We start from the raw sequence: 114520 nt of genomic DNA, 5'->3' as shown, positions 1-114520 counted from the left end.
TTGAACCGGAGTCTTATAAAACCATATATTGAATCATTTCACAGCATTATTGCGAAGGATCTTTTCAGTAATGCAAGTATATGGCATGGAAGGGATTTAACCATCTGGCTATTGCACTTTCTCATACATAGCATTCTTCTATCATTCAACAGCAGCCTATCGACCTCCTCCCAAAAAAAGAAGCCAGCTTTCTCCCAAACTACATGGGGAAAACTGGCCTCTCTAGATTCTGTTAGGCACGGATGCAAGAGCTGTTCACGATTTACACGCCCAGCCAATTTTTGAACATATGCTTGGTCGTCGCCTTGTTCATTTCGGCGATAGACGTCGTGAGCGGGATGCCTTTCGGGCAGGCGCGCACGCAGTTCTGCGAGTTGCCGCAGCCCTCGATTCCGCCGTCGCCCATCAGCGCCTCCAGACGCTCTTCCGCGTTCATTTCGCCCGTTGGATGAGCATTGAACAGCCTTACCTGGGAGATCGCTGCCGGACCGATAAAATCAGTCTTCTCGTTCACGTTCGGGCAGGCCTCCAAGCAGACGCCACAGGTCATGCACTTGGACAGCTCGTATGCCCATTGGCGTTTCTTCTCCGCCATGCGCGGCCCTGGACCCAAATCATAAGTTCCGTCGATTGGAATCCAAGCTTTGACGCGCTTCAGCGCATTAAACATGCGGCTGCGGTCGATGACCAAATCCCGGACAACCGGGAACGTCTTCATCGGCTCCAGCCGGATCGGCTGCTCCAAATTATCGATCAAAGCAGCACAAGCCTGACGCGGCTTGCCGTTAATTACCATCGAACAAGCACCGCATACTTCCTCCAAACAGTTGGAATCCCAACATACTGGAGCCGTGTCCTTGCCATTCAGATTTACCGGGTTGCGCTGAATTTCCATCAGGGCGCTGATCACGTTCATGCCCGGACGATAGTTCAGCTCGAACTCTTCCGTATAGGGAGCCGAATCCGGCTTGTCTTGGCGCGTTATAATGAACTTCACCTTTTTGGCTGTTGTTTCCGCAGTAGCCATGACATTCCCCTCCTATTTATCCTTCGAATAGTCGCGAATCCGCGGTGTAATCAGCGATACATCCACTTCTTCATATGAGATTTGCGGTCCTTCCGGCGTCCATTTTGCCTTCGTCGTCTTCAGGAACTCTTCATCGTTACGATCCGGGAATTCCGGTTTGTAGTGAGCCCCGCGGCTCTCGTTGCGCAGCAATGCCCCCAGCGTCATCGCTTCCGCGAGTTCCAGCATGTTCCAGAGCTGGCGGGTAAAGGCGGCACCGGCGTTGTTCCAGCGGGACGTATCGTTAATGTTGATTTTTTGGTAGCGCTGTTTCAGTTCCTTGATTTTGCCAATCGTCGCTTCGAGCTTATCGTTATGGCGCACAACCGTCATGTTGTCGGTCATCCACTCGCCGAGCTCTTTATGGATAACATAAGCATTCTCTGTGCCGTCCATCGCCAGCAAAGCCTCAAACTTGCTCTCTTGCTCCTTGCGATTCTTCTCAAAGATCGCTGGGCTAAGATCTTCCGCCGATTTCTTCAGGCCGCGGATATATTCAACAGCCTTCGGTCCGGCCACCATGCCGCCATAAATAGCCGAGACGAGCGAATTCGCTCCCAGGCGGTTCGCTCCGTGATACTGATACTCACACTCTCCAGCCGCGAAGAGGCCTGGAATATTCGTCATCTGGTTATAATCAACCCACATGCCGCCCATAGAATAATGGACTGCCGGGAATATTTTCATCGGAATTTTACGAGGGTCATCGCCCATGAACTTCTCGTAAATCTCGATGATGCCGCCGAGCTTAATGTCGAGCTCCTTCGGATCCTTGTGGGACAAATCGAGATACACCATGTTCTCGCCGTTAATGCCCAGCTTCTGCTCTACGCAGACATTGAATATTTCCCGGGTAGCGATATCGCGAGGTACCAGGTTGCCGTACGCCGGATATTTCTCCTCAAGGAAATACCAGGGCTTGCCGTCTTTGTAAGTCCAAATCCGTCCGCCCTCGCCGCGAGCCGATTCCGACATCAAGCGCAGCTTGTCGTCGCCTGGAATCGCCGTCGGGTGAATTTGAATGAACTCCCCGTTCGCGTAGTACACACCTTGCTGGTACACGGCGCTAGCCGCAGTACCTGTGTTGATTACCGAGTTTGTCGTTTTTCCGAAAATAATCCCCGGCCCGCCCGTCGCCAAAATCACAGCATCGGAAGCGAAGGTAACGACCTCCATCGAGCGAAGGTTCTGCGCCACGATACCGCGGCATACGCCTTCGTCGTCCAGCACCGCGGACATGAACTCCCAGCTCTCATACTTCGTTACTAGGCCTGCCGCCTCATAGCGGCGCACCTGCTCATCGAGCGCGTACAGCAGCTGCTGGCCTGTCGTCGCTCCAGCAAATGCCGTGCGGTGATGCTTCGTTCCACCGAAACGGCGGAAATCCAGCAAGCCCTCCGGTGTACGGTTAAACATAACCCCCATCCGGTCCATCAGATGGATGATGCCTGGAGCCGCCTCGCACATCGCTTTAACCGGCGGCTGATTCGCTAGGAAGTCTCCGCCGTATACAGTATCGTCGAAATGCTCCCATGGGGAGTCGCCTTCGCCCTTCGTGTTAACAGCGCCGTTAATTCCGCCCTGCGCGCAGACGGAGTGCGAACGCTTGACCGGAACAAGGGAGAACAAATGCACCTGAATCCCGGCCTCCGCCGCTTTGATCGTAGCCATGAGCCCCGCCAGCCCGCCGCCTACGACGATAATGCTTTGTTTAGCCATATATGTTTCAACTCCTAAAAGTTTTGTTGAGCGTTACTTCTTGGATTAACTACGTAACAAAACTTGCTTCGTAAGCATTCGCTTAGTTTTGTTGAGCGTTACTTCTTGGATTAACTACGTAACAAATCTTGCTTCGTAAGCATTCGCTTAGTTTTGTTAAGCGTTACTACATCATTTAATTTATCAATCCTAGCCGACAAACGGTTTCAGCGTCTGCAGCAAAGCCGTTCCTTCCGCAGCAAATTCCACGTTGCGGAATGCAAACAGCGACCAGATAAACATCACGGACACGATCACGAACAGCCCCATGAAAATGTTCGAAGAAACACGCTGCGAACGCGGGCCGACCGTAATTCCCCAGCTAACGAGGAAAGACCACATGCCGTTGGCAAAGTGAAACGAAGCCGCGATCACACTAATCACATAAATAATGAAGAAGATCGGCTGCGTAACGATCCCGTGCATCACTGCACCAAGCTCCTCATGCGTCACGTTACCCAATGCAACTTGTACCCGAGTCTCCCAAACGTGCCAGATTACGAACGCAAATACAATAACTCCGCTAATCCGCTGGAGCAAATAGCGCAGGTTCCGTTCATTGCGGAATCTGCCATTGTTCGGCTTCGCCTGAAATGCGATATACATGCCGTATACGCCATGATACAGCAGCGGCAGCCAAATAAATAACGCTTCGATAACAATAACAAGCGGCAGACTGTTCAGTAATGCAACGGCATCCATGAATCCCTGCCTTCCGCCTTCAACGGCTGTAAAGTTCGTAATCATGTGTTCCAGAATAAAAAAACCTAGCGGAATAACACCCAGGAGCGAGTGCAGCTTTCTGGAATAAAACCCTTTCATAAGTGCGTGTTCCCCTTTCCGTTTCCATCGTTCCCTATTCGATAACATCGTTCGACACCGGCCGTCAGGAAAGTATATGATATATTCCACATCAAAACGGCTATATTCACATGTGATTTTAATAACATGTGAACATCTTGTGTCACTTTTAATGTTACTCCTTTTTATCTTATAATGGAATTGCAATATACGTATTAATCGTTATAACATTTATGCATATCTATTTACAAGCATAAAGTTTCTATTAATAAGGTGATCAAGTTAAGAAATCATTCTTTTTCAATATGACTATACGTCTAACAATCGGAGGGATGTTACCTATGATGGAAGATTTACTCGTCTTCACTACGGTTGTCGAGCAGTCCAGCTTAAACAAAGCCTCAAAGCTGCTGAATTTATCGCAGCCGGCCCTGTCGCGCAAAATAGCCAAGCTCGAGGAGGAATGGGGAGTCGCGCTATTCGAACGGAAGGGAAAGCGGCTTGAGCTGACCCGCGTCGGCCAAGAGGCTTACATCTACGCCATGGAGCAGCGCCAGCGCCACCAGCATTTCCTGCAATCGGTCTCCCGCTTTAAAACAGCCGAACGCAGGGTCATCACGCTTGGAGCGAGCCTGACAACGATTCAGACAACTCTCCCTCCGCTCGTGACCGCGCTGATGAACAAATCGCCGGACATCGAAGTGAAGCTCGTTACCGGCAAAACCCATGAAATCGTCTCTTATGTCCGTGACAAAAGAATTGATCTCGGCGTCGTCGCTTCGTCGATTTCCGAGCAGGGCTTGAAATGCATCCCCCTGTTTCAGGATCATCTGGAGCTGGTCGTTCCGCGGAACCATGCCCTGGCCGGGGGAAAGCCGGCCGCCATGGAGGATTTGAACGGCCTGCCTATGATCATTTTCTCCAAAGGGACTTGGTACCGGAAGCTGATTGATGACCTGTTCGGACGCTACGGCATCATACCGGACGTGCGCATGGAAATCGATTCCTTCGAAGCCATTGTGCGTCTCCTCCCGACATGCCGGGCCGCTGCGCTGCTGCCGCAATCATATCTGAGGCCCCAGCTGCTGAAAGACAATGAACTGGTAGCTCTGCCGATGAAAGAGCTGGAGCAAACGCGCCGGGAGACCTGCCTCATTTACGGCAGCAGCTCGGAGCTGACTCAAGAGACCAAAGAGTGGATTAATGATATCAAGGGTAATCTGATCCATGTCCTGGAGCTGGAGTGACGGGAATACACAACATCGGCTTCATTACACCCAGCGAATATCGAATAAAAATATGAATATATTTCCAGGAACGATCAAACGGCTTAACCCTGTATTTTTCATAGGGCTTAAGCCGTTTTGAGCTAAGCTTAACTATTGACCTCCGCTATTCGCAGCAGCATCGTGAGGGCTAACGAATGGAATGCATTCGGGCCCGGGGCAATCGCTATGATGTCGCGCTTCGCTTCTTAGAACAGATCGAGTGTTCTGGCACATTCCAACGCTTGCAATCTGCCTCTGACCTGCAGCTTGCTGTAGATGTTGTTAATATGTGTTTTTACGGTAGCGAGAGAAACATGAAGTTTGAGTGCAATTTCTTTATTGGACAGCCCTGTTTCCATAAGCCGCCACAGCCGTTTTACATAGGGCAATGGGACCTTTTTGGCGGGACTGCGATGTTGATTTTGGCGCAGGCTGCCAGAACCGCATTCGATCATTATCCCCCTGATCCAGTGATACCCAGGCGCTCGGATGTTCAATCGTCATTGCCCACTCGCTAAGCAGGGTGGTTTTACCGTATCCGGCAGGCGCTGTGACCAAGGTGAGCTCGCAATCCAACCCTTCATGCAATCGACGGAGGAGGCGGTGGCGCGTGACAAGCGCCGTTCGCGGCCGGGGAATATGTAACTTAGTGGCGATGATCACCTCGATCACTTCCTTTTTGACAAAATCAAATAAAGGCATATTTTCCCTTTATTCTATCAAATATCTATTCATTTGACGCTAACCGACTAAATCAAGAGGTAAATAGATTGACAATCGGGGTAATTAGTTACATGGTTAGTTATGTCAGTAATTAACTGACGCAGGTGCCGCGAAGAACGGCAAATATCGGAGGTGTCCATCCATGAGAACGTTACGTACCCAGCTCACCTTCCATTGGCATAATCACCGCAAGCGGCTGTTATGGTTTGGAGCTATCGTCCTGTTCCTTGATTTTTGGCTGATTGCCGGATACGGCATATATGAGCCCCAAAATGCAATCGCATTGGTGATGAATAATAATTTTGCCGCAATTTCAATTTTCATCCTCCTGACCGCTTATATTACTGCCGCCAGCTCTTTCCCGTTGCTAATGGGCTTGGGCTGGACGCGCAAGCAGTACTACTTGAGCAGCCTGATCTATTTCGCTGCCTTCAGCATAGCGGTATCCCTTGCGCAGACGCTCCTTATCGCGGCGCTAAGGCAGCTGCTCCCGCTGATCACCTTCGATCCGGGCACTGCCGTCACTTCATATGGCATGCTATGGTATTCGCAGACTGCAGTCTTCTTCCTTCTGGCCATGCTGTTTTTTCTGACGAGTACCTTGATGTTTCGGTTTGGTTTGTTCTGGGGCGTCGGCTTGATCGTTGTTTATATTCTGAGTCTAGATGCTCTTCGTACGAAGAATCCCACGCTCATCGATGCGACGGCCAAAACACTGGTAGATATTCTCCCTCCCCATTTCGCCATCGCCATTTCCATCGCCGCGGCCATCATCTGCTGGTGGCTGTACCGAAGCGCTGATGTGAAGTCTTCCTGAACAACGCGCCAAATAAGAGCCAAATATAAAAGAAGCTGTGTCTGCCCTCCCGGCTGACTCAGCTTCTTCTGCCATTTTATCCATCACTCGTCCTCGTTAATGACAGCTTCAAATCTCTCGATATTATCATTAGAACCGATCATGACCATAATATCTCCGGCATTCAGCACATCCATCGCGGTCGGGGCGACAATGACCCCCGTCTGTTTATGGATCGCAACGATGCTGCAGCTGTAATTCACACGCGGATTGATCTCGCCCAGCGTTTTGCCGGCCAGGCATGCAGGCACACTCAGCTCAACGATGCTGTACTCCTTCGACAGCTCGATGTAATCGAGCAAATTCGGCGTCACCAGCTGATGCGCCACGCGAACCCCCATATCCCTCTCTGGAAAAATAACACGGTCCACGCCAAGCTTCTCCAGCGCCCGGCCATGCAGGACAGAAATCGCCTTTGCGACGACCGTTTTGATGCCCAAATCCTTGAGCAGAATCGCCGTCAGAATGCTCATCTGAATATCACTGCCGATGGCCACAATGCCGCAATCGAAATTACGGATGCCCAGCGATTTCAGCATATCTTCATCCGTAGCATCAGCCACGACGGCATGGGTTAAATAAGCGCTCATTTCGTTGACCAGCTCTTCGTTCAGGTCGACGCCAAGCACCTCGTAACCCAGATCCATTAACTCAAGCGCCAGGCTGGAGCCGAAGCGCCCCAAGCCAATCACCACAAACTGCTGCATTTTCATTGATTGGTCGAACTCCTATCCTATAATCATTTTCCCTTCGGGATAACGGTATAATTCTTTACCCTTTTTCGGACCAAGCGCATAAGCCAGCGTCAAGAGACCCAGGCGGCCGGTAAACATCATGAAGCATAAAATAATTTTGCCGATATCGGTCAATTCCAGGGTCAGCCCCATCGATAAACCGACCGTGGCAAAAGCGGACGTCGTCTCGAACAGAATGCTCAGAAAACCCGCTTCCTCGGTCGTGGATAATATCATTGCCGCCGCTATGACGAGAAACAGCGCCAGCATCGTAATCGTGACCGCCTTAAAAATCCGCTCCTGGGACAAACGATAGCGGAAGAGCACCATATCATTGCGTCCGCGAATCATAGAAATGACCGCGCCAACCAAAATCATGAACGTCGTCGTCTTGATCCCGCCGCCCGTCGAGCCCGGGGAAGCGCCGATGAACATCAGGATGATTATGAAGAATTGAGTGGCCTGGCGAAGAGTCCCGATATCCACTGAATTCGCGCCCGCCGTCCGCGTCGTGACCGACTGGAAGAACGAACCCCATATTTTCCCGCTCCAGTCCAAAGATCCCATCGTTTTGGCATTCGTAAATTCGAATATAAAGATGACGAGCGCCCCGATGATAATAAGCGAACCGGTCATGGACAGAACTACTTTGGAATGCAGCGACAGCTTGCGGCTGCGGCGGAAATCCGCGAGCTCGGACAACACAATAAAACCAAGCCCGCCCGATACGATCAGGAATATCGCTACGAAGTTAATGAGCGGATCGTCCACATACCCCGTCAGGCTGTGGAAATTTCCGAACAAATCGAAGCCGGCGTTATTGAACAGCGATACCGCATGAAACACTCCGTAGTAAACGGCCCGCTCGAGCGGCATGTCAAACGCCCAGCGAATCGCAAACAATAGGGCGGCGCTGACTTCAATGACCAGGGAATACATCAGTACCTTGCGAATGAGGCGCACGATGCCCTCCATCGTATTCTGATTCATCGCCTCCTGCAGCAGAAGGCGGTCCCGCAGCGAAATCCGCCGTTTGAACACAAGGGAGAAGAGGGTCGCCATCGTCATGAAGCCGAGTCCGCCGATCTGAATAAGCGTCATAATTACGATTTGGCCGAATGTCGAAAAATAAGTCCCCGTATCGCGAACGACAAGCCCGGTGACGCAAGTGGCCGAAGTCGCCGTAAACAACGCGTCAACGAAAGGAAGAGATTCCCCGGTCGCGGTGGCGAGCGGCGTCATCAGCAGGAGCGTTCCGGTCAGTATGATCGCCGCAAAACCAAGCACCAATATACGCGGTGGAGATAGTTTAAACCATTGGGACGGCAACGTGCTCGCCTCCTCTTTCCTTGATCTGCGTTTCTCAACATTTATATCCCTTTATTATGGACACTTTGGCAAAAGAAAAAAGCACTGGAAATCCAGAGCCCTTTCGGTAATGGTTCCTGCTGCAGTACGCCTACGAGGTTAGCTGACGGGTTCGGGCCTGCAGAGCAGCCCTATTCGCCTCCTGCGCCGGACTTTCCCGTCCGTGCAGGGCCTGAGAAATTCACCCCAAAAAATTGGTTCCCCCGTTTTCCATTGGAAATTCGGCCGATATTCTTTTCAATTCTTTCATTTCACATTTTCATTCCATCTCTATGAATTGGATTATAAGCTTAATTAACGTCCACCACAAAGCTTGATTTACCCGAAATACCATGAAAATCACCTTTGCTGCCTGAAACGGAGCTTGCCATCCTTCATTCTCTGAGCGATGCTGTATTTTTGCGGAATTATTGCCTCTTTTCTGCGCTTGGCTCGTTCGATTCTGGCGATTGCTCCATGCTTATGATATCTTTACAATGATATCCATCTACACTAGAGCAAAGGGGTTTTTGAATGTTATCCAACTTTTCGTCCCCAGGGCGAACGCCGAAGCGCACCACGCTTCGGGTGCTGGCCGCCGTAGGTTTCCTCATTTTTCTGGCCTTGCAGGTTCTGCCGATGGCCACGCCGGATTCATTGCAGCAAATTCAGAAGACGATCACAAAGCAGCAGGCGAAGGAAATCGCTGCCGGGTTCGCCGCTTCGACACTGGAGCTGCCTGTAACATTGGACGATGCTTTGGTTACATACGAATCTCGATCGGACATATATGGTTACTTAACCCGAGAGGGCCTGATGAAAACTTATATGCAAAATTACGATGAACAGTTTCCGCTCGAGATATTTCGCGTTCGCTTCGAGCAGCCAGACGGCATCCTTAGCGCCTTAACCGTGGACGTTAACATGTATGGCGGCAGAGTGGCCGGATTCGAACGCATTGAAACCTACAGCAACGCCACCAGGGAACTGCTCCAGAAGCAAGGCATCCTGGGCGGCAGGGGGCTGCAGGTCACAGAGGGAGACTTGACGCCCGAGGACAAAGAAAGCCTGGCTGCTCCATATCTTAAAGTATTTAACTTCGATCCTGCTCAACTGAAGATCGAGAGGGCCGAATACGAATCAGGTCTGATCTACGAAATCCTGGGCAATGAAGCCGGTCAATCCCGCGGGCTGATCGAATTTCGCTTCCAAGACGGAACCGTGTCCTCCATGGAAGCATATTTCGATCCTCCTGCCGCTCATCTGGACTATGTAAAAGGCCAAAAGAAGCTGGCCAACTGGTTCACCTGGGTTGGCTACGCCCTATTCACCTTCGTGCTCGGCATTCTGGCGATCATCTACAGCGTGAAGACCAGACCGTTCTCTTCTTTTCTGCGCGGCCTGGTTCTGTCCACTGCTTACTTTGTTTTTACGATGGTCGGAGCGGTTAATATGCTTCCGATGCTGGAGAAGGACGGACTCGGAACAGAGGTCCTGATCCTCGGCTTCATCGTGCAGGGCGCACTCACTTTGATAATATCAGCCTCCATTTACTTCTCCCTGATCGGAGGAGACGGACTCTGGCGTAAGCAGGGGCTTAATTTATGGGCCAGAGCCAAGGAGCCAGGATACGGGCAGCATGTCCTGTTCTCGATGCAAAGCGCCTATTTGTGGGCTTTGATCCTGCTCGGGGCGCAATCGGTCATCTTCTTTGTTCTTAGACACACGATCGGCACCTGGTCAACGACCGATGCCACCCAGTCGGCCTACAACATGCTCTATCCTGTCCTGTTCCCCTTGCTCGCCTGGGTAGCAGGGATCGGCGAGGAAGCCGTCTATCGCTTGTTCGGCATCCCGATGCTGAAGAAAATATTCCGCAGCACGTTCGTAGCCAGCTTGATCTCATCGATGATTTGGTCGTTCGGACATTCCTTGTATCCGATTTACCCCGTCTATTCGCGCCCGATTGAATTGACGATTGTAGGGCTGTTGTTCAGCTTTGTTTTTCTGCGTTACGGCTATATTACCGCCATGTTCACGCATGTCATCTTTAACAGCATCCTCATGTCGCTCAGCCTCATGCTCATGGGCGGGGTGCTGAACTGGACCGCAGGGATCGTTTACATCGCTCTGCCGGCGATCGTAGCCTATGTTATATATTTGTTCAACCCGCCGGGCCGGACGGAGAGCATTCCGCCGATACAACGCAAAGAAGAGGAGCCGCAGTTTACGACTCCTCATCCCGAAGGGCATTTATAATCTGATTGGCGAGCTTGTCGCCGATCGAAAGAGGCCGAAAGTCTTCGACAGAGGCCTCTTTTATTTTTTTGAGCGAACCGAAATGCTTCAGCAGCAGCTTGCGCCGCTTCTCTCCGATCCCCGGGATCGCGTCCAGCCGCGAAGCCACCATCGATTTGGCCCGCTGCTCGCGGTGGAACGTAATCGCGAAGCGGTGAACCTCCTCCTGAATGCGCTGCAGGAGATAGAACTCCTGACTGTCACGAGGCAGATGCACCGGCTCCGGCGGATCTCCCACCATGAGCTGGGCGGTTCTGTGCTTATCATCCTTGACGAGTCCGCACACAGGAATGAACAAGCCCAGCTCGTTCTCCAGCACGTCAACCGCTGCCGAGATTTGGCCCTTCCCGCCGTCCACGACGATCAGGTCCGGCCGCGGCAAATTCTCTTTGAGCACCCGCTCATAGCGGCGGCGAATTACTTCCCGCATCGTCTCGTAATCGTCCGGGCCCTCTACGGTCCGGACTTTGTATTTCCGGTACTCTTTTTTCGCCGGCTTCCCATCAATGAATACGACCATGGCAGATACCGGGTTCGTCCCTTGAATGTTCGAGTTGTCGAACGCCTCGATCCGCGACAGCGACTCTAATCCGATCGCAGCGCCTAAATTTTCAGCTGCCTTCGAGGTGCGCTCCTCGTTCCGCTCTATGAGCCGGAACTTCTCCTCCAGGGACACCCGCGCATTCTCCTCGGCCATGGAGATCATTTGCCGCTTCAGCCCCCGCTGCGGCACCAGCGTCTTGACGCCAAGCCACTGCTGCAGCTCCGCCGCACCGCTGATTGCGTCCGCGCCTTCCTTGGCCTCCGCCTCTGAACCGGCCTCTCCCGTTTCACTGCCGGCTGGTTCCGCCGGAAGCAGGATCTCCTGGGGCAATGCCGGGTTATCGCTATAATATTGCGTTATAAACGATAGAAAATCCTGGTAAGCCTCGCCGTAGAAAGGAAATGCCGAGGCATGCCGTTCGATCATTTTTCCCTGGCGCATATATAAGATTTGCACACACATCCAGCCTTTATCGACAGCATAACCGAACACGTCGCGGTCTTTGGCGTCGGCCATCGTAATTTTCTGCTTCTCCATCAGCGCATCGATGCTCATGATTTGGTCGCGCAGCTCTTTGGCCCGTTCGAAATACAACTCCTCGGCCGCTTCCTGCATTTTGCGCTGCAGCTCTTTTTTGATCTCTTCATGGCCACCGCTCAGGAATGATTGGATTTCCTGCGTAATTTCATCGTATTTCTCCTGCGGCACCTCCTCCACGCACGGCGCCATGCATTGGCCGATGTGGTAATACAAGCAGACCTCTTTAGGCATCACGTTACACTTGCGCAGCGGGTACATGCGGTCCAGCAGCTTCTTCGTCTGTTGGGCCGCATATGCGTTCGGATAAGGACCGAAATACTTTGCTTTATCCTTAAGCACCCGCCGGGTAACCTCCAGCCTTGGGTGAGGTTCATTGGTGATCTTCAAATAAGGAAACGTCTTGTCATCCTTAAGCAGAACGTTATAACGCGGATGATGCTGTTTGATCAAATTACATTCCAAAATCAACGCTTCCATGTTGCTGGCCGTTACGATATATTCAAAATCACGGATTTCTGAGACAAGCCGCTGGGTTTTACCGTCATGGCTGCCTGTAAAATAAGACCGCACTCGGTTCTTAAGCACCTTGGCTTTGCCCACGTAAATGATCGTTCCCTTGCTGTTCTTCATTAAATAGCAGCCGGGCAAGTCTGGCAGCAGCGCCAGCTTGTGGCGAATGTTTTCCAGCGCCTTCTCTTTATCCTGATCTAATTCCTGAAGACCTCTAACCGGTTCATCCATACCCATGTTCCCCCCTCTCCCCATGATACTACACTAAGGTATAACATAGAAAACGCCCCCGGAGATTCCGGAGGCGTGAAAAAGCACGATCCCTGCACCAAAGCTTACTGATGCTTAGCGATAAGGCTCTTCAGAGCGTCTTTCGAGTTCAAACCGACCACTTTATCGACCGGTTGTCCGTCCTTGAAGAGGATAAGCGTCGGAATGCTCATCACGCCAAAGCGGGAAGCCGATTCTGGATTATCGTCAACATTGACTTTAGCGATCTTGACAGAATCGCCTACTTCAGCTGCCAGATCTTCCAGAATAGGAGCGATCATTTTGCAAGGACCGCACCATGGAGCCCAGAAATCAACCAGAACGGTTCCTGTGCTTTCCACTTCATTATTGAAAGTTTGATCGGATACGTTAACGATTGCCATATAAATCTCCTCCTTCATGTTAAGGGCATGTATAACATGTTCATTAAACATGGTTTGTGTCATACATATTGAATAATGCCGCTAAAAATTAGCGTCATTCAAAGTATACCACAAATATATAGCAAATGAAAAATCGTACTCCCTGCTTGTTCTTTACAAATCGTTGAACGTTTGGTTATACTAATAATAACCCAAAACCGTTTTGTCTATGACGTATTTCATTGATAAATATTATTTTTCGAGGAGGCCCCATCGCCATGGACGCAAATACGCACGTAAATGACCCGCGGGAGCACATTAACGAAGAACCGCGTAACGATTTGTTTGACCTGATGAATGGCTTTTTTGGCATGCTGACGGTCATGGTCGTTATTTTCTTCGGCATGGTCATTTTTAAGTTTCTAGCCAGCTAATGATGAGCGAATCATCAACGGCAGCACGGGTCTCCTAGGCAAGCTTATACATAAGGAACCCTTTGCAGCATGAAGAATAGCAGACCGAGCGTACAGCTCCGGCCTGCTATTTTTTTGTCCTGATATTTCTTATTTCTGTCCCCGCTTGTTCACGCCGCGAACCGGAACTACCTCCACGAACGGTGCGATACGATCCATAAGACGTTGTCCCTTATGAAGTTCTTCCCCTTCCTTGCTCGTAAAGCTAAGGTGCTTCTCGAGACCGCCGAGCGAGTAATTCGACGTATAGAAGGTCGGCTTCCGGTTCATGCGGAAATTCAGAATCGAACCCATCACATGATCGCGGACCCAGGGATTCAAATTCTCAGCGCCGATATCATCGAAAATGAGCAGGTCAGCCTGCTTCATCACTTCCACGGTTTCCTTCAGTTTCTGGCTGTCCTGGAACATCGACTTCAAATCTTCAACGAATTCCGGCATATAGACGATAACCCCGGAATATCCCGCTTTGGCCAGTTCATGCAGCAGATAACACATCAGGAATGTCTTGCCTGTCCCAAAATGGCCTTCCAAATACAACCCCCGAGGCGATAATCCGTTCTCCTTCACCTCATTGATGTATTGGAATACCCGGCCCACCGCTGGTGCCCGATCCAAATCCTTGGTCATGATCTCTACTTCGCTATAGCCTTCCTCCAGCGCCCGCTCATCTACGTAGAAGCTATGGATCCGTTTCTTGATGGCGAGCTCCCGTTCCCGCTGGATCTGCAGGTTGCAGGGCACTTGCCGGTCGCTGATCGCAGCATCCCCGTGGAGCGAATCAACCGTTAGCTTCGTATAATGGCCGGGAAAATCATTCGGGCAGCGATCAAGTCCCGGACAGCTGTCACAGTGACGCGAACTTCGCACATATTGGTAGAGCTTGGCCATATTTAGCGTAAGCTGCTCGTCCCTCAGCTCAGGATAACGAGCTCTTAGCTCCAGCACCAGCGGATCGCTCATCAGCTTCGCCGTCAATTCCTCCGAACGCCGGCGCAGCACCGGGCTTTTCATCTGCGTCAGCAGTTCTCCGAGTGATTCCATAAGCTAACATTCACCTTCCTTATGACGTGCTTCTTAATCCATACTTCCTTATTTGCTTGCTTTATTTTGTTTACTGGCCTGCATTTGCTCAGCCATTCTGAGCAGCTCAGCAAATTCCTCTTCGGTTACTGCCTCCCCGTTCGCCGAGCTCTCCACGATCGGAATGTCCGGCTTCGCCGCGCCTGTTCTGCCGTAAGCACGGCTTCTTCCCGCCGCGGCCTGGGGCGCTGCCCCGCTGCTCTTCTCTTTACGGATCTTCGCTTGATTGCGAATATATTGAACGGCCTTCTCGTAAGAATCGATGCGCTTAAGCAGCATATTTGCAGCGATCGCATCCACGAAATTGCGGTTGATCCGCTGCTCTCCGCCCGAAGTCAGCAATTCCATCAAATAATGGATCAGCACGTTAATGACTTCGCCGGGCAGCTTGTAGTTCAGATCGATTTTCTCGAAAATATCCAGCAGATTATCGGGCACGGAGCCCGGGAAAAACGTCTTCAGCAGCCGGGTATACGGCTCATTGCGCAGCATCATATTGTACTGATGAATATCGCACTTGCTGCGGAACTGCGGAGGAACTTCGACGTAATACTCCATTTGAACGGCAACCTCCTCCGGCATCCCTTCGCCGGCAGCCGTTTCGGAGGCGCGCAGAGCTACGACCTTGGCATAAGCGACCTCTCTTTCGTCCTTCCGCCGCTTGCCTTGCCTGAAATGAAGATTCGCTTTATGCTGCAGGCTTTCCAGCAGCAGGCTGCCGTCAGGCCCGAATACGCCATCCTCATCCAGCAGGCGGCATAGGTCCTGCACGCTAAGCTCATATTTGCGGGCGACATAATTGGCGATTCCCATTCCTTCGGAATTGAAACGCAGCCCCTCCACAAAAGCCCGGTTCGCTGATTCCCGCGGAAAACGGATAATGATGTCGGCATAATTGATCGCCTCTTCCTCAGCGCCCTGCAAACCCCCGGGCTGCCTGGACATGGAAGATTCGGCAATCGCCTGTTCCAGCTCGTAATCAATCGCATGCGTGTTCAGTTCAAATATGTCATAGAAAGGCACTGAAATGTTCTCTTTATTGTAGGCCATTCCAGTCCATTCAGGCGGCTCCTCGCAGAACATTCGCTCCCGCAGCGCAAGGACGGCGAACTTGCCGATCTTGTCGCGGAGCAGCAAGGTCAAATGCTGGGTACGGAAAAAATCGGCAGGAGAAAGCGGGGCCTGCAGCTCGTATTCGTAAATGTAGTCATCCCTTTCCGGTATGTACAAACGACTTGTCTGCAGGAGCCCAACCGCCTCCAGCTTTGATGCCTGTTCAATTAAATATTTACGCCCCTTCTCGCTCGGCTCAAGACCCAGCGTAAGAAACAGCTCCCGCTGCTGCTCGATCGGGGAATATCCGACCTGCTCCAAAGAGACGCGTTCGGCAAGCAGGCGGTAAAAGCCGATGGCAAACGCGCCAGCCATCGGCTGATAAACCAGACTAAGCATTCTGCCGTCGACAGCGCTGAGGCCGAAGTCGCGGTATACGCAATAACGGTGGTTCTCGGTAAAGTGCAGCATATTGTTGATGCGCATGATTTCTTCGCTCCTTCCCAGCTCACGTACGTGTAGACTTTCTCTATTCTATCACAAAAGCATTCTCCCTGAATCGGGAATACCCTACAAATTTCGCCGAAAAACATAGTCTCCCAGCACGGCAGACGGTGTTTCTTCCTCTTATTCCTGAATGCTTCCGCTGCCGATAAATTTGCGGAATGCGGCTTGCTCCGCCGCAGAAGGAGACTTTCTCTGCAGGAAGGAACGCACCACTTCAATCGGAATTCCCGCCTCCTTGGCCGTCACGAGCAATTTGAACCAATCTGCAGACTCTTGCTCGGCTACTTCCCCGCATCCCGCAACCTGCACGGCCTTGTTCATCACCCATCGCCTCCTAAATTATCAATTCCAGAAATTTGAAGATATCAAAAGCTTGATGGAGCAATAATGATAATTATGTTCTTTATAGAGAACATTTGGCTGTATTTGCAGGTTTATATTTTGCTCTAAACCGTTTATATTGAGTTCAATTGTTGTTCTTAATAACGAACAAACGATGCGAAACCATCTTCCGGAAAGGAGGAACCCTTTTGCGCAGCACTAAGGCTCCCACGGTTTGCAAGCGAAGGAAGCCGCGACAAAAGCCGTTACTGAAAACACTCCTCCTGCTATCCGGGCTTCTACTTTATCTCCCAGGTCAAATCGGTACCACCTATGGCGAGTTTTCAAGCTTTAGCGACACTGCCTTTACTGTTCAGGCCTGCCCTGTATTCCCCGGCGTAATCGAGAACGGGCTCTCCGAAATGCATGCTCATTTCCGGAATGCAAGCGCTCTCACAAGTCAGCTCCAACTTTTGACCCCCTCGTCTTTTTTTGAACCTGCTATGGACACACCTGATACGGCTGCACCTGTCCTCAATTCATCTGCAACAGACGCTACCTATCTGGAACCGGAACTGGACCTCTTAAGCCGATTAAGTCTCTTTGAACTTGAATCTGCTGCGGAGAATACATCTCTGAAGATAAGCATCCTCCAGGTAAAGATTAGTGAAATGAACGACAGGCTTGCTAGCTCAGCCGCTTCCTTCCACGAGCTTAAGTATGAACTTGCGTCCGGATCCGCGTCCTTGAACCATATGATCCGGCTAATCAGTGATATTCCGGCCAACTGTGCCCGGATCTCCGGGATGGGCTTGCTCAAGGAGCTAGAATTGTTCTCTGACTCGGATACTCCGCTATCACCCCAGCTCTCTGCTTCCTTAGCCGATCTCATCGAATACTTGCGACAAGTATATGATGCCGGGATTGCGGTTCAGAACGTCCCGAATTCGCTCACAAATCAACTGGGGTCGGCGAAAGATTACTATCCCATGCCCAGAGAAGCAACCGGCGATGCGGTAAGCCAGGAGCTGCTTCAATGCTACGAAGCCTCGCAGCGCTCGCTGGAAGCCGAGTTACGGGACAGTACGGCAGAGCTTCGTATTCTGAAATCGCGCTTATCGGCGATCCAAGCTTCCGCTGAGGAGAATCGTCTGCAGGATGTCGAAAAGACTGTCCAAGAGGAGGGAAACTTTGCAGCTGCCGAGGAACAACCCGTAACTTCAGAAGAGGATCGTCCTGAGATGGAGGCAGAAGAAGCTAAAGAAGCTGAAGACGCGGCAGCGCCAATAATCCTGACGGAAGAACAATTCAGTAATGAAGGTCAACCCGCCGAGGGGAGTACGCAGGACGCTCAGTAAAGAGGTATTACAAAGTGAAAAATAGGGCGGAATGGAGGAAGGATCAATGAGGCTGCTATGGAAGCTGGCTGCTCAAACGGTTTATTACTTGACCGCTGCGGTTTGCCTGACGGTTCTCGGTTCAGTACTGTTGTCCAGAATAACTGGCGGTGAGCCGAATTTCTACGGATATCAGCTAAAAACAGTATTATCCGGTTCGATGGAACCCACGATTCGAACGGGATCAGTCATCGCCATTTCTCCACATCATGCTGGAACGGGGATTCCTTTCCAGGCCGGGGATATCATCACGTACCGGGCCGATGAACAGCGGCTAATTACCCACAGGATCATCGAGGTCAGAAGCAGCGAAGCTGGCGGCCAGATAATGTACCGTACCCAGGGAGACAACAATGATGCTCCCGACAGCGCGCTCGTTGTCCCGTCCAATATCGTCGGCGTTTATACCGGATTCACCATCCCGTACGCTGGGTATTTGCTACGCTTTGCCGGCAGCAAAGCCGGCAGCCTTCTCCTCCTTGTCGTTCCAGGGTTGATACTCCTTCTCTATGGCGCTTGCTCCATATGGAAGGCCCTATCCCAACTTGAGCAAGGCTCCGGCGTTCAAGCCGATTCAGGGGCCGATGCGCCAAAATAGATTTTTAAATTACCCGGTTGTTGTCCTTATGCCCGTCATAAGGCCGCAATATATCAATTATCCTTAAGGAGGAGCTTGATTATGGGAATCAAGAAAACATTAGGTCTCGGTATGGCAACGGCCGCTTTAGGTCTGGCATTGATTGGCGGAGGAACGTTCGCTTACTTCAGCGATTCGGTGGAAACGTCGGGGACTTTCGCTTCAGGGACGCTTGACTTGAATGCGGAGCCCACCGTAGTCATCAACCTCGACAACATCAAGCCTGGCGACTATGGGATCCGGACCTTCAAGCTGTTTAACAACGGTACGCTGGATATTGAGAAGGTCCTTCTCCATACTTCCTACAGTGTGACCAATATGGCGGGAGCCCCGGCAAATACGGACGACTTCGGAAAACACATTAAGGTGATGTTCTTAACCAATCTCGACAAACAGGAAGACGTCATATATGAAACGACGCTTTACGAACTGCAATCCCTGGCACCGGACGCGGTAGATAACAAATGGCAGGAGTGGTTCGAAGAACGGGGCGGGCTAAAAGCCGGAACCTCGGATAATCTCATCGTCAAATTTGAATTTGTGGATAACAACGAGGATCAAAACCAGTTCCAAGGAGACGCCCTCCAGCTGAAATGGACCTTTGAGGCGCGGCAAGGAACCGGCACGGCTAAATAGTCCGCTACTTCCCCGTCCCGGACACCTTTTTCCGTCATCCGCGGATCAGGGTGTCCTTTTGCCGTCCGTTTTTGTCGGTTGCTGCACATTTTGTTATAATAGTTTTAGAAATATCTTCTATTAAGATAGAGAGGCGTCGTCCTTATGGCAGAACACATTGGAGAGCGCATTCAAAAATTCCGCCTGGAGCAGGAAATGTCGTTATCGGAGCTAGCCGAAAAAGCGGATGTCGCCAAGTCCTACTTAAGCAACGTCGAACGGAACATACAGGGCAATCCTTCCATTCAATTCATCGAGAAGGTCGCTTTCGCGCTGAATGTTACGATTCCCATGCTGCTGTTTGAAGATCAGCGCGCTGACCATCTGCTCGATCCGGAGTGGTCTCTGCTTGTACAGGAAGCGATAGACTCAGGGATCAGCAAGCAGGAGTTCAAGGAATTTCTGGAGTTTCAGAAGTGGAAGCAAGGTCAAGGCAGGAACGCGGAGTGGAAATAACATGATATAAAAACAAAGCTCCGGGCTACAAGCCCGGGGCTTTTCTATAAGACGTTGCATCTTGCCGTCAGAAGCGGCGGCTAGAACATTTTGTACCCGCCTTGGCGCAGCTTGCGGATCGTCCAGCCGCTCAGGATCGCGCCGAGCAGTCCGGCGATCGCCGTCAAATAATCAACGAGGCGATAGGAGGCGACGTAAGTCCAGAAGTTCTGCTCATGGTTCCATAGCGAGTATACCACGATCGGTAGAATGACAATAATGAATACATAGGCCGGAAACCATGTTGTTTTCATCAGCATATTAAGAATGAAACCGATACCGAACATCATCACGAAAAATAACACCATCAATATGAATACGACTAGCCAACCCATTGTTTCCCCAACCCTTCTTCAACAAGCTCAATAAGCTAGATCACATCTTTTTGCACTAGTAGTAAGTTTACTAGAAAAGATGTTGCGAAGCAACGAACTTTGCGTGAATAGATTGTGAATGGATTTGCCCCCTTGCCAGCCATAGGATACAATAGGATCAATGTATTCTACACTTGGAATTATAGGAAACCTTAGGAGTGATCATAAATGAATGAAGCAGCATTAACCCTGGAGGGCTGGTATGCCCTGCACGATTTCCGCTCCATGAACTGGACGGCCTGGAGAGAGGCCGACGATGAGACGCGCGCTGTCGCGTTGGAGGAGCTTCACGCTTTCTTGCAGGAATGGGGCAGCGTGGAACAATCCAAGAACGGAAGCACAGCAGTTTACTCTGTTGTAGGCCAAAAAGCTGACTTTGTATTCATGCATCTCCGCGAGACGCTCGAAGAGCTTAACGCGCTGGAGAACGCCTTTAACAAGACGACTTTTGCAGAGTATACAGTCAAAGCCTACTCATACGTCAGCGTTGTCGAGCTTAGCAACTACCTGGCATCCGGAGGCGGCGACCCTAAAGCCAATCCGGAAGTTATGGCGAGATTGCAGCCGATTCTGCCTAAATCAAAATATATCTGCTTCTACCCGATGAATAAGAAACGCGATCTAAGTGACAACTGGTACATGCTGTCGATGGATGAGCGCCGGGCGATGATGCGCAGCCATGGTCTGATCGGCCGCAGCTATGCCGGAAAAGTGAAGCAGATCATTACCGGTTCCGTCGGACTGGATGATTGGGAATGGGGAGTCACCCTTTTCTCCGACGATGCTCTGCAGTTCAAAAAACTCGTCTACGAAATGCGCTTCGATGAAGTTAGCGCCCGTTTCGGTGAGTTCGGCTCATTCTACGTTGGCAATTTGCTGAATGAGCAGCTTTTCGAGGAAATGCTAAAGCTGTAATTCAGGCGATAAACCTAAGAAGGGGTGTTCCAGCAATGCTGGAACACCCCTTTATGTTTGAAATGATTATTCCTCTGCGTCCCGCAGCGATTCCAGAAACTCCGCCGTCGCACGGTCACGGGCTCTACCCTTCTCCTTCAATCTTTCGATTGCCGGAAGAATAAGAATGTCGACTTCCTTCTGCACATGATAAGCCAGATCGTATTTTTGCTGCGACTCCAAATAAGAACCGACCTCCATCAAGGCATTGTACCTGTCAAGCTCATCACGCGTCAACAGACCTCGCACCTGAACACTGCAATGGCGCATTTTACAGGAATCTGCCTTTCTTCAGAACGAGCGGAATGCCGCCAATCGTAAAGAGGTAGCGCATGTCCACTGCTTTTTTCAATTGAGCTGCTACCCAGCCTTTATATTTCTTGCCGAATGCGGAAGCGATGGCTTCGCCCTTACCTAGGGAAGCAACGGTACCTTTGTTGCTGAACACGAATTTCTTCAGCTCTTTGCCGCGGATCGAAGCTACGACATTCTGTGCGCAGGTTACGCCCTGCTGCATGGCAATTTGAGCCGTTGGCGGGTAAGGACGGCCTTCCGGATTAAACATCAGCGAGTTGTCTCCGATAATAAATACATTGTCGTGCTCCGGCGCACGCAGGTAATCATCGATTTTCACACGGCCGCGAGCGGTTTCGAAACCGGCTGCCTCGATCAAGCGGTTACCGCGGATACCCCCGGTCCACACGACGGTCGCTGCTTTAATCTCTTCGCCAGTAGCAAGAATAACACCGTCTGGCGTACATTCTTTGATCGCTACGCCGATTTTGAACTGAACACCCTTCTTACGCAGTACGTCCATGGCATATTCCACCAGTTCAGGGTCGAAGCCCGGAAGAGCCGTAGGAGCTGCCTCTACGTTATATACGTTAACCAGATTTGGATCTACATCATAAGCTTTGCACAATTCAGGCACTCGGTCGGCCAGCTCGGCAACAAATTCGATGCCGCTGAAGCCCGCGCCGCCTACTACGAAGTTCAAGCGGTCTGTACGGCTTTCGTCTGTTTTGTACAGTGCAAATTGGTATTCGATATGTTGACGGATCAAGCGAACCGAGTTAATACTGCGGATTGGCATTGCATATTCGCCAAGTCCAGGAATACCAAAAGATTCAGGCTCCCCGCCAAGCGCGATAACCAGGTAATCGTAAGACAGGGTCCCGTCTTGAAGCACGACCTTCTTGTCCGCGATGCGAATTTCCTGAACATTCGATTTCACCAGATCGATTTTGAACTCGTCGATCAGCTTGGAGATCGGAACGCGAGTATTCTCGATCGAATCCGTTCCTGCTGCAGGCATGTGCAGATGCGTCGTGAAATAATGATAATCATGACGGTTGACCAGCGTTACGTCGGCTTCATTGTAGTTTAATTCTTTCTGCAAACGCTGAGCCGTCAGGATACCGCCATAGCCTGCTCCAAGAATAACAATTTTAGGTATGGTACTCATGAGTTTGTTCTCCTTCCAGTATGGACACTCTATATTTTAAATAAAACCAAAAACTGAAAATGTGAAAATTAACACATAAAAATATAGTCTCTGGTAATTATCCATAACTTATGCGCGACGCGGAATGCGACATTTGTCACATCAATTTTAAACCTTTATCACCGTTTTATCAAAAAAAAAATGTTCCTAATCATAATAGTTACCTATTTCGTCACATTTATGTGCGCACACAATTTGAATGATATCCACTTTTCTATAAAAGATCAAGTCTTATTTTACGCGGTTTTAGCGGGTTTTCAGTCATAAATCGAGCTGAAAAAACTGCCATAATGCGTTCACTTTGCAACTGTAAGGCGGACGCTTATAATAAAGTAGAATTGACATTATGAATGTTTGAATACTATCTGGAGGTGTTTGCCAGTGTCATCCTTGAATTCCGGGAGTGAATTTACAGACCTGCTTATCGTCGGGGGAGGTCCGGCAGGCATGTTTGCCGCATTTTACGGCGGCATGAGAAAAGCATCGGTCAAATTAATCGAAAGTATGCCTCAGCTTGGGGGACAAGTAGCCGCCCTCTACCCTGAGAAATATATTTACGATATCGCTGGTTTTCCTAAAGTAACCGGCCAGGAGCTCGTTAACAACCTGAATGAACAGCTCAAGCTATTCAATCCAGACGTACGTCTAGGGGAGACAGTGCTGCGCATCGAGAAAAAAGATGAACGCCACTTTGTCGTTACGACAGACAAAGACGTCCATTACGCGCGGGCCATCATTATTACGGCAGGCGTCGGGGCGTTCAAGCCGCGTCGTCTGGAGCTTGAAGAGGCTCCGCGTTTCGAACAGACCAACCTGCACTATTTCGTCAGCGATTTAAACCGATTCCGCGGACGCAAGGTGCTCATTAGCGGCGGCGGGGACTCCGCTGTGGATTGGGCGCTCATGCTCGAACCGATCGCAGAGCAGGTTACGCTTATCCATCGCCGTGATAAATTCCGGGCGCATGAGCACAGTGTAGAAAATCTGATGAATTCCAAAGTTCGCGTCATTACCCCTACCGAAATCGTGGCATTGCACGGAGACGAACACATCGAACGCGTCACTCTGGCTCATACGAAAACAAAAGAGACGCAGGAGATCGAAGTGGACGATGTCGTCGTCAACTTTGGATTCGTATCCGCGCTTGGTCCAATCGCCGAGTGGGGGCTTGAAATCGAATCTAATTCCATCGTTGTCGATTCCAGAATGGAAACCTCGATCCCTGGCATATTTGCCGCTGGCGACATTACGACCTATCCCGGCAAGCTTGACTTGATTGCTGTCGGATTCGGCGAAGCCCCTACGGCTGTAAATAACGCCAAAGTTTACGTCGACCCGGAAGCGAAGTTATCCCCAGGTCACAGCAGCAATTTGAAATTGTAGAGTCATAACAACGGTCCACAAAGGGTATCTTACCTATACGGATGACATCATGCCGTAAAGGAGGGATACCCTTTGTCCTATATATGCCCGTTATGCAACGGATTAGCTCCACTGACAGCAGCTTGTCCCGACTGCGGCAGCACGCTGGAGCATGCCGGAAGGAAGCAGGACTACACTGGTCCCTACAGTCCCTATGGCTCAGCCGACCAATATAACTCGGTCATCTCCTCTCTCCAGCCCGAAGGCTGTGAGCATGTCGTGCAGTGTCCGCACTGTCATGAAGCTTATATTTATCATGTCAACGCATGGCCAGCGCCTTAAGATAACGCTGTGCCACAAGATTGGTCGATTAATGTACTATTGTTAGATTGATTTCCAGGTTACGCTTATGGATTTCTGCCAACAGAAGAGCAATGAACTCCATGTCTAGCTGCAATTCTGTAGCCATATGATAGGATTCGAGAAGCATTTCGTCTGTTAACATCGCCATTGGTAACACATCCCTTCTATTTTTTTCCTAATTTCATATAAAGATCATATCAAGAAATGAAGAGTGGAACAAGCGTTCTGTTATCCACAAACAGCTGTGGAAATCCTGTGAATAACATGTGTGTAATTGTCTAAAACAGTTGAATTATATATTGGGGTAATGTGGATAAAAGTTATTCACAGGTTACACAGCCCGTTTTTTCGTCAAAAAAAATTTAATTGTAAATAAACACTCTATTAATACTTACCTAAAACATTACCCAAATAAACACATTTTTGTAATGTTATTGTGGACGAGTGTTAACTTCAAAAATCCAAATCCTGCCGCTTGTATCAATGCCATAATCAAAGCCCAGCTGTCCAACGCCAGGGAAAGCCGACTCCATGATGGCAATGCACTTATTGGTCAAGGAACGCATTTCTGCGCGTTTTTTGCGGGTGGAGACATTGCCGAGAGAACGTCTCAACCCTTCTCCCGCGCTAAGCTGAGTGCCGCCTTTGGACAGATTCGTTACGAACAGCCCCGGACGGGCAAGCCGTCCCAGCATGGAGCGATATACCCACTTTCCGTTCTGCTTGACAACCTTGACCCGGTAATCGATAGGTCTTCCCTGGATTCTCGCGAGATGGATGCCCTGCTGAATGATATATTTTCGGCCAACCCTAGTTCTATTCAACGCCTGAAACATGGCGTCAAAGCTTTTAAAATGTCGGCTTTGAGACATATAGGTGAAACCATAGATTCCACCCTTTTGGGTAACCTTTATAACACCGTATCCGCCGCCGCCGCGAACCGGTTTAATAACCGCCATCCCGAACTGCTGCAGCACGCTCCGCAGAGCCTCTCCACTATATATCCGGGTCTGCGGCACATGAAACGCTACCTCGGGGTTTCTTAGCAGTGCTTCGGTTTTCAACCATTTATCGGCCAACTGTCTTCCCGCCATGACACTCTCCCCTTTCTGGCGTTTATATTGGCGTTATACTATAGTCGTATTCAGGACAAGGCTGTTGTTCTTGTATGATTGTCCGACAGCGGTCGCCTGTTTTATCAGAGCCGTTTTTCTTTGCAAAATCCAGGTTTTGACGTATAGTAATTTTGGTGCAGTGTTATTTCGGAATGGAAAAAGGAGGATCATGTTTTGGAAACGGATTTTACCGCGTCGCTGTTCGGGGTATTGTACTGGGTTGCTATGATTGCGATGTCACTCGTACTCATTGCAATTACTGTTGCGGTATTCGCCATAGGCATTAAATTTATCAAAAGCTCGCGTAAATTGCTGGGCGGGGGCTCCATTTTGTTTTCGCTCATCGCCGCAGCCATGATCATAGTTATGGTAAAGAGGCAATTTTTTTAATTTAAAGCTCCATGCACAAGTGGATTCATGCGGCTCTTGCTCTACCAAGGCTGAGGCATGGATCTTTTTTTTGAAATTTGCTGAAACCAAATTTTATTTATACGTATTACTAATAATAGAAACAACTAGGTTGCTGACAGGGGGGCCATTTTTTCATGAGTAGTACGGAAGGCTGGAATCAACGGTTCAAGAAGTTTTTCATTAATAATCGCTTCGTATTGTTTTTGCTTGTGCTGCTGCTGATTGGTTTGAATATCTTCGTTCTGACCAAAATATCATTCGTATTCAAACCTCTGATTGTGCTGCTGAAGACCGTACTGATTCCCGTGCTGTTAACGGGAGCGATCTTCTACTTGCTGAATCCGCTCGTAAATTGGCTGGAGCGCAAAGGCATTCCGCGTGCCTATACGATCGTAGCGCTATATTTGTTCATCATCGGGATAATTACTATTGTGATCATATCCGTTATACCGCTCGTTCAAGAGCAGGTGAACGGCCTGATACAAAACTTCCCGAAATACAGCTATGAAGTGCAGCTTCAGTTCGAAGCCCTTATCGGCAGCGATTTCTATCATCAATTTCAGCAGTCCACCGGCTTCAATCTGACCGATGTAGCCCAGAAGCTGTCCGAGCGGGCGTCCTCGATTGCGCAAAATGCCTTTAGCAGTATCGGCGGGTTTGTCGGTGCAGTCGTCGACATCGTGCTTACCTTGGTGACAGTGCCGTTCATCCTGTTCTATCTGCTGAAAGACGGGAAGAAGCTGCCCAACTATATCCTGCGCTTCGTGCCAGTGAAGCTCCGCGAGCAGACCCATCGCGTGATGACGGAAGCGAACGGGCAAATCAGCTCCTACATTCGCGGGCAGATCATCGTCAGCTTCTGTATCGGGGTTCTGCTGTATATCGGCTTCCTCATTATCGGGCTTGATTATTCCCTGGTGCTGGCCATTATCGCATCCTTTACCAGCATCGTTCCGTATTTGGGTCCGGCCATCGCGATAACGCCTGCTTTGATTATCGCGATCGTTACATCCCCGTTCATGCTTCTGAAGCTGATTATCGTATGGACCGTGGTCCAACTGATTGAAGGGAAGTTCATCTCCCCGCAAATTATGGGCAAAACGCTGCGGGTTCATCCGATCACGATCATCTTCGTGATCTTGACGGCCGGTAATCTGTTCGGCGTGCTTGGAGTCATCCTTGCCGTTCCTGGCTATGCTGTGCTAAAGGTCATCTGCACCCACCTCTTCCAATGGTTTGAGCAGCGCTCCAAGCTTTATGAGGAGGAAGACGATGCCGGTGAGAACCTAACAGGTGTAGAGGTAACCGTTAACGTAGCTGCTCCTGGCGCCCAAGGCGCAGGCAAGGTAGAGCAGGAATAACACAAATAAACCGCATTCCTTGAGGAATGCGGTTTGTTTGCTTCACTTGCTGCGGCTTTTTCCGGTTACTGACACCAAGATAATCCTTTAGAGCATTCAATATATGAGAGTAGTTAAACCTATCTATCAATCACAAACTTCCGGTTTGCCTTCCTCGTCCCGCATGCGGAACGACTGGCCGCAACCGCAGGAAGCTATCGCATTCGGATTATGGATCGTGAAGCCGCCGCTCATGCCGGATTCCTTGAAATCGATCTCCAGCCCGTTCAAGTAGCGGATGCTGTCTTTATCCACAACGACCTTCAGGCCGTTAACATCCATATGCACATCTTCCTCGCTCTCCTGGTCATCCAGGCCCATTCCATATGAGAAACCGCTGCATCCGCCCTCATTCACACCAAGACGAAGGAACATATCCGGTGTCTCCTCCTGCTCCAGCATCTGCTTAATGCGGGCCATTGCGCTATCTGAAATGTTAATCATCTGTCTTCACACTCCTTATCCTTACTTTATTAAAGTATACTCCACATCACCGTCCCTCTCAAGATATGTGATTTTTATTACATTTTGTTGCCCACTTACAATGGGAAGTTTATAATAGGGGAGGTGGTGGTACATACTGTCTAATTGGATGCTCTCCAGCTGCGCCGAAGCCGGCGGTCGGGACTCTTCTCATCCGATTATGCCAGCGCCGCCGGAGTCATCTTATGGAAACGGAGGTCATTATTTCATGTCTATTGCAATCAGCCCGAATATCGACAGCAAAATGGCGGACATCGTAGCGAAGGTCCGGCAAGGACAGCGTCTGACGCTGGAGGATGGGGTATATTTATATGAAAGCGATGATTTGTTGACCATTGGTCAGTTAGCTAACGAGGTCAATCTAAGGAAAAACGGCCGCAAAGTCTATTTTATCGAAAATATGAGCTTGTACTTTACGAACGTATGCGAATCCTACTGCGCCTTTTGTAATTTCCGCAAGGATCAAGGAGAGGAAGGCTCTTATACACTATCCGGCGAAGAGATGGTCGCTTATGTGGAGCAGCACATCCACCCGGGCATCCGTGAATTCCATATCGTTGGCGGCCACAACAATCATGTGCCGTTTCAATATTATGTAGATTCTCTCAAAGCGCTGAACGAGCGCTTCCCGGAAGTAACGCTCAAGGCTTATACCGCAGCGGAAATTGAATTTTTCACGCGAATCAGCGGCCTGAGTACACGGGAAGTATTAATCGAACTGCAAAAGGCCGGACTTCAGTCCCTGACTGGCGGAGGAGCGGAGATTTTGTCCGACCAATACCGAGAAAAAATGAAAGTCGATAAAGCGAACGTCGACCAATACCTCGATGTTCACCGTACGGCGCACCAGCTTGGCATGAAGACACATACGACAATGCTCTACGGAGCTATCGAGACCCACGAGGACCGCATCCGCCACATGCTGCAGATTCGCGATCTTCAGGATGAGACGAACGGCTTCATGGTCTTCATCCCGCTATCGATGCAGCCGCGGAACAAAAATGCCGGAATCACCCGCCGCAACTCGGCCTATGAGGATTTGAAGACGATCGCGATCAGCAGGCTGATGCTTGATAATATTCAGCACATCAAAGCTTATTTTATCAACATCGGTGTACAGCTGACCCAAGTCGCGCTAACCTTCGGCGCGTCGGACGTGCACGGAACGATCATTAAAGAACGGATCAGCCATGCTGCGGGAGCACTCACTCCCGAAGGACTGACCCGCAAAGAGCTGATTTGGCTGATTCAAGGGGCCGGACGCATTCCGGTAGAACGGGACACCTTCTATAACGAGATTCAGATTTACGAATAGAGCATCACTGACAGCCTTCAGGCTTCACGATGCAACACAGCGAGCGCTCTGAAGAACCGGATAGAAAGGACATCGGTGAGATGAAACAATTCGTTATTCTTGGTGGAGGCTATGGTGGAACTGCCGTTATTCATGAACTGTTCAAGGGATTTATTCCCTCCGACGTTCAAGTCATTTTAGTAGACCGGATGCCGTTTCAAAGCTTGAAGACCGAGTATTATGCTTTAGCCGCTGGAACGGCTTCCGATTATGAGCTGCGCGTACCGTTTCCGAGCTACTCGGGATTACAGATCAAATACGGGGAAATTAGCTCGATTGATTTAGACAGCCGTTTCATTCATTTTGAAGAGGGCGATCCGCTGGAATATGATCAGCTCGTTATCGCTCTCGGCTGTACCGATAATTATCATGGCATTCCTGGAGCACAGGAGCACTCCTATGGCATTCAGTCCTTTTCCGCTGTGCGTGAAGCCTACCTGCAGCTTAACAACATCAAGCCCTACGGTAAAGTGAACGTGGTAGGCGGAGGACTCAGCGGAGTGGAAATTGCCGCTGAGCTGAGGGAGAGCCGCCCGGATCTCAATATCAGCATCATCGACCGCGGCGCGCGGGTACTGTCGGCATTCCCGCCGAAAGTGTCGGGCTATGTTACCAATTGGTTCGAGGAGCATGATGTAGAGACATTATCCAACATTTCCACAACCGGACTGGAAAAGGGGGTCATCTATCATGCTGACGGCGAGATAGCCTCCGACGTGACCATTTGGACGGCAGGGATCCAGCCCCCTGCCCTCGTGCGAAACCTGGAAGTCGGCAAGGATCGTCAGGGACGGGTATTGCTGAACGAATACTATCAAATTCCCGAGCATCCTGAGGTCTACGTATGCGGCGACTGCGCCAGCCTTCCTTTTGCTCCGAGCGCTCAAGCAGCCGAAGGTCAAGGCCAGCAAATCGCCCAGATCGCCTCGGCGTTATGGCGCGGCGAGCAGCCGAAGCTCCAGAAGCTGAAGCTGAAAGGCACCCTTGGTTCACTGGGCAAAAAGGCTGGATTCGGATTGATGGGCAAAAGGCAAGTAACCGGAAGAGTTCCGCGTATTCTGAAGAGCGGCGTTCTCTGGTTGTCCCGGCATCATATTGGCTAGCCGTTATTATCCAATTTCACGTCAGCTATCCTGCGAATGATGGCATCATATAAAGCACTGGCTGTCTCGGCCTCCACGGTCTCACCGTTGACCAACGCATAAGGCGTCATATAACACATGCCGCAGCCGGTGAGGCAGCCGTATTCGTAAACCTCGCAATCTGGATGCTGCTCTAGCCTTTTCATAATTTCATCCGTTCCGAAATGGGCATTGTTCGCGCAAAATTCTAGGATTATCTTCAATCTGGGCATCCCCCATTTTATGAACCATTTAATTTTAACCTTATTTGTACTATAATATAGAAAGGAAAGGAGTTGAAAACAATGAGCGAAAATGTACAAGATAAATTGTATGACGAAGTATTGGAAGTTCTGGATAAACTTCGCCCCTTCCTGCAACGTGACGGTGGCGACGTTGAACTCGTCGATGTTGAGGATGGCATCGTTAAGTTGAAGCTGGTAGGCGCATGCGGCAGCTGCCCAAGCTCTACCATCACCCTGAAAGCGGGTATCGAGCGCGCGCTGTTTGAAGAAGTGGAAGGCGTACAAGAGGTCGTCCAAGTATTCTAAACGCAAATAACTCCTTCAGATACAAACTCGAATTCAATTATGGAGTCGTCGGCTCGGCTGACATACAGCTTCCATAATTTTAAGAAACTCGGCTTCTCCGGATCCCCGGAAAGGCCGAGTTTTCTTTTATTTGGCGGAAACTGTCCGCCAGGACCGTAATCGTCAGGTGGGCTTGATCCATGGCCGGATCGGATCGAGTCCGCCGGAAATATCCATAATGTTGCCCGTAATGAAATCGGAATCTTTATGACATAAGAAGGCGATAACCCTGGAAATATCCTCGCCGCTGCCCGGGCGCCCCAAGGGCGTTTCCCCGTCCTGCAGTTGGCGCGCTTCTTCGATCGACATCTCTTTATTGTCCCCGCGAATGTCGCCTGGACAGACCATATTCACGGTAATCCCATATGGCGCCTCCTCTACCGCAAGCGTCTTCGTAAAGGATACGAGCCCCGTTTTGGCCGCGGCATATACTGCGCGATGCGGCCAGGCCCGTGACTCCGCCGCATGTCCAAAGCCGAAATGAATGATTCGCCCCCAGCCCTTGTTCCGCATTCCCTGCAGTACGAAATGATCCAGCAGCATGGTTCCCACCAGATTCCCTTCAATCATGGACAATATTTCAGCCTGGGTATAGTCCGCAAACAAACGCCGTTCCCGAATGAACGGACCTGCATTATTGACGAGAATATCGACGGTTCCCAACTTGGCCGCAACTTCGTTGGCCAACGCCTCGATTTCTTCGCGCTTCGAAATATCGGCTTTTATTGCAATGCAGGATACCCCCAGCCCTTCGATCTGCCGTCTCAGGTCAAATGCTTCAGCTTCGCTATGTACATAGTTCAGTGCGATATGACATCCTTGTTCCGCAAGCGTCAGCGCCGTCCTTCTTCCGAGTCCTTTGGCGCTTCCGGTAATCAGGGCGACTTTTCCCTTCAATGTCCTTCTCCTCCTCATCCTACATACACATATATCAAGTATAAAAGATTTGAAGCATTCCCACAAACAATAAGGTTCAGACCATAAAGCAGCTTCTTCAGACAAAGGAAAGAGCGCAGGAAGAAGGAAATGGGGATACGGTTTAGTTGGATCTTCTGTATTTTTTTATCGCATAGAACCATATTCAGAGAGTTAAATGGAAACCATGCATTGGAAAAAGACTGACTCGTATCATCCTGCCTCTGTATTCATTTTTATGATAAGCAATCCATTTAGATGTACATTTAGCGCCAGTTTTCAGAGCTTAAATACCAAAAATCCATTTATCCTGTAAGATTCGATACCGGATCATATGGAGCATCTAAAAAATCCCGCCCCCCATAAAGGGAGGCGGGGCTTGGAAATTGTGCAAAAGGACGATTTAGAATACAGGAACCAATGCTCCCTCATACGTCTCTTCAATGAACTTTCTTACATCATCCGAAGTCAGAGCTGCCGCCAGCTTCTGGATCGCATCGGAATCCTTGTTGTCCGGACGTGCTACCAGCAGGTTGGTGTAAGGAGATTCCTTATCCTCGATGAACAGGGAATCGCTAACCGGGTTCAGGCCTGCTTCGATCGCATAGTTCGTGTTGATCAAAGCGAAGTCTACTTCATCCAATTGGCGAGGCAGCATAGCCGCATCAAGCTCTTTAATATCTAGATTTTTAGAGTTCTCGACGATGTCCGCTTTCGTTGCCGCAATGCCAGCGCCTTCCTTCAGCTTGATCAAACCTTGTTTCTCCAACAACAGGAGCGCGCGTCCGCCGTTTGTAGCATCGTTTGGAATAGCAACCTTCGCTCCGTCGGCAATTTCATCAGCGGATGTATACTTTTTGGAGTAAGCGCCAAACGGCTCCACGTGAATGCCTACTACAGGAACCAAATCCATGCCGTTTTTCTCGTTTTGATCATCCAGGTACGGCTGATGCTGGAAGTAGTTTGCATCCAGCTGTTTCTCGAACACTTGCACGTTCGGTTGAACATAATCCGTAAATTCTTTGACTTCCAGTTCTACGCCTTCCTCTTTCAATTTCGGAGCGACGAACTTCAGGATGTCGGCATGCGGCACAGTAGCGCCCACAACCAGTTTAACCGGTTCTGCCGGTGCGGATTGCTCCGCGTTTCCAGCGTTGTTCTGCGGAGCCTCTGCCGCACCATTGCCATTGTTTTTGGCATTTCCGCAAGCAGCAAGTACCAGAACAAGTGCCAGCGTCAAGAAAGATAATGTCCATTTTTTCATTGCAGTATGCCCTCCTAATGAATATGTTTTTTTGAATAAGGATGTGCTAGATCTTAAGCAGCACGATATATATTGTAATTCCTTATTTCCGCGTAAAATAAATAACGAAACGATCGCCAATCATTTGCAGCAGCTGCACGAGAATGACCATAAAGACAACCGATACAATCATAACCTCCATCTGGTAGCGGTAATAACCGTACCGGATCGCCAGGTCGCCAAGTCCGCCGCCCCCGACCATCCCGGACATCGCCGTGTAGGAGACAAGCGTTACCGCCGTAATCGTCATTCCGGCGATCAGGCCGGGAAGCGCCTCAGGCAGCAGCACCTTGCGGATGACCTGCAGCGGGGAGGCTCCCATCGCTTGGGAGGCTTCGATAACGCCACGGTCAACTTCACGCAGCGCAGTCTCAACGAGACGTGCGAAGAACGGAGCAGCTCCGATGACCAGCGGAGGGATCGTTCCCTGAACGCCCATCGATACTCCAACGATAGCCCGGGTCAGCGGAATAAGCGCCACGATCAGGATGACGAACGGAACCGACCGGAGAATGTTGACGATAAGCGACAGAACTCTATAGAGCAGGCCGATAAACCAATGGTTGGACCGTGAGAAGCTGTACAGCAGTATCCCGAGCGGCAGGCCGATCAGAAAGGTAAACAAGGTCGCGTAGCCCATCATAAGCAGCGTATCGCCCGTGGCCACGCGCATCTCGTCCCAGTTCACTTTGGAGAAATCCAAATTCGACATTAGCCGATCACCTCCACATCAAGATCGCGTTCCCGCAGCAGTTCCAGCGTCTCATCTACCTTGGCATTGTCTCCTTCGAAGGATACCGTCAGCTGACCGTAAGGCGTATCCTTAATCGTTGAAATCGTGCCCTGCAGGATGGCGAAGTTGACCCCCGTCTCCCGCACGACCTGAGACAGTACGGATTCATAGGTTTTGGCGCCCAGAAATGTGATTCTGACCAATCGCGCCCATGCTGGCAGCGGAACCGAGGATGTCTGTCTAAAGCCTTCGTCGCCGGCAAGCTCCCGGCTGATGAATTCGCGCGTAACCATATGCTGCGGCTTCAGGAACACTTCTGTCACCGGCCCCTCCTCAACGATGCCGCCCTGATGAATGACGGCAACCCGGTCGCAGATGCGCTGAATGACATGCATCTCGTGTGTGATCAGCAGAATGGTCAGATGAAATTTGCGGTTAATCTCCAGCAGCAGATTCAGGATTGAATCCGTCGTCTGCGGATCCAGGGCTGACGTCGCCTCGTCGCAGAGCAGCACGTCAGGGTCGCTGGCGAGCGCCCGGGCGATGCCTACCCGTTGCTTTTGGCCTCCAGACAGCTGGGCAGGATATTTCTTCTGATGCGGAGTCAGGCCGACGAGCTCCAGAAGCTCGTTCACTTTAGCAGCTATTTGCAACTTCGGAACGCCCATCAGCCTCAGCGGAAATGCGATATTGTCATACACGGTCGCCGAGGACAGCAGATTGAAATGCTGGAAAATCATCCCGATTTTCCGGCGCTGCTGCTGGAGCTCTCTCCGCTTCAGCTTGGTCAGCTCTACGCCGCCTACCCAAACCTCGCCCTCCGTCGGCCGCTCCAGCAAATTAATGCAGCGGATGAGCGTACTTTTGCCGGCCCCGGAATGACCGATGACCCCGAATATTTCGCCCTTTTTCACGGTAAGGTTCAGCCCGGACAAAGCAGTGGTCGCTTTTTTTTTGTTGCCGTATGTTTTAGTGAGCTGTTTGAGTTCAATCAAGCTAGTATCCCCCCGTTCACATAAATAGACTCTTTATAAAATTAACCCTTCCGCGACTGGCCGATCATATAAATAAAGAGCCCTGCAGATTCCGAGGGCTCTCTTTACGTAAAGACAATGCCTTCTCATCTACCAAAACCGCCCGCTCTTTAACGCCTGCGATCTTGAAGGAATTAGCACCATGACATTTGCCGAAAGCTGCGGTATCCATGCCACACTTCTTTGCAAATCGGTTGCTGGGCTTCATCGGGCCTTTCCCTCCGCCTCTCTTGATAAGAAAATATGAAATTTTATGAAAGAACATCATTGAATCTTTCTGAAACTATTCTAGAAATAGAGTATAGATTCTTTCCTTGCGTTTGTCAAAGGAAATTACTTTATATCCAGGCGCTGAATCTGTTTAACTTTTTTCCATCTTTGGTTCGTGTAAACAAATACCGTATGCAAGGTCTCGCACACCATCCTATACCCATGCTCCAAATCGTCCAGATTCTTGTCGAGGTCTTCTAGCTCGAGCTTGTTGTTCAGCCCCTGATGCCGCTGCCACAAGTCATCCTGCATTTCCGCGTTCATATAGTGGATTTCGGTATTGCGGCGGCGGCGCAGCACGCTCATCGCTTCCTTGTGCTTGTCCTTAATAGCAAAAAGGTCGTTCGCCAGCTCCGGATGCACCTTCAAATACCTGAATTGACGCAACACTGTGAAATAGGAGAAATGCGCCTTCACTTTGGATGTCTTCAGATCAAACAGCTCGTTCAGCACCGTTCCGAGCTTGTCCAATATGGAGAATACGCGAATGAACCCATCCTTGTAGAAATACACGTACCGGGCATAATCGTTCTTCTCAGCGGGAGACATATCTTCCAGATAATCATGGGTAACCTTCCGCCGAAAATAATTAGCCGCATATTTGCATTGCTCCAGCTCATCAAGAGAAGAAACCAAGCCGTAAATCCATATTTCCAGCTTGCGAAAATCATGCGAGGGATCTAGATGCAGCTCCATTTCTTTACGAAGCAGCTTGATTGTCTTGTGCATGGCTTCCATCGTATCCGCCAATATTCCTTCATTCTGTCGGGGTGGTTCGCCAAGCAGTGCGCGCAGCATATCCATTCCTCGCTTCCTGGATGAGATCATAGCTTTAGTGGTTTGAATCAACTCATACGACCTTTCTTGCGCAGCTTACGATTGACCGGGTTTGATCGCTGTTTCCTGTTTCTGCCCCTGCGCCTGCCCGCTATGCAAACGGCTCATTTGCCAGGTTCGTACGCATAAATAGGACAGAACTCCGAACAAGGCAGCCAACACGACGATATGCGCTAGCGACGTAAACAAATAAACGTGATAATTGTTCATCGTAAAGACGATGCCTGCCCCGGTAAATATCTGAATGACTGCAAGGATCGTCGCAGTCAATCCCAAAGCACGCACCTCGCCGTTGCCGGGATGCTTCCAGTAGGCAATATGCCCCATGATGGCAATGAGGATCATCAGCAGTGCAGCGGCCACCCGGTGGATAAAGGCAATCGCCACGCCGCCCGTCAGTTCTGGAACCAGCTGACCGTTGCAAAGCGGCCATCCTAGACACCCGCCTGCGGAATCGGTATGGCTCACATACGCGCCAATGTATACGACGATATAAGTATAACCAGTCGCCGCCCATACGAGATTGCGGAAGGCCTTGGACACCCGGACTGCCGGAGCCGAAGGAGCCCGTCCCTGCCTGGCTTCATCCTCGCGGATGCCAAGCGCCAGCATGATCGAGCTGGCAAAGGCAATCAGCGAAAAGCCGAAATGCAGCGCCATGACCGCCGACGACGTCGGATAGACGACAGCCATCGCGCCCATAAAAGCCTGAACCATTACAAATATCAGAGCCAGCAGCGCATAGGTCTGCAGGTCTTTGCGGTTCTTGCGGTACCTCCAGAAGGCCACGAACGCCGCGACGGCAAGCAGGCCGGCAGCCCCGCTGACCGCCCGGTGCGAGTACTCGATCAATGAGGCTACCGTGTGGGCCGGAACGAATTTGCCATGGCAGAGCGGCCACTCGTTGCCGCAGCCAAGGCCCGATTCCGTCTTGGTGACAACGCTTCCCCCCAAAGTAGCCAAAAACATGACAAAACAGGAAATATAAGCGATCCATTTCAGTTGCTTCGTGTTCAAAGGTTTCTCACCTGCAATTTAGGATAATAAGAACAGTGTTTCTTATCAATTATTCGTTTTCCAATAAATCATTCTTCATTATAACCGATAAGGAACGGGACGACATAGTGAAACTGTGACAAAATATTCAAAAATAAAACATCGCCCCCCGGTGATTTCGAAGGGCGATGTGATTTTTGTTATTGAGATCAGCTGTTTGAATGGAAAACTACGCAGCCGCCTACTCTTTTCTTTCGGGCGTATCGTGAAGCGTGTGATACACATCCAGCGCTTTGTTCAGGAAATCCTCGATCTCCTCGCGCGACTTCCGCAGCTTGTTCACGAATCTGACCAGCTCTCTTCCATCGGCATAGGCCACAAAGCTCGGAATGCCCAGTATGTTCTGCTCCTGGCTGACTTCGCCCACTTTGTCTACGTCGACTTCGATGAGGGTCAAGCGATCCGCATACTTCTCCTCGACCTCCGGCATGAACGGATCGATAAACTTGCAATCACCGCACCAGTCCGCTTTGAACACGGCGACGACCAAATTGCTGGATTGAATGCTGACGTTGAATTCTGCGGCGGATGCCACTTGTTTCACTTGGACCATTCCTTTCTGTGTATCGTTCTCTAGTTAAGTCAATCAAATTGAAGAGTGGAAGTCAAATCTTTAGGCCATACTTTGTAATAAAAACGTGTGAAAATAAAGCGAGGGACTCACATGAAGCAGAATCGTCTTACACAGCTGCTGGTGAACCTGCCTTCTGCGGTTAGAGATGCAATCCGCGGCAAAGCGGAGGACTTCGCCAACTCCACCAAGCTCCGCGGGGACCCTCTCCCGCTGGATTGGAACGAAGCAGCCGCCCGCACCGTCTCCGGGGAGATTGAGGAACTCCTGAAGCGGGGGGCGGCCTACCGGAATCAGGACGACGAGGAACTAACCCGAGCCGACCGGGAATTGGCCGAGGATATCCAGACGGCTACGAGCCGCGCCGGAATCAGCAACATTACGCGAACCGCCGCATATCTGGAATGCTATGAGGCCTGCCCGGAGCTGCATTGGGCCTTTCTGGCCCATATCGTATCCCGGAACGCGGGCTGGAATATGACCGACCTGCGCGGGAGCCGGGTCGCCGATATGCTAAGTGAAGAAGGCAAGCGGGCCACATACCGGTTTCTGGAGCGCAGCAATGCGCTTATTTTTCAAGATGCCTACCCGCAGCTGCTGCTGTACCGGAAAAGCCGCGAACTTGGCGCAAGCCAGTTCCATCTGCTGCGGTATTTCAGCGTATCGCGGTTCATGAGGCCTTTCTGGGAGCGCTTCTGGATTGACCGGGGCAGCGCGCTGCTGACCGTCGGCCTGATCATCAACGAGCAGAACTATATCGAGCAGCGGGTCATTCGTCACCCTTTCTACCAGCGCCATGTCACCGAGAAATCAAACTTCCATCTGTATAGTTTGTCCGGCCTCAACCAGCTGATCATCCCGCTTCGCGAGGGGACGAGCGTGACCCGCCTGGCCGGCCGAACCGTCACCGACTTCGGCAGCCTCCCCGCCCGCATCGCGCTAGGCAAAAGCCTGTACGCGATGCTCATGGGCCTTGGCGCCGTACGCAGCGGCGCCGAGGCCTTCGCGCGAGCGGTGCCGCACAGCGGCTCGCGCGCGGATTATTGGCCGGACATCTTCACGGCCAATATAGAAGAAGCTCTGACCACGCCCTTGCAGGGGTCAGAGCTTCTTGAGAGCGAGACGCTGCCGCCCGGCGAGCGTCTCTACAGCCCCAAGCTCCTGGATGCTTGGGGCGACACGCCCTATGAGCCAATATCCCGTGAGGATTGGCTCAAGGACACGAGCGCGCTGGACGGCATCAGCGCGCCTCAGACGCCGCTGCTCTGCGACATCAGCCGCGAGCACCGGACGGGCGTGCTAAAGACCGCGCTCGCCCACGATGCCGCCGAATCGATCAAGGCGGATTAGCGCCCATCAATGGCACTTCCAGCATTAGCGGCATTAGCGCTATTACCGGCATTACTGGCCTTGGCTCGGCTGCCCGCCCCGCTGCAAACGCATCAGCGGGGACAGCAGCTTGCGCAGCGGCCCCGGATAAGTTGCAAGCTCATCTTTCCGGACAACGCGGAGCACGACCAGCAGCACCGGGTACAGGCCGACGACCGCCAAGCCGACGATGCAGCAGGTAACGAAGAAGGCCAGACGGTCCGGCAGCACAGATACCAGGTGAATCCCCGCCTGGTTGAGGCCATAGCCGACGCCGGACAGCAGGGCGACCGTTAACAGGAAGCCCGTCCAGCGGCCGCCCATGATGGAGAAAGGTACGATTTTCTTCATCGTTCTGACGTTCAGCAGCGTAATCGTCAGGAAGCACAGAATCGTTGCGAGGATGATGCCGTAAATTCCCAGCAGCGGGGCAAGCAGCAAGCTGAGCGCCAGCTTCACCGTTACGCCGATGCCAACGTGAACCATAGAGAGGTTCACCTTGTCGACCCCGATGAGGATGGAATTGCTAATCATCATCGTGATCTGAAAGATCGTCCCGAAGGTCAGCATCGCGATAATACTGCTGCCGTCACGTGTACTGAACAGCAGCCCATTGACGGAATAAGCCGCTGTAGTCAGCGCGATGACCATAGGCATCCCCGTCAATACCGACACTCGCATCGCGAGCGTGACCTGCTGATGGAGATGCTCCTCGTCCTTCCGGGCAAATGCAGCCGAAATGATCGGCAGCAGCGACGTGCTGAGCGCGATTGCCAGAATCGGCGGGATGCCCGCAATCATTTGGGCGCGGTTTCCGAGGATACCGAGAATATATGTCGCCTGCTCCGAACCGATATGCTGGCTGAGCAGCGGTTTCAGAATCGAGCCGTCAATGAAATTGACCGCAGGCACGGTCAGCGAAGACAGCACGATCGGAATCGACAGCTTGAAGATTTCCAAATAGATTTTGGAGAAAGGCAGCCGGTTGGGATCATCCTTAGCCTGCAGCAAGCCGTCCTTCTTGTCCTGACGCTTCGTCTTTGCGTTGAAATACAGCATGACGATCAGCGCAGCCACGCCCCCAAGCACAGCTCCAAACGTCGCCGCCGCGGCAATTTCCTCGCCCTTGGCGTTCATATGGTACAGCACAAAGGCCAGCGAAATTCCCGAGCCCACGCGTACGATTTGTTCAATGACCTGAGATATGCCGCCCGCAATCATGATATTGCGCCCTTGCAGATAACCGCGCATGATTGCAATTAGTGGAAAAATCAGCAAGGCTGGCGCCAGCGTCCTGATGGCGATAGCCGCCTCCGGCACGCGGGAAACCGCCGCATAATAAGGCGCGGCAAAATATAGCAGCAAAGACATAACAATGCCGGTAACAGCAGCAAACCAGAGCGCCGCCTGATATATCCGCTCCGACTCGGCTGGCCGGTTAAGGGCATGGCGTTCGGAGACCATTCGGCTTAGCGTACTTGGCAGGCCCGCGGTAGCGAGCGGCAAAAGCATAAAATAAATCCCGTTAGCAAGGACATAAGATGCGTTCCCGACGTCTCCTAATATATGCTCTAACGGTACGCGCTGAAATAGGCCAAGGAGCCTTGCGATCAGCGCGGCACCAGCTAAAATCAACGTTCCTTTAACAAATGATTCCTTCTTGGACAACGATTTTTCCTTCTTTCCACTCGATTAGGCAAGAATCTAGCCTTCCCCCTAAAAAGATGCGATCCATATTACGAACAGGATAATCATCGCAAGCTGCAGCACGATCTTCACGGCCATGCTGCTGAGCAGGCCGACGACAGAGCCGATTCCAACCTTAAACGCCTTGGACAGGCTTTCGCCCTTAATCAGTTCCCCGATCATCGCTCCAATTAACGGACCTAGAATAAGCCCAAACGCCGGAATGACAAACGGGCCGATTATAATTCCAATCGTGCTAAGCCAGACCGATAGCTTGCTGCCCCCGTATTTCTTGACGCCCCAGGCGCCGACGGCGTAATCCGCCACGAGAAGAGCTACAACGATCAGTGTCTGGACAATCCAGAAGACCGGGCCCAATGCCTCGAACGAGAAAAACCACCCATAGACGAAAAAAGCCGCATAAATGGCCAGCACGCCCGGAAGCACGGGAAACACCGCCCCGGCCATCCCAGTTACGAACAGCGCGATAACAATAATCCAGCCGAGTATATCCAAAGGCGGATCACTCCTCCGTTAAAATATAGTCGCGAATGATCAAGGCAATTCCGTCGTCATCGTTGGATGCCGTAACCACGTCGGCATTCTCCTTGACCGCGATTTGCGCGTTCCCCATAGCTACGCCAAGACCCGCGGCCTGAATGGCCGCCAGATCATTCAAGCTGTCGCCGATCGCGACGACCTCCGACATTTGCAGGCCAAGCAGCTTGCAGACCATTTCAGCCCCGCTCGCTTTGTTGACCCCCTCTGGATTGATTTCAAGATTATAAGGGGAGGAGTTGGTGATTTCCAGCCCGCTTAAATTTTGCAGCTCCATGTTAATCTCATGGCGAAGCTGATCGTCGTTCGTCGTATAACCGAATTTGAGCCACTGGTTGCGCTCCAGCAGGCTCGGGTCCCAATTATCTTCCCTATATAGGCCTTCTACGGCATATGCCCAGAAGTAAACGTCTTTCTTTCTGGCAATTTCATGCATTTGGCCAATCAGCCGATAGTCGAACAATTCACGATGATACAGCTCATGGGGCGTTCGCCACACCTCGCTGCCGTTGACGGTGATCATCGGGGTATCGAGTCCCAGCTGCTCACCGTAGGAGACGGCTTCATCGTAGCTTCTTCCCGTCGACAAGCATACATGGACGCCCGCGGCCATCGCTTTGCGCAGCCATTCCTCCGTTTTCGGGGAAATCTCATGATTGCTGTTCAGCAAGGTTCCATCCATATCCAGTGCTAGCAATTTGTACTTCAATACTGCTCCTCCAATCCTAGATGCAATGTTTTCTCTATATATACGCCATTCTACCATAATCCCCACGAAGACATACGGTTTGCCTAATTTCTCCTGAGCTCGGTAATGAATACTCCTGGGGCGACCTCGATATCCTTAACCTGCCGGAAGCCGAACATTTGGTACAATCCCTTGGCAGGAAAATTCAGTGCTCCCGTATTTACGCGAATCGAACGGCCTTGCGAGATCGTCTCCACGATATGCTCAACGAGAATGGTGGCGATTTTCTTGCGGAAATGATACGGATGCACGACCAGCCGGCAAATCTCGACCTCTTGCTCCGTCTCCTCATAAGAGATGAAGGCCACAAGCTCCCCGCCCAGCAAATATCCGACGAACTTCTCCCGGCATTGCATCATCGTTTCTACGGTATCCTGCAATTGAGGAATGCCGTCATAACCGATCAGCTCTGCTTCAACCTTGTAGGCAGGAATCTGTATATCAATCATTTTTTTGGCTGTATCGTAATTCGCAACGTCCAGCTTGATCAGCAAGCGCCAACAACTCCTTTGCTCCACAGTATTTATTAATACATTACATTACTCCTTGATCAACATTCAACACTTTTAAAAAGCAAAAGAAGCCGCATTCCGCAAAATTCGGAATTGCAGCTTCTGAAGCCAGGCCGTTACGCCTTATTATGACTTTATGCCGTCATGGATTTCATACGGCGCCGTTTATTATGCCGTGCAACCAGGCCATGCAGCGGGGAGAACAGGAAAGCCAGCAGGAAGAGCAGACCCGCTACGGTAATCATGGAGCCGGCAATAGATGCATCGAGCCATTTGGCAAAATAATATCCTCCAGCCGAGCTAAGCGCACCGATGATTACGCTGTACAGCAGCATTCGGCTCAAACGGTCTGTAAGCAGGTAGGCCGTCGACGCCGGAACGATCAGCATGCCGACGACGAGAATCGCGCCCACGCTTTCAAAGGAAGCCACCGTAGAGAGCGACACGAGCCCCATGAGCAGATAATGGAACAGTACGACAGGGATACCTAGAGCAGCGGCCAGCGCCGGGTCGAAGGCACAAAGTTTGAACTGTTTATAGAACAAGCCGACCACAAGCAGCACAATAAACAAGGTTATGCCGAGAAACCATACGGCGGCAGGACCCATGTTGTAGCCGTTGATAATGAGAATATCCCATTGTACATAGGCAATTTCCCCAAACAGGACGCAATCCAGATCGAGATCGATATTCGCGGCGTTGCGGCTAATCAATATGACGCCGATGGCAAACAGCGCCGTGAAGACAATGCCGATCGAGGCATCCGACTGCAGCCCACCCTGCTGCAGCAGCTGAATGAGAAATACCGTAATCAGGCCGAGCACAGCCGCGCCGATCATCATGAGCAGCGAGTCTCTGGAGCCGCCCACCATAAAAGCGATGGCAATCCCCGGCAGCACGGAGTGGCTGATCGCATCGCCGACCAGCGACATTTTGCGCAATACGAGAAAACAGCCAAGAATGCCGCTGGTGGCGGCAACAAGCGTCCCGGTTAGAATAATCCAGAAATCGGACATCATTCCGCCCCCTTTTCGGCCGTATGCTGGCTAATCGTCGCAGTAGCCGTATGAATTTCCAGTCTTTCGCGCACATCCTTTTGCGTGCGCCGATGCCGTATCCATTTCGCTAGCACCCCTCTTCGCGGCGCAAATACGAGCGATACAGCGAATAAAGCTGTTGCGGCAAGCACCGTTACAGGTCCTGTCGGCAAATTGGACAATGTCGAGCTGATCAATGTGCCCGTAACGCCTGACAGGGCGCCAAACAGACCGGCTAGAATCACCATGACGCCAAGCGCATCGGTCCAGTAGCGCGCAGCTACAGCAGGGGTAATCAACAAGGCAGCTACGAGTACGACACCGACCGCCTGAATGCCGACGACTACGGCGACAACTGTAAGCAGGAGCAGCAACTGCTCATACAAGCCAACCTTCAGTCCCATACCCCGGGCAAAGCCGGGATCGAAGCTGACCAGCTTGAATTCCTTGAAGAACAGCAGACACACCAAGACGAGCGCAAGGGAGACAGCCCCCATTAAGTAAACGTCGGATAGCATCATCGAGGCGGCCTGCCCAAACATGTACTTATCAAGACCGCTCTGATTGCCGTTTCCGCTATGTTGAATTTTCGTCATTAGGACGACTCCGATGCCGAAGAAGACTGTAAGAACGATGCCTAACGCGGCGTCCTGCTTGATTCTGGAGTATCGGGTCACGAAATGGATGCCGAACGTTGCCAGCATGCCTGACAAGATTGCCCCAATCATGAACAGTCCCACCGATTTCACTCCGCTAAGCATGAAGGCGATGCAAATGCCTGGCAATGCTGCATGGGCAAGCGCATCTCCGAGCAGGCTCTGTTTGCGAAGAAACGTAAAGGAACCGATCACTCCGCTGCCTAAACCGAGCAGCAGGGAGCCCATCAGGATCCATCTCATATTCGGATCGTTGAGCCATCCGAGTATAGATACCAGCATCCTTAATCACTCCATCTCTATCGGTACGGCGGCGAAGTCCTGGATCATGGCAATCCGCCCTCCGTACGTTCTCTGCAAGTTTTGCGGGGTGAATGTATCCTCGGTAGTCCCCTCCGCAACCAGCTCTCCGTTAAGCAGGAGAACATGGTCGAAATATTCCTTGACCGTAGCCAAGTCGTGGTGGACAACCAACACGGTTTTGCCCTGCTCCTTTAATTCGTGAAGCAGCCCGATAATCGCCTTCTCCGTCGTCGCATCCACTCCGGCAAAGGGCTCATCCATGAAATACAGCTGAGCATTCTGAGCAAGGGCCCTGGCGAGAAACACCCTCTGCTGCTGGCCTCCGGACAGCTGACTGATTTGACGGTCGGCAAAGTCGGCCATACCGACTTTGGTTAGACAGTCCAACGCAATCCTCCGTTCCTCTGCCCCGGGACGGCGGAACCAGCCTAAGTGGCCGTACCGCCCCATCATCACGACATCCAGCGCATTCGTCGGAAAATCCCAATCCACCGACTCCCGCTGGGGAACATACCCGACCAGTTTGCGCTGTTCTTCATAAGGCTTCCCATAAATTTTCACTTCCCCGTCCACCTTCGGAATCAGGCCGAGCACCGCCTTAAGCAGCGTGGATTTCCCCGCCCCGTTTGGCCCGAGTACCCCAATAAGCTTCCCGGAGGGAATTTGAAAAGATACGGAGCGCAAAACCGGTTTCTTCTGATAAGCCACCGTTAAATGCTGTACTTCCAACGGATATGAATTCATCTGCTATCGCTCCTTTATTTCCATAGGCAATCGCTGACATCCTACATTTTATTTCAACGCTTCAACAATGGTGTTAACATTATGACGAACCATTGTAATATACGTGTCCGCACCCGAACCCGGTTCGCCCAGCGAATCAGAGTACAGCTCGCCGCCGATGATGACGGCATGCCCTTTCTCTTTCGCCCCGGCGATGACCGCTTCCATTGCCTTAGGGGGAACGCTCGATTCCACGAACACGGCTTTGATTTTATTCTCGACCAGATAATCCCGCAGATTGCTGACATCCTTGGAGCCGTATTCGGCTGCCGTGCTAATGCCCTGCAAACCCATAACCTTCATGCCATAGGCGTCCCCGAAATATCCGAAGGCATCATGTGCGGTAACCAGCACCCGTCCGGATTCCGGGATTTCGTTAATTTTGTCCTTGATCTCGGCGTCCAGGGCATTCAGCTCTTCGATGTACGCCTCGGCATTTTGCCGGTACAGCTCTGCATGATTCGGGTCGTAAGCGGCAAGCGTGTCCCGAACCGTCCCCGCTGCAGAAATCCACAGCTTGACGTCAAACCAAATATGCGGATCGAATTGCGTGCCATTGATATCCGCCCCGGATCGAAGCAGAGCCTGATCAATATCCTTCGAGACCGGAACCGTGTACTTGTGCCGTCCCAGCTTCTCCAAAATTTCCGTCATTTTCCCTTCGAGATGCAGCCCTCCGTAAAACACCATGTTCGCCTTATCCAGCTTCTGGATATCTCCTTGAGAAGCCTTGAATAAATGCGGGTCAACCCCCGGACGCATCAGTGCCGTGACTTGAACCTCCGTACCGCCAATTTGCTGAACGAGGTCAGCGATCATGCCCGTTGTCGCCACAACCTGAATAATCTTCTGTTCTTCTCCCCGCGTGGCATGAATCATCCCCCCCTCGACTTTGGAGCAGGCTGCCACTATGATCAATGCCAGTACGCTAAGCGTCATTTTCAAGCGCTGCAGCGGACCCTTCTTGACTTTTAACTGATCCATTCCATTCCCTCCCAAAATATCCCGGCAATTTATTATTTCGTGTTGTTGAGCGGGGAAACATATGTTTCCCATTACCTCAATTGTTTGCCCTATAAAATAAAGTTTCCCTAGTGCAAATTTTAAGGCATACCTATACAAAAAAGCAAGAGAAAAATTTTCTCTTGCTTCCACCCTCCGGCTTATACGCCTGATTTGGCGCGGGCTATCCCTCCCGGCCCTGCTTCTTAGGCGCGCCGTCCAGCCCGTATTCCCAATCATATGCTTCAAAAATTTTGCGGGCAATCGGCGCGGCGCTCGTCGACCCGAAGCCGCCCTCCGGGACGACGACGGCCACGGCCAGCTTCGGTTTCTCCCGGGGGGCAAAGGCGATGAACACCCCGTTATCGATCTTACGGCCCTTATAGTCCTGCTCCGAGGTTCCGGTCTTACGGGCAAAATCAAACGGGAAGCCGTTAAATGCTGACACATCCGTCTTCATCCCAGCGATGACCTTATCCCAGTGCTCCTTCTTAAAGTTCACTTCATTCAGTACTCTCGGCTCGAATACTTTAACCACATTGCCGTTTGAATCGGTAATTTTGCTGACCAGGTGCGGTTCCATCCGTTTGCCGCGGCTCGCCAAGGTAGCAGTATACTGAGCTAATTGCAGAGGAGTATATTTCGCCTGCTGGCCGAAAGAGGCATAGACCAGCCTTGCCAACACGCTCTCCCCCTCGTCCCGGTAATCCAGTATACCATAGAACTCTCTCGGCAAATCGATGCCGGTCGACACACCCAGGCCAAATTCTTTCATATATTCATCCCATACTTCGATTCCTTCGCTCCTGTACTTTCCGTAAAGCCTCTTGCCTACCATATCGACCATAAAAGCGTTCGAGGATTTGTATATCGCCTTGGACGGATCCATCGGGCCGTAGGCAGCACGACCGGAATTCCGGACACTGGAGGAATCGTTTTTTCCGAAATAAACGATCCCCTTATCAGTGTATTGAGCATTTGCCGAGAACAGGCCCTCATTCAACCCGATAAGGACCGACAACGGCTTGACCGTCGAACCTAAATATACCGTAGAGTCAAAAGTATGCCCAGAGCGTCCCGAGCTGATGGGAGTAATCGTCCCGTTCTGGTAATTATTCTCGATCCGCTTCCAATCCTCGGCAGATATACCGCCGCTCTGCCATACGTTTGCGTCATAGTCGGGCATGCTGGCCATCGCCACAATATTCCCGGTCTCCACTTCCATGGCTACCGCATATCCCGTTTTGGCATCCGGGTGCAGCTTGCCGGAGACCCGGTTGCTGTGCAGCCATTTCAACTGATCGGTTATGGCCTGCTGGGCAGCCAGCTGTACACTTTTGTTAATGGTCGTATGCAGATCGTACCCCTTCTCGGGTGCAGTCCATTCTGGAATCCCCTTGACCATGTTTCGTGAATTTACAGCAATTTGCTTGAAGCCATTTTTGCCGCGCAGCTCGTTTTGATAATACAGCTCCAGCCCATTGTATCCCACATGTTCGGTCTCCGTATACTGCAAAGCCGGATTGGAATCACCTGATGCTCTAATTTCCTTGTAGAAGTCCAAATTCGTCGACGCATTCGCGTACTTCCTCATGTATCCGACCGTTTGAACGGCCACTCGATCCCGGTCATAATAACGGACACTCTCTTCCAGCACTTCGATCCCTGGGAATTGATCCTTCCGCTCCAGAAAATAAGCGATTTCCCTTGAGGTAAGCCCCATCTTGATCCGCCGGGGCTCGAAGCCGCTAGCCTTCCGATATTCCAAATCCATAGCATCGATAATTTCGTCAAGCGTGAGCGCTCCTTCGTTTGCATCGCCATGCGCATCGAAGGCAGCCTTCAGCTTCTTCGCTAATTCTATGGCCTCAGGACGATTCTCTTTCCCACGCTCCGTGCTCTGGCTATAATCTTTCTGCAGCGTAATGTACAGAGATTGCACCGACATGGAATAAGCCAGCTTCTCCCCCCCGGCAGCGTAGATCGTCCCTCGAATCGGCGGAAGCGGAACATCTTTCAGCTTCAAATCTACTCCCTGCTCTGCCAATGATGGCCCCTCAACAAATTGCAGAATAGCCAGACGGACGATTATCACCGTAAAAATCAGGAATGTGCTAAAAAAGAAAAAATTCAGGCGAATATTAAAGTGCCGCTGCAGCCTGCTCTCCTGCTCCAGGACATCCTCCGAATAAAACCTCTTCATCGCATCGCTCTCAACTTTCATTAATATCTCATAATATGAAATAATTGTAACATGGCCGTTGAGAAAAGAGCCAGATATCTTTGCAGTGAACAATAAAATCCAAAGAAATAAAAAAACGGCTTCGCCTGGCTTATAGCCGGGAAGCCGCTCTATCTTTCTCACTGAGCTGCCATATCTTCATAGAATCACGGGTTAACAGAAGAATTCTGCTCCGTTTCCGTTTGTTTCGCTTTCTTTGGTACGCCGTCCAACCCATATTCCTGATCATAAGCATCAAAGATTTTCCGCGCGATCGGCGCGGCGCTCATTGAGCCGAACCCGCCCTCAGGGACAACAACCGCTACAGCGAGCTTAGGATTCTCCCGCGGTGCAAAGGCGATAAATACACCATTATCGATCATTTTGCCACGATAGCTCTGCTCTGACGTTCCCGTCTTTCGGGCAAAATCATAAGGGAAGCCGTTGAATGCGGAGACATCCGTCCTCATCCCGCTGATCACTTCGTTCCAGTGCTCCTGTTTGAAGTTCACTTCATTCAATACCTTAGGCTCGAAATTCTTGACGATAGTGCCGTCCGAATCAGTAATTTTGCTGACGAGATGCGGCTCCATCCGCTTGCCGCGGCTCGCCAGGGTTGCCGTGAATTGAGCCAGCTGCATGGCGGTATATTTTCCCTGCTGTCCAAAAGAAGCATAGACCAGTCTGGCCAGCGCCGTCTCGTTCTCATCCTTGTACTCGAGCTTGCCCAAATATTCGGAGGGCAAATCGATGCCGGTTGATACGCCAAGTCCGAAATCCTTCATGTACTTATCCCACACGTCGATTCCTTCAGCACCGTATTTGTTGTACAGCCTCTTCCCGATCATATCAACCATAAAGGTATTCGAGGATTTATAAATGGCTCTAGACGGGTCCATCGAGCCATAAGCATGGCTTCCGGAGTTTCTTACTCTGGAGGAGTCGTTACGCCCAAAATAGGCGATCCCTCTGTCATTGTAGGTTGTATTCGTTGTGAACAACCCTTCATTTAATCCAATCAGCACAGATAGCGGCTTAATTGTCGAGCCGAGCAGGATGGTTGATTCGAAGTTGTGACCCGAGCGGCCTGAACCGAACGGAGTAATCGTCCCGTTCTTGTAGCTATTCTCGATTTCCTTCCAAACCTCGCCGCTCACGCCGCCGCTCTTCCATACGTTCGAGTCGTAATCAGGCATGCTGGCCATCGCGATGATGTTGCCAGTCTCTACCTCCATAGCTACGGCATAACCTGTCTTTGCATTAGGGTGCAGCCTGCCGGATACCGGATTGCTGTGCAGCCACTTCAGCTGGTCGGTTATGGCCTGCTGGGCGGTCAACTGGACGGTCTTGTTGATCGTCGTATGCAAATCATAACCCTTCTGTGGAGCGGTCAGCTCCGGAATGCCCGTCGCCATGTTACGCGGGTCAATCGGAACGCTCTTGTACCCGTTCTTGCCGCGGAGCTCATGCTGGTACTGCATCTCCAATCCGTCGAAGCCTACAAATTCCTCCGCCGTATACTCCAGCCCGGGATCTTTGTTCTCGGCGGCCATCGTTTCCCGGACCGAATCGTACCAGGATACGTCCAGCGTAGAGCTGAACTTCCGCAGATAGCCGATCGTCTGGACGGCAACCCGGTCCTCGTCGTAGTGACGAATGCTCTCCTCTACGATATCGAGTCCCGGGAACTGATCCTTCCGCTCCAGGAAATAAGCGATCTCCTGGTCCGTCAGATCAATCTTGATCCGGCGGGGCGCAAAGCCGTTGGCTCGCCGATATTCCAAATCCATAGCATCGACGATGTCATCAATCGTCATCGGCGTTGCATTCGGATCACCGTATTTATCGAAAGCCGCCTTAAGCTTCTCGGCTAGGGCTATGGCTTCAGGACGGTTCTCCTTCCCCTTGGTCGTGCTCTTGCTGTAGTCCTTCTGCAGCGTAATATACAGGGATTGCACCGGCGTAGAATAAGCCAGCTTCTCGCCGCCGGCCGCATAGATCGTTCCCCGCGTCGGCGGCAGCGGAACATCCTTCACTCTAAGGCCTGTTCCCTGCTGGGCCAGCGTCGGCCCTTCCACAAACTGCAGAATAGCCAGCCGGACGATGATCACCGTAAAGATCGCAAACGCGCTGAAAAAAAACAAATTGAGGCGAATATTGAAATGACGCTGCAGCTCTATTTCCTGCTCGCGCGGATCATCTGAATACACTTTTTTCATGGCCGAAATCTCGCTTTCTTATGTTCGAACGTTGATACCTTTATTGTAGCATACCGGCTTACTGTCATTTCAAGTGCTGGCCGGTCCGGACTTCTCTCTTATATTACTTTATCCGCGATATGGGTATCGTTAAATGCGGGCGGATTGAACCAGTCCCCACTCCTTGCCCAGGTCGCGTCCAACGGAACCCATGCGTCCTTCTCGGACAGATATACCTCATTCCAGGCATGAGGACCATAGCCGCCGCGGCCGTCGTATCCAAGCCCCGTTACGACTTTGACCTGCAGCCCCAGCGAGCGGGCCATCACCGCATACAACCGGGAATAATCGATGCACACTCCCCGCTTGCTGTCATAGGTCATTTGCGGCGTCTGCTCGTTCCAAATGCCCTTCTCCTCATAATCCCGGACCTTATCGTAATCATAGGCTACTCTTGTCCCGATCCATTCATAGAGCAGGCGCGCCTTCTCCTCGTCGCTCCTTGCCCCTACCGTGATTGCGGCTGCAGTCTGTTCAATGTCACGGGGAATTTCTGCATCGATAACCTCGTAGCGCCGCTGCAGAATGCCCTCTAGCTCCTCCCCGACTCCCCGGGTAAATACCGGAAGCTTGTCCTTGATCAGTTCACCGGTAAGAGGCTCGATAACGGTCCGGGCTCCCTGCTGGTATACGGGAGAGGCCTCAACGTAACGGCTGAAGCTGCTGTTCGGAAACAAGGTCACCAGGATGAACAACACTGCGATAACCATCAGGCAGCGCGCAGCTCCTATGACCCCGCCGATTCCAGCTCCCGCTAGGCGGCTGAGCCACGATGCAGTTCCTTCACGGCCCGAAGCAATCCGTCCGAATAAGGAATCGCTCCCGAATGCAAAGGCGCAGACAAGCCCCATGATCGAACGAATTAGCCAGTAACTGAGTATGAATACAACGGCAAAGCGCATTAACGGAAAATCCTTTACCGCCGTAACTAACGTATAGTAAAGCTGCTCCCATTTCGACAGCTCCCGCAAAGGCGGGGCATAGCCGCTTAGCCACTGCTGCACCCTCGGAGCGATCCACATCGTAAACGGAACAGAGAACACCAAGCTGAGCAGTGACAGCAGCCCGCCGCTAAAAAGCGTAAAAAGCCGGCCTGCCGAGCGGGAAGCCCCCCGCAGCAGGCCTTGCAGTATTGAAATAGCCATAATGAGCATGAGCAAGGCGGAAATCATGTTGTATTCCCGCAACCCGTCTATCCAGATTTCCGTCATGTCCGCCCCCTGTCGTCATATTATTTTGCGTGTTTCTGTGCCTCTTGGACGAAGGCTTCAAGCGTATCGTTCATTTTCCATTCGCCTAGGGAGACACCGCGAAACGCGACCTTCACCTTGTCTTTTCCCAGCGTCCCGGTCACTTCCAGGTTTGGGGTAGTGATCGTAAAGGTTCCGTCGCCGTTCTGAACCCATTTTGCGTCCTTGGCTTCATTCTTCATCGCGTTCAGCACTTCATTTCTGCTGTATTCCACCGCCTGATCCTTTACCGTGCTAACGGCATCCCCGATATCCTTCAGCGAAATGCCGCTGTAAATAACTATAAAAGCGGCAATAACGAGAACCAGCGCCCACTTCACAACCGTCTTTACTAAATTTACGACGAGAAGCAACACGACCAGCGCAATGACAATCACGAGCCAATTTTGCTTCAGAAATTCAGTCCATACCTGTACATCCATCATTTCTACACCTCTACCGTCTCATTTTCTCTTAATTAAACGTATCAAAGCCGCACTTAGTTTCATCTCAAATTTGTAGGATTCCACAGTGTAAGTTATTATACATGATCGGCCTAAGCGATGTCAGCTAACCCTCGTTATATTTCCAAGTATTCCAGGATTACGGACAGACTGTGATTTAAAAGGGTATAAGTTCGTCCCCTGCAACGTACAAGTAGAGCATAAGGGAATTACTCAGGAGGCAAGGTATGATGAAAATGGCATTTTGGCTCTACTTTTTTTTGTTCCTCGCTTTCTTTGATTTGCATGCGCAATACCCGATTCTAACCCCCTTCGCCCTTTCCATAGGCGCTGCTCCCGTGTTCATCGGCTGGATGATGGGAATTTACGCGCTCACGCATCTGCCCGGCAACCTGATTGCCGGACAGGGGGTCGACAAACACGGGAGCAAAGGCTACATGATCTTCAGCCTGATCTCCGCCGGAATCATTCTGCTGCTGCAGGCTCAGGTTACTGAGCCGTGGCAGCTCCTTGTTCTCCGCTCGATCAGCGGTTTTGTGCTGGCGTTTTTGTCTCCAGCCTGTCTGGCTCTGCTCGCTTCGCTATCTAAAGATCCTGTCGGCCAAGGCAAGCTGATGGCCGGACATGGCGTAGTGCATACACTCGCCTCTGTTGTCTCCCCTGCAGCTGGCGCCTTTCTAGTCGCGCAAAGCGGCTACGCCATGACCTTCCAGTCACTGGGCTGGCTGCTGATCGTCACGGGGATCATCGCCATATTCATGGTTCATGAGCCCCGCCCTACAGGCATTCGAAGCACAGAGGCCGTTCTCAAGAACGAACACGGGCCCGCAGTGTTTCAGGTGATTCCCTTCAGGTATTTCTTATTGCCCTTCGCCGTTTCCTGTTCGCAGGGGATATTGTTCTTCGAGCTCCCGCTGCAGCTCGGAGGCACGGAAGGGATTATGCATACTGGCATCCATTTTTCGATCATCAGCCTGGGAGCCTTGGTTACACTGTCGATGCTGTTTCTTAGCCACTACTCCCCCTACTTGCGGACACATCTAGGAATATTGGGCCTCGCCCTGTCTTTCTTCTCCCTTGCGGCCCTGGATACCGTTCCGCTCGCTATGTCGCTATTCGCGCTCGGGATTGCCAAAGGCGTTGTATATCCTGCGATGTCATCCCTGTTCATTGATCTGAGCGGCGGAGAGAGGCTAGGAACGGTATTCTCCCTGCAATCGATCGCCATGTCGGTAGGTTCCTTCGTTGGTCCCATTGCCGCCGGGTCGATACACGGCTCGTTTTCTCCCTATTTTGCCGCCTTCCTGCTCTTGATGAGCGTCATTATCCTGGTGCCGCCAGCGCGCAAAAAGGGTCTAAGCCTTCCCCCGCTGCCCACGCCTACAAACCTCCGCTAATTTCGAATGGCAGCGGTGCTCGGCGGATCCGGTCCCGTGTTTCCCATGGCTTCTTTTCCAAGCTTTAGGCTGCTGCACAGTGCAATGGCGACGAATGCACATAGTATAACGTGTAGTCACCGACAGTTGGCGAAAGTGAGGTGAAATAAATGGGCAATATCGCTGCTTGCGGACCCGGACCGATTGCACCGGGCGGTTTCTGGACATCGACGGGCGTCATCCTTGTACTGTACATTTTACTGGTGATCATCCTGCGAGCTCCTCTGTTCTAAAACAATTGCGCTTCACTATCGCGGTCTGCCGTTGGCAGGCCGTTTGCTTTGGTTCGGTTTTGCATGATCTGTTGTTGCGGTATACACTAGAGGGGATCTGATACTATCCGCCATTCTTATCGATAACATCCAGCCAGAGGTGATCCTATTGTCGATCTACATCATTGTTGAAGGAAAGAACGACCGGAGCAAGCTGCGGCGCATACTCAGCGAGGAAATAACGATTCTGTGCACTTTCGGCACTTTGAACTCCTTGAAATTGGAGTCGCTTCGCAAGCAGATTAGAGATGACGAGGTATTCCTGTTTATGGATAATGATTCCTCCGGCAAGCGAATTCGCGGAATACTTCGCGATGCGTTTCCCGATGCCGGGCATATTTATACCAGAAGAGGCTACGCCGGGGTGGAAGGAACGCCGGAAGAATACCTGATCGCGCAATTAGAAAAAGCCGGGCTGGAGGATTACATCAACTATCCCCCGCCCGGCTTCGCATAAGTCCTTATTCCTTCGCCAATCTCGCCACGACACTCGCAATTTCCTCTGCGGTAGCATCAGGACGGAACATTTCGCGAATGTTCCCCTTGCGGTCGACAAGCCCTATTAGATCCATGTGGACAAAGTTGCCGTCCCTGTCCTGGTTCACTAGTATTTTAAATGAGTTCATCGCCAAATCGATAACCTGCTGCTGATCTCCCCGTAAAAAATACCAGCCGGAATAATCCGCCTTGAATTTATCGCCAAATTCCTTAAGCCGCTCCCTCGTATCCCTCTCCGGATCAAAGGTCACCGACACGATCGTCGCATCCTCGCCGAACAATCCCTTCTCCTTCAGTTCGTCCTGCACCTGGGAAAGCCTTAAGGTCGTAACCGGGCATACGTCCGGACAGTTGGAGAAGAAGAAATAGAACAGCCTTACCTTCCCGTTCGTATCCTCAAGCGCCACGTTGTTGCCGTCCACGTTCTCCAACGAGAACGGAGCAACGGTGCCGATTACCGGAAGCTTTGGTTTAGCGAAGGAGCTCCACAGCAAATATCCGGCCAGGATCACGCAGATTGCCAGCATGATCCATGTCCATTTATATTTTTTTAACAAGGTCATTACAGTGCCTCCATCATTTCCTTTGCTGTCAAACCGGTTAGATCCGGACGGTGTCTAGAATCATCACGATCAAGCTGATCGTCAAATAATTCACGGAGAAGATGAACACTTTCTTGGCCCAGGTATCATCATCCTGCGAACGAATGCCTTTAAGCGCCATATACAGCCAGATGACGGACAACGCCTCTCCGATAATCAGAAACCAGATCCCCGTATAACCGTAAACGTACATTAATACAGGTATTGGAAGCAGCAGAACAAGATATGGAATCATCTGCAGCTTTGTTCTTGGAATTCCTTTGACGACTGGAAGCAGCGGATAACCGGCTGCCCGGTATTCCTCGACCCGGCGGATGCCGAGCGCCCAGAAGTGCGGAGGCTGCCACAAGAACAGGAGCGCAAACAACAGCCAGGCTCCCAGATCCACCTTGCCCGTAACGGCCACATAGCCGATCACCGGCGGCATTGCTCCTGAAATTGCACCAATCGAGGTGCTCCAGGTCGACGTACGCTTCAGCCACAACGTGTACACGACGACGTAGACGAACATCCCTACAGCGCCGAACAATCCTGCGAGCAGGCCGGAGAAGCTGAACAGCACTGCTAAACCAAATATGCCGAGAATGATCGCATACCATAATACGATCCGCGGCGACAGTTTGCCGGTAGGCAAAGCCCGCTTCTTCGTCCGCTCCATCTTCATGTCGAAGTCACGGTCGAAATAATTGTTGAACACACAAGATGAAGCCATTACAAGAACGGCTCCCAGTATCGTCCAGATTAATTTCCCATATTGCAAATCCCATTGAGAGGCCAGCCAAAACCCGGCAAATACCGCAATGACGTTAGAGCGGATAATCCCCGGTTTCGTTAAGGCTATGAAATCTTTCCAAGTTGCCGTTTCTCCCGGAGGAGTTGGTCTCACGGACAACGCAGGGGAATCCGATGGAGCAGTATAGCCTAGTGGTTTTTCCATGCGTTATATCTTCCTCCTATGCTTATATATATAAGATCAATTAAATTTCTATTGAATATACCCTCTTGCTATAAACTTTATCATATCAAAACATCGAAGTCTCTGACAATCGTTACATAATGATCAAGTTATTATGACAATTCCGTGACGACAGCAAAGAAAACCCGGATTTTCATCCGGGTTCTCTTGTTTTCCGCCTAGCCCTTCACCTAGCTTGTTGCTTATTTAGTAATAAACCCCATCATGCGCTGAACGTCTGAAAGCGTCTGCTCCGCCATCTCCGATGCTCTCTCTGCTCCCTGCTTCAAAATATCGAAAATTTCTCCAGTCTCCCTGATCTCACGGTATCGCTGCTGCAGCGGTTCAATGAGGCCAACTACGACTTCAGCCAGATCCTTCTTGAAGGCGCCGTACATTTTGCCTTCATACAGGCGCTCGACTTCAGCCACCGGAATTTCAGCACACTGGCTGTAAATCGAAATGAGATTGCTTACCTCCGGCTTATTCTCCCGATCGAATCTCACTTCGCTTCCCGAGTCGGTCGTCGCCCGGCTAATCTTCTTGCGGATCTCGGCTGGCGAGTCCAAAAGAGAAATATAGCTCCCCGGATTCGGATTGCTCTTGCTCATCTTCTTCGAAGCGTCATCCAGTGACATAATTCGGGCTCCTACCTCCGGAATATACGGCTCCGGAATGGTAAAGTATTCTCCAAACCTGCTATTGAAGCGTCCCGCCAAATCGCGGGTCAGCTCCAAATGCTGCTTCTGGTCATCGCCTACCGGGACCAGGTCAGCATTGTACACGAGAATATCCGCTGCCATTAGAGAAGGATACACGAACAGCCCCGCGCCGACGGATTCCTTGCCCGCCGACTTATCCTTGAACTGAGTCATCCGCTCCAGTTCTCCCATGGCGGTCAGCGTAGTCAGGATCCACCCCAGCTGCGCGTGCTGCAGGACATGGGACTGCATGTACACATTTGCTTTAGCTGGATCAATACCGGCCGCAACGAACAAGGCCGCCACCTGCTCGGACTGCTCCCGCAAAGCAGCCGGATCCTGAGGCACCGTAATCGCATGGAGATCGACGACCATGAAGTTGCACAAATGCTCATGCTGCAGTTTTACGAAGTTTCTCAGTGCGCCAATGTAATTCCCAAGAGTTAATTTTCCGCTGGGCTGAATGCCGGAAAGAACTTTTTTCACCATAACTTCCTCCTCGATATTTGGTAAATTAGGCAGAAACACAAAAAGCCCCACGCCCGCAAGGGACGTGAGACCGTGGTGCCACCCTTATTCGTCAAGCCCCGTAAGCAGCTAACCGCTGACAAGCAGAGTCTTGACCTTGAAGCTCCGTAACGTGGAGCATAGCCGGCCGGCTTACTGGGACGGATCATTTGAACTGTCTTTTACGCTCGGCGCTCCAGGGTCCATTCAGCCTAAGCAGCCCCGCCGGTTCGCATCACCCACCGGCTTTCTGCGGAAGAAGTCCGCTTCGCTTACTTGTCCCTGTCATCGCGTTGACTATTGTTAAAATTATATGTCCAATGATACTCGCCGTACGGCTTGCGTGTCAACTTCCGTTTCTCGTCCCCAGGAAAAAGTGTTATGATAAGGCTAGTTATTTGAATTCGATTATTTGTGGGAAAAGGAGCATCGATATGAAAAAAGTGACCAAAGGGCAATGGAACGGTTACGATACTTATACGTTACATAGCCGTGAGCTTGATGTCACGCTGCTGCCCCGCCTTGGCAATAATGTCATCCGCATATGGGATCATGTCCAGCAACGCGATGTACTTCGCCGCCCAGACGAAAGTGAACTCGATTTCTATTTGCAAAAGCCGTATCATTTCGGAATTCCTCTATTGATTCCGCCCGGAAGAATCCGTAGGGGACAATTTACTTATGCCGGACAGGAATACCAATTTGACCGCAATACGGCCAATGACAACCATATTCACGGTCTTCACCGTACGCAAGCCTGGTGCGTCAGCGACATCGAAGAAGACGATGAGGGCTGTTCGATTACTACGGAATTCATCACTTCAGACGACCCGAATTGGGTTCGGCAGTTCCCAGTACCGCTTAAGCTGGAAATGACATTACGCCTGCAAGGGGCGAAGCTTATGCAAACGTTCCGGATTCACCACTTGGGAGATCGTCCGGCTCCTTTCGGGCTTGGCCTGCATACCTGGTTTTTATTGGATGGCCAGCCTGATAAGTGGACGATTACGCTGCCCGTCTCCGGGAAATATAAATTAGACGAGGAACTGATTGCAACTGGTGAAGTCGAGCCGCTCGGCGAGCTTGAGGAGCTCACCGGTGGGTTGAAGCTGCAGGGGATGGATTTCGATACGATGTTCAGGATCGGCGACAACCCTGTCCGTGCCACGCTTATGCATGACGATGGATATGGCTTGGTCTACTCAGCCGACCCCGCTTATTTCAAGCATTGGGTGCTGTATACGAAGGGAGCTGCCGATCAGTTTCTGTGCATCGAACCTTATACCTGGCTCCCGGATGCGCCTAACTCGGGATTGCCGAACGAAGATACAGGTCTCATCGAGCTTCAGCCCGGGCAAAGCCTGGATCTTAACCTGCAGTTAGAAATGGTTCAGCCCGAACCTAATTAAGTTTTATCTGCAGCTTTGAATGGGGTCTATGGAATCAAGCAAGCAATTCTCTGCGGAGAATTGCTTTTTTGTGCGTTGCAATAATTACCAGAGCTATAGCTAGAAACAAGACTGCATATTTTAGCTCACGAAATCCATACTAAATTCACAAAGGCAAAGGAGGTGACAAACATGGCAAACGGAAGCCGTTCCAACAACCTTGTCGTTCCTCAAGCGAACGCTGCTCTGCAACAGCTGAAATATGAAGCTGCACAAGAACTGGGCGTTCAAATTCCACAAGACGGTTACTACGGTAACTATACTTCCCGCGAGACCGGGTCTCTCGGAGGTTATATTACAAAACGTCTGGTTCAAATCGCTGAACAGCAATTGTCGGGTCGTTCTAACCAGTAATTAGCTTGTTCTATTCGCCGATAAAAAGGCAGGCGGTCTGCAATTTAGCAGGTCGCCTGCCTTTCCCATCGTTTCAAGCGTATGATTACACACGTTATCACAGGCATGTTATGAGATATCATGATATGTACTTGCCGGATCCTTTCTCGAATAGCGCTGTATCATCAAATTCGCCATGTTGTAATTGGACTCCAAAATAGCGTCCACAATAATCGTATCCTGCCGCAGCGCAAACTCATAGCTAATTTCCCCGTGCGTCCAGTAACGTTTGAACCTCAAGGCTTCAATGGCCATCGCTTTAAACGATTTCAACTGCTGATTTGTTAATCCTCTATCCTCCTCAGACAATTGTCCGTTACGACCTGCAATCGGATTATGGCGGATACCGAATTTCCCAATGGCATTATTGCGAATTTGAATAAAAACAGTTCCCGAGGTCATGCCGGATAATTCTTCTTCAAGCTCCTTAAACACCATGTCAACCTGCCTGGCAAGTGAAAGCTGGTCCGTCTTCAGCATATCCACCCTCCCTTCACATATGATTCCCCATCTAGGGCTTACGCCTCATTATATTCCAATATGACTAGCCAATCAACAATATAAAACAAAAATGGTTATTTATTACTATATCTATAGTTTTTTCAACAAATATAAATTAAATTGTTCGCCAAATTGCACACTTTTACGACAGCTTTCTTCCCTTTGTTTTCCAGGGTTTTCACGCTTATTCCTCGTTTGGCGGCAAAGTCAATTTTGCATTCCTACGCCTGATGTAAATTTCGGTTCAACAGGTAAGGCAGTGACATATTTTGCACTGAAAAATATGAACATGTAAAATCAGCTTGGCATAAACTAGTTCCTTATACCCATTCATTTGGTTATTTATTTCTGACGATTCCGACAAAGTTATGAAATTCAACAAAAAAGCGGGGCTTCTGTTCAAAAGCCCCGCCCCGCTGATTTTACTTATTCTGTCAGTTCCAAGAACGCCTTGACGTCAGCTACAGCCGGGGCCATAGCCTCTCTCCAGAAGTCCGGCTGTGTTAAATCGACTCCAAGATGCTTGCTAGCCAGCTCTTCGACAGTCATGCGTCCCGTATCCTGAAGCAAAGCATCATATTTCGCTGCAAAGCTCTGTCCCTCACGCTGCGCTCTCGCATACAGCCCGGTACTGAACATGTAACCGAACGTGTAAGGGAAGTTATAGAACGGCACATCGGTAATATAGAAATGCAGCTTGGACGCCCAGAAGTGAGGGTGGTAGGAGGCCAGCGCCCCGTGGTATGCTTCACGCTGCGCTTCCTCCATTAAGGCTGACAGCTCGCCGGCGCTAAGCTCTCCTTGCTTTCTCCTCTCATAGAAGCGCGTCTCGAACAAGAATCGTGCATGGATGTTCATGAAGAAGCTGACACTGCTGCTGATTTTGTCGGCGAGCAGGCTCAGCTTCTGTTTGTCGTCCGCCGCATTGTTCACAAGGGCATCCGCCACGATCATTTCCGCAAAGGTCGAAGCTGTTTCCGCTACGTTCATCGCATAATCTTGATTGAATTGCGGCAATTCATCCATCAGATACTGGTGATAAGCGTGACCCAATTCATGCGCCAGCGTAGAGACGTTGGATACCGTCCCCCCGAAGGTCATGAAGATGCGCGTCTGTCCGCTGACTGGAAGCGACGTACAGAACCCGCCTGGGCGCTTGCCTGGACGATCCTCGGCTTCAATCCAGCGCTTGTTGAACGCCCCGGCAGAGAAATCCGCCAGCTTCGGGCTGAAATTGCGGAACTGCTTCACAATCTCCTCGGCGGCCGCCTCATAGGAGATTTTGTCCGTTGACTCTCCGAGGGGCGCATCGACATCGCTCCAGGACAGCTGCTCTAATCCCATCAGCTTGGCCTTGCGGTTCAAATAAGCCACGAATACGGGCTTATTCTCTTCAATGACCTGCCACATCATGTCCAGCGTCGCTTTGGACATCCGGTTGATGTCCAGCGGCTCCTTCAGGATATCGTTCCAGCCTCGTTTTTCGTATAGCTTAATGCGGAAACCTGCCAGCCGATTGAGCGTATCAGCGCAATAGTCCGCGACTTCGCCCCAGGCCTCTTCCCAGTTTTTGAACGTCTCTTCCCGCACCTCGCGGCTGTTGTCCCCCAGTTTATTGGCCGCCTGGCCTACAGACAAGGACATCTGCCTGCCGTCTTCATCCTCGAAAGGAACCGCCACTTTCGACACGATAGTGTCGTAATGCTGTCCCCAGCCGTGATAACCGTCGATCGCCAAATCGGATGCCAGGCTCTCCAGCTCCGGAGCGAGCTTCTCACGAGCAGCGGCGCGCTTTTCGCTCAGCACGAACGAAATCGAGGCAACCTCCTCGCGAGACATCCACAGCTCCCATAGCTCGTCATCTGTGTTGCGCAGCACATTTTGAAACAAGGTCATCGCGTTCTCATAAGCGGCACGCAAGGTAGTTACTTTGCTGGAGAGCTGAACAGCCTTCTTATCATGCTGGTTCTCTGCCGTTAGGCAGGCCACGAAGCTGCTCGCTTCGCCGATTCTGCCTGCCGCGCTTTGCAGCCCGGCAATCAGACGATCCAGACCCGCTGCCTCTTCCAGGCTCCCTGGGGCGCCCAACTGCTGCAGTTCCTGGTGCATCGCCGCGATATCCTTCTGAAGTTGCTGCAGGAATGCCTCAAAGTCTGCCGATGAAGAGCCTCCCGCAAAAATAGAATCTAGCTCCCAGGTCTGTTGTACCGGATTTGTCAATTCTGCCATATTACGCATCCTTTCCTTATGCCAATGTTGATGCCACCGGCATTAAAAGTGTATGATATAGAAACCAGATCGACAGGAGGGGATCATTTGAAACCACTGCAAGTCTCACCGGAAACTGCCGTTAAACTAGCCGAAAAATTAAAGGTGCCTCTCGAGCACCTTATGCATATGCCGCAGCATATTTTAATGCAAAAAATCGCGGAGCTTGCCAAAGAGGAAACGAGCAAGCCTTCACCTTCGGACGATTCGGGTGCGTCCTCATGATACCTTTTGAAAGGGCTCTGCCTTACGACATCTTAATGGGCGATGTATATGCGCCAAAATGCCCTTTTTGTGGACAAGAGAACGTCCTTCTCCCCCTGAAACCTCGTGAAGTGCAAAACGTGCACGAAGGAAAGAAGAAGCTGCTCGTCTTTCCATGCTGCAAGAACAAGCTGACGCTGCTGGACAGCGACTCCGATTACTTGCTGACCGATACGGTCGTGCGCAGGTGAGCAGCAGCCTTCAAAGGGCAGAAGGGGCCGTTCCCTTTTCCCCGTGAACGGCCCCGTAGTTCGGTGCTATAAGCTTAAGATCAAAAAACACTTCAACGGGCTTACCCCGTAATCTCTTCCGTCAGCTCTTCCCCTTTGCTGAGCATTTCTTCCCGCAGCAGCGCCCATTGCTCGCGGCTGGCGCGAATCATTGAGGCATCGATGATTTTCTTATCGTTGATCACCTTCGAGAACCATTTGACAGCTTCATTATATGCCCCGATTCTGCGGTTTAATTCACCAATCAAATACATGAGGCGCGCATCGTTGCCGCTAATCCCTTCATTTTCGAATACCTTTATGTAAGAACTCAAGGCATGTTTCAAAAATCGCTGCTCCTGTTCATGATCCTCTCGATAACGGTACAGCCAGGCAATATGGTGAAGCAAGCTCGCAATAATCCGTTCCTTCTCGCCGATTGTCTGCGCGCAGAGCAGGGCGAGTTTGTAGGTCTCCAGGGCATGTTCCCAGGTCCTTGCTCCGCCGTAGCTCCGTTTTACGAGCCGGTTACTAATATTCTGCTCGAATTCTCGGCGCTGCCGTTCCGTCAGGCGGTCGTTCGAGTTCTCCGTCGAAGCGAAGCCGCAAGATGGACACACTCGCACCACATAATAATCGGGATTCTCATCACGGTAATAGCCGCAAAAGTCGGTATCCGTCCGAATCGACCGCTTCAGGCTGGGCCTGACTCGCGACGTCGAAAATTCATTCTCGCAATAAGCGCAGGTCACCTTGATTTTGTAAAGAGGTTCCAGTTCCACACGATTACTTCCTTTCATCGCCGTTGTAAGACGTTATATCATCACTCTCGTCTTTATCCTTAAGGCGTGTTTACGAAATGAAAAGCAGGTCCAGACAACCGTTTAATGACAAAATCCTTTAATTCCTCCTCAATTCCGACCTCTTCCAACGCTTCCGTCATGCATGCCAGCCAAGCCTCCGCCCTTTCGCGCGTGACCGGAAATGGAAGATGCCTCGCCCTCATCATCGGGTGGCCATAGGCGTCCGAGAACAGGGATGGGCCCCCAAAAAATTGCGACAGGAACATAAACTGTTTCTCCATCACGGGGTTAATATCCTCTGGGAACAAAGGCCCAAGTAGAGGATTCGCCTTCACTTTGGGATAAAAGGCCTCCACAATCTGACGGATGACCTTCTCGCCGCCCAGGTTATCATAAATGCTTAAACTTGGATTCACGGGATTCCTCTCCAACTTCCACATTGTATTTTGGTGCTCCTATTAATTATAGCAAAAAAAAATAAAAGCTCCTACCGGAGCCCTTACGTACCACTGGATTAACCTGTCTTCTATGTCAATAACTTCGCCAATCCTCTTCACTGGAATGGACGCGAGAAGCACGGATCACATACACAAAGGCGCATACAAGCACACCTGCTACAAAACTCATAGCCAACACTCCATCCATCAGAGATTTTTGTCCCGTGACGTGTACATCTGTGATTTTTATTCTAACACATCTCTTTCAAAAATACAGTATAAATTGTAATCGCTTTCTTGCTTTTTTTGTGCTGTTTGTCCTAATCTAATCATACACTTCCACTATGAACTTAGTGGAGGCGTTACTCATGAACCTGGCGCGAATTGCCATTTCGCTCATTATATTGACAATGACGTCGCTCGGCGTCCTGATGGTATACTATCCCGCCGTTTCCTGGGAAGCCGGGGTGACGGGGCTAGCTATTTGGTGGGAGGTTTTATTTCCTTCCCTGTTTCCCTTCTTCGTCATCTCAGAACTGATGCTTGGGTTCGGAATCGTCCATTTTATAGGAAAATTATTAGATCCCCTTATGAAGCCATTGTTTCGAATTCCCGGCAGCGGCGGTTTTGTGGCAGCCATGGGCTTTGCCTCCGGCTATCCGGTCAGCGCCAAGCTGGCGACCAAGCTTCGTGAACAGCGCCTCATTAGCCGCGTGCAAGGGGAGAGGCTCGTCGCCTTTACCACTTCCTCGGACCCGATTTTTCTCATCGGGGCTGTTTCGGTCGGCTTCTTTGGCAGCTCCCAGCTGGCCGGCATTTTGGCGCTTGCCCATTACGGAAGCGCCCTCCTTCTCGGCATCATGCTTAGGTTTTACGGTACCGGGGAAGAGCGCTTGCTTCAAGGAAACGCCATAGATATGATACCGGATCAAGGCTCCGCCCCGTCCGGCAGAATGTCCTCCTCCCCGGCAAAGTTCAGCCTGCGTTCCGCGCTTAAAGCGATGCACGAGGCCCGGTTAAATGACGGGCGCAGCCTGGGCGAGCTGCTGAAGCAGGCTGTCTCCTCCTCCCTGCAGCTGATGGCCGTGGTCGGCGGTCTCGTCGTTTTCTTCTCGGTCGTCCTGAAGCTGCTCACCGCTTCCGGTATCATGAGCCTGCTTTATGCAGGCATTCAATCCTTGCTAGTTATGGCCGGCCTGCCGGCCGATTTGGCCGAGCCCTTCGTGGGGGGAATGTTCGAGGTAACCCTCGGCGCCAAAGCAGCCGCGGCTCCGCCCGGTGTTCCGCTCATGTATAAAGCCGCAGCGGCGGCATTCATTTTATCCTGGGGAGGATTGTCCGTCCACGCTCAGGTGGCCAGTATTCTGAACGGAGCGGATTTGCGTTATCTCCCCTTTTTAGCCGCTCGCCTGATCCACGGCATCCTGGCGGCATCCTTATTGCTGCTACTCTGGACTCCAATGATGGGCTCCGGCTCGGCAGCCATGCTGCTGATCTCGCCGGAAGAAGAAATGTCGGCGGGATGGAGCAGCGTTCCTGACGCGTTTGTCATTTTTCTAAAATTGATAGCGGTTCTTCTTATTTTATCTCTGCTCGCCCGAATCATTCATCGGATACTTGCCCGAACTGAAGGGAGAACAAGGAAATGAACGTTGTGTTCTGCTCCAGAATTGATTATGATCTTTACGAATGGTAGTTTTTTTCATGCGATACCAGGAAGCACTTGCTTCGAAGTTATTCTTTCTGATATCTATTACAAAGGAGCCTGTCATCTTGAGATATTACGTTCTTGACCGTGGCGATCAATTGTCGGTTGAATTGAGCGAAAAATTCCACCAATTGGCCGCAAAACAAGGTCTTCAGTTGGATGCAGAGTCACCGGACATCGTCGTTTCCATTGGAGGAGACGGGACGATGCTCCACGCTTTCCATACGTTCATTGACCGTATACCGTCGATCTCGTTTGTGGGGGTACATACCGGGCACCTCGGTTTTTTCGCTGATTGGCAAGCCAATGAAATTCCGGAGCTCGTCGATATGATTACCCGGCACAAAGATGAATCCCTGCTCAAGCCCCGGATTGTGCATTATCCGCTTATTGAGCTGGAGATTCAGAAGAAATCAGGGACCTCCTCGTATATTTGCCTGAACGAATTCACCTTGAAGGGCGTGGACGGCACGATTGTCGCCCAAGTTGATATTAATGATCAAATGTTCGAAATGTTCCGGGGAGACGGGTTTTGCATCTCTACGCCTTCCGGCAGTACGGCTTATAATAAGAGCCTGGGCGGAGCCATCATCCATCCCTCGATCAAAGCCCTGCAAATTTCCGAAATCGCCTCGATTAATAACCGGGTTTTCCGGACGATCGGGTCTTCCCTGGTGCTGCCAAAGCATCATCATTGCGACATTTATTCGCGGAAGGAACAGAATTTGCTGCTTACTCTGGATCATATTAATTACCCGATTAGCGACCTTATCTCCGTTCGCTGCCAAGTCGCTAAGCAGAGCGTCAGTTTCGTACGCTATCGTCCTTTTCCCTTCTGGAACCGCGTCCGCAACGCCTTCCTCGGATAAAGTACTGCCTATAGCACCTTGTAAACGGATGTTGCAGAAACATCCGTTTTCCTATATAAATTTCTTTTTTTTACCTGTATGATAGAGTTATATTTCAGTTAATACATAGCAAAGGACGTTTTTATGATTATGTTGAAATCATGGTACAAGTCAGCTGTAATCTCCCTCCTTCTCCTGGCGCTTTGCCTGCCTACGGCGGTATATGCAGACAACAGCGCGATTGAGGCGGCTGAGGCCAGTGACCTCGAGGTGCTGCAAGAGGTTCTACAATTATTAAATGACAACAACCTTGAGGGGGTTCAAAGGGAAGAATTCATCGAAAACGCTATACGGGGCATGGTCTACACTTTGGAAGACCCTTATTCGGATTATTACACGGAGGAAGAACTCCTGGAGTTTGAGAATGATCTTAATCAGGAATACGTCGGCATCGGGGTATTGCTCCGGTATGTCCAAGGCAATCTCTACGTCACCGAGGTGCTTGACGGCTCTCCGGCGAAAGCAGCAGGTGTGCGCAAAGGGGATGTCATTACCAGCGTAGACGGGTATCCCGTGACCAGCGTGGATGATATTTACCTCATTCAAGGCGAAGAGAATACAAAGGCCAGCATCACGATTAACCGGAGCGGCAGCAAGCTCTCCTTTCAGATTGCAAGATCCCACTTCGCTTTGCCGGCCGTTTCCAGCCGCATGATATCGGCGGGAGATATCGGGTACATCGCCATATCTTCGTTCTCTGACCAAGCGGATGAAGAGTTCGCTGTGCATTTGAGCAAGCTGCGCAAGTTAGGCATGAAATCTCTTGTTCTGGACCTCAGGGATAATTTAGGAGGATACGTGGAGTCGGCGCAAAATATCGCCAAGCATTTTATCAAAGACGGCGTGCTTATGTATATCGAGAGCCAAAACGGCATCCTGGAGGCCATTAAAATTTCAGACGGCAGTTCCCTTAACATGCCGGTCGTTATTTTAACCAACGAGTGGACGGCCAGCGCCTCGGAGATTTTGACCGCAGCGCTGCGGGATAATGGCATCGCCAAGGTCGTAGGGACCCAGACTTACGGCAAAGCGCGGATCCAAAACATTTACTCATTGTCAAACGGCGGCTCACTGAAAATGACAATTATGAAATACTTAACGCCAAAACGCGAGGATTTCAACTATATCGGCCTTGAGCCGGACGTAGAGGTGAATCTTAATCAGACCGCCCAGCTCATTACAGCGATGCATCAAATCGGTCTTACTAACATGGAAGTCAGCGGAAATCCCTGGGAGCTGAGCATTAACAACATATCCTTCAGCGGCTATCTCGACGTGGTACAGGACGGCAGCAAAGTCTATGCATCCTCCCGCGTACTCGCTGCACTTGTTCAAGGCCAGGCATCCTGGACCGCAAATCCCGGCGTGCTGACGATCACCGAGGATTCGGGGAAAAAACAGCAGTTCAAACGGGATGCAGGCAGCGTCAAAATTCTTAACGATGAAACCTTTATCGAACTTGGCATGTTCAAGAAAAGTTATCCTAATGTCGATTGGAGCTACCAGCAGGGACTATTGAAGCTGAAGGTAAAAATGAAGTAGCAGCCCTCGGCATATCATGCAATTTATCCAGTTATTAAGATGATCCCTGCTACGCGATATCGGCAGTAAAAAAGACGTCCTTTCGAATTTATCGAAGGACGTCTTTCATCGTCGGGTTGTAAATAATTAATACAGCTGCTCTGCAGGAGCCTGTCCTACACTTGCTCAGAGACATTCTCTGGACTCGGGGAAGCGGATGCCTTGGAGCTCCCTTTCTGCTCTCTTGGCTCTTTGTGTTCCTTATGCTCCTTATTGTCCCTTGCGTCCTTTGTCTTCTGAAGTACAAAATATGCGCAGCCGAAATTGCAGTACTCATTGATGTAATCCGTGATTCCCGAAAAAGCGGTATCCCGGTTCGCCTTGGGATGGTTATCGCGTAAAAAGCCTTTGAGCCTCAGCTTCTCGTAACCCCAGTCCCCAAGAATGTAATCGTACCGATCCAGTACTTCGCTGTACCTCTGCTTGAAGGCTTCGGCATCCCAAGCATTCTTGTAATTCTGAATCAGTTCGTATGTTCTGCCACCGATTTGGATCATTCGGTATCCCCCTCTTGCCTTGCCCTCAAATTTCTGCCGGAACGACTTCCTGACGGCTCTTCGCCGACTTAACCTGCTCGTGGGCATGATAAGAGCTGCGTACAAGCGGGCCGGACTCCACATGACTGAAGCCGCGCTTCATGCCCTCTTCCTTCAGCTCGGCAAATTGTTCCGGCCGGTAGTATTTCTCCACATTCAAATGCTGCGGCGAAGGCTGCAAATACTGACCGATCGTCAAAATATCGCAGTCCACGGCCCGCAAATCGTCCATCGCCTGCAAAATCTCGGACCATTCCTCGCCTACCCCCAGCATAATGCTGGACTTCGTAGGTATATCCGGCTGCATCGACTTGGCACGCCGGAGCAGTTCCAGGGAACGGCGGTATTTAGCCTTAGCGCGTACACGGTCCGAAAGACGTTCGACCGTCTCAATGTTATGGTTCAAAATATCCGGCTTCGCGTCCATGACGATACGCAGCGAATCCTCATCGCCTAAAAAGTCGGGAATAAGCACCTCTACACTGCAGAACGGCATGCGCTTCCGTACAGCGCGGACTGTTTCCGCAAAGATAGCTGCCCCTCCGTCCTTCAAGTCATCCCTTGCGACGCTGGTAACTACGCAGTGGCGCAGCCCCATCTTCTCCGCAGCCTCGGCAACGCGCTCGGGCTCCTGCAAATCCAGCTCCGTAGGCAGCCCGGTATTGACTGCGCAGAAGCGGCAGGCTCTCGTGCAAATATCGCCAAGAATCATGAATGTAGCCGTACGGTTGGCCCAGCATTCATATATATTTGGACAACGCGCTTCTTCGCATACCGTGTGCAGCGTCTTGGAACGCATCATCTCTTTGATTTCCTGATAATTATCGCCGGTCGTCAGTTTGATTCGAATCCAATCCGGTTTCGGTTCTTTAGCTAGTTTGGACAAGAATAGAGACCTTCCTTCTCTTGGAATAGGCTATAGCGCCATTATTATACCATGAATCCTTTGGAAAAACCTCATTGACAAATGGAATAAAAAAACATCTTTTATCCCAACCTAAAAAAACGCTGTTTTCTCTATGGGGAATCGGCGACGGATTTTTAAAGGAGGAGATCTCATCTTGAGGTCGAGTTTACTCTTCGTCAGCAGAATTATTCCTTGCCTCGTTGGGGTGACAGTACTGACGTCATTATGGAACATTCCCGGTTTTGGCGCATCAGCGGCAGAAGCCCCCGGCAAGCCGGGCTCGTCTCTCCCCAAAAACGATTATGAGCTTAGACGGAGCTTGTACGAAGAAATTGGTTTGCTGACGCAGATTCCTTGGCACTGGCTGGCCGCGATCGATCAGTACGAGCGGTCGATTACTCCGCGCAGCCAGCAGGCGGAGATGAACCATAGAATGATCCGAATCCGCTTTAAGGAAGCCGTGTGGGCGGGTCCCTTAAATCCCAATCCCAATGATATCAATCCCGCAACGATCGCCCTGTTCGGCGGCATCGGCAAAGATGCTTCGTCAGACGCAAAAGCCGATCCCAAAAACGACCGGGATGCTCTATATACAATGGCGGCATATTTGCTTCACTTCGGTTATAGCGACGACGATATCCGCATCGCCCTCTGGCGCTATTACCAGAACGATTCGTCCGTCGAGCGGATTCGCCAGTTTGCTAAAATATACAAAACCTTTAACCGCATCGACCTTTCCGATAACGCTTTTCCGCTTCCCGTAACCAGCACCTATACATACCGGGACACGTGGGGAGACCGGCGCGGCTGGGGCGGACTGCGCACGCACGAAGGGACGGATCTGTTCGCCTCCTATGGCGTGCCCGTTCGCAGCGTTTGTTACGGCATCGTCGAAACCAAAGGCTGGAATCCTTACGGAGGCTGGAGAATTGGAATTCGCGACTTGAACAATCGCTACCATTACTACGCACATTTACAAGGCTTCGATAAGAAAATCAATATCGGCGACACGGTCAGCCCTGGCCAGATGCTTGGCTGGGTAGGCAGCAGCGGCTACGGCCCTCCGGGTACACAGGGAAGATTCCCGCCCCATCTTCACTATGGCATCTATAAAGATACAGGAACGAGGGAATGGGCGTTCAACCCCTTTCCCCTGCTCAAGCAATGGGAACAATCTGAAAGAGTGAAGAAGTAAAACAACAAGGGGGCCTCTTGACGGGTCACCCTTATTTTCCTAATATTTTATTTCTATCACTCATGCCCGGGTTCCGTGCCTGAACTTGCTCCTGGCTGCTCGGGGATCGAAGGCAAAGCGATATTCGGCGCGTTCACGCCATTCTCGCCGACAGGATTGCCTTTGCTGTCATAGTAATACATCGGAACATCACCGACTACCAGCATGTAGGATACCGGGATCTCTGTCTCCACGGCCTGAGCTCCCATATCGAATGGAACGACGACCGCCAGCTCCGTCCGCACCCGCAGGAATACCTCCACGAGAATCATATTGATTCCCGCCTCCTGGCGGCGCGTGTTCAGATCGACCTTTACGTCGCCCTTCGGCTCAATGCGGATGGGGATGTTGGGGCCGAAGGAGGCCAGAATGGGACTTCCCAGCGCCTGTCCTAATGGGATATGCTCCGATAGCCTAGACACATCATCAATCGTAGCCCGAACCGTCTGAATCGTATCAGACGTTATCTGCATATGCGCGGAGTAATTCAGCATGAAACCGGTGATTTTGCCGGAGGAATCGGTCTTCCAATCGATCAGGTTATCGATTTGCTCCCGGTTGGCCACTTGGGCCGTAATCGCCTCATTGATCGATTCAGTGGCAATTTGTTTCACCCGGATCTGAGCCAGGTGCTTGATGGGACCGATCATATTACGCTCCACATATTGGCCAAACAGCACGAAGGCCGTAACCAAAAAGACGAAAACAATAAACCAGATATTTCTCCTGCTGAGCTTTCCTCTTCTTCTTCGGCTGTGCCATCCCCTTCTGATCCGCATTCTCTATCCCCCCAGGCAGCGCTCAATTGCTTCACCACCCAGTTTATGCAGGACTATCGTGAAAAAGAAGGACTAACTCCCGGTTTGTACCTTCTCCATTACCCTGAAATCTCCATAGGCTCCAGAAGCTCAAGGAGGCCCATATCCAGGCATGTCCGGACGGAAAGCCGCTTGATTCCAGCAGCAAACCGCATTTCGATCAGATCCGCAGAACCGGATACCCTGATCACCTCTCCCGACCCGAATGCCCGGTGAAGAACCTGCATTCCAGCGGACAGTTCTTCTGCCGACCGGATTGTATTCGCGTTCATCGAGGGAGCCGCAACAACAGCCCCGCCGCTGGCTATTTGCCGCCCGGAGTCCAGACTCACTTGAAGCCGCGGAGGATGCAGAATCGTCCGAACCTCGGTAAGGAACACAGATTCCGTCGCTTTCTCCCCTTCCCTTTGCTGATATGTCAGCAGCTCAAGCTGCGTCTTGGCTCTTGTCATGCCGACATAGAACAGCCGGGCCGCTTCCTCCATCAGCGCGCCGTTACGGTCGCCTCCCTTCAAATCCTCTTTGGATGGAATAATGCCGTTAATCAGATCGATCATATATACATGCTTGAATTCCAGGCCTTTGGCGCTGTGGAAGGTCGAAAACGTGACGGCATGCTGACCTTTTCTAGATTTGGAGGACTTCAACAAAGCCTCCAAATGCTTGAGGCGCTGCGCGAACTCCTCCATTGTGTTCAAGGAATCCGCAATCTCCTCCAGCGAATTAAGGATGCCCAGCAAATATTCCTTCCGGAAGCCGAGACGCTCGCACATTTTATCAAGGGCCTTGTCATAACCCAACTTCGTCCGAATGACATCTATCGCCTCTAAAGGCGGCATGCCTTTCATCTGTTCAAAAATCCACTTGCACTGCGGCAGCTGCCTCTGCTGATAGTCCCGCAATGGCACGTAATTCAACAAATTATCAAATACGGATTCATTGTTGTTTATATCCTTTAATGCAGCCATCTGCTGCTTTGTAATGTAGCCGTTGAATTTTGTATGAATGGCTTCCAGTATATCTGGCCTCCGGTCCGTATACGACATCCTCATGAAATTGAGAATATCCTGCACCACCCAATGCGAAAAAAAACGATTGTCCGCATCACGCATATAGAACGGAATCCCTGCACGGTCAAATTGATTCATCAGATCAATAGAGGAAGCATTGTTACGGTAAAGTACAGCTACCTCGCCCAAATTGCCCAGCTTGCGAATCTCTTCGACTAAATACTTTGTTTGCTGCTTATAGTCGGGCAGGAGCTTGATAGAGATCGGCTGCCCTTCATCGTTGTGCGTGAACATTTGCTTGTTATAACGGCTTTTGTTCCGTTGGATAAATTGATTGGCTGTCTCGACAATACTTTTTGAGGAACGATAGTTCTGCTCCATATACAGAATCCGCGCCTCCGGATACATCTGCTGAAATTCCAGCAAATAGGACGGCTCGGCCCCACGCCAGCTATAAATCGATTGGTCGTCATCCGCTACCACACATAAGTTCCGATGTTCATTTACCAGCTTTTCAACGATCGCATGCTGCACCAGCGACGTATCCTGACTTTCGTCTGTGAGCAAGTAATCATAGCGCCGCTGATATTTGCGAAGCAGTCTCGCATCTTTGTCGAGAATATCATTAGCCATCGTCAGCATATCATCGAAATCGATGAGCAAGCCGCTTGGATGCATTATCTTATATTTTTCGTACTCGCTGAGGATTTGCTCCGCATGGCGCACGCCGCAGGACACATCGCCCCGCTTGTTCTCCGGGATCATTTTATTTTTAATATAGCTAATATATGTCGTTAACTCTTCCAGTTGGTCATCTGTGATGTTCTCTCCCGTGACTGCCCTGAATATATCGCGCAATATCAATTTCTTATGCAAGTAGGGAGCTGCCAGATCATCTGCCTCTCTCGGTTCTATATGATGATTCGCCCCATGCCCCTCGATCAATCGGAAGGATAATCCCTGAACTCGGAAGGACTCGCGCACAATTTCGAAAGCCAGGCTGTGGATCGTGGAAAAATCAACGGGCGGCAGCTCCGGACAAAATCGCTGATATCGCTCCTTCATATCCCCGGCCGACGCCCGGCTGAAGGTAATCGCCTTAATTCGCGAAGCCTGTGCTCCCTTCTCCTCGATCAGGTAAGCGATCCGCATCAGCAGCGTCGTCGTCTTTCCCGAGCCAGGCGAAGCAAGCAGCAGCAAGGGGCCCTCCGTATGCAGAACCGCCTGCTGCTGCACTTCATTGAGATGAACAGCAATTTGCTGCTTTTTGCGTATAAAAAAGGGGTGTTCTTGCTGCATCACCTATTTCCACCACGTATCGAAAGGCGTGGCCGGCAGCTCCCGCTTATGCCTTGAAACGGCATACCGCTTCTCGATGCTTGCTTGGTTTTGGGGATCAACGGCATTTCCCGTCAAATATTGATCCAGCACCTCGTAGGAGATGCCGAGCTCAGTTTCGTCGGATTGCAGAGGTTTGTCATCCAGCAGATCGGCCGTCGGTATTTTCAGATAGAGCTGTTCAGCTGCCTTGAGCTCCATCAGAAGCTCGCGTCCTTGCCCCTTGGTCAGTCCGGCCAGCGGCAGCACGTCAGCCCCCCCGTCACCGAACTTCGTAAAAAAGCCCGTGACCGATTCAGCGGCATGATCCGTACCTACAACCAGGCAGCCGGTCTCTCCACCGATCGCATACTGGACGATCATGCGCATGCGTGCTTTGGCGTTGCCTTTATTGAAATCGGATAATTTTTGGCCGGTGCTCTGTTCTACCACGTTAGCCAAAGCCAAGACAGGCTCCTGAATGTTTACGACGAATTCCCGGTCCGCCTGAATGAATTCCATGGCCGCCACGGCGTCGGCTTCATCCTTCTGCACCCCATAAGGCAGGCGCACCGCATAGAATGTCGCCTCGTACCCCTCGGCACGGAGCTCCTCTACCGCCAATTGCGCCAGCCGGCCGGCCAGTGTGGAGTCCTGGCCTCCGCTAATGCCTAGAACATAACCTTTCGCACCGGCCTTTTTGCAATAAGCTTTTAAAAAGTCGATCCGGCTGCGGATTTCCGCTTGTACATCGATGCTCGGCTTGACGTGTAATGCTTCAGTAATTTGCTTCTGAGTATGATCGGTTGACATTTTAATACGTAACTCCCTTCTACCTGTCTATAAACTTATCATTACCCCAAACAGCTTGAAAAGCCATCTTTCCGTAGAAACTTCCCCAAGTCATGATTGGACCTCTGTCTGCCCGTTTATTGTACCATGCTCATCTTCAATAAAATTCAAACCGCAGCGTAAAAAGTCCCCAATTACTGGGGACTTGAACCTGTGATTGCATGGCATATATTTTCAAATCCGTACCGGTCCACGAACTTGGCAAAGGGCTCTCTTCTTTTACCCTGCCCCGAATAGATTTCAATGATTTGTTCAACAGCACCATACAGCTCCTCTGGCGTCGCCTCTTCCAAGAGCAAAACACCGCCCCTGGCATCTGCCCCCTTGGATTTGCCGCCAATATAAAGATTGTACCCGCCTCTGACCTTCATTACGCCTATATCATGAATTAAAGGCTCACCGCACCCAATAGGACAGCCTGTATACGCCGGACGAAGCGTAAAAGGGACTGGCCTGCCCGCCAATCTTCTATTCAGCTCGACGGCTACCGGCATGCCTTCTTCCTCGGCTCCTTTACAAAAATTGCAGGTCCTTAAGCTTTTTACAAAGTTTCCAACAGGATAGCACGCAAGTCCAACCTGCTCGAACTCCTCCTTGAGCATCGCTACATCGCTTTCAGGCACCGTAATATATAATTGCTGAAAAGTGGTTAACTCTAATTCGTCATTTTCATGCATGTATTTGGTAATAACAGCCAGCTGTTTTGCATTCAATTTTGAACCGAATCCTATGCCGCCATTAATGGCTATCTTAACATTCGAATTCTCCATACCCTTTCCCTCCTTCTCATTTAACAATAATAACATACCCCCGGTGGGTATTCAACGAGGCATAAAAAACTGCTGAAACAGCATCCAGCAGCTTTTGTACTTTACATATATGTTAAAGCAAGCTTTTCACAGGAATGCCCACAGTGCATCCGAAAAAATGAGCTAGCCGTGTTTAATATGCTGGAGCGTTTGCAGAAAAATCTGCTCGATATGCTCATCGTCCAGGGAATAAAACACCGTCTTGCCTGCCTTCCGCCTCTTAACAATTCGCATGTTGCGGAGTGTTCTCAGTTGGTGGGAAATGGCCGATTGCCCCATGTCGAGAAGAACCGTGAGATCCTGCACGCATAATTCCTTTTTCAGCAGCGCATCCATAATACGAAGACGAGTAGGGTCACTAAAGGTCTTGAACCAGTTGGCCATCTCCGAAGAGGTCTCCTGATCCATAAGAGAAGTGCGCAGAGTTTGCAGATTCGCCTCTTCTTCCGGGCAGGCCGCATCGTATTTATTAATTGTTTTAACGGGTTTGTCCATTTATTCAATCACCGCCTATAGGGCTTATTATATATTCTGCTTCCAAAAATAGAAACTTGGTTGACATTCGTTTTTGAACATGATATTAATAAAGATAATAGAACATATGAACAAGTGATCATATGTTAATTCATGAAAGGAGCTGTCGAATATGTCTGAACACCATAACCACGGCCACAGTCACGATGCTGGGCATAGCCATGTTCACACCAATAATAAGAAAACACTGTTTTTTTCATTCCTCATCATTACCCTCTATATGATCGTAGAGGCCGTTGGCGGCATGGTTACCAATAGCTTAGCCTTGCTCTCCGATGCCGGTCATATGCTATCCGATTCCATTGCTCTAGCCATTGCTTTATTGGCCTTCTGGTTCGGAGAAAAGGCTGTAAACACAGGAAAAACGTACGGTTATAGACGTTTCGAAATTTTGGCTGCCTCCCTTAACGGCATAACGTTAATTGGCATTTCGGTATATATTTTTTATGAAGCCATCCAGCGCTTTAGTCATCCTCCAGAGGTTGCCACCACAGGTATGCTGATTATTAGTATTATCGGTTTGCTGATCAACATACTGGTCGCGTGGATTATGATGCGCGGAGGCGACACGGAGAACAACTTGAATATGCGCGGCGCCTTTTTACACGTCATCAGCGATATGCTTGGTTCAGTTGGCGCCATTGCCGCGGCCTTGCTGATGATTTTCTTCGGCTGGGGCTGGGCGGACCCGCTGGCTAGTGTGATCGTAGCTGCCCTTGTATTGCGAAGCGGATACTTTGTTACTAAATCGTCCTTGCATGTCCTCATGGAAGGGACGCCACAAAATGTAAATTTAAATGAGATTACCGATACTATTCAACAGGTAGACGGAGTAAAGGGAGTTCACGATGTTCATATTTGGTCAATTACAAGCAGCCTGAATGCTCTTACAGCCCATATCGTGGTCGACGGAGACAAGACCATTTATGAGACAGAAGCCATTTTGCAAAAAATTGAACATCTTTTAGAGCATAAAGAGATTAGGCACGTGACCTTGCAGGCCGAATCGGAAAAGCATAATCATGAAAACTCCATTTTTTGCACCACCAAAGCGGATACGCCAAATGCCCATGCGCATGCTCATCCGCATTAAAAGCAAAGAAAAAACGCAAATGGCAGGGGTCGAGCAGCTCCTGCCATTTGCGTTTTTCTAATCTATCCTCAAATATGGCTTCTCCCGTTACGGGTTATTTTACTTGGATAACGAACGGGTAGGCGTTAACCTGATCGCCAAATTTGAACTCTGCCCAAAGTTTATAGATGCCCGGCTGATTAAATTGCGTGTTAAAGACTGTTGCATCAGCAGAGGCTGGATGAACGTGGATAAACTGCTCTCCTTTCTCGTCGAGAATAACAACATGTCCCAGAGCGCCCAGGTAAGGATCCGGTTTTCCGTCCTTGCTCACAAAGGTCAGCGTAGTGGGGTGATTGGCTGCTAGAGAATCGATCCTCAATTCGACGGTTTTATCGTTAATCGTTTTCTCCATTACAGTGTCGGCTTGAAGCTGGTTCCCTTCATGAAGCGGGGTACGCTCACCTACATGCATTTCTACAGGGCTAACCTGGTAAGCTAGATCCTTGGGGCTAATGTCTACAAAGACTTTGTATAAATTATCCTTCAAATCAGCCTCCTGTGTGAATACCCCGTTTCCTTGATCGGCTGGATGCAGGTGATAATAATCCTCCAGATCTGCGCTTACAACAATAAGATGCATCACCTTCTCATGGCTGATTTCCAATTGCGGCGCTCTATTGTTGGCATCTTTCAAATCAATCGTAATGACATGATCTTGATAACCGACATTTACTTTTACTTCACTAACCGCACCTGTTCCGTTCGACGAATGCTCATGATCGTTTATGTCGGAATGACCGGATACTTCATTCATCTCATGGGTATTAGATGAAGTGCTGGCGCTAGCATAAATGCTGTACCCTCCGATTACTATCCCCAGATACAGGACGGCGGAAAGAGTCCAGTATAGAACCGTCTTTGGCTTCATGGCTTATCCCCCATTTCTTGTTAAGCTATCAATTTGATCCGCTGCAATCTTAAGGCATTCAGAACTACAGATACAGAGCTAAATGCCATGGCTGCCCCGGCAACCCATGGAGCCAAGAAGCCTAGTGCTGCAATCGGCACCCCAAGGCTGTTATAGGCGAGCGCCCAGAACAGATTTTGTTTAATATTCCGGATTGTCATTTTACTCATGTAAATGGCATCGGCAATACTGTTCAAATCTCCGCGGATTAATGTAATGTCCGCTGCCTCCATCGCCACATCTGTTCCTGTACCGATAGCCATGCCGATATCGGCTGTTGCCAGAGCAGGAGCATCATTGATGCCGTCGCCTACCATAGCCACCTTTTTCCCGGCCTGCTGAAGCTTCTTCACTTCCTCTGCCTTTCCTTCCGGCAGAACTTCGGCGATCACATGGTCAATCCCGACCTGATGGGCAATAGCCTTGGCTGTCTGCGTATTGTCGCCTGTAATCATGACTACATCCAGCCCCAATTTTTTCAGGCGGGCAATCGCCTCCTTGGAGGTATCCTTCACGGTATCCGCGACAGCTACGATTCCGGCAAACTCGTTGTCTACCGCCACTAGCATCGCCGTCTTCCCTTGCTTCTCCAAGTCCTCCATCCGGGATAAATGGGCATCTGGAATTGAAATGTTGTGTTTCTTCATAAGCCTGCGCGTTCCTATGAATAAATCTTTCCCTTCTACCCGCGATCGAATACCGAACCCTGGGATGGCTTCGAAGCTTTCGGAGGACCCAAGCGGAATTCCCTTCTCTTTAATTCCCTCAACAATGGCCTCGGCAAGCGGGTGCTCTGAGCCTTTTTCAGCTGCCCCGACAAGCCGCAAGAATTCCGATTCATTGTACTCATTAGCCAGAATGACATCGGTCAGCGTTGGCTTGCCGTTTGTAATCGTTCCTGTTTTATCCAAAATAATCGTATCGATCCGATGAGCGGTCTCGAGGTGCTCGCCGCCTTTAAATAGGATTCCGTACTCCGCAGCCCGGCCTGAACCGGCCATAATGGACGTTGGAGTGGCTAACCCCAAGGCACAAGGACAAGCAATAACGAGAACGGCAATGAACTTCTCCAAGGATTCAGCAAAATTGCCGGGCGTTGCAAAGAAATACCAGATTATAAAAGTGACAATGGCTATGCCTACGACAATCGGTACAAATATTCCGGAAATCGTATCGGCCAGACGCTGGATCGGAGCCTTCGAACCTTGGGCTTCCTCCACTACTTTTATGATCTGCGCCAAGGCTGTATCCTTACCAACCTTTGTTGCTTCGATTTTAAGAAACCCGTTTTTGTTGATAGTTGAGCCTATGACCGTGTCGCCGATCGTTTTATCGACAGGTATACTTTCACCGGTGATCATCGACTCGTCCAGGGCGGAGCGGCCTTCAGTAATAATGCCGTCTACAGGCACCTTCTCGCCTGGTTTAACATATACGATATCCCCGGTCAGCACTTCTTCAATGGGAATGCTTATTTCTTGGCCATCTCTAAAGACTATGGCAGTCTTGGCTTGCAGCCCCATTAGTTTCTTGATGGCTTCAGAGGACCGCCCCTTGGCCTTGGCTTCGAATAATTTCCCCAGTATGATTAAAGTGATGAGCACGGCGCTTGTTTCATAATAGAGCTCCACCATATGGGTGTTCGACCCGATGGAAGCAAAGCTCAAATAAAGACTGTAAAAATAAGCCGCAGACGTGCCGAGAGCCACCAGCACATCCATATTGGCGCTTTTATTTCTCAAGGCTTTATAGGCACCGATATAGAATTGTCCCCCCACTATGAACTGTACCGGTGTGGCAAGCGCTAACTGCACCCAAGGGTTCATGAACATCTCCGGCAGCCAGATGAAGGAAGTAAACTCAAAATGGCTTACCATTGCCCATAGCAGCGGAAAGGCCAGAATAGCCGAAAAGATAAACTTTCCCTTTTGCTGCAGGATTTCTCGTTCCTTATGATCGCCTTTCTCAGCATTCTCCTCCTTCAGGATGAGAGAATACCCCAGCTTTTTAATAGCCTCCATCATATCTGCAGTGGATACTTCATCTGGATTGTATTCTACAAGGGCTGTTTCAACGGCAAAGTTTACGGCCGCCTTGTTAACGCCATCCAGTTTATTTAACCGCTTCTCTATCCTAGCTGCACATGCCGCGCAGGTCATCCCGGATATATCAAACTCTGCTTTTTCAGCCACAACTTTATAGCCTAATGACTCAACCTTTTGTTGAAACTTACTTACATCCGTCTTACTTGGGTCATATTTGATTTTCGTTTTTTCAAGGGCAAAATTCACGTTAGCCTCCTCTACGCCCTCCAGCTTGTTAAGACCCTTCTCTATTCTTACTGCACAAGCCGCGCAGGTCATGCCGGAAATCTGCAGATTGATCTCTTTGCTATCGCTCATGCTTTTCACTCCTTTATGGTCATGTATGAGCCAAACCCTGCTTACAACCTTTAATTTTTATTATGAATCAGTTTCAAAAATAAATCGTGCTTTGGCAGCACGATTTATTTTTTGGATTCCATTTACCCTTTGAATACACAGCCTCTTATCGCAGATTATAGAGTTATTTAGACAGGCGCTCCATCCACTTCGTAACCCTGCTCGTCAATTACCTCTTTAATTTCCTTCAAGGACACAGCCTTAGGATCAAATGATACGGCCACAGTTCCTTCATTCAAATTTACTTTGACGGACTCCACACCGTTCAATTTTCCGACATTACCTTCTATAGAGTTGATACAATGTCCACAGGACATCCCTTTAACATGGAGTGTTGTTTGTTCCATGGTTTCTCCCTCCAAAAAATGAATTTTTATTGTATAACTAATTTCATTTACATATTACCATACCCCCGTAGGGTATTTCAATAGGGTGTTGGTTTTTTAAAATTTATTTTTTTCAAACTGAATTCACCATTATAATACCCCGTTTAAATATCCATTAAACCAGGTTTACCAGTTGTATACAGACGGTGAAATCATCACCTCGCATATACCTATACTAGGTATTTAAACAATGAAATTACCCGTTGCAATTTTGCTTACTGGCTTCATGATTAGGATGTATGAAACGCGCCCCTTATATTTTCAATGTAGTTATATGGTATCATAAAATACTCCCTGGAGGTATGCTGCCAACTTGTTTTTTGGGCGTACATATTACAAGGAGCTGAGGGAATCATCCAAGCAATAGGCTAAACACAATAAAAGAGGACTGCTTCATTGCAGCCCTCAGCGCCATCTATCTTTGCTGTCTAATGCTTATTTACGTATTTGCCGTAATCAGGAATCGCAATTTGGTCAAACTGCTTCACCAGTTTTTCAAGATTTCTGGACAATAGCTCGCCAGACACAGGCATTCCGTGACCGCAAATCGCCACAGATGGGTTTAACGCCGCCAATTTCTTAACTGAATCCCATGCCGCTGGCCAGTCCGTCGTAAGATATCTTGGCGGGCCATTAATCTCTACCTCTTGAGTAAACACCTTATACAGCGAATCCTGTTTTACTGTTACGAAGGCATCTCCTGCAATAAGGGAGCGATCCTTATCCCTGAACAATGACACATGTCCTGGTGAATGGCCCGGGGTATGAATCCAGCGAAAATCAGGCAAATGAGGTACAGTTCCATCAGCAGGAAGGGCTTGGACCTGATCCCCTAGATTGACTGGTTCAATCGGAAAGAAGGGAGACATCTTGGCTACCGCCCCGCCTTCTACAGTGGCATCCGGCTCTGGATAACTCATTTGCCCTGTCAAGAACGGCAACTCTAACTCATGAGCGTATACAGGAACATTCCAATGTTTTACCAGGTCAACTACAGCTCCCACATGATCAAAGTGACCATGCGTTAAAATAATTGCCTTAGGACGGCTGTTTGCGCCAAAACGTTCTTCAGTGACAGCAATGATTTCACCAGCTGATTCCGGCATTCCGGTATCAATTAATACAAATTCCTTCGAGTCCCGCTGACCAACCAAACCGATGTTAACAATTTGAATGGTATAGCTATATAAATCTGGCGCTACTTCCACACCAACACCACTGCCTACAGAAGTGACTGGAATATAATGGTAATCATTACCTTGTTCAATTTGTTTATCCATTTAGGGTTTTCTCTCCTGTAATTTTTAGTTAGCGCTACAGAATAGTATCCACCCCTTTATAAAATTTATGCGCAGAGACAGTGATTTGAGCGATGGACGGGAATTTTTGTTGCTGAAATTGCAGCGGTAGCTCCATAAGGAGAGGAAGGCCAATAGTCATGTTTTTCCATAGGTCTAAAGTCTTTGATTCTATTAAAAACGTTCATCTACCTGCCGATATAATGATTGAACCGATATTATTCAGGCAGAAAGGGGTGCTCTGCTTCAATTGCTTCTTAGTAGTAACAGATAAATAAGAGGGAGAGATTTACACTCTATGAGCAGACTGACAAACAAGATTATCGCATCTGTTCTCGCCATTTTGCTGCTGCTCCATTTGGGGACCCTAGGGCTTGGGGCGGCAAATGCCAACGGCTCGCTGTCCGGAATGCAGCAGGAGGTCATTGTCGTTTATAAAAACGAGGATGGTAAGGACACGGTATACAATGAAAGTATTGATATTCTTCATGATTTCGACACCATCCCTGCCGTAGCTGCTACGGTAAGCAACCACAATCTGCCTGCATTGGCAGCCGATCCGAATATCGCACTGATCGAGCGCAATATTACCTTTCGGATTACGGGCGGGGAATTCAAAGCAGCGTCCATTCCCTCCGAGCAAAACGGATGGGGCTTTCAGGCTGTTAAGCCAACCCTGATGTGGAACTCAGGCTATACAGGCACAGGCGTTAAAGTGGCCGTCATTGATTCCGGGATCTATCCGCATCCTGAACTAGCGATTGCCGGCGGGATATCGACCGTAGATTACACAAGTAGTTACACGGATGATAACGGACATGGCACACATGTCGCAGGCATCATCGCCGCCAAAAGCAATGGCAGCGGAACAGTAGGTATCGCGCCCGGCGTCCAGCTCTATGCTGTAAAAACGATGGATCAGAATGGCGAGGGAACGCTTCAGGACGTTCTTGAAGGCATCGAATGGTCGATTCAAAACCATATGGATATCATTAACCTTTCTCTTGGAACGGATACGCATTCCGAGCTGTTGAAAGATATGGTAGACCTAGCAAATGCACAAGGTATCGCCGTCGTCGGTTCGGCAGGCAATAGCCAGACGACGGAAGATGCGAACGGCAATATCGTCCCTGTTCCCTTAAGTACTTATACAATCAATTATCCCGCTAAATATGACAGCGTAATTGCTGTTGCGGCGGTGGATGCCAATAACGCGCGCGGCGCCTTCTCCTCAGTCGGCGATGAAGTTGAAATCGCAGCACCTGGCGTGGACATCCTATCAACTTATGTCAGCGGCGGCGCTCCCGCTTATGCGTTATCCAGCGGAACATCGCAAGCCGCTCCGCATGTTTCCGGCATGATCGCTCTGCTCAAACAGAAAGATCCCGGAATGACGAACGTACAGCTTCGCGAGGAAATCAAAAAATATGCGATGGATCTGGGAGCTGCCGGACGGGATATCGAATATGGTTACGGTATGGTGACCTTCGATCGGTCACTTGATCAAACCCCGCCTGCGAATGTCACGAATCTTCAAGTCCTAGGAAAAACGGATTCCGAGATTTCAATTGCTTGGAATAATCCGGTGAATTCAGACTTTGCAACCAATAACATCTATGCCAATGGCGTTTATGCAGGCAGCGCAGCGGGCCAGACGTTTACCTTGACCCAACTGCAGCCAACCACGTCCTATTCAATTACCGTTAAATCGGCGGATTGGAGCGGAAACGAATCTTCTGGGGAAACAGTTACGGTCATTACAGACAATATTCCTCAAATTCCGGATACAGCTGCCCCGGCAGAAGTATCAGATCTCATGGTTACTGCAACGTCCTCCACCTACGTGAAGCTAGGTTGGACCAATCCTGCAGAACCTGATTTTGCAAAAGTCCATCTCTACCTTAACGGAACCAAGGTATACGAGACTGCAGGAACATCTTATAAATTCGAAGGGTTGACCCCGAATACAAGCTATCGCTTTGGGGTAAGAACAGCAGACCTTGCTGGCAATATTTCATCCGGCTTGAGCCTTACTGCCTCTACCCTAGCTGCAGGTGCTACTGATCCAGCAGGTCCTGGTCATGAGCCGCCTGCAGCGGATACGACGGCTCCAGCAGAAGTAACTCAATTGGCGCTGGTTAAAGCGACTAACTCATCGCTGCAGGTCAGTTGGAGCAACCCGGCAGATCCCGATTTTGCCGAGGTCAAGCTATACATCAACAATAATTACATTACGGATACAGCAGCTTCATCATACCAATTCAACGGTTTGCTTGCGGACACCGCCTATAAGATCGTGGTCAAGACCGTAGACACCCATGGCAACGTATCTGATGGAGCCTCGCTAACGGCAAGGACGCAACCCGCTCCGGCCGTAAATCATCCCGCACCTTCGACGCCTCCTGCGTCAGGAGGACCATCGGCACCGGGAGGCGGTATCATTCAGGTTCCGGTTAACGTAACACCTGCCCCGGCAGGAAATACGGCACAAGTCGGGGAGCAGGACAAAGCGGATGCAGCTGCAGAGAACCAGCTTCAAGAAGCCAAAGCATCGCTAGATAAGGCCAAGCAGACGCTTGCCATAAGTGACTTCGTCCAGGCTAAAATGGCCGTTCAAAGGCTGACTGACCAAGAGAAGCACGAAGAGTTCCGGCAGGAATTGAATCGCCTCAAGGAAGAGCTGAGCATTCAGGATCTGCCGTCCAAACTAGGGGTTCGTTCTACTATACCGATCGGCATCAGTCTTCAAGTGGCCATGAAAAGCGCAAACTATAAATACATTGATCCATCGTCCCTAAAGCCTGGCGAGAACATCTTCGTCTTGAACAGCAAAGGGGAAGCCGTACACGATACGGTAGAGATCAAAATACTGTTCAATCGAATTCATGTAACGCCGAAGAAGGGCAAGTTCGCTGCCAAAGAAACCTACACCATCGTTATGGACACGACAGTAAAAGGCAAGCCGGATCCAAGTTCGTCTGACAGCTTTGAACTGAAAAACCCGTTAATTTTAGAGTTCACAACAAGATAGGGGTTTGCAACTATGAAAATTCGAACACTTATAAAACTAATCATTACATCTGCAATGAGCCTGTCTCTTCTCGGACCAGCCCTACCGTCAGCACTTCATGCTGCAGAGCAGATTTCCTTCACGGACGTTAAGAAGGGCTCCTGGTATGAAGAGACTGTGCAATGGGCCGTTTCCAAGGAAATGGTCAAAGGGTACGCTGACGGGACATTCAAACCGAATCAAACGGTAAGCGAAGCCGAATTCCTCGCTATGCTGCTGCGGGCTTTCGAGCCGGAGCTGGTTACCTCCGCCCAACAAGGCCATTGGGCAGATGCTTATTATGACCGGGCGAAGCAGCTAAATTATCCGCTCATCGGCTACAAAGAGCTCTTATCTAGAAATCAACCGATTTCCCGGGAGCAGGTTGCCGAATTGGTCACCGCCACGGAAGGCGTCAACTTCAGCGGCGATCATGCCATCCACTACGTGCTTGCCTTCGGGCTCGCTACGGGGAAAGACCCGAATATCGTAAGCGTGGACAGCTATGAAGGCAAAAGCGCCTTGACGCGCGCTGAAGCTCTGCAGTTTATCAAAAATGTCAGCGAATACGGCATCGGCGGATTGCTGGAAAGACCAGATGAGAAGAATGATCCACAGGATCTTCCCGAGCTATAATCTGCCGCAAAACGCCCAACCTCTGCTTCAATAGAGGTTGGGCGTTTTATTATTGGTATGAAATTTACATAAGCATACGTTAGGGTGTAAATCCGGCGTCCTACTCTGGGATCATCTACGCCCCAGCCCTTTTATGATGCAGAAAGCATTTCATTGTCTATAATACCGCTGCCGCTGCGCTTCAAACAGCAGCACCGAAGCGGCCATGGCCACGTTCAACGATTCCGCCTGCCCCCGCATCGGGATAAGCAGCCCGTCGTCCATCAGCTCACGCACGTTCGCACTCAGGCCTCTTGCTTCGCTGCCGAACAGCAGCCATACCGGCCCCGTAAAGTCATATGCGTAGCAGCTCGCTGCCGCCTGCAAGCTCGTTCCGGCCAGCCGGATCCCCCGGGCTTTGGCCTGGGGCAGAATGTGGGCCAGGTCACCTTCAATGACGGGCAAATGGAATAAGGAGCCCATTGTTGAACGAATGACCTTCGGGTTGTATATATCCGCACAGCCTAGGCCGACGATCACGCCGTTCGCACCAACGGCATCCGCGCTGCGAATGATCGTGCCGACGTTCCCGGGGTCCTGCACACCGTCCAGCACGACAACGAGGCTGCGTTCCTCTGTCAGCAAGGACTCGAGCTCGCCGCGGCGTTTGCGGGCGATGGCGAACACCGGCTGCGGCGTCTTTGCATCGGTGCATTTGCCGATAATCGCCGCCGTTACACCGATCCACTCCACATCCAGCGAGGCGGCAGCTGCCTCCGACAGCTCGGCGGGGATCCCCCGCTCAATTTCATAGCATACGCATTCCAGATCGGCTCGCGCCTTCAGTGCTTCCTGCACCAAATGAATGCCCTCAATTACATACTTCAGGTGCTTATCCCGGTTTTTCTTCTCAAGCAGTCCAGCCCATTCCTTCACGCGGGGATTGTTCGGAGAAGTAATTTGCTGCATCAGTCGTTCAACCCCTTCGATTATGATTCCGAATAAGCCAGCTCAAGCTTCGTCAAATCATTCTTCTCGCCGACAATGACAAGCACGTCGCCTTCTTCAAGCCGGTCGTTGGCCGCCGGCGAAATATTCATTTTGCTGCCCGTCTTGATTGCCATGACGTTGCAGCCGAACTTGGCCCGAATATCAAGCTCCTTCAGGTTCTTGCCAACCATCGCCTTCGTGATCTGCAGATCAACGATGCTGTATTCGTCCGACAGCTCAATGTAGTCGAGGATGTTCGGCGAGGTCAAGTGATGGGCCAGGCGAAGCCCCATATCCCGCTCCGGATAGATCACCTTGTCTGCACCGATCTTATTCAACACCTTGCCGTGCAGCTCATTCTGGGCTTTAACGATAATGATTGGCCCTCCCAGGTCTTTAAGGATCAGCGTCGTCAAAATGCTGGCTTGAATATTCTCGCCGATCGCCACGACCACGACATCGAAATTGCGTATGCCCAGCGCGCGAAGCGCCTCTTCGTCCGTAGAGTCTGCGGATACGGCATGCGTCACGATATTGGATACGGCCTGCGTGCGCTGCTCGTTGGTGTCGATCGCCAGGACATCAAAGCCCATATTGCTTAAAGCGCTGGCCACGCTGAGCCCAAAGCGACCCATGCCGATGACAGCGTATTGTTTTTTTGCGGATTGTGCCATGTTTCCACCTACCCGAGTCCATATTTATGCGAAATAGTATACCACAACCCGTCCCAAACTTGTATTTTCAGAGCAAGAGCCGGGAACATTAACACCGGGCAATGACTATTTCAAGGAGGTATAGATATGCCAATTACTCTTGACCTTAGACAAGCGGTTGTGCATAAAATGCACGGCAAAAACGAAGCAGGCCTGCGGGATATGGTAGAGGGCTCGATCGATGCCCAGGAAACTGCGCTTCCAGGCCTTGGCGTCGTTTTCGAGATCATCTGGAAGCATATCGACGACGCCAAGAAAGATGAATTGATCTCTCTCCTGAGCGGAGAGCTTGCTTCTGCCGAGCTGAAGCCATTGAAATAAGGATAGCCCGCCATCATCGCAGCACAAGAAGCCTCCTTACCTATGATACCTGTAAGGAGGCTTCTTTGTTATATAGTACTGGAGCAAACTATGCTTAGCCCCGGCTTATAGCATTAGCCTTTCCGGCTCGTTTTTGCCTTAGGGCGCTGTCTCCAGGAACTTCGCATCCGGATTTTTCTCCATCGCAGTTCTCATCGCGTACTCGTTCTCAAACAAGACGACATAATTGCCTTTCTTATCCGTCACCAGCGTCGAATTAATCCGGAATTTCGAAGGATCCACCTTGTCCGCGACAATCCAGCGCGCGAATTGGAACGGCATCCGCTGCAGCTGCACATCGACGCCGTATTCCGCCTTCATGCGGTATTCGAACACCTCGAACTGAAGCTGCCCTACGACACCCAGCAGCATGTCCTCGAAGCCTACCGTCGTGAACACCTGAATGGTCCCTTCTTCCGTCAGCTGATCGATCCCCTTCTGATACTGCTTATGCTTCAGAGCATTCTTTACGGTGACTTTGGCAAAAATCTCCGGCGAGAAGGTCGGCAGCTCATCAAATTCGATCTCTCTTCCTTGGCTGAGCGAATCGCCGATCCGGAAAATGCCGGGATCGAACAGCCCGATAATATCGCCAGGATAAGCCTCGGTGACGATATCCCGATCCTGAGCCAGGAATTGCTGCGGCTGAGACAGCTTGATCTCTTTGCCTGCCCGGACATGCTTCACCGACATGCCTCGCTCGAATTTGCCCGACACGATGCGCAGGAAAGCGATGCGGTCGCGGTGCGCCGGGTTCATGTTCGCCTGGATTTTGAACACGTAGCCGGAGAACTTCTCGTTCGTCGGCTCGACCAATCCGGTCAAGCTATGGCGCGGCTCCGGTTTTGGAGCAAGACGCAGGAAGTTTTCCAGGAACGTCTGGACACCGAAATTATTGACGGCGCTGCCGAAGAAGACCGGAGTCAGCTCACCGCGGCTGATTTTCTCCATATCAAAGGGATCACCCGCTACATCAAGGAGCTCCAAGTCCTGGCAGAGCTGATCATGCAGGTATTCACCGGCCAATTCACGAATCACAGGGTCATTGTAATTCTCGACCTTCTTTACTTGGATCTGGGAATGATCATTCCCTTGGAACAATTCAACCTGATTGTTCATCCGGTCGTAAATGCCCGACAGCTCGCGTCCCGAACCGATTGGCCAGTTCATCGGCACAGAGCGGATACCCAGCACCTGCTCCAGCTCCTCCATCAGATCAAACGGGCTCCGGCCTTCCCGGTCCAGTTTGTTGATGAAGGTAAAAATCGGAATGCCCCGCTTGGCGCAAACCTGGAACAGCTTGATCGTCTGTACCTCGACGCCCTTGGCCACGTCAATCAGCATGACAGCTGCGTCTGCAGCAGTCAATGTACGGTAGGTGTCCTCACTGAAATCCTGGTGGCCCGGCGTATCCAGAATGTTGATCCGATGGCCGTTATAGTCAAACTGCATGACGGAAGAAGTGACGGAAATTCCGCGCTGCTTCTCGATTTCCATCCAGTCGCTTGTCGCATGCTTGCTTGCCTTGCGAGCCTTAACGGATCCTGCCAGACGAATCGCGCCGCCGAACAGCAATAATTTCTCGGTTAATGTGGTTTTCCCGGCATCCGGGTGGGAAATGATCGCGAACGTCCGCCGCTTATTCACTTCCTCCTGCAGCACTTGCCCCAATGCTTTGCTCATGTATCACTAGTCCTCTCATTCCACAAATTCACGTTGTATATTGTAACATATTTTGTCTCTTTGTACGCAAAAACACCCTCACATCTTGGGAGATGTCGAGGATGCTTTTGTGCTTGCCCGGTATTAGCTTATGCTTACAGGCGCTATATGGTCACTTGGCCGTTCGAGATTCGGTAGAAAAATCTCCCCAAATGATGCTTTCCCGCAGTGGACGGCGGCCGCTCGGCACATTCCTTTCCCTGAATTTATCCAGCAAAAGCTCCGTGCTTCCCGGATATCCGAGTGCAATTACAGCATGAAGCTCAAAATTCGCCGGAATGCTTAGCAGCTCCCTTGCCTTTACCCGATCATATCCGCCGATGGCCCGGGTGTTCAGTCCTAGCAAGGAAGCCTGCAGTGCGAGGCTTGCCCATGCCGCCCCTGTGTCGAAGGCATGCGCCCCATTCAGCTTACCATCCTCTTGCACGGAGGATATTAGAAGGATAAGCACAGGCGCCTGAGCCGCCCACTCCAGATTACCGGGAACAATAAACTCATGGAACAGTTTCAACTGGCCCTCTTCCCTGGCTACGATAAACCGCCACGGTTGAAAATTATTCGAGGAAGGTGCCCAACGCGCAGCCTCCAGAATCGCAAGCAGCGTTTGCTCAGGCAGCGGCCGGGCGGCAAATGCCCGGGATGACCAGCGATTTATGAATAACGGATCGGCTCCGTGATCCGCTATGCGGAGCAGAGCCTCTTCCTTAATAGAACTTGCTGAGACAGGTATGGTTGTTAGTTCCGAATGACTCATACTTCGATACTCTCCTCTCATTATGGCTTTGGCTATTTATTTTACTTTTCAATTTGCAGGATTCTAATGAATGCGTCTATGGAATAGCGCGAACGGCCAATTGATGCATGTATTCATGCGATGACACCGGCTTGCGCCCCGGGCCCCATCCGACCTTCTCGCGGTAGCCGCCAAGCAGCCCGCGTTCCTCCAGCGCCGCTTCCCGCACCTTCTCGCGTCCCTCCGCAAAGGGCGATACGTACATCGCATCAGCGGGACAATACAGCTCGCACATGAAGCAGGTCTGGCAATCGTCCTGACGGGCAATTACCGGAGTCCCGTCAGCTCCTAGATCAAAGACATCGGTTGGGCAGACGCTGACACAAAGATTGCATTTCACACAGCGGCTCTCGCTAATCAACTCGATCATTGCAGCACAGCCTCCTTGCCGATCGGCTCCGGCCTGACGCTGATTTCATCCAATCCCCAGGTGATCAGGCGGTGGTGCTGGGTCTGATCCTCCCTGGGATAATCTTTGCGCCTATGCATCCCCCGCGACTCACGGCGGGCTAGTGCGGACTGGTACATCCACCGGGCCGTAGCCGCCATCGCCGCCGCCCCGCGCAGCTTCACGCCTTCACGGTCCCATCCGGCCCGATCATTCCGGAGCGTCTGCCACACCTGTTCCAGCCGTGTAAGCGATGCCTGCAGCCCCGCCTCAGAGCGAAAAAGATTCCGGTCATAAGGCATGACCTCCTCCTGCACCATCTTTGCATACTGCTCCGGAGTATGCCCTCTTCTCTCTGAGGCACGGCTGTCCAGCGGCAGCGAGAGGGCTGACAACCCCTTAACCCGTCGCTGGACAGCACGCGGTCCCAGCCGCCGGGCATATTCCGCAGCGCCGTCCCCCGCAAAGCTGCCCGACGACATCGCCCATGCAGCGTTATGGCTGCCCCCGCCAGTAAACCCGCCGCATATAAGCTCCCTGGTCGCCGCATCTCCGGCGGCATACAGCCCGGGCACCTTCGTCGCGCATGATGCGTCGACGATATGAATGCCCCCGGTTCCGCGGACTGTTCCCTCCAGGCGCAGCGTGACGGGAAAGAAATCCTGGAACGGATCGATCCCGCAGCGGTCAAAGGGCAGAAAAAAATTGCTCTGACCCACCCGCAGCAGCGGCCGTATTTCCGCGGGCGCCAAATCAAGCCGCGCATAGACCTGCCGGCCAGCCAGCAAATTCTGAGCGATGATGGAGCGCCCCTGTTTTGATCCGGCTCCTTCGACCAACGACCCGTCCTCATAATAGAACGAGGCGTACTGATAATAAGCCGTCTTGGTTACAGAAGCAAAGGCAGGCGAAATCCCATAAGCATTGGAAAACTCCATGCCCGAGAATTCTGCTCCGGCTTCCGCGGCCATCAGGTAACCGTCTCCTGTCAGTACGTTGCAGCCTAGGGCTTTGCTCAAGAAGGCGCATCCTCCCGTCGCAATGACGACAGCTGCAGCCCGAACGGACCAGGCCTGCCCAGTTCGAGTCCGGACCCCTGCAGCTCCCCCCACGCCGTATTCATCGGCCAGCAGCTCAAGGGCGGGACTGTGATCCAATATTTTCACTCCCGCCCGTTTCACCGTCCTGCGCATTAAGCGCATATACTCCGGGCCCTGCAATCCCCGCCGATGCTGCTGTCCCTGCCCATTTTCAGGGAAAGGATATCCCCATTCGGCGAGCATGCCCATATTGTCATAAGTCTGATCAAGCACGCGGTTCATCCATTGTGCGTCGGCCAGTTGCCCTCCCAAAAAGTAACGGCTGCGCTTCGCCTCTTCCCGGGCGTCCGCCTCTGGTCTGACGTACCATACGCCCGTACCTGACGGGGCCGTCGCCCCGCTCGTACCGCAATACCCTTTATCGACCAGAACGACCTGAGCTCCTTTCCTTGCTGCTGTAATTGCCGCCCAGGCACCAGCCGGTCCGCCGCCAATAACCAATACGTCCGCTGATAAATCCACTCTCTTCTCCCGCATGCCATTCACCTCCTGGCCAAACAAAATGGAGGCATCCCCTTATTTCGGGAATGCCTCCATTCGAATGGTCGACTATAATTCTTACTATTCATATGAGAATAATCACTTTGTTATTTTATACAATAACAAGACACCCTGCATTTGTCAATAAACGAAGCCGCCCATCAGCCTAAAGCTGACAGACGGCTTTTATGTTAACCTTTGATCCAGATGACGTTATCTTCTTCCTGTCCGTTAACCGGCCACCAGTGGAAACCATCCTGCGCAAGCAGCTGATCGGCTTCCTCCGGCCCCCAGGATCCTGCCGCATAGGTGCTGATATCGCCGGACTCCTGTGCCCAGGCAGATGCGATGCGGTCTACAAACGCCCACGCGGTAGCTACTTCGTCCCAGCGGGTAAAGTAGGTCGAATCGCCGTTAGCGGCATCATGGATCAGTCGCTCGTAAGCCTCAGGCGAGTTGATGCCGACCTGGCAGCTTTGACAGAACTCCATTGCCAGCGGGCTGATCTGCGATTCCGTTCCCGGTTTCTTCGCATTGATCTTGATATAGATCCCTTCCATCGGGTTAACGCGGATAACGAGCAGGTTCGGCTCAAGCTTGTGCTTCTGGCCCAAGTATACATTGGTAGGCATTTGCTTGAATTCGACAACGACCTCTGTCGTCTTGACTGGAAGGCGTTTGCCCGTGCGAATATAGAATGGAACCCCAGCCCAGCGGAAATTGTCCACATAGACTTTGGCTGCGAAATACGTCTCCGTATTGGAGTTCGGATCCACCTTATCCTCCTGACGATAGCCCGGCAGCGTCTTGCCGCCGCTTTCGCCTTCGGCATATTGTCCGCGCACTACGTTTTCCTTCACTTCCTGCGCCGATGCGTAAGGGCGAAGCGAACGAAGCACCTTCACCTTCTCATCGCGAATGTCCTCAGCAAGCAGTCGGCTTGGCGGCTCCATGGCAATCATCGTAAGCAGCTGCAGCATGTGGTTCTGCCCCATATCCCGCAGCGCCCCGGCATTGTCGTAATACCCGCCGCGCTCTTCGACACCGACAGTCTCGCTCAGCGTAATTTGAATATTGGAAATATGCTTGTTGTTCCAAAGCGGCTCAAAGAATGCATTCGCAAAACGGATCACTTCGATATTCTGTACCATCTCTTTACCGAGATAATGGTCGATCCGGTAGATCTCTTCCTCTTTGAACACTTGGTTCAACTCTTCGTTCAGCTTCTGAGCAGAGATCAAATCGTAGCCGAACGGCTTCTCGATTACAAGGCGATGCCATCCGCTGCTGTCAAGCATGCCGCCCTTCTGCAAGTTGAAGGATACGTTGCCGAACAGTTCCGGAGCAAGCGCCAGATAGAACAGACGATTGCCAGGGATGCCGAAGCGCGCCTCTACTTCCTCAGTCTGCTGCAAAAGCTCCCGGTATCCGTCTATATTGTTAATGTCGAGTGATTTGTACGAAAAATGCTCTGCAAAACGACTCCACTCCGCATCATCCTCGACCGAATAACGGCAAAATTCCTGAATGGAACGATATACATCATCACGGAATTCTTCTCCTGAGCGGGGACGTCTCGCCACGCCGATAACCGCAAAATCTTCACCGAGCTTCCCTTCGCGATACAACGAGTATATTGCGGGAAACAACTTGCGCCGAGCTAAATCTCCGGTTGCTCCAAAAATGAAATATACCGCCCCTGGTGTCTTCACTGAATCTAGATTTTGTATTTCAGTCATGGCTCCTCATTCTTTCTATGTAATATAGTGTATATTTATTCATTCTCCCATCAATGCCTTAACCTTATACAGCATCAAAGCATGTGATGATATTTTAGCATATTCACTACAAGGATGCCATCAAATTCATATCAAATTTAGTTATGCTCATCGAAAATTCATCTAATATTTATCTAAGATCAATTAATATTCAACAGTCAACAACGGCGAACCGATGGATACGTCATAACGCTCCGACTCTGTATTCCAATGCAGTGCAAGCTGCAGGCTGATCTCTTGTCCGGCACTTCGAGCCTTAATCGGCAAATCCTCCGCAGCATAAGATCTGCTAACCGTCCGCTCGTCCGCAAAACTCTCCTCCGCCCGCAGCTTCAACTGCTCCTTCATCCGCGACTCAAGCTTGGCAAAGGCAGCCAGGGCAGGCATAGGATTGGCCTCTCCTGCTCCGGCGGTATCATCCTGCCAAGAATCTGGCCATTCCGGCGCACTAACAACCCCAGCGGCTTCCCCCTGCAGGGCGGCATTCCATTTAGCGCGTACTCCCTCTCTGAGAAGCGCCTCTCCCCAGGACTCCCCGGCCTCCGGCAGCCGCTGCAAGCTTTCGTCCGTTCTATTCTCCAACCGCAGAATGACATAATAGCTCCCTTCTTCCTGCAGCGTTAACGCCAGCTTGCCATGGATAATGTCTTCCGCTCTTCCGGAAGCTCCCTCAGCGTAAAACACCTGATTTCCATGCACCTTTTCCGTATAACGATCCGCCAGTCCCAAACGATCAGCGAGCAGTTCCCCCGCTTCCTCCAAGGACAACATCGTATGCCATTCCCCTTGCCATTTTACGGTGGCCTGCCTGCTGCCCTGGATTAAACCTTCGCTTGCAGCCAGCAGTTGTCTGAGCTGCGTCCGGGACGATGCAGCCTCGGCCGAATAAGCGGCATCCGCCATAGCGGCTGTGCCGGCTGTGTTTAACGATTTGATTATGATTGCTCCGGCCACAATAGCCATCATGAGAATTCCCCAACGATTTTTCACGCATCATCTCTCCCCAAACATGCTACAAATCTATCAATAGATTCGCCAAATAGAGAGACTTTTATACGTCTGCATATCCTTCCTCTGCCTGGAAAATACTAAGCGCACTTAACCCGACTGGAGGCTGATGCGAATGAATTCCCCGAAACCTACGGCTCTGCAAGCCATCATGACCATCATGCTCACGGTCGGCATCACGAACCATGTATTTATTATTCCCGCGCTGCTTCAGGTCGCTAAGAGGGATGCCTGGTTTTCCGTCATTCTATCGATCGTGCCATTTGCCCTGCTTACCCTGCTGATTGCGTATATTTCTGCCCGTACCAAAGGTAAATCCTTGCCAGACTGGCTTGAAGGCAGCTACGGAAAAATGGTGTCCGTTCCATTCAAATTGATTTCCGCCGCCTATTTTCTTGGCACGGCCTGGTTCGCTCTGTTCGACACCATTATGTGGACGAAGGTAACGTTCCTGCCCTACACGCCGATGATCATCACGGCCGCCGTGTTAATGCTGATCTGCCTGATTGCCGCTCAGCTGGGAGTAAACTCCATGGCCTATGCCTCCGGCGTCCTGCTGCCGTTCGTTGTCCTTTTGGGATTTTATGTAGCGACCGTTAATGTCCAATACAAAGATTACCACCAATTGCTGCCGCTTCTGGAGCATGGCTGGGCTCCCCCGCTCAAGGGAGTAATTTACGCCTGCACAGGGTTGTTCGAAATTTTCTTTCTTCTGTTTCTGCAGCCTTATTTAAAGGCACCTTTGACGAACAAGCACTTTGTGATCGTAGGCTTCATTCTTGTCGGTCTAACACTTGGCCCGCTCACCGGTTCCATCGCGGAATTCAATCCGCACGAGGCGTCCCTGCAGCGTTATCCCGCCTATGAACAGTGGAGGATCGCTGGGTTTGGAAAATACGTCTCCCAGACCGACTTTTTCTCGATCTACCAATGGCTGGCCGGAGTTACTGTCCGTATTGCCGTAGCTTTATTCATCGCGACGGACATATGGAACATCAGCAAGAAGCACCAGCGCAGTGCACTGCTGTTACTTTACGCCGTCGGGTTGACCCTGCTGTGCCTTACTACCTTTACGGATATCCAGTTTCAACATCTGATGATCCGGTTCATGTTTCCGTTCAATACAGGCCTCATTCTGATCGTTACCCTGCTGCTAGCCCTTGCCGTCTTTATTTCAGCCCACAAGAAAGGAGAATCCGGCACATGATACTTGATCCATCGTCATCACGGGCACTGAGAGAACCCGAGCGTATCGACACTTCATTTTTGCGGGAATATTTCTCGAAATCGGCCGATGTTCTCGTTCACGACCTGGAAGGAGGGGACAAAGAGGCAAACCAGCCTGTTACCATCATATATTGCGAAGCCGTAACGGACACGAAGCAGCTGAATCAGACTGCCCTGCCCGGCCTGACAGCGCTATTTGAGGAATTCCCTGAACCGACAGTCCAAAATATCGAGCGTAACCGCCATCTTCCTCTAAGCCTACTGCCCAAAGATACATTGCTGCGGGATCTAACCGCGAAGGTGTACAGCGGAAGCTTAATCATCTATTTTCAGAAGCAGAATGCCTTTTTCAGTCTCGACATTGCCGACCCGCCGGCCCGCACCCCCGAGGAGCCTACGACGGAACCCTCCATCAAGGGACCGCATGACGGGTTCACCGAGGAACTGACTACAAATACGGGACTGCTGCGCAAGCGCCTGCGGACGCATTCCCTTTGTGTGGAGCATTTTACTGCCGGGAGGCGCGGCGAGAATAAGATCGGCCTTTTTTATATTCAGGACATTATTAACGAAGGAATACTACAGGAAATTCGTACAAATTTAAGCAAAATAGACACCGACGCGATTGTAGGCACATCTTACATTGAGGGTATCGTAGCGAATAAAAAAAATGCCTTCTTCCCATTATCAGATTACACCGGGCGGCCTGATTTTGCCGTTGATGCACTGCTAAAGGGGAAATTTGCCGTCATCGTGGACGGCATTCCAATGGCGATCCTTGCTCCCGTGTCGATCATCACCCTTTTTACCTCACCAGAGGATGAGAATACTTCCAGCTACGTTGTAGCCATGCAGAAAATTCTCCGCGTTTTTGGCCTGCTGATTTCCATGCTGCTGCCAGGGTTTTATGTCGCACTCACAAGCTTTAATTTGGAGCAGATACCGCTTCCCCTGCTGGCAACGATCAGCAACTCACGGCATGGCCTTCCCTTTCCCGTTCAGATGGAGGCCTTCATCATGCTGTTTTTGTTTGAAATTTTCAATGAAGCCGGACGGCGTTTGCCCAAGACTGTGGGACAGACGGTAACCGTTGTCGGCGGACTGATCATCGGCGATTCCGCGATTCGGGCGGGCATCACCTCGCCGACGATTATCGTAGCGGTTGCCATATCAATGGTAGCGACCTACACCCTTGTGAACCAATCACTTACAGGAACGGTTTCGCAATTTCGCTTGTATATTCTGTTTGTTTCTTCCATCCTGGGCATGTTCGGATTCTTGGTCAGTGTTATCGGTCTCGTCTTTTATTTGGCCTATCTCGAATCATACGGCGTTCCCTATTTGTCACCGCTGTCTCCGTTCCACAGGAACATCGTCCAAGCCATCATAAATAGGCCGTCTGGCAGCAGTAATCAGCGGCCAGAGACATTTCACCCTAGGGATAATACTTCGAAAGGAGAATAGCCGGTGAAACGAAAGTTTGTCCTCATCGCCGCTTGTATGGCCGTCCTGTTATCCGGCTGCTGGGACGCCAAAGAACCCCAGAGCGTCAATTTCGTTACGGCGCTAGGCATTGATTACGTTAAAGGAGAATATACGATCTATGCGCAGGTTCTTGCCTTTGGCGACATTTCCAAGCAGGAAAGCTCCGCTAACACGGAAGAGACCCAAGTATGGATTGCTACCGGCAAAGGGGAGACAATCTCGAAAGCTCTTATGAGCATCTACCCGGCTTCGCAGCAGATGACGTTATGGACTCATGTGAAAGCCATCGTCTTCTCCAAATCGCTGCTTAACAGCAATCTGAGCGAGTGCCTGAACTCTCTCCTGCGCTCCAGCGAGCTGCGCTATACGCCTTGGGTCTACGGAACCGATCAGGACATTCCTTCTATTTTATCTGGAGTATCGCTATTGAATCAGTCCGCCTTGAACTCCGAATTGATGGATCCCCGGGAGGTATATGAGCAGCTCTCCACTATAGAGCCATTGCGTCTTATTAAGCTGATGAACGGGATTAGAGAGCCTGCTGCAACCGTATTAATCCCGTCCATTAAGCTGACGGATCAGGTATGGTCATCGAAGGAGAAGCCTATTTCGCTAGTCAGGCTGGATGGGGCTTACGTTATTTCCAAGGGTGAGAATAAGGGGTTTCTGGATGACGGCCTGCTGAGCGGAGCCAGATGGGTGGCCTTCAAGAACATGCACAGATATCCTTTGCTGCTGAACACAAAAGACGGAGGCCAGGCTCAAATCAATATTCTAAAATCGAAGCCATTGGTGAGGGTGCGTTTGGACGGAGGGGAAATTAAATTTAACGTAAAAATCAATCTAACCGCTGCGGTTTCCGAGGTGAATGGACATCCGGCGCCCACTTCCCTCCAAATCAAGGAAGCCGCGGCCGCACAAATTAAACAACAAATCACTGACAATTTTCATGCCGCCAAGGCAAAAAAAATCGATATTTACGGGATAGAGGACATTCTGTACCGAAGGTTCAATAAACAATGGAAAAAGATGACCGCCGGCCCAGGAGGCGAGGATCATCTTTTCTCATCGTTACAGCTTGAAAATACGGACGTAGATGTGAAGCTGATGCATTCCAGCACCTACAAGATCAAATATCATTAGAAAAGCAACAATTAGCGCCTATTCCGCCAGCCCGTTTTTGTAAGCATAGATAGCCGCTTGAGTGCGGTCTTCTACACCCAGTTTGGCCAAAATATTCGTGACGTGGAATTTCACAGTTTTAATGCCAATCACTAGATCGTCAGCGATATCCTGATTGGATTTCCCTTGGGCGACCAAGCGCAGCACGTCCATCTCCCGTTCTGTAAGCTCCTCATGGGCCGGCGTCTCGGTCTTCGGCTGCCGGAACCGGTTCATCATTTTGGAAGCGACCTGCGATTCGAGAACAGACTGACCTCGTGCCGCAGCACGAATGGCGTCGGCCACTTCGGAAGCGCGCGACGTCTTTAGAAGATAGCTGAACGCTCCCGCCTCGATGACGGGGTACATTTTCTCATCGTCGAGATAACTCGTCAGGACGATAACCTTGCAATCAGGATAGAGCTTAAGCAGCTGCCGCGTCGTCTCGATCCCGTCCATTCCTTCCATGACGAGATCCATCAGTACTACGTCCGGCTTGTATTCCTGGGCGAGCCTGATGCCTTCCTCTCCACTGCTGGCCTCGCCGACCACTTCAATGCCTTCTTCCGTGCCGAGCACGGCTGCCAGGCCGATCCTGACCATTTCGTGGTCGTCCACCAGCAGTACTTTGATATCATTGTCCATCTCCATGATACTCCTCCTCTCCGCTCTCTTCGGTCATTAACGGTACGGTAATTTCGATCCGCGTCCCTTTACCCGGGGCGGTAATGAATTGAATCGAGCCGCCGATCTCGTGTACGCGCTCCTGCATTGTGGATAAGCCATAGGAAGCCTGCTTCTTCTCGTCAAGCTCAAAGCCTACTCCGTTGTCGCGGAGAATAACCTTGACCGTCTCCGCCTTTCTATGAATGCGTATCTCCATCTTATCGGCCTTGGCATGCCGCAGCGTATTCGACATGGCCTCCTGGATAATGCGGAACAAGTGATTCTCTATGCCCTTGCTGAGCTTCAAATCCTCATCGATTTCCAGCGTTAAATCCATAGGAACCTTCGTCTTCAGCTCGCGTACCAGCTCCAGCAGCCCTTGAGACAGCTCTTTGCCCTCCAGATAGACCGGTCGGAGGTGCAGCAGCAGAGCTCTCATCTCCGACTGGGCCACCGAGGCCATTTCCTCGATCAGTTCCACCTGGCGCTGGGCCTTGTCGAAATCCTTCTCCAAGGTACGGCCTACCGCCGTCGCCGTCATCGATATCGCGAACAGCTGCTGGGAGACCGCATCATGGAGCTCGCGGGCCAGCCGCTGACGCTCCTCGACGATCGCCGATACCCTCGCCTGCTCGGCTAGCTGAGCATTATGCGTAGACAAACGCTGCAAGGAGGTTACCTGCTCCTCCCAGCGTTTCCCAATCCTCTCCAGCTGCTCCCCAAGCCGGCCCAGCTCATCTTCACCCAGCTTCGGAACCATTCCTGTCTGATTCCCCTTCTCCCATTGCAGCAAGGAATCACGAAGCAAATCGATCCTTCGTTTGGCGCGGTAGCCCTGAAGGAAGCCGTACACCGCCCCGATAACAAGGAGCAGTGTAAATAAGGTCAATCCGGCCTGAATGCCGGTTTTCCAGGATGTTGATGGTAAGAAATACCCGTATGTATACAAAATATAAATGATTCCCGCAAGCAGCACAAAAGACAGGAGGATCCCATCCCGCATACTGCGAGATACCATGTTGGACGGCTTTTTCTTTCTCATGGCAGGTCAATCCTCCTGTAATTAAGTCAAATGTATATCGACATTCCCCACAAGGTAGGAAATTATAATTTTCACCTTTTGATCCCGTTGCTCATAGTTCGGAGACTTCCAGTACACGCGATTCAGCATTCCCGTCTCCTTCTCATCATCTAAATCAATTTGCCCGAAGAGAGCGAAGGCTTCAACCTCCACGCCGTAATCCTCGGATACGACCAAATCAATGTCGCCGACAATTCCCTGGAACATAAGCACATTATTCTGGTCTTCTACCATGGCAAGAGACAGATCGATGTTCACTTCCCCAAGCACATGCCACATGCTTGTATTCCGCAGCGTCCACGGGTCGCGATCCCAGTGAATGCTCGATGTAACGTTTTGCTTCTGAACATGGTTTCTTGCCGGAATGACCTTCTTCATCTTTGCATAATACAAACCGAGCGAAATCATGACAATGGCGACCACGAACATAAAATGATGCAGCAGAATCATGCCTCCGCCGATCGCCAGTAAAATATAACCGATTTTTACGTCGTCACCAAGACGAATTTTATAAATGCCATAGCCTAATATCACAATCGCGACGATGGTAAAAAAGCCCAGCCCCTGGCCGAAAATAATGAATATGCCCAGCCCGATCAATCCGATGGCCAATAAGCTTCTATGCCTATCCATGCCGCACCTCCAGATCAGTTCATATGTGAGAATGTAAGTGGAAAAGCCATAACAGTATATAAATTCATACCGCATGGCTTTAACCATTACATAGCATATCACAATGTCCTGTAGTCGTGTAGCTGTTATTCCTTGCTTTCGGCCCGATTAGCCGAAGGGTTCAGCTTAGCTTTCAGAGCCTCCAGCTGCTCATCCACCTTGACCTGCTTCTCGGCATCAGCAGGGCTGATGTACGAGGAACCGGAGCTGCTGACTCCGCGGTAACCGATTCCGGCTACTTCAGCTTCTGCCTCAAGCTGCATGATTTTCTCTTCCATCCGGTGGAAGCCTAGGGACGCGCTGCCGCTCTCAATCGTATTGAGCGTATTGATTTGCGACATTTGCTTTCTAGCTTTAGCCATTTGCGCACGGCTGACCAGCTCGTTGCGTTTGTTGCGCAGCTTGTAGTACTCATCCTTCATGTCATGCAGTTGCTGCTTGAGTTCCTGAGCCTGAGCTTCCGCTTGGACATGCAGATCACTGAACTCCAGTTGTTTCTGATCATACATAATTTTCTCTTCCAGCAGCTTGCGGGCTACTTCCTCCTGCCCATTTTTGAGCGCCGCCTCAGCTTGGCTCTCTCTTTGCGCGGAAATACGGATCGCCTCTTCCAGACGGTGCTTCATTCTGCGCTCGTTCGCCATTTGCTTCGCCACCGTTACCTCAGCGTCGCGGATTTCGGTCTCCATGTCGCGCAGGTACTGGTTAAGCATCACTACTGGATCCTCTACTTTATCAAGCATGTCATTTACGGATGCTTTCGTAATGTCTTTAATTCTTTTGAATACTCCCATGGTTATTTATCTCCCTTCTCATTCTCGTATTTTGATAATTTTCTCCGAAGTTCCTCCAGCTCTTTCTCCATCGCCTTCTTCTCAATATCTTCCATCATCGAATCCAAATTCGATGCGCTGCCGCTAAATGCTGATTGCTGCTGGTAACGCGGGTCGCTGTAGCTTGGCCCGCCGTAACGCGGGTCGGCGTACTGAGGATCGCGGTACGCGTTGCCCGGATTGCCCGGATTGCCGTACCCGTGGTTATGATGCCCGCCGCCTTGCCAGCCTCCATTGTAGTATGGATCGCGAGGAGTATACGGCTCCTTCGAAATGACCAGCGTTGCAATCAAATAAATCACGATGGTGGTTCCGCCTGTAATGAATACACTGATAATCGCCAGCAGCCGAAGCGCGGTGACACTGATGTTGAAATACTCGCCAAGCCCGCCGATCAGGCCGCTGAACCAACGATCACGTCTGGAACGGTATAGAGTTCCCATCGGTATTACTCCTCTCCTTTGTTATTCAGCTTCTGCTTCAAACGGGAGAGCTCCTGTTCCAAAGTCGATTGCAGAACCGATCCGGCCTGGTTCATGAATTCCTGTCCTGATCTTCTCAGATCCCGCAAGCTGCGGGCTTCCCATTCCATATCGGATACCCGGTCTTCCAGGCGGTGGAACATTTTCGGCACGTCTTGTGTACCGTACCCACTCATCCGCTGGTTCATACGCTGCTGCAGACGGAGCGTCTCCATTCTTGCGTAGTAATACTGCCGTTTGCTGTATACCACTTGATATTCCGTTTTTAATTCGTTCAGTTGACTTTCCAATTCCTGCAAAGACTCGAGGCTTTGCGCGTACAGTCCGGAGTACTGCTCGATCTTCTCTTCGTAGAGCATCTTCTCCTGCAGAGCTAGCTTCGCTAGATGCTCCTCCTCCGCTTTAAGGGCTAGCAGCGCCTGCTCTTCCCTGCGGTCGCGCATCACCTTGGCCTGATCCACCTGCTGCTTCAATTGCTTCGTATGCCCCGCATACTGCTGATGCAGCTTCTCTGCCTCAGCGATCTCCTGGCGGGTCTCAATCAGGAATTGATCGATTAACCGCACCGGATCTTGAGATTGCTCCAAACGTTCATTTAAATTAGCTACCGTAATATCCCGTACTCGACGAAATACACTCATGACATCCCATCCCTCCTAACCATATCGGTTCATCATTATTCGATATATGTGATCAATATCCCCGCCGTCTTCCATTCAGTGAATAAATGCCGTAGACGATCAGGCCGATCCCGATTGCCGGTACGATGAGCCAGGCCAGCTTGTTCATTAAGGATATGATCCCAAAGAGGAGGACGATCCATCCAAAAAAAGCGTTGCCCCGGCGAATACCGTAGTAACCAAGACCGATCAATGCTACTGCGAACAACAATCCGAATAGACTGCCCAGCAGCGGGGTAAGCTTGCCCAGCAGGATCAATCCCCCCAGGACAATAAGTACGATTGCGAACCCGCTTGATCGATTTGTTCTCATTTATTAGTCACCGCCTTTCGTAAGTATCAACCTTATGTCCTTATTGTAGGTGGAAAAGCGTTTCTTCAAAACGGACTACGGACGGTTTTTCTTCCTAGACCTAAGTCGAGGTGGTCTTAAGACCATGAACACCCGGTGTTCCACCTCTAGATAAATGGCAACAGCCTGCCCGGTGAGATGGGGCAGGCTGAACATCGTTAATCCCTTTGAAGTTGCTGTCACCCGACTTGGTGCAGCTCGTTTGTTCCTGTATATTACCGCCATTGTACTGCAGTATCTATACATTTACACCTGCAGTTGCTAATGCAGTAGTTGCTATTGCTTCTTGCTGAGTAATACCCTTGCTTTTAATTTAGCCAGTCTTACTCCTGCTTACTTCCTTCTTCCTGCTGCACCTGCCGTCCCTGCTCCTCCCGTCTCATGGCCTCTTTCAGGTCGTCCCTAACGCTGCCCTTCCATAAAGGCACTCCGGTCCGATGAGCGGCCCTGCCGTTCAGATGACCTGCCACCGGCGCGGTAATGAAGACGAAGACGATACCGAGCAGCAGCTTGGCGCTGACATGATCCAGATAGAACATGAAGTACAGGAAGGCCCCGCTCAATATGCATAATACGCCGAGCGTCGTGCTTTTCGTGGCCGCATGCGACCGTAAATATACATCGGGAAGCCGTATCAGCCCAAAGGCGCTTAACGCACTGACTACAGCCCCAAACAATACGAGCATGCCAATCAGAAGCTCACCGATCATCATCATCACCTCGCTGCTCAATGACAACACCACGCTCAATGTACCGGGCAAAGGCGGTCGTTCCAATGAAAGATAGAATACCGATTAGAAGAATGATTTCGAAATATGCTTCCGTCCTCATCAGCATGCAGAGTACGGCTACCATGGCCAGCAGATTGATGCCGATCGTATCCAGAGACGTAATGCGGTCAGCCATGGAAGGCCCCTTCATCAAACGGTACAAGCACCCCAGTATCGCCAACGATAATATAACGAGGGCTGCAAACAAGAACCCGTCGATCATTTCGTCACCTCCAGGATTGCTTTTTCAAACGTGCTTCTAATATCGCTGCAGAGCTTATCGACATCATCGATGTCCATCGCATGGATATATAAGGTAGAACCTTCTCTGGATACATCAAGCGTTAGTGTTCCCGGTGTCAGCGTAATGAGGTTAGCCAGTATCGTAACTTCCCAATCGCTCTTAAGCTCGGTCGTATAGGCGAAGATTCCCGGACGGATGTTCAGCTTAGGCGAGAGGACCTGCCCAATGACTACGAAGCTGGACTTGAACAGCTCCTTAATAAACAGTACAAGCAGCTTGACGATCGCCCATACTTTTTTCATATAGAAGCCCTGCGGCCAGAAGCGGCCGAACAGACCAATCATGACCAAGCCCACGATATAGCCAACGATGAGCCCGGAGGTCGTCCAGTTATTATTCAAGAACATCCACACTAAGGCAATCAGAAAATTCAATAAAATTTGAAGCGCCATATCATCTACTCCTTCAGCACGGCATCGATATAAATTGCTGGGTTCGTTAAGACATCCCCGGCCTGAGACGCAAGAGAGTATACCCACTCAGAGCCGATCCCGATCATAAGGATAAGGACGAACAATGCAGCTGCACTAGATAGCAGCCCTTTGATCCGGACTGGCTCCTGGATGGCTGCAGACTGCTCCCCGCCGCCAAAGAAAGCCCCGATAAATATCCGCATCAGAGAATAGAGCATGATCAGGCTGGACACAAGCGCCACCCCGGTCCACCAATAATGGCCAGAGGCAAACCCGCCTTGGACGATCAACAGCTTGCCTGTGAAGCCGCTGAGCGACGGCACGCCGATGATCGCTAGCGTGACGATAAAGAACATCCAGCCCAGTAGCGGATAACGTCTTATCAGCCCGCCCATTTGCCGCAAGTCACTGGTGCCCGCGGCCTTGATGAGCATTCCCCCCAGCAGGAACAGCAGCGCTTTGGCGATCATGTCATGGATCAGATAGAAGACGACGCCATCCATAGATGTCTTGGTCGCCGTGGCGATTCCGAAGGAAATAAAGCCGATCCCGATCACAACGTTATAGTTGATGATCCGGTGGATATCGGAATAAGCGACTGCACCGATCCCGCCTAATATCATCGTCGCCACAGCCATCCAACCGATTAGCGAATGGGTAAGCTCCGGCTGGTGATAGAATATGAGGCTGAAGGTACGGGCAATCGCATAAATGCCGACCTTGGTCAGCAGCGCGCCGAACAAAGCCTTCACCGCCGTTGGCGGGGCGCTGTATGAGCCCGGCAGCCAGAAGAACAGGAACAGGCCCGCTTTAAGCGCAAATACGATGAGAAATAACACGGCGATAACATTAATTATCCCGCCCTGTCCCGCCTCGGCTATGCGAAGCGATAAATGTGCCATGTTTAGTGTACCGGTAACACCATATAGATAAGCGATCGCCGCTACAAAGAAGCTGGAGGACACGATGTTGACCAGAATATATTTCAGCGTCTCCCTCAGCTGCCGTTTCGTGCCTCCAAGCACGATCAGGGCGTAGGAAGCGATCAGCATCACCTCAAAGCAGACAAACAGATTGAACAAATCCCCCGTCAGAAATGAACCATTCACCCCTACGATCAGAAATTGGAAGAACGGATGGAAATAATGCCGCTCCCTCTCTCTTCCGATGCTGCCGAACGCATAGAACAGGCAAGCCGTACTTAGCACTGTCGTCGTTAATACGAGCAGCGCCGCCAGCATATCCGCCGTAAATACGATTCCGTATGGCGGCGCCCAGCCTCCCATATACAAAGTCTGGATATCGTTCAGTCTAACCTCTCGGACGATGAGGATCGCCGCGAGAATATTCAGCACTGCCCCTGCGGCATTGATCCATCTTTGCAGCATTACCCGGCTATGGGCAAAAATAAGAGCAACTGCAGTCAGCAGAGGAATGATAAGCGGAAATACGAGTAAATTATTCACCTTCGTCCCCCCTTAGCTGCTCCATATCATCTGTTTTCAGTTTTTGGTACGCCTTGTAGGCGAGTACAAAGAAGAAGGATGTGACTCCGAAGCTAATTACTATAGATGTTAATATAAGAGCCGCCGGAACCGGATCCGTATAGGCGGAGGCCTGCTCGCCAAGCAGCGGAGGCGCCCCCTTCTTCAAACGGGCCATTGTTAACAACAGCAAATGCACCGCATGCGTCAGCAGGGACGTCCCGAGTATAATGCGCAGCAAGCTCCTGGTAAGGATCAGATATACTCCGACCATGAACAGGATGCCGACGGCTATTGACATCATTAATTCCATGACTACCGATCCCTCCCGATCTCAAGAATAATCGTCATCGTGACCCCCACGACGGTTAAATACACGCCCAGGTCGAAAATGACCGCCGTAGCCAGCTCGACCTCCCCGAGAATCGGCAAATACTCATGTCCGAATGCATGGCTCAGGAACGGCACGCCAAACCATAGCGAGCCTAGCCCTGTTAGAAAAGCGATAAGCAGGCCCGTGGCCATGACCTTCCGGAAATTAAGCGGAACGATGCTGCGCATAACCTCTTGTCCATAGGCGATTGCAAGCAGCACGAGCGCTGCCGAAGTCATCAGTCCGCCGATGAATCCGCCTCCCGGATTATTGTGGCCGGCAAAGAACAGATACCAGGAGAACGTCAGGATAATAAACATGGCAACCCTTGATGTCATCCGCAGAATGACATCGTTGCTTCTTACCGGTACAAGCCCGCCTCTCAATTGCTTGTTAGAGCCTGAGCGGGGAGAGAGCTGCTCCTGCTTCTCGTCCAAACTTAGGCGAATCATGGCATAGATGCCAAGCGACGCGATGCCGAGCACTACAATTTCCAGCATCGTATCGAATCCGCGGAAGTCTACGAGGATGACATTGACGACATTTTTCCCGCCAGCCAGTTTGTAGCTTGCCTCTAAAAAGAACTTCGATATTGACTCGAAGGGGTGGCTGTTCCCGGCGCTTAATGCACTGAGTGCAATCAGGGTAACCATAAGCCCTACTCCCAGTGAAATCAGGAAATTCGTAAGCTTGAATTTAAGGACGGACAGCTCTTTCTTAAGCTTCGGCAAATGATAGAAGCACAGAAGGAACAGCGTGACCGATACCGTCTCCACGATGAGCTGGGTAAGCGCCAGATCCGGGGCCCGGAATATGACGAAGAACAAGGACACCATGTAACCGACGGCCCCTGTCAAAATAATCGCCAGCAGACGTGAATTGGCAAAGGGCACCGCGATCGCGGCTATAATGAGGGCAAGCAAAATAGCTGCCTCGTATACCGTGACCGGGGCGTAGCTGCTGCTATCCAGGTTGAAGCCGTCAAATGCAAGCATAATGGCTCCAAGTACAACTACGAGAAACGTGAAAATATAAATCAAGTAATGCCGTACAGAACCGGTCATATATTTATCCGTCAACCACTTTGACGACCGCTCCAGCGTCCGCAGGCCCGAATCATACACGCCGTTTAAGGAGAAGCGGGCTGATCCAGGACTATTCAATACCTTGACCTTAGGCTGCAGAACAAAGACCAGAATGCCTGCGCCGATAACGCCCAGTGTCATGAATACCTCCGGCGTCCAGCCATGCCAGAATTCTATGGATACGAGGAATTTCTCTCCCGGCCCAAGCAGGCCCGGCATAACCGCTGCCATCGCAGGCTCGATGAGCGAGTACGACAACAATCCGGGGAACAGGCCGAACACGAGCGCAAGCGCGGCCATGATCACCGGCGGTATAAGCATACCAACCGGAGCCTCATGCGGCTGCAGTTTCAGCTGCTCCGGCTTGAATTTGCCGGCAAATGTTCTGACCAGCAGTACCATGCTGTAAGCAAAGGTAAAGACGCTAGCAGCCCAAGCGATCACAGGAAACAGGCTGCTCCAGGTATCCATGCTCCATATGCCCATTTCCCGGGCATTCAGAACTGCCGTAAAGAACATTTCTTTACTAAGAAAGCCCCCGAACGGCGGTATGCCCGCCATCGATAACGCTCCTATGACGGCGACCGTGAACGTTACGGGCATGATAGACATTAATCCGCCCAGCTTGCGGATATCTCTCGTTCCCGTCTCATGATCCACGATCCCGACAACCATGAATAACGCTCCCTTAAATACCGCGTGATTCATCAAATGGAATATGGCGGCCATAGTCGCCTTGGAATAGAACAAAGACTGCTGGACGTCCGTGTAATACCCCGAGGCCGAGCCGAGCCCCAGCAAAGCCATGATCAATCCCAGCTGGCTAATCGTGGAGAAGGCCAGCATCGCCTTCAGATCGGTTTGCTTGATCGCCTTGAACGAACCAAAGATCAGCGTAATAAGTCCTACGCCCGACACGAGCCAGAACCAGGCCGCTTGTCCAGAGAACACCGGCGTAAATCTCGCTACCAGATATAACCCGGCTTTGACCATCGTTGCCGAGTGCAAATAGGCACTCACCGGCGTCGGTGCCTCCATCGCATCCGGCAGCCAAATATGGAACGGGAACTGAGCGGATTTTGTAAAGGCCCCCAAGAGCACGAGGAGCAGCGCAGGCAGCATTAGGGGATGCCCCGCGATGATCTCTGTATTTTGAAGGATTTCTCTTACCGAGAACGTACCGGTCATGAGATAGACCAGCACGAATCCGGCCAGCATCGCCAGACCGCCGAACACGGTAATGAGCATGGATTTGAAAGCCCCATATCTGGAACGCTCCCGGTGATGCCAGAAAGCGATAAGCAGAAAGGAAGAGATGCTCGTCAATTCCCAGAAGCCGTAAAGCACGATCAGATTATCAGATAGGACAACCCCCAGCATAGCCCCCATAAATAGAAGCAAATACACGTAGAAGCGATGAACGGCCTCCTTTTCCTTATCCATATAAAAAATGGAATAGAAAACGACCAGTGTACCGATCCCCGAAATTAGCAAAGTGAACAGCAATGACAACCCGTCCAGCTGAACGCTGAACTCGATGCCAAGCGAGGTGATCCAGGGGACTGCGGCTACGATATCGTGACCCGATTGAACAATAGGGATCTGCCTCAGGAAGTAAACAAAGAGTACGGCAGGCGCTAACATAACGGCCCATCCCGGGTGCGGTTTTCCCGGCAGTCTCTTCAGCAGAGGCATTCCTGCAGCCAGAATAAATGGTAAAATGATTGCTGCGTGCAAAATAGACAACATGCTTCCTCCTTACTCGTGCTATATAACCTGTGTCTCATCAGCTTAGCCATATTTAAATCAGAACATAAATAGGGTATCCCTGAAAAAACACAAAAAGAGCCCGCAGTTGGCAGGCTCCTCCGATAAACAAATATGTGGTTAAGGCTGTAGTGCAATTGAAGCACATCCAAAAGTATATCCTTTTTTTGAGCGGTTGTAAACACGAATCTAACTGTATATATATAGCTCATTAAGGAAATCACTTTCTATAGTAAAGGAGAGTGATTTCCATGCCGGTCCGCCAAATCCTCGTCTGCTCATCCATATTTCTCGTAATTATTTGCAGTGCCGCGTTTCTTGCCCGCCAGCTGTCGCCACTCATGTCCCTTGAGCAATCACGCTTGTACTTCCAGCAATTAAATATCGGATTAAGAAACCCAGCTGTGTTTCAGCCCCGGGAATACATCCGGATCGTACCGTTCTCTCATCCGGAAGGATTTCCTTGAAATTGGGCGAATAATTTATCATCATTCTTTTGAGATACTAAGGATTGTGTGCTATCCTTAAGGTTAGCAGCTATTTTAGAGAGGGGATAAGCATCATGATGCATATTCGGCAAACGATGGTATGGTTTACTGCCTCTGTCTTTGCGCTAATCATGATTTTCTTTATTCCTCATCCTGCTCTAAATCCAGGACATGTGGCAAGTTTCGAACAGACGGCCGTTGAAGCTGACCAGCCCCTCCGCAAATCGGAGAACAAGGCAGCCCTTCTGACGCCCGCACATGTCAAGCTTAGCAACGATCTATCCCCGTTTTACCTGTTAGTCATCCCCGCCGCAGCCAGTAGTATAATTACTTTGGCAGGGATCTATTTCCGTCCATTTTTCTATCAATTCATGAAGCGAATCCTTCTGTTACCCATCAAATTTACTAGCATTTATGCTGCTTGATTTACATGTAAATGATAAGTAACTAGAATTATCGCCCATGCTCGTGAAGGAAGATCGGCGGTTGTATTAAACACACCTTATACAAATAACACTTCTTAATATTGGAGGTCGGAAGCTAATGAATCTTAAAGAAACCGAATTGCCAGGCATCGGCAAAAAATTCGAAATCGAAACACGCAGCGGTGAGAAATTGACTATTACTATCCATGATGATGGTCGTCGTGAAGTTTATCACTATGGAGCGGATAACCCGGACGACAGCATCTCTAAAATATCTTTAACTGACGAGGAAGCCCGATATGTTTCTGCCATTATTGGCGGAGTTACTTACAAGCCCACACCATTAGAGAATATCGAAGTCGCGTTAGGCGATCTCATCATTGAATGGTATAAACTTGAACCTCACTACAAAGCGATCGGCAAGACGATCGGCGAGCTGCGCGTTCGTCAACGCTCCAGCGCCACGATCATTGCTGTCGTTGAGAGCAATCATTCTAAACATATCAATCCTGGACCGGATTTGCTCCTTACTGCCGGCGCATTGGTTGTCGTAATCGGCGAGCGTCTGCATCAGCAGCAGATCCGTCAGATTCTGCTAAACGGAAGTGCTTAAGATTTCTTTGTGGCAGCATCCATTCGAAGTTTACAATAAGAAGCACATTGCCTCTCTGACGGCATGAAGAAGCGCCCTAAGTTTCCATTGGACTTAAGGCGCTTCTTTATTATTACTAGCATTATAAATGCCGCTAAACGGAATTAGAAATCGAAATTATCCGGATCAGGACCAACACGCTGATCTTGATTCAGACTATCAATTTGTTTCATTTCCTCTGCAGTCAATTCGAAATCAAATACAATAGCATTTTCAACAATCCGTTCTGGATTAGATGATTTTGGAATGGTTACAATGCCATGTTGCAAATCCCACCGGATAATAACCTGAGCCGTTGATTTGCCGTATTTTGCCCCGATAGCCTTCAGTACTTCGTTGTCCAGCAGCTTGCCCTGGGCAAGAGGGGACCAGGCTTCGATTTGGATTCCTTGTGACTTGCAGTATTCCCTCAATTCCAGTTGGCTGAGCAGCGGATGCAGCTCCACCTGATTGACTACCGGTCTTACCTCTGCGTCTGCCAGCAGGTCTTCCAAATGATGAATTTGGAAGTTCGATACACCAATAGAGTGAACACGCCCGTCCTTATGTAGCTGCTCAAGCGCTTTCCACGTTTCTTTATATTTGCCCTTGACTGGCCAATGAATCAAATAGAGATCTAGATAATCGAGGCCAAGCTTGCTCATGCTCGTGTCAAAAGCCTTCAACGTACTATCGTAGCCTTGATCGGAGTTCCAGACCTTCGTAGTAATAAACAGTTCTTCGCGGGAAATGCCGGATGCTTTAATTGCTTGGCCTACCCCTTCTTCATTCTGGTATAAAGAAGCAGTGTCAATGCTTCTATAACCATTGCGGATGGCAGCTTCTATAGAAGCGATGACCTCCTGGCCTTCACTCATCTTATAGACACCAAGGCCCAGCCACGGCATTTGTTTTCCATTGGACAAGGTGACCATAGATTGAATGTGATTCATTTCGTATGACGCCTCCTCTAATTTGGATCGTTTGCCCATCGTCTCCCTACCAAAATAAACCTAACGATCCTTATTGTCAAATTTCGTTTCTCTGAATATTGGCCATAAAAAAGAAGGTTTATGAAATTGCTCCTAGAAACAATTTCATATACCTTCTTATCGATAATACCGATGGCCGGACTCGAACCGGCAAGCCTCTCGGCACCGCATTTTGAGTGCGGCGTGTCTGCCAATTCCACCACATCGGCACACTATAAATCCATCACTTAACAAGTGCGGAAGACCAGACTTGAACTGGTACGATAGTCACCTACCGCAGGATTTTAAGTCCTGTGCGTCTGCCGATTCCGCCACTCCCGCAGGGAATTAAATGGAGGCGCCACCCAGACTCGAACTGGGGATAAAGCTTTTGCAGAGCTGTGCCTTACCACTTGGCTATGGCGCCGTATATAAAAATGGAGCGGACGACGGGAATCGAACCCGCGACCCTCGCCTTGGCAAGGCGATGCTCTACCGCTGAGCCACGTCCGCAACATATGGCTGGGGATATAGGATTCGAACCTATGGAATGACGGAGTCAAAGTCCGTTGCCTTACCGCTTGGCTAATCCCCAATATATGATTTTTAAGATAAAAATGGGGCGATCGATGGGACTTGAACCCACGAATGCCGGAGCCACAATCCGGTGCGTTAACCCCTTCGCCACGACCGCCATAATATAAATATTTTATTGTTTAACTGGCAGGGGCAGCAGGAATTGAACCCACACTAACGGTTTTGGAGACCGCTGTTCTACCTTTAAACTATGCCCCTATATGGTAAAACTGGTGGAGGCTGATGGATTCGAACCACCGAACTCGTACGAGAACAGATTTACAGTCTGCTGCGTTTGGCCACTTCGCTAAGCCTCCATGTGGTGCCGGCGAGAGGACTTGAACCCCCAACCTACTGATTACAAGTCAGTTGCTCTACCAATTGAGCTACACCGGCGTTTTCAATTATCAGGTGAATCATGGTGGCTCGGGACGGAATCGAACCGCCGACACGAGGATTTTCAGTCCTCTGCTCTACCGACTGAGCTACCGAGCCTTATTGGAATAGTTCATTGGATCCTCTTCACCTATTCCGCTGCGACCAGCTCATTAAAGTGACGGTTTCCAGAGCAAGCTTGTGAACCCTTACGGATTCTCACCTCTTAGCTTGAGGTTATAATGGCGGAGCCGACGGGATTCGAACCCGCGATCTCCTGCGTGACAGGCAGGCATGTTAGGCCTCTACACCACGGCTCCACACTAGATATTGCAATTGCGGGGACAGGATTTGAACCTGCGACCTTCGGGTTATGAGCCCGACGAGCTACCGAGCTGCTCCACCCCGCGTCATTTATATTATGGTGGAGGCTAACGGGATCGAACCGCTGACCCTCTGCTTGTAAGGCAGATGCTCTCCCAGCTGAGCTAAGCCTCCGAGGAAAGACAATTTCTATTGTATCATATTACCCGGTTAGAAATCAAGCTTTTTCTTAAAATCTTACAGGGCTTCTAAACCCTACCGAATCATATGAATTAAGTGGTGACCCGTAGGGGATTCGAACCCCTGTTACCTCCGTGAAAGGGAGGTGTCTTAACCCCTTGACCAACGGGCCACATATGTATCACACACTGCTATGATACTAAGAAAATGATGGCGGAGAGAGAGGGATTCGAACCCTCGAGACGCTTGTGACGCCTACACGATTTCCAATCGTGCTCCTTCGGCCAACTCGGACACCTCTCCATATGGCTCCCCGAACAGGACTCGAACCTGTGACAACTCGATTAACAGTCGAGTGCTCTACCGACTGAGCTATCAGGGAACATTATCATATTCAGATGATTTGATCACCTGAAAACTGGATACGAAACTTCATTTGCGTGTTAGCCCTTACTTGGTTCACCGGGGCCCCCGAAAAGTATTCGGTATACTCTTCGAAGCCTCCGCTTCACTTTTTGGGGTAAAATTGGATAAGCCCTCGACCGATTAGTACCTGTCAGCTCCATACATTGCTGCACTTCCACCTCAGGCCTATCAACCTCGTCGTCTTCAAGGGGTCTTACTAATTGGGAAATCTCATCTTGAGGAGGGCTTCACGCTTAGATGCTTTCAGCGTTTATCCCATCCGCACGTAGCTACCCAGCTATGCTCCTGGCGGAACAACTGGTGCACCAGCGGTGCGTCCATCCCG

Annotated in this window: 116 protein-coding genes, 16 tRNA genes, 1 rRNA gene and 2 riboswitches; of the genes, 37 read left to right on the top strand and 96 right to left on the bottom strand. The window is 50.7% G+C overall.

Translation table 11 applies throughout. The features are described from left to right. Positions 1-262 precede the first annotated feature (262 nt). The 3 genes from sdhB to GNP95_RS20565 form a co-directional block, all read right to left on the bottom strand. The gene (gene sdhB / locus GNP95_RS20575) at positions 263-1027 is read right to left on the bottom strand and encodes a succinate dehydrogenase iron-sulfur subunit (protein ID WP_155612704.1); all 765 of its coding nucleotides are present in this window, start codon (positions 1025-1027) and stop codon (positions 263-265) included. 12 nt (positions 1028-1039) lie between these two features. Next, positions 1040-2785, bottom strand: a complete 1746-nt coding sequence (sdhA, locus tag GNP95_RS20570; protein WP_155612703.1) for a succinate dehydrogenase flavoprotein subunit — start codon at positions 2783-2785, stop codon at positions 1040-1042. A gap of 189 nt (positions 2786-2974) precedes the next feature. Further along, positions 2975-3646 carry a succinate dehydrogenase cytochrome b558 subunit gene (locus GNP95_RS20565; protein ID WP_155612702.1) on the bottom strand — a complete coding sequence of 224 codons (672 nt, stop codon included), beginning with the start codon at positions 3644-3646 and terminating at the stop codon, positions 2975-2977. 320 nt (positions 3647-3966) lie between these two features. Here GNP95_RS20565 and GNP95_RS20560 point away from each other — a divergent pair, with 320 nt between their 5' ends. Continuing rightward, positions 3967-4872, top strand: a complete 906-nt coding sequence (locus GNP95_RS20560) for a LysR family transcriptional regulator (RefSeq protein ID WP_155612701.1) — start codon at positions 3967-3969, stop codon at positions 4870-4872. Between the two features lie 227 nt (positions 4873-5099). Here GNP95_RS20560 and GNP95_RS26290 read toward each other — a convergent pair whose 3' ends face one another. Together GNP95_RS26290 and GNP95_RS20550 are read right to left on the bottom strand one after the other, a co-directional pair. After that, positions 5100-5252 carry a helix-turn-helix transcriptional regulator gene (locus GNP95_RS26290; protein WP_330163539.1) on the bottom strand — a complete coding sequence of 51 codons (153 nt, stop codon included), beginning with the start codon at positions 5250-5252 and terminating at the stop codon, positions 5100-5102. Further along, positions 5230-5556, bottom strand: a complete 327-nt coding sequence (locus tag GNP95_RS20550) for a hypothetical protein (protein ID WP_230873932.1) — start codon at positions 5554-5556, stop codon at positions 5230-5232. The genes GNP95_RS26290 and GNP95_RS20550 overlap by 23 nt, the downstream gene beginning before the upstream one ends. A gap of 202 nt (positions 5557-5758) precedes the next feature. Between GNP95_RS20550 and GNP95_RS20545 the strand changes: the two genes are divergently transcribed. Further along, positions 5759-6433: a DUF4052 family protein gene (locus tag GNP95_RS20545; RefSeq protein WP_155612699.1), complete on the top strand. Its 675-nt coding sequence runs from the start codon at positions 5759-5761 to the stop codon at positions 6431-6433. Positions 6434-6516: 83 nt separating this feature from the next. Here the strand turns inward: GNP95_RS20545 and GNP95_RS20540 are convergent, their stop codons facing one another. Together GNP95_RS20540 and GNP95_RS20535 are read right to left on the bottom strand one after the other, a co-directional pair. Beyond that, complete coding sequence (locus GNP95_RS20540; protein WP_155612698.1) at positions 6517-7185, bottom strand: potassium channel family protein; 669 nt, start codon at positions 7183-7185, stop codon at positions 6517-6519. A gap of 15 nt (positions 7186-7200) precedes the next feature. Beyond that, positions 7201-8535: a TrkH family potassium uptake protein gene (locus GNP95_RS20535; protein WP_155612697.1), complete on the bottom strand. Its 1335-nt coding sequence runs from the start codon at positions 8533-8535 to the stop codon at positions 7201-7203. Between the two features lie 112 nt (positions 8536-8647). Continuing rightward, a riboswitch (cyclic di-AMP (ydaO/yuaA leader) is annotated at positions 8648-8811 on the bottom strand. 276 nt (positions 8812-9087) lie between these two features. Here GNP95_RS20535 and GNP95_RS20530 point away from each other — a divergent pair. Continuing rightward, on the top strand, positions 9088-10812 hold the full coding sequence (locus tag GNP95_RS20530; RefSeq protein WP_155612696.1) for a CPBP family intramembrane glutamic endopeptidase: 1725 nt from the start codon (positions 9088-9090) through the stop codon (positions 10810-10812). On the opposite strand, the gene uvrC is transcribed toward GNP95_RS20530, so the two are convergent. Both uvrC and trxA read right to left on the bottom strand, forming a co-directional pair. Further along, positions 10781-12682 (bottom strand): excinuclease ABC subunit UvrC, encoded by a 1902-nt coding sequence (gene uvrC / locus GNP95_RS20525; protein ID WP_413773767.1) that lies wholly within the window; start codon positions 12680-12682, stop codon positions 10781-10783. The two genes, GNP95_RS20530 and uvrC, sit on opposite strands and share 32 nt — an antisense overlap. Before the next feature lie 98 nt (positions 12683-12780). Then, the gene (trxA, locus tag GNP95_RS20520; protein WP_155612695.1) at positions 12781-13098 is read right to left on the bottom strand and encodes a thioredoxin; all 318 of its coding nucleotides are present in this window, start codon (positions 13096-13098) and stop codon (positions 12781-12783) included. Positions 13099-13355: 257 nt separating this feature from the next. On the opposite strand from trxA, the gene GNP95_RS20515 reads away from it, so the two are divergent. Next, positions 13356-13511 (top strand): YqzM family protein, encoded by a 156-nt coding sequence (locus GNP95_RS20515; RefSeq protein WP_155612694.1) that lies wholly within the window; start codon positions 13356-13358, stop codon positions 13509-13511. Between the two features lie 129 nt (positions 13512-13640). Here GNP95_RS20515 and dnaI read toward each other — a convergent pair whose 3' ends face one another. From dnaI to GNP95_RS26450, 4 genes are all read right to left on the bottom strand, one after another. Then, positions 13641-14594, bottom strand: a complete 954-nt coding sequence (gene dnaI, locus GNP95_RS20510; protein WP_155612693.1) for a primosomal protein DnaI — start codon at positions 14592-14594, stop codon at positions 13641-13643. Positions 14595-14642: 48 nt separating this feature from the next. After that, entirely contained in the window at positions 14643-16172 is a 1530-nt protein-coding gene (locus GNP95_RS20505; RefSeq protein ID WP_155612692.1) for a replication initiation and membrane attachment family protein, read from the bottom strand. Between the two features lie 141 nt (positions 16173-16313). Then, positions 16314-16514, bottom strand: a complete 201-nt coding sequence (locus GNP95_RS20500; RefSeq protein WP_155612691.1) for a hypothetical protein — start codon at positions 16512-16514, stop codon at positions 16314-16316. Between the two features lie 344 nt (positions 16515-16858). Further along, on the bottom strand, positions 16859-16984 hold the full coding sequence (locus GNP95_RS26450) for a hypothetical protein (protein ID WP_269058999.1): 126 nt from the start codon (positions 16982-16984) through the stop codon (positions 16859-16861). 201 nt (positions 16985-17185) lie between these two features. Between GNP95_RS26450 and GNP95_RS20495 the strand changes: the two genes are divergently transcribed. From GNP95_RS20495 to GNP95_RS20480, 4 genes are all read left to right on the top strand, one after another. After that, complete coding sequence (locus GNP95_RS20495; protein WP_196427263.1) at positions 17186-17872, top strand: hypothetical protein; 687 nt, start codon at positions 17186-17188, stop codon at positions 17870-17872. Between the two features lie 46 nt (positions 17873-17918). Then, on the top strand, positions 17919-18509 hold the full coding sequence (gene sipW, locus GNP95_RS20490; RefSeq protein ID WP_155612689.1) for a signal peptidase I SipW: 591 nt from the start codon (positions 17919-17921) through the stop codon (positions 18507-18509). An 81-nt stretch (positions 18510-18590) separates the two neighbouring features. Continuing rightward, the gene (locus GNP95_RS20485) at positions 18591-19184 is read left to right on the top strand and encodes a TasA family protein (RefSeq protein WP_155612688.1); all 594 of its coding nucleotides are present in this window, start codon (positions 18591-18593) and stop codon (positions 19182-19184) included. Between the two features lie 144 nt (positions 19185-19328). Continuing rightward, positions 19329-19679, top strand: coding sequence for a helix-turn-helix domain-containing protein (locus tag GNP95_RS20480; protein WP_155612687.1), 351 nt, complete (start codon positions 19329-19331; stop codon positions 19677-19679). An 80-nt stretch (positions 19680-19759) separates the two neighbouring features. Here the strand turns inward: GNP95_RS20480 and GNP95_RS20475 are convergent, their stop codons facing one another. Next, a complete protein-coding gene (locus GNP95_RS20475; protein WP_155612686.1) occupies positions 19760-20053 on the bottom strand; it encodes a YuiB family protein in 294 nt (97 codons plus the stop codon). Positions 20054-20260: 207 nt separating this feature from the next. Here GNP95_RS20475 and hemQ point away from each other — a divergent pair, with 207 nt between their 5' ends. Next, entirely contained in the window at positions 20261-21007 is a 747-nt protein-coding gene (gene hemQ, locus GNP95_RS20470; protein ID WP_155612685.1) for a hydrogen peroxide-dependent heme synthase, read from the top strand. 66 nt (positions 21008-21073) lie between these two features. On the opposite strand, the gene GNP95_RS20465 is transcribed toward hemQ, so the two are convergent. Both GNP95_RS20465 and GNP95_RS20460 read right to left on the bottom strand, forming a co-directional pair. Then, on the bottom strand, positions 21074-21316 hold the full coding sequence (locus tag GNP95_RS20465) for a hypothetical protein (RefSeq protein WP_155612684.1): 243 nt from the start codon (positions 21314-21316) through the stop codon (positions 21074-21076). Position 21317: 1 nt separating this feature from the next. Next, the gene (locus tag GNP95_RS20460) at positions 21318-22511 is read right to left on the bottom strand and encodes an NAD(P)/FAD-dependent oxidoreductase (protein ID WP_155612683.1); all 1194 of its coding nucleotides are present in this window, start codon (positions 22509-22511) and stop codon (positions 21318-21320) included. A 486-nt stretch (positions 22512-22997) separates the two neighbouring features. On the opposite strand from GNP95_RS20460, the gene GNP95_RS20455 reads away from it, so the two are divergent. Both GNP95_RS20455 and GNP95_RS20450 read left to right on the top strand, forming a co-directional pair. Then, positions 22998-23933 (top strand): NAD(P)/FAD-dependent oxidoreductase, encoded by a 936-nt coding sequence (locus GNP95_RS20455; protein ID WP_230873930.1) that lies wholly within the window; start codon positions 22998-23000, stop codon positions 23931-23933. Between the two features lie 72 nt (positions 23934-24005). Further along, positions 24006-24254: a hypothetical protein gene (locus GNP95_RS20450; protein WP_155612681.1), complete on the top strand. Its 249-nt coding sequence runs from the start codon at positions 24006-24008 to the stop codon at positions 24252-24254. Between the two features lie 28 nt (positions 24255-24282). Here the strand turns inward: GNP95_RS20450 and sda are convergent, their stop codons facing one another. After that, positions 24283-24423 carry a sporulation histidine kinase inhibitor Sda gene (gene sda, locus GNP95_RS20445; RefSeq protein WP_148499871.1) on the bottom strand — a complete coding sequence of 47 codons (141 nt, stop codon included), beginning with the start codon at positions 24421-24423 and terminating at the stop codon, positions 24283-24285. Between the two features lie 283 nt (positions 24424-24706). Continuing rightward, on the bottom strand, positions 24707-25369 hold the full coding sequence (locus GNP95_RS20440) for a YheC/YheD family protein (protein WP_155612680.1): 663 nt from the start codon (positions 25367-25369) through the stop codon (positions 24707-24709). Between the two features lie 195 nt (positions 25370-25564). Here GNP95_RS20440 and GNP95_RS20435 point away from each other — a divergent pair, with 195 nt between their 5' ends. Both GNP95_RS20435 and GNP95_RS20430 read left to right on the top strand, forming a co-directional pair. After that, positions 25565-25780 carry a hypothetical protein gene (locus GNP95_RS20435; protein ID WP_155612679.1) on the top strand — a complete coding sequence of 72 codons (216 nt, stop codon included), beginning with the start codon at positions 25565-25567 and terminating at the stop codon, positions 25778-25780. 155 nt (positions 25781-25935) lie between these two features. Continuing rightward, the gene (locus GNP95_RS20430; protein WP_155612678.1) at positions 25936-27162 is read left to right on the top strand and encodes an AI-2E family transporter; all 1227 of its coding nucleotides are present in this window, start codon (positions 25936-25938) and stop codon (positions 27160-27162) included. A 126-nt stretch (positions 27163-27288) separates the two neighbouring features. On the opposite strand, the gene GNP95_RS20425 is transcribed toward GNP95_RS20430, so the two are convergent. Beyond that, on the bottom strand, positions 27289-27645 hold the full coding sequence (locus tag GNP95_RS20425; protein WP_155612677.1) for a HesB/IscA family protein: 357 nt from the start codon (positions 27643-27645) through the stop codon (positions 27289-27291). A 247-nt stretch (positions 27646-27892) separates the two neighbouring features. On the opposite strand from GNP95_RS20425, the gene mqnE reads away from it, so the two are divergent. Together mqnE and GNP95_RS20415 are read left to right on the top strand one after the other, a co-directional pair. Beyond that, a complete protein-coding gene (gene mqnE, locus GNP95_RS20420) occupies positions 27893-28999 on the top strand; it encodes an aminofutalosine synthase MqnE (protein WP_155612676.1) in 1107 nt (368 codons plus the stop codon). 80 nt (positions 29000-29079) lie between these two features. After that, positions 29080-30141, top strand: coding sequence for an NAD(P)/FAD-dependent oxidoreductase (locus GNP95_RS20415; RefSeq protein ID WP_155612675.1), 1062 nt, complete (start codon positions 29080-29082; stop codon positions 30139-30141). On the opposite strand, the gene GNP95_RS20410 is transcribed toward GNP95_RS20415, so the two are convergent. Next, positions 30138-30383 carry a YuzB family protein gene (locus GNP95_RS20410; protein WP_155612674.1) on the bottom strand — a complete coding sequence of 82 codons (246 nt, stop codon included), beginning with the start codon at positions 30381-30383 and terminating at the stop codon, positions 30138-30140. The genes GNP95_RS20415 and GNP95_RS20410 overlap by 4 nt on opposite strands. A gap of 81 nt (positions 30384-30464) precedes the next feature. Here GNP95_RS20410 and GNP95_RS20405 point away from each other — a divergent pair, with 81 nt between their 5' ends. Further along, positions 30465-30710, top strand: a complete 246-nt coding sequence (locus GNP95_RS20405; RefSeq protein ID WP_055105863.1) for a NifU family protein — start codon at positions 30465-30467, stop codon at positions 30708-30710. Between the two features lie 162 nt (positions 30711-30872). On the opposite strand, the gene GNP95_RS20400 is transcribed toward GNP95_RS20405, so the two are convergent. The 7 genes from GNP95_RS20400 to GNP95_RS20370 form a co-directional block, all read right to left on the bottom strand. Next, positions 30873-31646 (bottom strand): SDR family oxidoreductase, encoded by a 774-nt coding sequence (locus GNP95_RS20400; protein ID WP_155612673.1) that lies wholly within the window; start codon positions 31644-31646, stop codon positions 30873-30875. A gap of 421 nt (positions 31647-32067) precedes the next feature. Next, positions 32068-32928 carry a MetQ/NlpA family ABC transporter substrate-binding protein gene (locus tag GNP95_RS20395; protein ID WP_155612672.1) on the bottom strand — a complete coding sequence of 287 codons (861 nt, stop codon included), beginning with the start codon at positions 32926-32928 and terminating at the stop codon, positions 32068-32070. A gap of 82 nt (positions 32929-33010) precedes the next feature. Continuing rightward, a complete protein-coding gene (locus tag GNP95_RS20390) occupies positions 33011-33679 on the bottom strand; it encodes a methionine ABC transporter permease (RefSeq protein WP_155612671.1) in 669 nt (222 codons plus the stop codon). Then, complete coding sequence (locus GNP95_RS20385; protein WP_155612670.1) at positions 33679-34695, bottom strand: methionine ABC transporter ATP-binding protein; 1017 nt, start codon at positions 34693-34695, stop codon at positions 33679-33681. Before GNP95_RS20385 ends, GNP95_RS20390 begins: the two co-directional genes overlap by 1 nt. A gap of 122 nt (positions 34696-34817) precedes the next feature. Continuing rightward, a riboswitch (SAM riboswitch) is annotated at positions 34818-34974 on the bottom strand. A 93-nt stretch (positions 34975-35067) separates the two neighbouring features. Then, complete coding sequence (locus GNP95_RS20380) at positions 35068-35802, bottom strand: Cthe_2314 family HEPN domain-containing protein (protein WP_155612741.1); 735 nt, start codon at positions 35800-35802, stop codon at positions 35068-35070. Between the two features lie 75 nt (positions 35803-35877). After that, positions 35878-36858 (bottom strand): COX15/CtaA family protein, encoded by a 981-nt coding sequence (locus GNP95_RS20375; protein WP_155612669.1) that lies wholly within the window; start codon positions 36856-36858, stop codon positions 35878-35880. 220 nt (positions 36859-37078) lie between these two features. Beyond that, on the bottom strand, positions 37079-37450 hold the full coding sequence (locus GNP95_RS20370; RefSeq protein WP_155612668.1) for a thioredoxin family protein: 372 nt from the start codon (positions 37448-37450) through the stop codon (positions 37079-37081). A gap of 111 nt (positions 37451-37561) precedes the next feature. On the opposite strand from GNP95_RS20370, the gene GNP95_RS20365 reads away from it, so the two are divergent. Further along, the gene (locus GNP95_RS20365) at positions 37562-38818 is read left to right on the top strand and encodes a DUF2515 family protein (protein WP_155612667.1); all 1257 of its coding nucleotides are present in this window, start codon (positions 37562-37564) and stop codon (positions 38816-38818) included. Positions 38819-38869: 51 nt separating this feature from the next. On the opposite strand, the gene GNP95_RS20360 is transcribed toward GNP95_RS20365, so the two are convergent. The 12 genes from GNP95_RS20360 to GNP95_RS20305 all read right to left on the bottom strand — a co-directional run bounded on the left by GNP95_RS20360 (position 38870) and on the right by GNP95_RS20305 (position 52272). Then, positions 38870-40504 (bottom strand): putative polysaccharide biosynthesis protein, encoded by a 1635-nt coding sequence (locus GNP95_RS20360; protein ID WP_155612666.1) that lies wholly within the window; start codon positions 40502-40504, stop codon positions 38870-38872. A 48-nt stretch (positions 40505-40552) separates the two neighbouring features. Beyond that, positions 40553-41038, bottom strand: coding sequence for a DUF456 domain-containing protein (locus tag GNP95_RS20355; protein WP_155612665.1), 486 nt, complete (start codon positions 41036-41038; stop codon positions 40553-40555). Positions 41039-41045: 7 nt separating this feature from the next. Further along, positions 41046-41804 carry a Cof-type HAD-IIB family hydrolase gene (locus GNP95_RS20350; RefSeq protein ID WP_413773768.1) on the bottom strand — a complete coding sequence of 253 codons (759 nt, stop codon included), beginning with the start codon at positions 41802-41804 and terminating at the stop codon, positions 41046-41048. Between the two features lie 68 nt (positions 41805-41872). Further along, the gene (locus GNP95_RS20345) at positions 41873-42322 is read right to left on the bottom strand and encodes a GNAT family N-acetyltransferase (protein WP_196427261.1); all 450 of its coding nucleotides are present in this window, start codon (positions 42320-42322) and stop codon (positions 41873-41875) included. A gap of 152 nt (positions 42323-42474) precedes the next feature. Next, complete coding sequence (locus GNP95_RS20340; RefSeq protein ID WP_155612663.1) at positions 42475-43356, bottom strand: metal ABC transporter permease; 882 nt, start codon at positions 43354-43356, stop codon at positions 42475-42477. Continuing rightward, on the bottom strand, positions 43356-44315 hold the full coding sequence (locus GNP95_RS20335) for a metal ABC transporter permease (protein WP_155612662.1): 960 nt from the start codon (positions 44313-44315) through the stop codon (positions 43356-43358). Before GNP95_RS20335 ends, GNP95_RS20340 begins: the two co-directional genes overlap by 1 nt. A gap of 6 nt (positions 44316-44321) precedes the next feature. Beyond that, a complete protein-coding gene (locus GNP95_RS20330; protein WP_155612661.1) occupies positions 44322-45080 on the bottom strand; it encodes a metal ABC transporter ATP-binding protein in 759 nt (252 codons plus the stop codon). 48 nt (positions 45081-45128) lie between these two features. Continuing rightward, positions 45129-46103 carry a metal ABC transporter solute-binding protein, Zn/Mn family gene (locus GNP95_RS20325; protein WP_155612660.1) on the bottom strand — a complete coding sequence of 325 codons (975 nt, stop codon included), beginning with the start codon at positions 46101-46103 and terminating at the stop codon, positions 45129-45131. A gap of 202 nt (positions 46104-46305) precedes the next feature. Continuing rightward, positions 46306-48324: a peptidoglycan D,D-transpeptidase FtsI family protein gene (locus GNP95_RS20320; RefSeq protein WP_155612739.1), complete on the bottom strand. Its 2019-nt coding sequence runs from the start codon at positions 48322-48324 to the stop codon at positions 46306-46308. Between the two features lie 185 nt (positions 48325-48509). After that, positions 48510-50561: a peptidoglycan D,D-transpeptidase FtsI family protein gene (locus GNP95_RS20315; RefSeq protein WP_155612659.1), complete on the bottom strand. Its 2052-nt coding sequence runs from the start codon at positions 50559-50561 to the stop codon at positions 48510-48512. Positions 50562-50659: 98 nt separating this feature from the next. Next, complete coding sequence (locus GNP95_RS20310) at positions 50660-51811, bottom strand: transglutaminase domain-containing protein (RefSeq protein WP_155612658.1); 1152 nt, start codon at positions 51809-51811, stop codon at positions 50660-50662. 20 nt (positions 51812-51831) lie between these two features. Continuing rightward, entirely contained in the window at positions 51832-52272 is a 441-nt protein-coding gene (locus GNP95_RS20305; RefSeq protein WP_155612657.1) for a hypothetical protein, read from the bottom strand. 251 nt (positions 52273-52523) lie between these two features. Here GNP95_RS20305 and GNP95_RS20300 point away from each other — a divergent pair, with 251 nt between their 5' ends. From GNP95_RS20300 to GNP95_RS20290, 3 genes are all read left to right on the top strand, one after another. Continuing rightward, positions 52524-53690 carry an MFS transporter gene (locus GNP95_RS20300; RefSeq protein ID WP_155612656.1) on the top strand — a complete coding sequence of 389 codons (1167 nt, stop codon included), beginning with the start codon at positions 52524-52526 and terminating at the stop codon, positions 53688-53690. A gap of 149 nt (positions 53691-53839) precedes the next feature. After that, complete coding sequence (locus GNP95_RS20295; RefSeq protein WP_155612655.1) at positions 53840-53962, top strand: sporulation protein YjcZ; 123 nt, start codon at positions 53840-53842, stop codon at positions 53960-53962. A 148-nt stretch (positions 53963-54110) separates the two neighbouring features. Further along, positions 54111-54458: a toprim domain-containing protein gene (locus GNP95_RS20290; protein ID WP_155612654.1), complete on the top strand. Its 348-nt coding sequence runs from the start codon at positions 54111-54113 to the stop codon at positions 54456-54458. Positions 54459-54462: 4 nt separating this feature from the next. On the opposite strand, the gene GNP95_RS20285 is transcribed toward GNP95_RS20290, so the two are convergent. The 3 genes from GNP95_RS20285 to trpS all read right to left on the bottom strand — a co-directional run bounded on the left by GNP95_RS20285 (position 54463) and on the right by trpS (position 57243). Then, positions 54463-55062 (bottom strand): SCO family protein, encoded by a 600-nt coding sequence (locus GNP95_RS20285; RefSeq protein ID WP_155612653.1) that lies wholly within the window; start codon positions 55060-55062, stop codon positions 54463-54465. A 37-nt stretch (positions 55063-55099) separates the two neighbouring features. Then, positions 55100-56038, bottom strand: a complete 939-nt coding sequence (gene cyoE / locus GNP95_RS20280; RefSeq protein WP_155612652.1) for a heme o synthase — start codon at positions 56036-56038, stop codon at positions 55100-55102. A gap of 221 nt (positions 56039-56259) precedes the next feature. Continuing rightward, a complete protein-coding gene (gene trpS / locus GNP95_RS20275; RefSeq protein WP_330163538.1) occupies positions 56260-57243 on the bottom strand; it encodes a tryptophan--tRNA ligase in 984 nt (327 codons plus the stop codon). A gap of 455 nt (positions 57244-57698) precedes the next feature. Between trpS and GNP95_RS20270 the strand changes: the two genes are divergently transcribed. Both GNP95_RS20270 and GNP95_RS20265 read left to right on the top strand, forming a co-directional pair. Continuing rightward, positions 57699-58673: an aldose 1-epimerase gene (locus GNP95_RS20270; protein ID WP_155612650.1), complete on the top strand. Its 975-nt coding sequence runs from the start codon at positions 57699-57701 to the stop codon at positions 58671-58673. A gap of 171 nt (positions 58674-58844) precedes the next feature. Next, entirely contained in the window at positions 58845-59066 is a 222-nt protein-coding gene (locus GNP95_RS20265; protein ID WP_019635874.1) for an alpha/beta-type small acid-soluble spore protein, read from the top strand. 108 nt (positions 59067-59174) lie between these two features. On the opposite strand, the gene GNP95_RS20260 is transcribed toward GNP95_RS20265, so the two are convergent. Both GNP95_RS20260 and GNP95_RS20255 read right to left on the bottom strand, forming a co-directional pair. After that, positions 59175-59585, bottom strand: a complete 411-nt coding sequence (locus GNP95_RS20260) for an O-methyltransferase (protein ID WP_155612649.1) — start codon at positions 59583-59585, stop codon at positions 59175-59177. 447 nt (positions 59586-60032) lie between these two features. Next, positions 60033-61835: a M3 family oligoendopeptidase gene (locus GNP95_RS20255; RefSeq protein WP_155612648.1), complete on the bottom strand. Its 1803-nt coding sequence runs from the start codon at positions 61833-61835 to the stop codon at positions 60033-60035. 87 nt (positions 61836-61922) lie between these two features. Between GNP95_RS20255 and GNP95_RS20250 the strand changes: the two genes are divergently transcribed. Beyond that, the gene (locus tag GNP95_RS20250; RefSeq protein ID WP_155612647.1) at positions 61923-62099 is read left to right on the top strand and encodes a YycC family protein; all 177 of its coding nucleotides are present in this window, start codon (positions 61923-61925) and stop codon (positions 62097-62099) included. Next, entirely contained in the window at positions 62096-62329 is a 234-nt protein-coding gene (locus GNP95_RS20245) for a hypothetical protein (protein WP_155612646.1), read from the top strand. Before GNP95_RS20250 ends, GNP95_RS20245 begins: the two co-directional genes overlap by 4 nt. A gap of 101 nt (positions 62330-62430) precedes the next feature. On the opposite strand, the gene GNP95_RS20240 is transcribed toward GNP95_RS20245, so the two are convergent. Together GNP95_RS20240 and GNP95_RS20235 are read right to left on the bottom strand one after the other, a co-directional pair. After that, positions 62431-63129, bottom strand: a complete 699-nt coding sequence (locus tag GNP95_RS20240; RefSeq protein WP_330163537.1) for a DUF2225 domain-containing protein — start codon at positions 63127-63129, stop codon at positions 62431-62433. A gap of 59 nt (positions 63130-63188) precedes the next feature. Beyond that, positions 63189-63566, bottom strand: coding sequence for a globin domain-containing protein (locus GNP95_RS20235; protein WP_330163533.1), 378 nt, complete (start codon positions 63564-63566; stop codon positions 63189-63191). A gap of 389 nt (positions 63567-63955) precedes the next feature. Between GNP95_RS20235 and ylbJ the strand changes: the two genes are divergently transcribed. The 3 genes from ylbJ (at position 63956) to GNP95_RS20220 (ending at position 67745) form a co-directional block, all read left to right on the top strand. Continuing rightward, on the top strand, positions 63956-65236 hold the full coding sequence (gene ylbJ / locus GNP95_RS20230) for a sporulation integral membrane protein YlbJ (protein ID WP_155612643.1): 1281 nt from the start codon (positions 63956-63958) through the stop codon (positions 65234-65236). 124 nt (positions 65237-65360) lie between these two features. Then, entirely contained in the window at positions 65361-66164 is an 804-nt protein-coding gene (locus tag GNP95_RS20225; protein ID WP_155612642.1) for an NAD kinase, read from the top strand. A gap of 129 nt (positions 66165-66293) precedes the next feature. Continuing rightward, positions 66294-67745, top strand: coding sequence for a S41 family peptidase (locus GNP95_RS20220; protein ID WP_155612641.1), 1452 nt, complete (start codon positions 66294-66296; stop codon positions 67743-67745). A 155-nt stretch (positions 67746-67900) separates the two neighbouring features. On the opposite strand, the gene GNP95_RS20215 is transcribed toward GNP95_RS20220, so the two are convergent. Both GNP95_RS20215 and lipA read right to left on the bottom strand, forming a co-directional pair. Next, a complete protein-coding gene (locus tag GNP95_RS20215; RefSeq protein ID WP_330163532.1) occupies positions 67901-68281 on the bottom strand; it encodes a YutD family protein in 381 nt (126 codons plus the stop codon). A 25-nt stretch (positions 68282-68306) separates the two neighbouring features. After that, the gene (lipA, locus tag GNP95_RS20210) at positions 68307-69206 is read right to left on the bottom strand and encodes a lipoyl synthase (protein ID WP_155612640.1); all 900 of its coding nucleotides are present in this window, start codon (positions 69204-69206) and stop codon (positions 68307-68309) included. 175 nt (positions 69207-69381) lie between these two features. On the opposite strand from lipA, the gene GNP95_RS20205 reads away from it, so the two are divergent. Beyond that, entirely contained in the window at positions 69382-70422 is a 1041-nt protein-coding gene (locus tag GNP95_RS20205) for a M23 family metallopeptidase (protein ID WP_155612639.1), read from the top strand. 56 nt (positions 70423-70478) lie between these two features. Here the strand turns inward: GNP95_RS20205 and yunB are convergent, their stop codons facing one another. From yunB to GNP95_RS20180, 5 genes are all read right to left on the bottom strand, one after another. Then, positions 70479-71240 (bottom strand): sporulation protein YunB, encoded by a 762-nt coding sequence (gene yunB / locus GNP95_RS20200; protein ID WP_155612638.1) that lies wholly within the window; start codon positions 71238-71240, stop codon positions 70479-70481. A gap of 98 nt (positions 71241-71338) precedes the next feature. Further along, entirely contained in the window at positions 71339-73588 is a 2250-nt protein-coding gene (locus GNP95_RS20195; protein ID WP_155612637.1) for an ATP-dependent helicase, read from the bottom strand. 3 nt (positions 73589-73591) lie between these two features. After that, positions 73592-74419 (bottom strand): ammonia-dependent NAD(+) synthetase, encoded by an 828-nt coding sequence (nadE, locus tag GNP95_RS20190; RefSeq protein ID WP_155612636.1) that lies wholly within the window; start codon positions 74417-74419, stop codon positions 73592-73594. A 173-nt stretch (positions 74420-74592) separates the two neighbouring features. Continuing rightward, positions 74593-75228, bottom strand: coding sequence for an NAD(P)/FAD-dependent oxidoreductase (locus tag GNP95_RS20185; RefSeq protein ID WP_155612738.1), 636 nt, complete (start codon positions 75226-75228; stop codon positions 74593-74595). A gap of 162 nt (positions 75229-75390) precedes the next feature. Further along, positions 75391-75762 (bottom strand): ArsR/SmtB family transcription factor, encoded by a 372-nt coding sequence (locus GNP95_RS20180; protein WP_155612635.1) that lies wholly within the window; start codon positions 75760-75762, stop codon positions 75391-75393. Between the two features lie 151 nt (positions 75763-75913). Between GNP95_RS20180 and GNP95_RS20175 the strand changes: the two genes are divergently transcribed. Beyond that, positions 75914-76894, top strand: coding sequence for a cation diffusion facilitator family transporter (locus GNP95_RS20175; protein WP_155612634.1), 981 nt, complete (start codon positions 75914-75916; stop codon positions 76892-76894). Positions 76895-76988: 94 nt separating this feature from the next. Here GNP95_RS20175 and GNP95_RS20170 read toward each other — a convergent pair whose 3' ends face one another. The 4 genes from GNP95_RS20170 to GNP95_RS20155 all read right to left on the bottom strand — a co-directional run bounded on the left by GNP95_RS20170 (position 76989) and on the right by GNP95_RS20155 (position 81950). Continuing rightward, the gene (locus GNP95_RS20170; protein ID WP_155612633.1) at positions 76989-77804 is read right to left on the bottom strand and encodes a hypothetical protein; all 816 of its coding nucleotides are present in this window, start codon (positions 77802-77804) and stop codon (positions 76989-76991) included. A gap of 20 nt (positions 77805-77824) precedes the next feature. Next, positions 77825-80245: a heavy metal translocating P-type ATPase gene (locus GNP95_RS20165; protein ID WP_155612632.1), complete on the bottom strand. Its 2421-nt coding sequence runs from the start codon at positions 80243-80245 to the stop codon at positions 77825-77827. Between the two features lie 167 nt (positions 80246-80412). Next, positions 80413-80631: a copper chaperone CopZ gene (gene copZ / locus GNP95_RS20160; protein ID WP_155612631.1), complete on the bottom strand. Its 219-nt coding sequence runs from the start codon at positions 80629-80631 to the stop codon at positions 80413-80415. A gap of 467 nt (positions 80632-81098) precedes the next feature. Further along, the gene (locus GNP95_RS20155; protein ID WP_155612630.1) at positions 81099-81950 is read right to left on the bottom strand and encodes an MBL fold metallo-hydrolase; all 852 of its coding nucleotides are present in this window, start codon (positions 81948-81950) and stop codon (positions 81099-81101) included. Between the two features lie 316 nt (positions 81951-82266). Here GNP95_RS20155 and GNP95_RS20150 point away from each other — a divergent pair, with 316 nt between their 5' ends. Together GNP95_RS20150 and GNP95_RS20145 are read left to right on the top strand one after the other, a co-directional pair. Next, a complete protein-coding gene (locus tag GNP95_RS20150) occupies positions 82267-84999 on the top strand; it encodes a S8 family serine peptidase (protein WP_155612629.1) in 2733 nt (910 codons plus the stop codon). A 12-nt stretch (positions 85000-85011) separates the two neighbouring features. Continuing rightward, entirely contained in the window at positions 85012-85653 is a 642-nt protein-coding gene (locus GNP95_RS20145; RefSeq protein WP_155612628.1) for an S-layer homology domain-containing protein, read from the top strand. Between the two features lie 150 nt (positions 85654-85803). On the opposite strand, the gene GNP95_RS20140 is transcribed toward GNP95_RS20145, so the two are convergent. Beyond that, positions 85804-86601: a TrmH family RNA methyltransferase gene (locus tag GNP95_RS20140; protein WP_155612627.1), complete on the bottom strand. Its 798-nt coding sequence runs from the start codon at positions 86599-86601 to the stop codon at positions 85804-85806. A gap of 20 nt (positions 86602-86621) precedes the next feature. Then, complete coding sequence (locus GNP95_RS20135) at positions 86622-87296, bottom strand: potassium channel family protein (RefSeq protein WP_155612626.1); 675 nt, start codon at positions 87294-87296, stop codon at positions 86622-86624. 126 nt (positions 87297-87422) lie between these two features. On the opposite strand from GNP95_RS20135, the gene sspI reads away from it, so the two are divergent. Beyond that, positions 87423-87656 (top strand): small acid-soluble spore protein SspI, encoded by a 234-nt coding sequence (sspI, locus tag GNP95_RS20130; protein WP_155612625.1) that lies wholly within the window; start codon positions 87423-87425, stop codon positions 87654-87656. Between the two features lie 138 nt (positions 87657-87794). Here the strand turns inward: sspI and GNP95_RS20125 are convergent, their stop codons facing one another. The 6 genes from GNP95_RS20125 to GNP95_RS20100 form a co-directional block, all read right to left on the bottom strand. Beyond that, the gene (locus GNP95_RS20125) at positions 87795-89378 is read right to left on the bottom strand and encodes a peptide chain release factor 3 (protein ID WP_155612624.1); all 1584 of its coding nucleotides are present in this window, start codon (positions 89376-89378) and stop codon (positions 87795-87797) included. Positions 89379-89529: 151 nt separating this feature from the next. Continuing rightward, the gene (locus GNP95_RS20120; RefSeq protein ID WP_155612623.1) at positions 89530-90171 is read right to left on the bottom strand and encodes a nitroreductase family protein; all 642 of its coding nucleotides are present in this window, start codon (positions 90169-90171) and stop codon (positions 89530-89532) included. Between the two features lie 76 nt (positions 90172-90247). Next, positions 90248-90580 carry a 4Fe-4S dicluster domain-containing protein gene (locus GNP95_RS20115; RefSeq protein ID WP_155612622.1) on the bottom strand — a complete coding sequence of 111 codons (333 nt, stop codon included), beginning with the start codon at positions 90578-90580 and terminating at the stop codon, positions 90248-90250. Further along, on the bottom strand, positions 90577-92175 hold the full coding sequence (locus tag GNP95_RS20110; RefSeq protein ID WP_155612621.1) for an FAD-dependent oxidoreductase: 1599 nt from the start codon (positions 92173-92175) through the stop codon (positions 90577-90579). Before GNP95_RS20110 ends, GNP95_RS20115 begins: the two co-directional genes overlap by 4 nt. Before the next feature lie 194 nt (positions 92176-92369). After that, complete coding sequence (zwf, locus tag GNP95_RS20105) at positions 92370-93917, bottom strand: glucose-6-phosphate dehydrogenase (protein ID WP_155612620.1); 1548 nt, start codon at positions 93915-93917, stop codon at positions 92370-92372. A gap of 183 nt (positions 93918-94100) precedes the next feature. Further along, entirely contained in the window at positions 94101-94946 is an 846-nt protein-coding gene (locus GNP95_RS20100) for a hypothetical protein (RefSeq protein ID WP_155612619.1), read from the bottom strand. A gap of 133 nt (positions 94947-95079) precedes the next feature. On the opposite strand from GNP95_RS20100, the gene GNP95_RS20095 reads away from it, so the two are divergent. Genes GNP95_RS20095 through GNP95_RS20085 form a run of 3 tightly spaced genes read left to right on the top strand, consistent with a single transcriptional unit; the run spans position 95080 to position 98819 of the window. After that, positions 95080-96171: a GerAB/ArcD/ProY family transporter gene (locus GNP95_RS20095; RefSeq protein ID WP_196427258.1), complete on the top strand. Its 1092-nt coding sequence runs from the start codon at positions 95080-95082 to the stop codon at positions 96169-96171. Further along, positions 96168-97655 (top strand): spore germination protein, encoded by a 1488-nt coding sequence (locus GNP95_RS20090; protein ID WP_155612617.1) that lies wholly within the window; start codon positions 96168-96170, stop codon positions 97653-97655. Before GNP95_RS20095 ends, GNP95_RS20090 begins: the two co-directional genes overlap by 4 nt. Before the next feature lie 3 nt (positions 97656-97658). After that, positions 97659-98819 (top strand): Ger(x)C family spore germination protein, encoded by a 1161-nt coding sequence (locus tag GNP95_RS20085; RefSeq protein WP_155612616.1) that lies wholly within the window; start codon positions 97659-97661, stop codon positions 98817-98819. 18 nt (positions 98820-98837) lie between these two features. On the opposite strand, the gene GNP95_RS20080 is transcribed toward GNP95_RS20085, so the two are convergent. From GNP95_RS20080 to GNP95_RS20020, 13 genes are all read right to left on the bottom strand, one after another. After that, positions 98838-99482: a response regulator gene (locus tag GNP95_RS20080; RefSeq protein WP_155612737.1), complete on the bottom strand. Its 645-nt coding sequence runs from the start codon at positions 99480-99482 to the stop codon at positions 98838-98840. Beyond that, the gene (locus tag GNP95_RS20075) at positions 99472-100545 is read right to left on the bottom strand and encodes a sensor histidine kinase (RefSeq protein WP_155612615.1); all 1074 of its coding nucleotides are present in this window, start codon (positions 100543-100545) and stop codon (positions 99472-99474) included. Before GNP95_RS20075 ends, GNP95_RS20080 begins: the two co-directional genes overlap by 11 nt. Positions 100546-100566: 21 nt before the next feature. Next, entirely contained in the window at positions 100567-101217 is a 651-nt protein-coding gene (gene liaF, locus GNP95_RS20070; protein ID WP_155612614.1) for a cell wall-active antibiotics response protein LiaF, read from the bottom strand. 125 nt (positions 101218-101342) lie between these two features. Then, entirely contained in the window at positions 101343-102050 is a 708-nt protein-coding gene (locus GNP95_RS20065) for a PspA/IM30 family protein (RefSeq protein WP_155612613.1), read from the bottom strand. A 2-nt stretch (positions 102051-102052) separates the two neighbouring features. Then, positions 102053-102532 carry a PspC domain-containing protein gene (locus GNP95_RS20060; protein ID WP_155612612.1) on the bottom strand — a complete coding sequence of 160 codons (480 nt, stop codon included), beginning with the start codon at positions 102530-102532 and terminating at the stop codon, positions 102053-102055. Between the two features lie 5 nt (positions 102533-102537). Then, a complete protein-coding gene (locus GNP95_RS20055; RefSeq protein ID WP_155612611.1) occupies positions 102538-103212 on the bottom strand; it encodes a PspA/IM30 family protein in 675 nt (224 codons plus the stop codon). 52 nt (positions 103213-103264) lie between these two features. After that, positions 103265-103564, bottom strand: coding sequence for a hypothetical protein (locus tag GNP95_RS20050; protein WP_155612610.1), 300 nt, complete (start codon positions 103562-103564; stop codon positions 103265-103267). 362 nt (positions 103565-103926) lie between these two features. Continuing rightward, positions 103927-104319, bottom strand: a complete 393-nt coding sequence (mnhG, locus tag GNP95_RS20045) for a monovalent cation/H(+) antiporter subunit G (RefSeq protein ID WP_155612736.1) — start codon at positions 104317-104319, stop codon at positions 103927-103929. Further along, positions 104303-104596, bottom strand: coding sequence for a Na(+)/H(+) antiporter subunit F1 (locus GNP95_RS20040; RefSeq protein ID WP_055105933.1), 294 nt, complete (start codon positions 104594-104596; stop codon positions 104303-104305). The genes mnhG and GNP95_RS20040 overlap by 17 nt, the downstream gene beginning before the upstream one ends. Beyond that, positions 104593-105069 carry a Na+/H+ antiporter subunit E gene (locus GNP95_RS20035; RefSeq protein ID WP_155612609.1) on the bottom strand — a complete coding sequence of 159 codons (477 nt, stop codon included), beginning with the start codon at positions 105067-105069 and terminating at the stop codon, positions 104593-104595. Before GNP95_RS20035 ends, GNP95_RS20040 begins: the two co-directional genes overlap by 4 nt. A 5-nt stretch (positions 105070-105074) precedes the next feature. Further along, positions 105075-106556, bottom strand: coding sequence for a Na+/H+ antiporter subunit D (locus GNP95_RS20030; protein WP_330163530.1), 1482 nt, complete (start codon positions 106554-106556; stop codon positions 105075-105077). Beyond that, the gene (locus tag GNP95_RS20025; protein WP_155612608.1) at positions 106549-106887 is read right to left on the bottom strand and encodes a Na(+)/H(+) antiporter subunit C; all 339 of its coding nucleotides are present in this window, start codon (positions 106885-106887) and stop codon (positions 106549-106551) included. The genes GNP95_RS20030 and GNP95_RS20025 overlap by 8 nt, the downstream gene beginning before the upstream one ends. Before the next feature lie 2 nt (positions 106888-106889). After that, complete coding sequence (locus GNP95_RS20020) at positions 106890-109778, bottom strand: Na+/H+ antiporter subunit A (RefSeq protein WP_155612607.1); 2889 nt, start codon at positions 109776-109778, stop codon at positions 106890-106892. A gap of 583 nt (positions 109779-110361) precedes the next feature. On the opposite strand from GNP95_RS20020, the gene GNP95_RS20010 reads away from it, so the two are divergent. After that, positions 110362-110712 (top strand): hypothetical protein, encoded by a 351-nt coding sequence (locus tag GNP95_RS20010; RefSeq protein WP_155612605.1) that lies wholly within the window; start codon positions 110362-110364, stop codon positions 110710-110712. 118 nt (positions 110713-110830) lie between these two features. Beyond that, positions 110831-111325: a cation:proton antiporter regulatory subunit gene (locus GNP95_RS20005; RefSeq protein WP_155612604.1), complete on the top strand. Its 495-nt coding sequence runs from the start codon at positions 110831-110833 to the stop codon at positions 111323-111325. A gap of 143 nt (positions 111326-111468) precedes the next feature. Here GNP95_RS20005 and GNP95_RS20000 read toward each other — a convergent pair whose 3' ends face one another. The 18 genes from GNP95_RS20000 to GNP95_RS19915 form a co-directional block, all read right to left on the bottom strand. Then, the gene (locus GNP95_RS20000) at positions 111469-112296 is read right to left on the bottom strand and encodes an aldo/keto reductase (protein ID WP_155612603.1); all 828 of its coding nucleotides are present in this window, start codon (positions 112294-112296) and stop codon (positions 111469-111471) included. 166 nt (positions 112297-112462) lie between these two features. Further along, positions 112463-112544: transfer RNA gene (locus GNP95_RS19995), tRNA-Leu, on the bottom strand. Between the two features lie 26 nt (positions 112545-112570). Further along, a tRNA-Leu gene (locus tag GNP95_RS19990) sits at positions 112571-112656 on the bottom strand. Positions 112657-112667: 11 nt separating this feature from the next. Continuing rightward, positions 112668-112741 (bottom strand) — tRNA-Cys (locus GNP95_RS19985). An 11-nt stretch (positions 112742-112752) separates the two neighbouring features. Next, a tRNA-Gly gene (locus GNP95_RS19980) sits at positions 112753-112827 on the bottom strand. 6 nt (positions 112828-112833) lie between these two features. Beyond that, positions 112834-112909: transfer RNA gene (locus GNP95_RS19975), tRNA-Gln, on the bottom strand. 23 nt (positions 112910-112932) lie between these two features. Continuing rightward, positions 112933-113008, bottom strand: a tRNA-His gene (locus GNP95_RS19970). A 27-nt stretch (positions 113009-113035) separates the two neighbouring features. Further along, a tRNA-Trp gene (locus GNP95_RS19965) sits at positions 113036-113109 on the bottom strand. 12 nt (positions 113110-113121) lie between these two features. Continuing rightward, positions 113122-113207: transfer RNA gene (locus GNP95_RS19960), tRNA-Tyr, on the bottom strand. A gap of 3 nt (positions 113208-113210) precedes the next feature. Continuing rightward, positions 113211-113286: transfer RNA gene (locus GNP95_RS19955), tRNA-Thr, on the bottom strand. 23 nt (positions 113287-113309) lie between these two features. Continuing rightward, positions 113310-113385: transfer RNA gene (locus GNP95_RS19950), tRNA-Phe, on the bottom strand. 123 nt (positions 113386-113508) lie between these two features. Next, positions 113509-113585, bottom strand: a tRNA-Asp gene (locus GNP95_RS19945). Positions 113586-113601: 16 nt separating this feature from the next. Beyond that, positions 113602-113675, bottom strand: a tRNA-Met gene (locus GNP95_RS19940). 12 nt (positions 113676-113687) lie between these two features. Continuing rightward, a tRNA-Val gene (locus GNP95_RS19935) sits at positions 113688-113763 on the bottom strand. Positions 113764-113866: 103 nt separating this feature from the next. Beyond that, positions 113867-113941, bottom strand: a tRNA-Glu gene (locus GNP95_RS19930). A gap of 39 nt (positions 113942-113980) precedes the next feature. Continuing rightward, positions 113981-114072: transfer RNA gene (locus GNP95_RS19925), tRNA-Ser, on the bottom strand. Positions 114073-114075: 3 nt separating this feature from the next. Next, positions 114076-114151, bottom strand: a tRNA-Asn gene (locus GNP95_RS19920). Positions 114152-114295: 144 nt separating this feature from the next. Continuing rightward, a 23S ribosomal RNA gene (locus GNP95_RS19915) occupies positions 114296-114520 on the bottom strand; the annotation flags it as partial.

Source organism: Paenibacillus woosongensis (assembly GCF_009725165.1).
Classification (GTDB): domain Bacteria; phylum Bacillota; class Bacilli; order Paenibacillales; family Paenibacillaceae; genus Fontibacillus; species Fontibacillus woosongensis.
Note: the sequence above shows the minus strand (reverse complement) of the source record. Positions and strands in the feature narration are given on the sequence as shown.

Bases quoted from the DNA above. Each gene is read 5' to 3' on its own strand.
- GNP95_RS20150 (WP_155612629.1), top strand. From the start codon at position 82,267: ATGAGCAGACTGACAAACAAGATTATCGCATCTGTTCTCGCCATTTTG.
- GNP95_RS20305 (WP_155612657.1), bottom strand. From the start codon at position 52,272: ATGGATGTACAGGTATGGACTGAATTTCTGAAGCAAAATTGGCTCGTG.
- GNP95_RS20060 (WP_155612612.1), bottom strand. From the start codon at position 102,532: ATGGGAACTCTATACCGTTCCAGACGTGATCGTTGGTTCAGCGGCCTG.
- yunB (WP_155612638.1), bottom strand. From the start codon at position 71,240: ATGCGGATCAGAAGGGGATGGCACAGCCGAAGAAGAAGAGGAAAGCTC.
- GNP95_RS20195 (WP_155612637.1), bottom strand. From the start codon at position 73,588: ATGCAGCAAGAACACCCCTTTTTTATACGCAAAAAGCAGCAAATTGCT.
- GNP95_RS20090 (WP_155612617.1), top strand. From the start codon at position 96,168: ATGATACTTGATCCATCGTCATCACGGGCACTGAGAGAACCCGAGCGT.
- GNP95_RS20495 (WP_196427263.1), top strand. From the start codon at position 17,186: ATGAACGACAGGCTTGCTAGCTCAGCCGCTTCCTTCCACGAGCTTAAG.
- GNP95_RS20300 (WP_155612656.1), top strand. From the start codon at position 52,524: ATGAAAATGGCATTTTGGCTCTACTTTTTTTTGTTCCTCGCTTTCTTT.
- mqnE (WP_155612676.1), top strand. From the start codon at position 27,893: ATGTCTATTGCAATCAGCCCGAATATCGACAGCAAAATGGCGGACATC.
- GNP95_RS20370 (WP_155612668.1), bottom strand. From the start codon at position 37,450: ATGGTCCAAGTGAAACAAGTGGCATCCGCCGCAGAATTCAACGTCAGC.
- GNP95_RS20185 (WP_155612738.1), bottom strand. From the start codon at position 75,228: ATGGAGAATTCGAATGTTAAGATAGCCATTAATGGCGGCATAGGATTC.
- GNP95_RS20365 (WP_155612667.1), top strand. From the start codon at position 37,562: ATGAAGCAGAATCGTCTTACACAGCTGCTGGTGAACCTGCCTTCTGCG.
- sspI (WP_155612625.1), top strand. From the start codon at position 87,423: ATGCCAATTACTCTTGACCTTAGACAAGCGGTTGTGCATAAAATGCAC.
- ylbJ (WP_155612643.1), top strand. From the start codon at position 63,956: ATGAACCTGGCGCGAATTGCCATTTCGCTCATTATATTGACAATGACG.
- trxA (WP_155612695.1), bottom strand. From the start codon at position 13,098: ATGGCAATCGTTAACGTATCCGATCAAACTTTCAATAATGAAGTGGAA.
- GNP95_RS20245 (WP_155612646.1), top strand. From the start codon at position 62,096: ATGATACCTTTTGAAAGGGCTCTGCCTTACGACATCTTAATGGGCGAT.
- GNP95_RS20055 (WP_155612611.1), bottom strand. From the start codon at position 103,212: ATGAGTGTATTTCGTCGAGTACGGGATATTACGGTAGCTAATTTAAAT.
- GNP95_RS20545 (WP_155612699.1), top strand. From the start codon at position 5,759: ATGAGAACGTTACGTACCCAGCTCACCTTCCATTGGCATAATCACCGC.
- GNP95_RS20540 (WP_155612698.1), bottom strand. From the start codon at position 7,185: ATGAAAATGCAGCAGTTTGTGGTGATTGGCTTGGGGCGCTTCGGCTCC.
- GNP95_RS20310 (WP_155612658.1), bottom strand. From the start codon at position 51,811: ATGACGGAAATCTGGATAGACGGGTTGCGGGAATACAACATGATTTCC.
- GNP95_RS20165 (WP_155612632.1), bottom strand. From the start codon at position 80,245: ATGAGCGATAGCAAAGAGATCAATCTGCAGATTTCCGGCATGACCTGC.
- GNP95_RS20530 (WP_155612696.1), top strand. From the start codon at position 9,088: ATGTTATCCAACTTTTCGTCCCCAGGGCGAACGCCGAAGCGCACCACG.
- sda (WP_148499871.1), bottom strand. From the start codon at position 24,423: ATGGCGATGTTAACAGACGAAATGCTTCTCGAATCCTATCATATGGCT.
- GNP95_RS20515 (WP_155612694.1), top strand. From the start codon at position 13,356: ATGGACGCAAATACGCACGTAAATGACCCGCGGGAGCACATTAACGAA.
- GNP95_RS20565 (WP_155612702.1), bottom strand. From the start codon at position 3,646: ATGAAAGGGTTTTATTCCAGAAAGCTGCACTCGCTCCTGGGTGTTATT.
- GNP95_RS20120 (WP_155612623.1), bottom strand. From the start codon at position 90,171: ATGAGTCATTCGGAACTAACAACCATACCTGTCTCAGCAAGTTCTATT.
- GNP95_RS20320 (WP_155612739.1), bottom strand. From the start codon at position 48,324: ATGAAGAGGTTTTATTCGGAGGATGTCCTGGAGCAGGAGAGCAGGCTG.
- GNP95_RS20065 (WP_155612613.1), bottom strand. From the start codon at position 102,050: ATGGGAGTATTCAAAAGAATTAAAGACATTACGAAAGCATCCGTAAAT.
- GNP95_RS20050 (WP_155612610.1), bottom strand. From the start codon at position 103,564: ATGAGAACAAATCGATCAAGCGGGTTCGCAATCGTACTTATTGTCCTG.
- GNP95_RS20380 (WP_155612741.1), bottom strand. From the start codon at position 35,802: ATGCTGCGCGCACTGCTTGGCGAACCACCCCGACAGAATGAAGGAATA.
- sipW (WP_155612689.1), top strand. From the start codon at position 17,919: ATGAGGCTGCTATGGAAGCTGGCTGCTCAAACGGTTTATTACTTGACC.
- GNP95_RS20455 (WP_230873930.1), top strand. From the start codon at position 22,998: ATGTTTGCCGCATTTTACGGCGGCATGAGAAAAGCATCGGTCAAATTA.
- mnhG (WP_155612736.1), bottom strand. From the start codon at position 104,319: ATGATGATGATCGGTGAGCTTCTGATTGGCATGCTCGTATTGTTTGGG.
- GNP95_RS20440 (WP_155612680.1), bottom strand. From the start codon at position 25,369: ATGGCGGGAAGACAGTTGGCCGATAAATGGTTGAAAACCGAAGCACTG.
- GNP95_RS20260 (WP_155612649.1), bottom strand. From the start codon at position 59,585: ATGCTGAAGACGGACCAGCTTTCACTTGCCAGGCAGGTTGACATGGTG.
- GNP95_RS20040 (WP_055105933.1), bottom strand. From the start codon at position 104,596: ATGATCGACGGGTTCTTGTTTGCAGCCCTCGTTATATTATCGTTGGCG.
- GNP95_RS20335 (WP_155612662.1), bottom strand. From the start codon at position 44,315: ATGCTGGTATCTATACTCGGATGGCTCAACGATCCGAATATGAGATGG.
- GNP95_RS20395 (WP_155612672.1), bottom strand. From the start codon at position 32,928: ATGAAAAAATGGACATTATCTTTCTTGACGCTGGCACTTGTTCTGGTA.
- cyoE (WP_155612652.1), bottom strand. From the start codon at position 56,038: ATGGAAAAACCACTAGGCTATACTGCTCCATCGGATTCCCCTGCGTTG.
- GNP95_RS20265 (WP_019635874.1), top strand. From the start codon at position 58,845: ATGGCAAACGGAAGCCGTTCCAACAACCTTGTCGTTCCTCAAGCGAAC.
- GNP95_RS20325 (WP_155612660.1), bottom strand. From the start codon at position 46,103: ATGGATCAGTTAAAAGTCAAGAAGGGTCCGCTGCAGCGCTTGAAAATG.
- copZ (WP_155612631.1), bottom strand. From the start codon at position 80,631: ATGGAACAAACAACACTCCATGTTAAAGGGATGTCCTGTGGACATTGT.
- GNP95_RS20080 (WP_155612737.1), bottom strand. From the start codon at position 99,482: ATGGACAATGATATCAAAGTACTGCTGGTGGACGACCACGAAATGGTC.
- GNP95_RS20215 (WP_330163532.1), bottom strand. From the start codon at position 68,281: ATGATCCAAATCGGTGGCAGAACATACGAACTGATTCAGAATTACAAG.
- GNP95_RS20095 (WP_196427258.1), top strand. From the start codon at position 95,080: ATGAATTCCCCGAAACCTACGGCTCTGCAAGCCATCATGACCATCATG.
- GNP95_RS20315 (WP_155612659.1), bottom strand. From the start codon at position 50,561: ATGAAAAAAGTGTATTCAGATGATCCGCGCGAGCAGGAAATAGAGCTG.
- GNP95_RS20480 (WP_155612687.1), top strand. From the start codon at position 19,329: ATGGCAGAACACATTGGAGAGCGCATTCAAAAATTCCGCCTGGAGCAG.
- GNP95_RS20115 (WP_155612622.1), bottom strand. From the start codon at position 90,580: ATGATCGAGTTGATTAGCGAGAGCCGCTGTGTGAAATGCAATCTTTGT.
- GNP95_RS20475 (WP_155612686.1), bottom strand. From the start codon at position 20,053: ATGGGTTGGCTAGTCGTATTCATATTGATGGTGTTATTTTTCGTGATG.
- GNP95_RS20485 (WP_155612688.1), top strand. From the start codon at position 18,591: ATGGGAATCAAGAAAACATTAGGTCTCGGTATGGCAACGGCCGCTTTA.
- dnaI (WP_155612693.1), bottom strand. From the start codon at position 14,594: ATGGAATCACTCGGAGAACTGCTGACGCAGATGAAAAGCCCGGTGCTG.
- GNP95_RS20285 (WP_155612653.1), bottom strand. From the start codon at position 55,062: ATGACCTTGTTAAAAAAATATAAATGGACATGGATCATGCTGGCAATC.
- GNP95_RS20220 (WP_155612641.1), top strand. From the start codon at position 66,294: ATGTTGAAATCATGGTACAAGTCAGCTGTAATCTCCCTCCTTCTCCTG.
- sdhA (WP_155612703.1), bottom strand. From the start codon at position 2,785: ATGGCTAAACAAAGCATTATCGTCGTAGGCGGCGGGCTGGCGGGGCTC.
- GNP95_RS20295 (WP_155612655.1), top strand. From the start codon at position 53,840: ATGGGCAATATCGCTGCTTGCGGACCCGGACCGATTGCACCGGGCGGT.
- GNP95_RS20390 (WP_155612671.1), bottom strand. From the start codon at position 33,679: ATGTCGAATTTGGATTTCTCCAAAGTGAACTGGGACGAGATGCGCGTG.
- GNP95_RS20155 (WP_155612630.1), bottom strand. From the start codon at position 81,950: ATGGATAAACAAATTGAACAAGGTAATGATTACCATTATATTCCAGTC.
- GNP95_RS20025 (WP_155612608.1), bottom strand. From the start codon at position 106,887: ATGGAATTAATGATGTCAATAGCCGTCGGCATCCTGTTCATGGTCGGA.
- zwf (WP_155612620.1), bottom strand. From the start codon at position 93,917: ATGACTGAAATACAAAATCTAGATTCAGTGAAGACACCAGGGGCGGTA.
- GNP95_RS20180 (WP_155612635.1), bottom strand. From the start codon at position 75,762: ATGGACAAACCCGTTAAAACAATTAATAAATACGATGCGGCCTGCCCG.
- GNP95_RS20460 (WP_155612683.1), bottom strand. From the start codon at position 22,511: ATGAGTACCATACCTAAAATTGTTATTCTTGGAGCAGGCTATGGCGGT.
- GNP95_RS20135 (WP_155612626.1), bottom strand. From the start codon at position 87,296: ATGGCACAATCCGCAAAAAAACAATACGCTGTCATCGGCATGGGTCGC.
- GNP95_RS20560 (WP_155612701.1), top strand. From the start codon at position 3,967: ATGATGGAAGATTTACTCGTCTTCACTACGGTTGTCGAGCAGTCCAGC.
- GNP95_RS20270 (WP_155612650.1), top strand. From the start codon at position 57,699: ATGAAAAAAGTGACCAAAGGGCAATGGAACGGTTACGATACTTATACG.
- GNP95_RS20110 (WP_155612621.1), bottom strand. From the start codon at position 92,175: ATGCGGGAGAAGAGAGTGGATTTATCAGCGGACGTATTGGTTATTGGC.
- GNP95_RS20405 (WP_055105863.1), top strand. From the start codon at position 30,465: ATGAGCGAAAATGTACAAGATAAATTGTATGACGAAGTATTGGAAGTT.
- GNP95_RS20500 (WP_155612691.1), bottom strand. From the start codon at position 16,514: ATGAACAAGGCCGTGCAGGTTGCGGGATGCGGGGAAGTAGCCGAGCAA.
- GNP95_RS20005 (WP_155612604.1), top strand. From the start codon at position 110,831: ATGAATCTTAAAGAAACCGAATTGCCAGGCATCGGCAAAAAATTCGAA.
- GNP95_RS20255 (WP_155612648.1), bottom strand. From the start codon at position 61,835: ATGGCAGAATTGACAAATCCGGTACAACAGACCTGGGAGCTAGATTCT.
- sdhB (WP_155612704.1), bottom strand. From the start codon at position 1,027: ATGGCTACTGCGGAAACAACAGCCAAAAAGGTGAAGTTCATTATAACG.
- GNP95_RS20010 (WP_155612605.1), top strand. From the start codon at position 110,362: ATGATGCATATTCGGCAAACGATGGTATGGTTTACTGCCTCTGTCTTT.
- GNP95_RS20340 (WP_155612663.1), bottom strand. From the start codon at position 43,356: ATGTCCGATTTCTGGATTATTCTAACCGGGACGCTTGTTGCCGCCACC.
- GNP95_RS20170 (WP_155612633.1), bottom strand. From the start codon at position 77,804: ATGAAGCCAAAGACGGTTCTATACTGGACTCTTTCCGCCGTCCTGTAT.
- GNP95_RS20140 (WP_155612627.1), bottom strand. From the start codon at position 86,601: ATGCAGCAAATTACTTCTCCGAACAATCCCCGCGTGAAGGAATGGGCT.
- nadE (WP_155612636.1), bottom strand. From the start codon at position 74,419: ATGTCAACCGATCATACTCAGAAGCAAATTACTGAAGCATTACACGTC.
- hemQ (WP_155612685.1), top strand. From the start codon at position 20,261: ATGAATGAAGCAGCATTAACCCTGGAGGGCTGGTATGCCCTGCACGAT.
- GNP95_RS20505 (WP_155612692.1), bottom strand. From the start codon at position 16,172: ATGCGCATCAACAATATGCTGCACTTTACCGAGAACCACCGTTATTGC.
- GNP95_RS20075 (WP_155612615.1), bottom strand. From the start codon at position 100,545: ATGAGAAAGAAAAAGCCGTCCAACATGGTATCTCGCAGTATGCGGGAT.
- GNP95_RS20465 (WP_155612684.1), bottom strand. From the start codon at position 21,316: ATGCGCCATTGCAGTGTTCAGGTGCGAGGTCTGTTGACGCGTGATGAG.
- GNP95_RS20330 (WP_155612661.1), bottom strand. From the start codon at position 45,080: ATGAATTCATATCCGTTGGAAGTACAGCATTTAACGGTGGCTTATCAG.
- liaF (WP_155612614.1), bottom strand. From the start codon at position 101,217: ATGGATAGGCATAGAAGCTTATTGGCCATCGGATTGATCGGGCTGGGC.
- GNP95_RS20175 (WP_155612634.1), top strand. From the start codon at position 75,914: ATGTCTGAACACCATAACCACGGCCACAGTCACGATGCTGGGCATAGC.
- GNP95_RS20430 (WP_155612678.1), top strand. From the start codon at position 25,936: ATGAGTAGTACGGAAGGCTGGAATCAACGGTTCAAGAAGTTTTTCATT.
- GNP95_RS20125 (WP_155612624.1), bottom strand. From the start codon at position 89,378: ATGAGCAAAGCATTGGGGCAAGTGCTGCAGGAGGAAGTGAATAAGCGG.
- GNP95_RS20035 (WP_155612609.1), bottom strand. From the start codon at position 105,069: ATGGCGCTTCAAATTTTATTGAATTTTCTGATTGCCTTAGTGTGGATG.
- uvrC (WP_413773767.1), bottom strand. From the start codon at position 12,682: ATGGGTATGGATGAACCGGTTAGAGGTCTTCAGGAATTAGATCAGGAT.
- GNP95_RS20145 (WP_155612628.1), top strand. From the start codon at position 85,012: ATGAAAATTCGAACACTTATAAAACTAATCATTACATCTGCAATGAGC.
- GNP95_RS20000 (WP_155612603.1), bottom strand. From the start codon at position 112,296: ATGAATCACATTCAATCTATGGTCACCTTGTCCAATGGAAAACAAATG.
- GNP95_RS20425 (WP_155612677.1), bottom strand. From the start codon at position 27,645: ATGATTAACATTTCAGATAGCGCAATGGCCCGCATTAAGCAGATGCTG.
- GNP95_RS26290 (WP_330163539.1), bottom strand. From the start codon at position 5,252: ATGGAAACAGGGCTGTCCAATAAAGAAATTGCACTCAAACTTCATGTT.
- GNP95_RS20415 (WP_155612675.1), top strand. From the start codon at position 29,080: ATGAAACAATTCGTTATTCTTGGTGGAGGCTATGGTGGAACTGCCGTT.